The sequence below is a fragment of the Pseudomonas sp. HT11 genome (genome assembly GCF_044875395.1).
In the GTDB taxonomy this organism is placed as follows: Bacteria; Pseudomonadota; Gammaproteobacteria; order Pseudomonadales; family Pseudomonadaceae; genus Aquipseudomonas.
In genome coordinates this window covers 1,099,291-1,214,633 of the sequence record NZ_CP173217.1, presented here as the reverse complement: position 1 = coordinate 1,214,633, position 115,343 = coordinate 1,099,291, and the positions used below count along the sequence as shown (strand labels likewise).

Below are 115,343 nucleotides of genomic sequence, written 5' to 3'. Positions count from 1 at the left end.
AGCGCGGCCTTGACCGGATCAGGGTAACGGGTGCCCCGGGCCTGGCGCAGGGTAGCGACGTGGTCGATGTTGACGCCAAGAAGAATGCGATTGCTGGTGCTCACGGAAGCGCTCCTGAAAAGGGAAAGAAACGCCGCACAGCATACACGGGGTTGTCAGGGCTTTCGAAACAACTCGCGACTGACCAGCGGCCGCCCGCCCAAGTGCACGGCGAGCGCCTGGCGCATCAAGCGCTTGGCCGCGGACAAGGCGCCTGGGGCAGTCCAGTCGGCTTCGCTCATGGCCAGCAACTCGGTGCCCTGGAACAGGCCGGGTTGCAGCAGGTAAACGCGTTCCAGGCCGGCGTCGACTTGCAGGCGGTACATGCCGTCTGCGGCGATGGGGTCGCCGTGCAGGTCGTTGCTCAGTTCAAAGCCATAGCCCAGGTCGTCGAGCAGTCGCCATTCAAAGGCGCGCAGCAGCGGTTCCAGCGGGCGGCCTTCGGCCAGTGCAATGAGCGTCGCGGCGTAGTGATCGAAGACCGCAGGGTGCGGGTCTTCGGCGGGCAGCAGGCGGATCAGCAGCTCGTTGAGGTACAGGCCGCTGAACAGGGCTTCACCGTTGAGCCAGGCGGAATTGCCGACGCTTTCCAGGCGGCCGACGTTTTTCAGCTCACCCTTGCCACGAAACTCCACGTCCAGGGCCACGAACGGCCGGGCCAACGTGCCGGCCTTGCCGCGGGCGCTGCGCAAGACTGCGCGCAGGCGGCCTTGGGGCGTGAGGAAGTCCACCAGGGCGCTGGTCTCGCGGTAAGCGCGGCTGTGCAGGACGTAGGCGAGTTGGCTGGTGGGTTGGGACATGGATGCTCACTGCTGGAATGCATTTTTGAAAACTGCACAAACCTAACGTGGGAGGGGGCTGGCCCCCGATGGCAGTGTGTCAGTCACTTATTTGCTAACTGACCCACCGCTATCGGGGGGCGAGCCCCCTCCCACATTTTCAGCCCTGTGGTGTATTCAAGACCCTACAGGTCGCCGTAGCCCAGGGAGCGCAGTGCGCGCTCGTCATCGGACCAACCACCCTTAACCTTCACCCACAGGTTGAGCATGATCTTGGAATCAAACAGCAATTCCATGTCCTTGCGCGCTTCGGTGCCGATGCGCTTGATGCGCTCGCCCTTGTCGCCAATGATGATTTTCTTCTGGCCGTCACGCTCGACGAGAATCAGCGCATGAATATGCAGGGTTTTGCCCTGCTGCTTGAACTCTTCGATTTCGACGGTGATCTGGTAAGGCAGCTCGGCGCCCATCTGGCGCATGATTTTCTCGCGCACCAGTTCAGCGGCGAGGAAGCGGCTGCTGCGGTCGGTGATCTGATCTTCCGGGAAGAAGTGCTCGTTCTCCGGCAGATAACCCGCGATCACGCGCTCCAGGGCCTCAAGGTTGTGACCGTGCTGGGCCGAGATCGGCATGATCTGGGCGTTCGGCAGTTGCTCCTGCAGCCAGGTCAGGTGCGGCATCAGCTCGGCTTTGTCTTCGATGCGATCGGTCTTGTTCAGCGCGACGATCAACGGGCCGGTGACGTACTGCACGCGCTCAAGAACCATCTGGTCTTCGTCGGTCCACTTGGTGCGGTCAACCACGAAGATCACCACGTCGACGTCTTTCAACGCCGCCGAAGCGGTTTTGTTCATGTAGCGGTTAAGTGCCTTCTCGCCACCTTTGTGCATGCCCGGGGTGTCGACGTAGACGGCTTGGACGCTACCTTCGGTCTTGATGCCCAGCATGTTGTGACGGGTGGTCTGCGGCTTGCGCGAGGTGATCGCGAGCTTCTGGCCCAGGATGTGGTTGAGCAGCGTGGACTTGCCCACGTTCGGGCGGCCGACGATGGCAACATAGCCACAGCGTGTTGCGGTTGAATCAGTCATGGCCATTCTCCACGCCCAGGGCAATCAGTGCTGCAGCGGCCGCTACCTGTTCGGCAATACGACGGCTCACACCCTGACCTCGGCTTTTTTCATTCAATAAGGTGATTTCACATTCCACGAAGAACACGCGGCAATGCGGCTCACCCTGGATATCCACCACTTCGTAGCGTGGCAGTTCACAACCGCGCGACTGCAGGAATTCCTGCAGGCGGGTCTTGGGATCTTTGTTGGTGTCGACCAGCGTCAGGCTCTCGATCTCCGAAGCCAGCCAGGCCACCACGCGCTCCTTGGCCGTCTCCATGCCTGCATCCAGGTAGATCGCACCGATCAACGCTTCGAGGGCATCAGCCAGGATCGACTCGCGACGAAAGCCACCGCTTTTCAGTTCACCGGACCCCAGGCGCAAGTATTCGCCCAGGCCGAAACCGCGGGCCAGCACGGCCAGGGTCTCGCCTTTTACCAGCCGTGCACGCAGGCGTGACAGCTGGCCTTCGCGCGCTTGCGGGAAACGCTCGAACAGCGCCTCACCGGCGGCAAAGTTGAGGATGGCGTCACCGAGAAATTCCAGGCGTTCGTTATTACGCCCTGCAAAACTGCGGTGTGTGAGGGCAAGGACCATCAATTCCTGGTCCTTGAAGGTGTAGCCGAGCTGACGCTCGAGACGACTTAGAGAAACGGTCACGGTTTATCCATATCTAGTTGGTGGCACCGGCGGCCATCGACGATTGACGCAGTGTTCAAATTCAAATCCTGGTTGGTGCCGCATGAGGCCGGACGACGCATTGTCCGAACCCCAGAAAAGCATTCGGCGCTGTGTTCACAGCGCCGCCTGTATTACTTGATCAGCCCGACCCGCGAGAAGTTCGGCAGGTGGCTGAGTTTGGGTTCCGGCCAACTCATCCAGACCGCAAAGGCCTTGCCGACAATGTTCTCGTCGGGAACCATGCCCAGCAGGTCCTTGGGAATATTGGGGTCATCCCAGTAACGGCTGTCGTTGGAGTTGTCGCGGTTGTCGCCCATCATGAAGTAGTGCCCGGCAGGCACTTTCCACTCGCCATCAGGCATCGCACGGTAGCGGCTCATTTCCTTACGGATTTCGTGCTCTACCGCGCCGAGTTTTTCCTGATACAGCTCGGCGCTGCCCAAGGTGTTCGGTTCGGCGCCGATCAGTTTCTCGGCCACCGACTCACCATTGATGAACAGACGCTTGTCGCTGGTGTAGCGAATCACGTCGCCCGGCAGCCCGACTACGCGCTTGATGTAGTTGACGTTCGGGTCGCTTGGGTAGCGAAACACCATCACATCGCCGCGCTGCGGGTCACCGACCGGGATGACTTTCTTGTCGAGCACCGGCAGGCGGATCCCGTAGGAAAACTTGTTCACCAGGATGAAGTCGCCCACGTCCAGGGTCGGTTTCATCGACCCCGAAGGGATCTGAAACGGCTCCACCAGGAACGAACGCAGCACCAGCACGATGAACAACACCGGGAAGAACGACTTGCCGTATTCAACCAGCAGAGGCTCTTTGTTCAGCTTCTCGACCACCACCGCATCGGGCTGGCTGACGCTGCCCTGATAGGAAGCGATAGCCGCCCGCCGACGCGGGGCGAAGAACACCAGATCGAGCAACGCCAGGAGACCGCAAACGGCAACGGCGATGACCAGCAACAGCGGGAAATTTAGTGACATAGGACCTAACTATCCAACCTGAGCACCGCAAGGAAGGCTTCTTGTGGAATTTCCACGTTGCCCACTTGCTTCATGCGTTTTTTACCGGCCTTTTGCTTCTCAAGCAGCTTGCGCTTACGGCTTACGTCACCGCCGTAGCATTTGGCCAGTACGTTCTTTCTGAGAGCCTTGACGGAGGTCCGTGCAATGATCTGCCCGCCAATGGCGGCCTGGATCGCGACGTCGAACATCTGACGCGGAATCAGTTCTTTCATCTTTTCGGTCAACTGCCGACCTTTGTAGTGCGCGTTGTCCTTGTGCACGATCAGCGCCAGTGCATCTACCTTGTCGCCGTTGATCAGCACATCCAGTTTCACCAGATTAGCCGATTGGTAACGATCGAAATGGTAATCCAGCGAAGCATAGCCGCGGCTGGTGGATTTGAGACGGTCGAAGAAGTCCAGGACCACTTCGTTCATCGGCAAATCGTAGGTCACTTGCACCTGGGTACCGAGGAACAACATGTCGTGTTGTACGCCACGTTTTTCGATACACAGGGTAATGACGTTGCCCAGGTGTTCCTGCGGCACAAGAATATTGGCCCGCACGATCGGCTCGCGCATGTCCTCGATGGAGGACAGATCCGGAAGCTTGGACGGGTTGTCGACGTAAATCGTTTCACCGGTTTTCAGCGCCAGCTCAAAAATAACCGTTGGCGCGGTGGTGATCAGGTCCAGGTCGTATTCGCGCTCAAGGCGCTCCTGGATGATCTCCATGTGCAGCATGCCCAGGAACCCGCAGCGGAAGCCGAAGCCCAGCGCGTCGGAGCTTTCCGGGGTGTACTGCAACGACGAGTCGTTGAGGGTCAGCTTCTGCAAGGCTTCGCGGAAGTCTTCGAAGTCGTCGGAGCTGACCGGGAACAGGCCGGCGTAAACCTGCGGCTGGATGCGTTTGAAACCCGGCAGCACGTCTACATCAGGGGTGGAGCTCAAGGTCAGGGTGTCACCGACCGGTGCACCGTGAATGTCCTTGATGCCGGCAATGATGAAGCCCACTTCACCGGCTTTCAGGTCGGTGGTGGCGGTGTGTTTCGGGTTGAACACGCCGACGCTGTCCACCAGGTGGATCTTGCCGGTGGACTTGACCAGGATCTTGTCGCCCTTCTTCACACGGCCGTGGCGTACGCGTACCAGGGAAACAACGCCCAGGTAGTTGTCGAACCAGGAGTCGATGATCAACGCTTGCAGCGGATCTTCGTAGTTGCCGGTAGGTGCGGGGATGGTCTTGACCAGGCGCTCGAGCACTTCGTCGACGCCCAGGCCGGTCTTGGCGCTGCACTCGACGGCGTCTGTGGCGTCAATGCCGATGATCTTCTCGATCTCTTCTTTGACACGGTCCGGATCGGCCTGAGGCAGGTCGATCTTGTTCAGCACCGGCATGACCTCAAGGCCTTGCTCGATGGCGGTGTAGCAGTTGGCCACGGACTGGGCTTCGACGCCCTGGCCCGCGTCCACGACCAGCAACGCACCTTCACAGGCCGCCAGGGAACGGCTGACTTCATAGGTGAAGTCAACGTGGCCCGGGGTGTCAATGAAGTTGAGCTGATACTTGATACCGTCTTTGGCGGTGTAGTACAGGGTAACGCTGTGGGCCTTGATGGTGATCCCGCGCTCGCGCTCGAGGTCCATGGAGTCCAGTACCTGGGCCTCCATTTCACGCTCGGCAAGGCCGCCGCACATCTGGATGAATCGATCGGCCAGCGTCGACTTACCATGGTCAATGTGGGCGATGATGGAGAAATTGCGGATATGACTCAAATCACTCACGGATCAACACTCAAAAAGGCTGCAGGCAGATTGCCCGCTGAAAAATAGCCGGGAATTGTACCTGATGCTCAGGCCAGACGTCATCTTTGCTGACCAGAACAAAAATGCCCCGATCTCTCGAACGGGGCATTTTTTGTTCATAAGCGCAGTATCAACCCGCGCGGCGCAACAGCCAGAACCCGGCCAGGGCGCAGATAGCTGTCGGCACCAGCACCGCAAACAGCGGCGAGAAACCGAACACCAGGCTCGACGGACCGAGCAAGTCCTGGGCGATACGGAAGGTAAAGCCCACCAGTACGCCGGTGAACACCCGCTGACCGAGGGTCACGGAACGCAACGGGCCGAAGATGAACGAGATCGCCATCAATACCAGCGCGGCGGTGACCACCGGCTGCAGCACCTTGACCCAGAACGCCAGCCAGTAGCGGCCATTATTCAGGCCCTGATCCTTGAGGTAGTGGATATAGCTCCACAAACCGGTAATCGGCAGGCTCTCCGGGATCATCACCACCGTGTTGAGCAGTTCCGGCTTCAGGGCGATATCCCATTGCTCGCTCGGCACATTGATCACTTCGGTGCTGGCCTTGGTGCCCTGGCCAACATTGCGGAAGTACGTAGTGGTGACGTCACTCAGCGTCCATTTCTCGGCATCGTATTGCGCGCGCCTGGCGAAACTGGAGGTCAGCATGTGCCGTTCCTTGTCGAACGTATAACGCGTCACACCCACCAACAAACCGCCCGGCTGCACGGCGTTGATGTGGATGAACTCATCACCCTGACGGTGCCACAGGCCGTGCTTGGCGCTTTGCGCATCCCCCGAGCCCTGGGCCAGGGCGCGATTGGCCTGAGCAGTGGCCTCGGCCGGAGGCGCCACGTACTCGCCAATCAGCACGCTGCACGCCATCAGCAGGAGCATGGGTTTCATTACCGCCCAGACAATGCGCCCGATGGATACACCGGCGGCGCGCATGATGGTCAGTTCGCTGCTGCTGGCCAGGCTGCCCAGCCCGATCAGGCAACCGATCAGCGCGGCCATCGGCATCATGTCGTAGAGCCGGCGCGGTGCGGTCAGCGCCACGTAACTCAACACATCCATGACGGTGTAGGTGTCGGTGACGTTGCCCACTTCGTCAATAAAGGCGAACAACGAGGCCAGGCCGAGAATAATGCCCAATACCGCCAGAATGGCGATCAGTACGCTGCTACCAATGTAGCGATCGAGCTTAGCCACGAGCCAACTCCTTCAGGCCACGACGGCTCTTCATTTTCAAACGGATAGGTTCCCAGTAGAGCAGCCCCAGGCCGATCAACAGGAAGATCCCGTGCACGCCCCACAGGCCGAGGACCGGCGACAACTTGCCTTTCTCCATGGAACCACGGGCGGAAATCAGCAGGGTCAGGTAGGCCATGTACAACAGAATTGCCGGCAACAGCTTGAGGAAGCGACCCTGACGCGGGTTGACGCGCGACAGCGGCACGGCCATCAACGTCACGATAAATACCAGCAGCGGCAGCGAAAGCCGCCATTGCAGCTCGGCGACGGAGCGCAGTTCCTTATTGTTGAACAGCGACGATGTCGGCAGCGCATCGCGGTCAGTGACCTCTTCGCTGATGTCCGGCTTGGCCAGCATTACGCCATAAGTGTCGTACTTGATCGCCCGATAATCGGCGAGGCCAGGGCTGCCGTCGTAACGGTAGCCATTTTCCAGGATCAGGTAACGGCTGCCATCAGGACGCACTTCCTGGCGACCACTGTTGGCCACCAGAATCGAGATGCCACGGTCTTTCTGGTTCTGCCCGAGATTTTTCTGCGAAATAAACACGCCGCCCAGGTTGGCACGGTCATCCGTCATGGTCTCGGTGTAAGTCACCCGCGTGCCATCGTTCAGCGCTTGAAAGCGCCCAGGCTCAAGGGTGTCGAACTCAGTCATCGCATCCTGCTTGTTCAGCAGCAGCTGGAACTGCATGGCGCCCTGAGGCGCCAGGCTCATGCTCAGCCATGCCACCACCAGGGCAACGCCGGTGGCCGGCACCATGGTCATGGCCAGCAGACGCTGCTGGCTCATGCCGGTGGCCGACAGCACGGTCATTTCACTTTCGAGGTACAGCCGGCCATAGGCCAGCAAAATCCCGAGAAACAGGCCAAGTGGCAGGATCAGTTGCAAAAAGCCTGGCAGGCGAAAGCCCATGATCAGGAACAGCGAGCCCGGATCCAGAGCGCCCGAAGCGGCCTGAGCCAGGAATTTGACGAAACGACCACTCATGGTGATGACCAGCAATACCGCACTCACGGCACTCAGGGTCAACAGGACTTCGCGGGACAGATAACGGAAGACGATCAAACCAGACACTCCAGGGTTGTCAGGCTAAGGCGGCCAAACAAGCAAGCATACCGAGTCGACCCGTTTGCACGGGCCGGCTAAAAAGATGGCGCATTATCCTGTGATTGACCGCGCCTGTCACGGTGCTTGCTCATACGCGTGCACAAAGCACGCGGCAAGGGTTGTCAGGCTCCGCCGGCGAGGTTCAAACTGCGGCCTTTGTCGCTGGCGGTTTACAGAGCTGCCACGCTTTAAAGCCTGGGTACAGACTCAGGCTCACAGACCTTTATAAGGGACCCGAAAATGGAATTGGTTGTAAAAAGCGTTAGCCCCGAAACGTTGAAAACCGCCACCCTCGTGGTCGCTGTCGGCGAAGGCCGCAAGCTCGGCGTCGCCGCCAAGCAACTGGATGAACTCAGCGGTGGCGCCATCAGCGCCGTGCTCAAGCGCGGCGACCTGGCCGGCAAAGTCGGCCAAAGCCTGTTGCTGCAGAGCCTGCCCAACCTTAAAGCCGACCGCGTATTGCTGGTGGGCGTGGGCAAGGACGCCGAACTGGGCGACCGTCCGTTCCGCAAGATCATCAGCGGCATTCTCAACACCCTCAAGGGCCTGGGCGGCAGCGATGCAGCACTGGCCCTGGATGAAATCGTCGTAAAAGGCCGTGACAGCTACGGCAAGACCCGCCTGCTGGCCGAAAGCCTGGTGGATGGCACTTACGTCTTCGACCAGTTCAAGAGCCAGAAAGCCGAACCGCGCGTCCTGAAAAAAATCACCCTGCTGACCATCAAGGCCGCCCAGGCTGAAGTCGAGCGCGCCGTAACCCACGCCCAGGCCATCGCCGCCGGCATGTCGTTCACCCGCGACCTGGGCAACCTGCCGCCGAACATCTGCCACCCGACTTACCTGGGCGAACAGGCCAAGGCGCTGGGCAAAGAATTCAAGGGCCTGAAGGTTGAGGTGCTGGACGAGAAAAAAATCAAGGACCTGGGCATGGGCTCCTTCTATGCCGTGGGCCAGGGCAGCGACCAGCCGCCACGCCTGATCGTGATGCAATACAACGGCGGCAAGAAGTCCGAGAAGCCTTACGCGCTGGTCGGCAAAGGCATCACCTTCGACACCGGCGGCATCAGCCTCAAGCCGGGCGCAGGCATGGATGAGATGAAGTACGACATGGGCGGCGCCGCCAGCGTGTTCGGCACCCTGCGTGCCGTGCTGGAACTCAAGCTGCCGATCAACCTGGTGTGCATCCTGGCGTGTGCCGAGAACATGCCGAGCGGCGGCGCCACCCGTCCGGGCGATATCGTCACTACCCTGAGCGGCCAGACCGTCGAAATCCTCAACACCGACGCCGAAGGCCGTCTGGTGCTGTGCGATGCGCTGACCTACGCCGAACGCTTCAAGCCACAGGCCGTGATCGACATCGCCACCCTGACCGGTGCCTGTGTGGTTGCCCTGGGCGCCCACACGTCGGGCCTGCTGGGCAACAACGACGAGTTGATCGAGCAACTGCTCAGCGCCGGCAAGGCTGCCGACGACCGCGCCTGGCAACTGCCGCTGTTCGATGAATATCAAGAGCAGCTGGACAGCCCGTTCGCCGACATCGCCAATATCGGCGGCCCGAAAGCCGGCACCATCACCGCAGCCTGCTTCCTGTCGCGCTTTGCCAAGAACCTCAACTGGGCTCACCTGGACATCGCCGGCACGGCCTGGACCAGCGGCGGCAAGGACAAGGGCGCCACTGGCCGTCCGGTGCCACTGCTGACCCAGTACCTGCTGGATCGCGCCAAAGCCTGAAACTGAAGATTCCGGGGCGGCCCTCACGCCGCCCTGGTCTCAGGAACCGCAATGACCCAAGTCGACTTCTATATATTGCCCAGCGCCGATCCTTCCGCGCGCCTGGACTTTGCCTGCAAGCTCACCGAAAAAGCCTGGCGCATGGGCCACCGCATCTACCTGCATTGCAGCGATGCTGCCCAACGTGACGACCTCGACGCGCGCTTATGGCGCTTCAAGGGCGAAAGCTTCGTGCCGCACGGCCCTGTCGAGTCCGAACCCGAAGGCCTGGTTGTGCTGGGCCTGGGTGACAGCTGCGGCGATCACAACGACCTGTTGGTCAACCTGGACCTGAAAGTACCCGCCTTCGCCAAGGCATTTGCCCGTGTGGCAGAAGTGGTGGTGGAAGATCCGGCTATTCGTCAGGCCGCGCGGGAGAGTTTCCGTTTCTACCGCGAACAGGGCTATTCTCTGCAGGATCACCGGCTACAACGACTTTGAGTACATGATGGACACGCCAAACCCTATAAAAAAAGACGACCACCTGCTGGACGACCTCGAGTCGATCCGTCAGTTGCTCGGTGATGATGGCTTGCAACCGCCGCTGCTGACCGAAACGGTCGACGCCGAGGTACAGATTCCGCTGCTGTTCGACATGGTCAGTGGCAAGCCTGTTGCACCCGAGCCTGTCGCTGCCGCTCCCGTGGCAGAAGCCAAGCCCGCCGCAGAAAAAGCGCCCGACGCCCTGCTGCTGCATCTGGACAACGAGTTGCGCGCCGCTGCGCAGTTGATCATGCAGGATGTGATCGACGACTTTGCTCCGCATATCGAAGCCGAAATCAAACGGCGAATGGATGCGCGCATGGAGCGGTTGCTCAGCCAATATCAGTCCTGAGCCACACCTGGATCTACTGTGGGCGGGGGCTTGCCCCCGATAGCGCTGGGTCAGCCAGCTTATCAGTCACTGACCTACTGCTATCGGGGGCAAGCCCCCTCCCACATTTGCACTGCGTACGTCTCTAGCCTGTCTTCGCCTCGCCCTGCGCCCTATCCCCCGTTATACTTGCCGGCTTTCCTGAATTAATGCCAACTAGGGTCCCGCCGCGCATGGATAAGACCTACCAGCCGCACGCTATTGAAACTTCCTGGTACGAGACCTGGGAGTCCGAGAATTATTTCGCTCCGCAAGGCGCGGGTGATGCCTACACCATCATGATTCCGCCACCGAACGTCACTGGCAGCCTGCACATGGGCCATGGCTTCAACAATGCGATCATGGATGCGTTGATCCGTTTCCGCCGCATGCAGGGCCGCAATACCCTGTGGCAACCGGGCACCGACCACGCCGGTATCGCCACCCAGATGCTGGTGGAACGCCAACTCGAAGCCACCGGCCAGAACCGTCATGACCTGGGTCGCGAGAAATTCCTCGAGAAAATCTGGGAATGGAAAGACCAGTCCGGCGGCAACATCAGCCGTCAGATCCGTCGCCTGGGCTCGTCCGTAGACTGGAGCCGTGAGCGCTTCACCATGGACGACGGCCTGTCGGAAGCCGTGAAAGAAGCCTTCGTGCGCCTGCACGAAGACGGCCTGATCTACCGCGGCAAGCGTCTGGTCAACTGGGATACCAAGCTGCACACGGCGATTTCCGACCTCGAAGTGGAAAACCACGACGAGAAAGGCTTCCTGTGGAACCTCAAGTACCCGCTGGCCGACGGCGCCAAGACCGCTGAGGGCAACGACTACCTGATCGTCGCCACGACGCGTCCGGAAACCATGCTCGGCGATGCTGCCGTGGCCGTTAACCCGAACGATGAACGCTACCAGGCGCTGATCGGCAAGTTCGTTGAGCTGCCGCTGGTTGGCCGTCGTATTCCGATCATCGCTGACGACTACTGCGACCCTGAATTCGGCACCGGCTGCGTGAAAATCACCCCGGCTCACGATTTCAACGACTACGAAGTCGGCAAGCGCCACAATCTGCCGCTGCTGAACATCTTCGACAAGAACGCCGCCGTGCTGCCGGCGTGCCAGGTGTTCAACCTCGACGGTACGCTGAACGAGAGCATCGACGGCAAGATCCCGGCCGAATACGCCGGCCTCGACCGTTTTGAAGCGCGCAAGCAGATCGTGGCGGCGTTCGACGTTGCCGGTTTGCTGGTGAGCGTTGACGACCACGCACTGAAAGTGCCGAAAGGCGACCGCTCCGGCACCGTCATCGAGCCGTGGCTGACCGACCAGTGGTACGTGTCCACCAAGCCTTTGGCTGAACCTGCGATTGCCGCCGTGGAAGACGGCCGTATCCAGTTCGTGCCCAAGCAGTACGAAAACATGTACTTCTCGTGGATGCGTGACATCCAGGATTGGTGCATCAGCCGTCAGCTGTGGTGGGGCCACCGGATTCCGGCCTGGTACGACGAGTCGGGCAAAGTCTACGTTGGCCGCGATGAAGCCGAAGTACGCGCCAAGCACAACCTCGGCCCGGACGTGACGCTGCAACAGGACAACGACGTACTGGACACCTGGTTCAGCTCGGGCCTGTGGACATTCTCCACGCTCGGCTGGCCGCAACAGACTGAGTTCCTGAAAAAATTCCACTCCACCGACGTGCTGGTCACCGGCTTCGACATCATTTTCTTCTGGGTTGCCCGGATGATCATGCTCACCATGCATTTGGTGAAGAACGAAGACGGCACGCCGCAAGTGCCGTTCAAGACCGTGTACGTGCACGGCCTGGTGCGTGATGGCCAGGGCCAGAAAATGTCCAAGTCCAAGGGCAACGTCCTGGACCCGCTGGATATCATCGACGGCATCGACCTGGAAACCCTGGTGCAGAAACGCACCTCGGGCCTGATGCAGCCGAAACTGGCGAAGAAGATCGAGAAGCAAACCCGCGACGAGTTCGCCGACGGCATTGCCAGCTATGGCACTGACGCCCTGCGCTTCACCTTCTGCTCACTGGCGTCCACCGGTCGCGACATCAAGTTCGACATGGGCCGCGTCGAAGGCTATCGCAACTTCTGCAACAAGATCTGGAACGCCGCGCGCTACGTGCTGGATAAAGGCGAAGACTGCGGCCAGAACGGCGAAGCCTATGAGCTGAGCCTGGCTGATCGCTGGATCATCTCGCAGCTGCAGCGCACTGAAGCCGAAGTGACCCGCCAACTCGACCAGTTCCGTTTCGACCTGGCCGCACAAGCCTTGTACGAGTTCATCTGGAACCAGTATTGCGACTGGTACCTGGAACTGTCCAAGCCTGTGCTGTGGGACGAAAACGCGCCGGTTGAACGTCAGCGTGGCACCCGTCGCACTCTGGTGCGCGTGCTGGAGGTGGCCCTGCGCCTGGCGCACCCGTTCATGCCGTTCATCACCGAAGAAATCTGGCAGCGCCTCGCGCCGCTGGCCGGTATCGAAGGCAAGACCATCATGCTGCAGCCTTGGCCGGTGGCCAACGAAGCGCGCATTGATGAGGCAGCCGAAAGCGATATCGAATGGCTCAAGACCTTGATGCTCGGCACGCGCAACATCCGCGCCGAAATGAACATCGGGCCGGGCAAGCCATTGGCGGTATTCGTGAAGAATGCCAGCGCCGAAGATCAGCGTCGCCTCACCGAGAACGACGCGCTGCTCAAGAAGCTGGCAAAACTGGAGTCGATCACCGTGTTGGCTGACGGCGCCGAAGCACCGCTGTCCGCGACGGCGTTGGTCGGCGACATGGAAGTGCTGGTGCCGATGGCTGGCCTGATCGACAAGGGCGCGGAACTGGCCCGTCTCGACAAGGAAATTGCCCGCCTGCAAGGCGAAGTGCAGCGAGTGGGCGGCAAGCTGTCCAACGCGGCATTCGTCGACAAGGCGCCGGCTGAAGTGATCGACAAAGAACGCGCCAAGCTGGCCGAGGCTGAACAGGCCTTGGGCAAGCTGGCGGAGCAACATGCACGGATTTCCAGCCTGTAAGGTGAACCCCGTGTAAGAAAGAGGCCTTCGGGCCTCTTTTTTTTGCCTGGAATTTTCCAATCCTTGCTGGCAATCCAGTCAACTTGGGAGGGGGCTTGCCCCCGATGGCGGTGTATCAGTCTGCATATTTTTGCCTCTCACACCGCAATCGGGGGCAAGCCACCTCCCACATTTGCCCGAGAGGGTCTCAGGATGTGTGACAATGCCCACCACTTTGAGCCAACACCAGAATCAACATGACCGCCCCCAGCACACCTAAACCTCCGCGCAAGAAGCCTAAATCCGCCGCCCCGGCCAAGCCCGTGGCACCGCGCAAAGAGGCAACCCTGCACCCGCGCAACCGCCACACAGGCCGTTACGACTTCCCGGCGCTGATCAAGACCACGCCGGAACTGGCGCAATTTGTGATCATCAACCCGTACGGTAAAGAGAGCATCGACTTTGCCAGCCCGGACGCAGTGCGGGTGTTCAACCGGGCGCTGTTGAAGGCGTTCTATGGCATCCAGCATTGGGACATTCCGGCGGACTACCTGTGCCCGCCGGTGCCGGGGCGTGCCGATTACGTGCATTTTCTTGCCGACCTGCTGGCCAGCGTCAACGAAGGCAAGATCCCGCGCGGTTCAATCGTCAAGGTGCTGGACATCGGCATGGGCGCCAACTGCGTCTACCCGCTGATTGGCTATATGGAGTACCGCTGGAACTTCCTCGGCTCGGAGGTCGACCCTATCGCGGTGTCCGCCGCCAAGGCCATCGTACAGTCCAACGACCTGAGCAAAGTTATCCAACTGCGTCAGCAACCCAACCCCAAGCAGATCCTGCTGGGCCTGCTGGAGCCGGGCGAACGCTTTGACCTGACCATGTGCAACCCGCCGTTCCACGCGTCCATGGAAGAAGCCACCAAGGGCAGCGAGCGTAAGTGGCGCGCCCTGGGCAAGGCCGATCCCAAGCGCAAGTTGCCGGTCCTGAACTTCGGTGGCCAGTCGGCGGAGCTGTGGTGTGAGGGCGGTGAAGCGCGCTTCGTCACGCAGCTTATCGCCGAGAGTGCGCACTTTGCCCACAAGGTGCTGTGGTTCAGCACCCTGGTGTCAAAAGCGTCGAACTTGCCCGCGATCCAGACAGCCCTCAAAAAAGCCGGCGTACTCGAAAGCCAAGTGGTGGAAATGTCCCAGGGTCAGAAGCAAAGCCGCTTCGTGGCCTGGACCTTCCAGACCAAGAACGAGCAGCAGATCTGGCGTCAGCGCTGGGTGCGCGACTGAAACGGTGGCGAGGGCGTTTGCTCCCTCGCCACGGTTGAGCCGCCACTGCAGTCAAATCGCAGGCAACAAAAAACCGTGCCCGGATTGCTCCGGAGCACGGTTTTTTTTGCTGCGTCTTACTTGTTAACAGCGTCGGTCAGGCCTTTGGCCACAACCAGCTTGATAACTTTCTTGGCAGCGATTTCGATGGCAGCGCCAGTCGAAGGGTTACGGCCAGTACGGGCTGGACGCTCAGTCACTTTCAGTTTGCCAACGCCTGGCAGAGTGATTTCGCCGCCGTTTTCCAGCTGATCAGCAACAACTTGGCTCAGTTGGTCCAGCAGAGCGCGCACGGTAGTTTTCGGTGCGTCTACTGCTTCAGCCAGGTCAGCGATCAGTTGGTCTTTAGTAATAGCCATTGTGGTGTTCCTTCCCTATCAAATTCATATGGATTGCAGAGTGCAGTGTCAGCCGTCGAGCCTGACCGTCAAGGCCTGGCACCCCCGGCCATAACCACGGGATCGGGGTTATAGATGCTTGAAACGGGGATTGGTTCGACCTGACAGATGCTGAATGCACGCTTAACGCCGAGTCTTGGCGTAAGACGGGGCAAAACTAGCACAGAGACGGGGAAATATCCGCCTCAACATACCCATTTGGTCAGCTTTATCGCTCTAAACCGTGAAAAAAAGGCATATAGCCCGTGGGAGGTCGCCCAAAACAGCCTTCCAAGCGCGTCATGGCCAATGGGTGCGGTACACTGGCGACTTTTTGGGGAGGCTTACCGCTACCCTTCAACCAGCCGAGAAGCCTATGCCGATCCGTCACTGCATCGTCCACCTGATCGACAAAAAACCCGACGGCACACCCGCAGTTCTACATGCCCGCGATTCGGAGCTTGCCGAGTCGGCCGCCATCGAGAACATGCTTGCCGACCTCAACGAGAGCTACAACGCCAAACAAGGCAAGGCCTGGGGTTTCTTCCATGCCGAGTCCGGCGCGCACCCGTTCAGCGGCTGGTTGAAGGAATATTTCGACGGCAGTCAGGATTTCACCCGCTTCAGCCGCACGGCGGTCGAGCACCTGCAAAAGCTGATGGAGGAGTCCAACCTGTCCACCGGCGGCCACGTGTTGTTTGCCCACTACCAGCAAGGCATGACCGACTACCTGGCGATCGCCCTGCTGCACCACAGCGAAGGCGTGGCAGTGACCGATGAGCTGGACGTGACCCCCTCGCGTCACTTGGACCTGGGCCAACTGCACCTGGCGGCGCGGATCAACGTGTCCGAGTGGCAGAACAACAAGCAATCCAAGCAGTACATCTCGTTTATCAAAGGCAAGAACGGCAAGAAGGTCTCGGAATACTTCCGCGACTTTATCGGCTGCCAGGAAGGCGTCGACGGCCCGGGCGAAACCCGTACCCTGCTCAAGGCGTTCAGCGACTTTGTCGAGAGCGAAGACCTGCCCGACGAATCTGCCCGCGAAAAGACCAAAACCCTGGTGGACTACGCCAGCAGCCAGGCCAAACTCGGCGAGCCCATGGGCCTGGAAGAGTTGTCGGGGTTGATCGATGAAGACCGGCCAAAAGCGTTCTACGACCATATCCGCAACAAGGATTACGGCCTGTCGCCGGAAATCCCGGCCGACAAACGCACCCTCAACCAGTTCCGCCGCTTCACCGGTCGCGCCGAAGGCTTGTCCATCAGTTTTGAAGCGCACCTGTTGGGCGACAAGATCGAATACGACGAAGCCGCCGGCACTTTGATCATTAAAGGCCTGCCGACCCAACTGACTGACCAGCTCAAGCGTCGCAACTGATGCTCGGCGGGGTCTTCAAGAAAGTCCTGTTGGTGTTGCTGGTCGTGGTGGTGATCCAGAACTGGGGCAAGATCGAGCGGCTGTTCAACCCCTCGCAGGTGGTTTCGGAGCAAGTACGCACATCGGCGCGCGTGGTGCTCTATTCCACCGAGTGGTGTGGCTACTGCAAGCAGATCCGACGTTTTCTGGACCAGAAAGGCATTCCGTACCAGGCGCTGGACATTGAGAAGGATGCCAAGGCGCGCAAAGCCTATGAGGCATTGGGCGGCGGCGGGATTCCGTTTGTGGACGTGAACGGCACGCTGATTCGCGAGTTCAACCCGGATGCGATCATGGCCGCGTTGAAATAGCTAATCTGCAAAACACTGCAGAACTAATGTGGGAGCGGGCTTGCTCGCGAAAGCGCAGTGTCAGTTGCTACAGGTATTGACTGATCCACCGCCTTCGCGAGCAAGCCCGCTCCCACATTTTGCTCTGCGCCAGCCTTAGTTAGAAGTTGGCTTCCAACGACACCATCGCCGTGCGCTCTTCCCCCACGTTGTAATACGCCGTACTCGGCGCCAGACCATTCACCGGTGCCGAGTTGAACGCCACGGTGCGCGCCGAGCTCAGGTATTGCTTGTCGAACACGTTAAGCATCGAGAAGCGCAACGCTGCCGACTTGATGACTTTCTTGTCCACCGGCAAGTAAATACCAGCGTTCAGGTCGAACACCGTGCGGCCTTCGATTTTTTCCTTGTTGGTCAAATCGCCATAGAAGCTGCCGACGTACTTGCCCGCGATGTTGCCGTAGAAGCGCGCGTCGTCATACCCGAACACCAGGTTGAACATGTTTTCCGGCACGTTGGCCAATTGCTTGCCCGCCGTCGGCAACAGCACATTCTTGCTGAGCAAATCGTCTTGCTGCTCGGACTTTGTGTAGGTGTACGAGGCGTAGTAGTTGAAGTGATGCGGCAACAAACCGCTCCACTCCAGTTCCAGGCCCTTGTTATCCACGCTGCCGACGTTGAGCACCATATAGTCGCCGGCAGAATCGGTGGTCGACACCTGGCGATCCTTGAAGCTGATGTAGAACAGGGTCGCGCTCAACGCCATGTCGTCTTCGGTGTAGCGCCAGCCCAGCTCCTGGTTCCAGCTCAACTCAGACTTCAGGCTGACCGAGTCGCCCTTGTTGTACAGCACATAGTTGGGCGGCGTGCGCATGTTGCGGGTGACGTTGTAGAAGGTCTGGTTGCTTTCGTCGACCTGGTACTTGGCGCTGAAACTCGGCAGGAACTGGTGATAACGGGTGTTACGTTTTTCTGGTTTGTCGTACAGGCTGCCGAGGTTGTTGCCGTCACGCTCGACGTATTGGTACGCCACGCCGCCGACAAAACTCAGGTCCGGCGTGGCCTGCCAGCTGTCCTGCACCCAGAGTTTCTGCGACGGGGTGACGGTGTAGTAGTGGCGGCCCTGGACAGTCGCGCCGTTCTTGTCGACGACCTGCCCGCCGCTGTTGTAATCGCCCCACACATCATCGGGCGCGCCTTCGCCGTTGATGCCGATAAACGGCTGGGTCTGGCGCTGGCGCGCGCGTTCATACCAGTAGCCATAGTCCAGGCTGTGTTCTTCGTTGATGTCCCATTTCATTTTCGCGGTGACGCCAGGGCGCCAGGTTTCGGTCCACGATGGCCGGTAATAGTTGGCCGATTGCAGGTTGCTCAGGTTGTAGTTGCCGGCTTTATCAGACTTCGGCCCCAGGTTCGATGCGGTCTGGCCGCTGAAGCTGCCACCGTTGGCCCAGTAGTAATAGGGCGTGACCGTCAGCGCCAGGTTGTCCTGCAACTGCCAGCGCTGGGTGAGCGTGGCGTTGACGCTTTCGAAGGGGTTGCGATTGAGCTTGTAGGACGACGACAGCAAACCCGACTTGTACACCGGCGTTTCCGAGTAGTCCTTGCGGCGCCCGTCGGTCTCGAACTGCGACTTGCTCAAGGTGTTGTAGTTGTAGTTTTCCTGGTTGTTGTATTTCACTGTCGCCAGGGTCGAGTTGCCATTGCCGTCTTCGAACAGGCTGCTCCATTCGACTTTGTCACTGCGCAGCGTGCCTTTGCCGCGCCACTTGTCACCCTCAAGGTGAGAGGCCGACACCCAGCTCTTGAGGCCGCCAAAATCGCCCGTGTTCACCCGCACGAACGTCTTGCGCAGGTCATTGGCACCGACGATCTGTTTGGCGAACAGCCCGGACTCTTTGGTCGGGCGAATCGTGATCATGCCGATGTTGCCGCCACTGGAGCCGATGTGCGGGCCGTCCGCCTCGGAGGAGCCCTGGGTGGCAAACACTTCGGCGAGGTTTTCCGGGTCGCCGAGCTGGTTTGAATACACGCTGTAGTTGCCCGAGTCGTTGATCGGCACGCCGTCGACAGACACCCCGACCTGGTCCGAACTCATGCCCCGCATGGTGAAGTTGGTGCCGCTGGTGCCGCTGGCGTCGTCGCTGGATACGTTGATGCCCGGCGTGTATTTAAGCTTGTCGATGGCGTTGGCGGTCGCGGACATTTCGTCCATGGCTTCCTTGGTCACCGTCGAACGCGCCTTGGCACTTTCTTCGCGAATCATGTGCCCGTTGCCCAGGGTTTGTTTGCCGGCAACATTTACCGAACCGACATCCTGGGTGGTGTCTGCCACAACCAGCGGCGCAAAGCTACCTAGGCCCGATGCTAAAAGCAGGGCAGAGAGTGTGTTGATCTTCACGAGTAGATCCCTTACGTGCATCTATCTGTTGTTATGGAGGGAGGTACTGGCTGTCAAAACCGGGTGAACGGCGACGCCAATCTTCCTGACCACCTGCTCAGGAATCCGGGGATCATCCTTGGCCCATGTAACGGTTTGGTGACAGGTTTTGGCAATTGGGATGAAGGTTAAATGAACGCTCTACAGGCACCGGGATACCTGGCCTATAGCGCCATGTAAAAAACCGACAAGGGGATTTTTTTGAAAAAATCGCCACGCGGAGGGTGGCGATCGAAGCATTCGTGTCTAGCGCAATACAATCATGCGACCCAGCACAGCGTGTTGTTCAAAACCTAGAACGGCCTGCAAGGCACTCAAAACTGCCAAGGGATCCTTGCTTGGGAAACTGCCACTGACACGCTTGGCGCCCATCTCGTCGTTTATCAGCAGGATCCGGCCCGGGTAGTAACGGCCAAGGTCCCTGACTACATCCGCCAACGGCACCTTGTAGTAGTTGAGCCAGCCATCGCGCCATGCCAGACGTGATTCGCTGTCGACCGCGTGCAGGGTGTCGGCCACACCGTCGGCGTAGGCCACTTGCTGGCCTGCCGTAAGAATTTGCTGTTGGCCCTGGCGTGACGGCGTGACACCCACGCGGCCGGACAGCACCGTCACCTGAGCGCCGGCCGGTTGCAGGCGCACTTCAAACTGCGTACCGAGCACTCGCGCTTCGCCACTGCCAGCCGCCACCACAAAGGGCTGGCCGGTGTGGGTCACGCTGAAAAAACCCGCCCCGCGGCGCAACTGAATGTGGCGCTCGCCGTGGCTGAAGTCCACGGCAATGGCGCTGTCGGCATCCAGCGTGACTTGGGATTGATCGGCCAGGGTCACGGTCTGCACTTGCCCCGGCGCCGTCACGTAATCAGCACCGAAGTCATCGACCCAGCGCGATGGCTGCCAGCCGGCGCCCATCGACACCATCACCAGCAGGCACGCGGCCACGGCCAGGGCGCCGGACCAACGCACCGCACGCGAGCGCTTCGAGGTACTCATCGCGTTGAGGTAGCCCTGCAAGGCCAAGGCGTCTTCGTCCGCCAGTTTGCGTGCCGGCACCTCACTCAATTCCCACAACACCTGGGCCTGAGCATAGGCCTCGACGTGCGCGGGGTCGGCACGCAACCAACGGCTGAACGTGGCCTGGTCACCGCTGCTGGGCTGGTCATGCAACAAGCTCAACCATTCGAGTGCGGCCTGCTCCTGGGCGGGCGTGGGGGTGACGTTCACGGTGCTTTCCCTGGCGTGCGTGGGGACGAGGGTTCGCGAAGGCTGGCTTTGCAGGCTTCGAGGGCACGCATCATATGTTTTTCCACGGCACTTTGGGACAGCCCCATGGCCTGGGCAATTTGCGCATATTTGCGGCCGTGGATGCGGTTGAGCAGGAAAATCTGCCGAGTGCGCTCCGGCAGGCTGCGCAGGGCGGCTTCGACATGGCGCAGGTCATTGCCCGCTTCAAACGCCGCCTGGGGCTCGGAACCCTGGTTGTCTTGCTGCTCCGGCAACCAGCCCTCACTGCTGCGCACCCGGGCGCCTTCGCTGCGCAAGTGATCAATGGCGATGTTGCCGGCGCAGCGCAACAAGTAGGTGCTGAGTTCTTCGACCTGCACCAGCGGCCGGCGCCAGAAGCGCAGGAACAGGTCCTGCACCAGGTCGGCCGCCGTCGCCCGGCAGCCTACGCGTCGGCTGACCAGCGCTTCCATCTGCGAGCGCTGCGACAAAAACACCTGCAGGAAATGCGCACGCCCACCGGCCGCATCGGTGTGCTGGCTGTCCTGGGATTCGGGTGGGGTGCTGATCATCATGGGAAGCTCAGAGTAAGGCAAACGCCGCAACAGGACTGGCCAGCAGGCCGACGCCCGCCAGAATCAAGGCCAGCCTTGGCCGATACGGCAACAGCAACACCAGCAGCAGTGCGCTGAGCATCAATACGGCGCACCACTCCACCAACCCCTGCGCCCAATTCGAGGCCGCCACGGCCGGCCATATCGACAGCACCAGCAGCAGCCAACCGGCCACACGGAATGTGAGGCGTCGCGGTGGTGAGGGTTTGCTGTGCAGCAGTTCACCGTGATGGCGGTCGGTGGACAGGCACAGCGCGGTAAACCCGGCGTAGCACATCAACAGGGCGAGCAGCATTCAGTTCGCCTCCTGCTTGAGCTTCAATGCGCGTGCGCGTTCGGCCTTGGGCTGCGGCGCCGCGCGGCGCTGCATCTTCCAGGCCGCCCAGGTCAGGAACAGGCCGCTGGCCAGGCACGTCAGGTCAAAACCGGCCATGGCCCAATCACCGCTGGCCAGTGACACGCCCAAGTGCTGCGAGGTGGTCAATGCGTTGAGCAGTGGAATGGCCACAAACAGCAAGGCGCCGAGGCTCAGTTGCTCAACCCAGCCCTGGCGGCCTCGACGCAGCACGGCATGCAACAGGCTCAGGCCCCAGGCAATAAAAAAGGCCTGCACTTCCCAGTCGGACCGCTCGGCGAAGCTCACCGGCAACAACCGGTTGGCCCAGAAAAACGCCGCGATGGCGATCATCAGCCCGGCCATACTGGCCATGTTCAGCACTTCAACCAGCCGCAATTCAAACGGCATCACAGCGGTTTTGGCGTGCTTGAGCTGGCGCTTGCCGAGCCAAATCACAAGGCCCGTGCCGATCATCGCCGTGCCCGCCAGGCCGCAGATAAAGTACAACCACCGCAGCACCGGGCCGGCGAAATGGCCCATGTGCAAGCCGTAGAAACTGCCGCCAATCGCCGCTGGCAACGACTGTTCACCGCTGACCCGCAACAACTCGCCGGTGGTGCCGTTGAACGACACACTGCTGCCGAAATCGTGCACCACGCGGTCGGCACCTGCGCGGACCACATTGACCGAGGCGTTCACATCGCCAGGGTTGTTGACCACCAGACGGCCAACATGCCCACCCGCCCATTGCTGGCGCGCTTGCTCGTACATCGGCCCTAACGGCAGCAATGCACCCGGCTGGCCGAGCGCCGGCGCGTTATTGGTATTGGGGAACACGTCATTGAAAAACGCACGGCTGTCGTCGCCGTAGGAAGCCACGATCGGCGCGGGCATCACCATGCTCATGAAGATCACCAGACTGCTGTAGGTGATCATCAAGTGAAACGGCAGCACCAGCACGCCCACCGCGTTATGCCCGTCGAGCCAGGAGCGCTGGCCTTTGCGTGGGCGGAAGGTGAAGAAGTCCTTGAAGATTTTCTTGTGGGTGATGATGCCGGTGATCAGCGCCACAAACATCACCATCGCGGCGATGGTCGACAGCCAGCGCCCCCACGGGTAAGGCATCTGCAGCTGAAAGTGGAAGCGATAGAAGAACTCGCCGCCCATGCTTTCACGCGCCTGCACGGGCTGGCGGGTGACGGGATCGAGGACTTTCTGGATGAAGTTGCCGCGTTTGCCGGGGTCGATTTTGTCTTGCCACATCACCGACAGGCCGGGATCGCGGCTGTCCGGCAGGGTGATAAACCAGCGCGCTGCGTTGGGCGCCTGTTGCTGCAGATAGGTTTGGGCGGCGGCGAGGCTACGCGCGTCATCCAACGGATAAGCCTGCACTTCGGGCTGCATCCAGTGGGTAATTTCGTCCTTGAAATAGGACAAGGTCCCTGTCAGGAAAATCGCAAACAGCAGCCAGCCAAAGATCAGTCCAGCCCAGGTGTGCAACCAGGCCATCGCCTGGCGAAAGCCCTCTTTCATGTGCGCGTCATCCACAAACCGATGCCCGCCAGCGTGGCAAACATCGCACTCGGCAGCATCACGCCAAACCAGGCTCGCCCTGCCGTGCGGCAGGCAAAACACCAGATTACCGCCAACAGGTAGAACACAAACGAACTCATCATCCCGGTGATCACTGCGTCGGCCCGGGACACGGGCATCCACAACGCCAGGCAGACGGCCGCCAGGGACGCCATCAGGTAACCGCCGACCACGGCAGCCAGCACGCGCGAGGTTACGGCGAGGCGATAGGCAACGGGAAGTGAGGGTTTGCTTTTCATACGGGAGGCGCCAGGGTCATCAGCGCGCAATATTAATGATAAATATTCTCATAAGCAAAAGAGAACGGATGAATCACCGGTCCTGGCGGATTGCCGAACCCCGTCACGCGCCCTACAATGCGAACAATTCTTGTTCTCTAAAGCATGCCGATGCTTATGGAGTGATCGCGTTGCAGCCGTCCACCACCGTTGAAGTTCTGTACAACGACCATCACCACTGGCTCACCGGCTGGTTGCGACGCAAGCTTGGCTGCCCGGAAAGCGCGGCCGACCTGGCCCAGGACACCTTCATCCGTGTGCTCACCGCGCGGGAAGCGCCAACGCTGATCGAACCCCGCGCCTTCCTCACCACCGTGGCCAAGCGCGTGCTGTTCAACTTCTATCGCCGTCAGGACCTGGAGCGCGCCTACCTCGACGCACTGGCGCAAATGCCCGAACACGTGGCGCCGTCGGAAGAAGAACGCGCAATCATCCTGCAGACCTTGCTGGAGCTCGACCAACTGCTCGACGGCCTGCCCGTTCAGGTCAAACGCGCCTTCCTGCTGGCCCAGCTCGACGGCCTGACCTACGCGCAAATCGGCGCCGAGCTAGGTATCTCCATCGCCACCGTCAAACGCCATCTGAATAAAGCCGCCATGCGCTGCTACTTCGCCCTATGAACTTTTCCACGCAAGTCGCCGAACAAGCCGTGCACTGGCTGATGGAAATGCAGCAAGGCGCACTCAACCCGCGCCAGCAAGCGGCCTGGCAGCAATGGCTGGACGCCCACAGCGAACATCAGCGCGCGTGGGACCATATCCAGCGCGTCAACCAACGCCTGCGCGGCATGCCCTCGCCCTTGGCGCACGCCGCCTTGAACGCGCCCAAATCCAGCAGCCGGCGCCAGGCCCTCAAGCTGCTGCTGATTCTCGGCGCCGGTTCGGCCGCGGCCTGGAGCCTGCGCCAGCAACATATTCTGCCGCCGCTGAGCGCCGACTACCGCAGCCCCGTCGGCCAACGACGCAAGGTGCAACTGGCCGATGGCAGCCAGTTGCAGCTCAACACCGGCAGCGCAGTGGATGTGCACTTTGACGGCAGCCAACGGTTGGTGCGCTTGCTCGAAGGCGAGATTTTGCTGACCGCCCGCCCCGGCGATACGCCGCTGCACGTGCTGACCGGCCAAGGCCTGCTCAGCAGCCAGGCGGCGCGGCTGAACGTGCGTCAGTTCAACGACCACACGCAACTGGCAGTTTTCGATGGCCATGTTGAGGTAATGCCCAACCACTACAGCGGCCTGCCGCTGACCGTCGAGGCCTCGCGCCAAGTCAATTTCACCCGCAAAGGCTGGGACACCCCGCGCCCGACCGACGCCAACAGCGGTGCCTGGGCCGACGGCATGCTGGTGGCCGCGCACATGCGCCTGGGCGATTTCCTCGCCGAGTTGGGTCGCTATCGCCGAGGCCAGGTCAATTGCGACCCGCAAGTGGCCAACCTGCTGCTGTCCGGCAGTTATCCGCTGGACGACAGCGAACGCATTCTCGACCTGTTGGAAGTCAGCCTGCCGGTGAAAGTGCGGCGTTTTACCCGCTACTGGGTGACCGTTGAGGCACGCGCGTAAATTATTTTAAAAAATATGAGCCGTTTTCCACACCTCGCGTGACAGAGAAGGAAAGCCACCTTGATCCTACCTTCTCAGGACCGCCCTTCATGCCCCAGCAACCGACGCTTCTTGCCCGCACCTTGCGCCAACTCCTACTGGGCGCCAGCCTGAGTCTTACCGCGCTGCCCTCTGTAATGGCCGCCGATGCCAAGCCGTACCACATCGCCCCAGCGACCCTGGAAGCCGCGCTGAATCAATTCGGTCGTGAGGCTGGCGTGTTGATTTCCTTCGGCTCCGAGGTCACAGCCGGCATGCAGAGCCGTGGGTTGTCGGGCAATTACAGTGCCGATGAAGGCCTGCGAAAACTCCTGGAAGGCACCGGCCTGCAAGCCCGCGCCGAGGGCGAAAACGCCTACAGCCTGCAACCGGCCAGCGCCCCTGCCACCCTTGAATTACAAACCTCCAACGTGGTGGGCGACTGGCTCGGCGATGCGGCGCAAACCAACGTGTTCGAACACCCCGGCGCGCGTGATGTGATCCGCCGCGAAGAGTTCGAGCGCCAGGGCGCGACACAGGCGCGTGACGTGCTCAACCGCATTCCCGGCGTCAACGCCCCGGAAAACAACGGCACCGGCAGCCACGACATGGCGCTGAACTTCGGCATTCGTGGGCTCAACCCCCGCCTGGCCTCGCGCTCCACCGTCTTGATGGATGGCATCCCGGTGCCCTTCGCGCCGTATGGCCAACCGCAGCTGTCCTTCGCCCCGATCAGCATGGGCAACATGGACGCCGTGGACGTGGTACGCGGCGGCGGCGCGGTGCGTTACGGCCCGCAAAACGTCGGTGGCATCGTCAACTTCGTGACCCGCGCAATCCCGGACGCCCCCACCGTCAAAGGCGGCTTGCAGACCGAGACCAGCCCGTCCTCCAGCCATGATGGCTTCAAGACCACCGGCAACCTGCTGGCGGGCGGCACGGCCGATAACGGCCTGGGCGGCGCCATTTTGTATTCCGGCACCCGTGGCGGCGACTGGCGCGAAAACAGCAACACGCGCATTGACGACTTGATCCTCAAAGGCAAATACCAGTTGGACGACGCCAACAGCTTCAACGCCATGGCGCAGTACTACGAAGGCCAGGCCGATATGCCCGGTGGCTTGAACGTAAAGGACTACAAGGCTGATCCGTATCAGTCCACCCGCCCCTACGACAAATTCTGGGGTCGCCGTACGATGTTCAACGCCGGTTACCGCTACCAGGAAGACCGCCGCGAATTCACCGCCAACACCTTCTTCACCACCACGTTGCGTAATGGCTACCTGGATCAGGGCAACTTCCTTTCGCTGTCGCCGCGCGAGTATTGGGTACGCGGCCTCGAAACCCGCTTCGCCCAGGGCTTCGACCTTGGCCCCACCAGCCACGAAGTGGGCGTCGGCTACCGCTACATCAACGAAGCCGGGCACGAGTTGCGCTACCGCACGCCGATCAGCGCCAACCAGCAACTGCCCGACACCAACAGCCGCAACGACCGCGACACGCGTGGCGCCACCGAGGCCAACGCGTTTTTTGTCGATGACCGCATCGATATCGGCAAGTGGACCATCACCCCAGGCATCCGCTACGAGATGATCGAGTCCCAGCAGACCAACAACCTGACCAACGTCAAATACAAGGGCGACTACAACACCGCGCTGCCGGCGTTGAACGTGCTTTACCACCTGACCGAAGACTGGAATCTTTACGCCAACACCGAAGGCTCGTTCGGCAGCGTGCAGTACAGCCAGATGCCCAACCGCGTGACCAGCGGCGAAGTGAAGCCGGAAAAAGCCCGCACCTGGGAACTCGGCACGCGTTATGACAACGGCACCCTGCGTGCGGAAATCGGCGCGTTCCTGATCAACTTCGACAACCAGTACGACAGCAACCAGACCAACGATTCGGTGATCGCCCGCGGCGAAACGCGCCATCAAGGCATCGAGTCGAGCCTCAACTACGCCCTCGACGGGCTGAGCCCGGCGCTGGCCGGTTTTGATGTGTACGCCACCTACGCCTACGTCGACGCGACCATCCGCGAAGACGGCCCGAACAAGGGTAATCGCGTGCCCTTCTCCTCCAAGCACAAAGGCACCGTGGGCGTCGGTTACACCGAAGGTCGCTGGAAACTTAACCTGGACAGCAGCTACCAGAGCAGCCAGTTCGCCGACAACGCCAACACCCAGGCGGAAAGTGCCGACGGCAGTACCGGACGCATCCCAGGCTACATGCTGTTCAGCAGCCGCGCGGCGTATGACTTCGGCCCACAACTGTCGGATTTGAACGTGGCAGTCGGTGTGAAAAATATCCTCAACAAGCAGTACTACACCCGCTCGTTCGACGATAACAACAAAGGCAAATACGTCGGTGAGCCGCGCACGGTGTATGTGCAGACGTCCATCGCGTTCTGATTGCCTGAGTCATAAAAGCTCCAGCCAAGAACTGGGGTCTTACAAACGATGCAAAACCCTGTGGGAGCTGTCGAGCCCCGGCGAGGCTGCGAAGGCGGCGGCACAGGCGCTATCCAAGGTGCCTGACCCAACGCTTTCGCAGCCTCGCTAAAGCTCGACAGCTCCTACAAGGGATCGGGTTTGTCAGTCAGATCACGGTTCGCAAAAGCATCGCAACGATGCATAAATCTCACCCGCAATAGAGGTCAACTGTGGGAGCTGTCGAGCCCCGGCGAGGCTGCGAAGGCGGCGGCACAGGCGCTATCCAAGTTGCCTGGACCACCGCTTTCGCAGCCTCGCTAAAGCTCGACAGCTCCCACAAGGGAATCGGCTTTGTCGGTCAGATCACGGTTCGCAAAAGCATCGCGACGATGCACAAATCTCACCCGCTATGAAGATCAACTGTGGGAGCTGTCGAGCCCCAGCGAGGCTGCGAAGGCGGCGGCACAGGCGCTATCCAAGTTGCCTGACCTGCCGCTTTCGCAGCCTCGCTGGGGCTCGACAGCTCCCACAGGGTGATCGGGTTTGTTGGTCAGGGTCAGCTACCCGCCAGGCAACTTGGGGTGCCGGCGACCAAGGCATCGATTGCGCAGCGTGTCTTGGCCGGCATGTGTGCGGCCGTGGGCCAAATCACATGGATCGGCGCAGGCTGGTCGCGGTAGCTCGGCAGTACCGCTTCCAGTTGGCCGCGCAGCACATAGTGCGCAATCAACCAGCTCGGCAACCACGCCAGGCCCACGCCCGCAATGGCGGCATCGGCCACGGCCTGGAGGTCGTCCAGCACCAAAGGCGAGGTCATCACCGAGCGATACGAATTGTTGCAACGGTAGGCAATGCCTCGGTGGCTGGCGAGGTCATCAATACACTCAATTGGCCCGACACGTTGCAAGTACGCAGGTGACGCGGCCAACCCCACGGACTGCTCGCCCAAACGGCGTGCGCTCAGGCGGTCGGTGTCCGGCAGCGGGCCAATGCGCACGGCCACGTCGAAGCCTTCCTGTGCCAGGTCTATCAGCCGGTCAGAGAAGGAGATCTCGATCTCCAATTGCGGATAACGGTCCATCAAGCCCCACAAAGCAGGCGCCGCGTAGTGGTGACCGAACGCCAGCGGCAGGCTCGCCCTTAACCGCCCGCGCGGCTGCTGCCGGCCACTCTCCAACACCGACTCGGCGGCCTCCAACTCGGCCAGTGCGCGCAAGCAATGCTCGTAGTACGCCTGCCCGTCCTCGGTCAGACGCTGGCGGCGAGTGGAGCGCTGCAACAGGCAGGTGCCCAGGCGAGCTTCCAGTCGCGCCAAACCTTTACCCACCGCAGAGCGCGTGAGGTTGAGCCGCTCGGCGGCCTCGGTCAGGTTGCCGCTTTCAACGATCTGCAAAAAGAGTTCAACGCCATCAAAACGCGGGTTGGCCATGATTCCATTGTCGCTCTTGATTCCCTTATCAGAGGAAAACTTATCACGAATAAGGAAATCTGTTCCCGCGATAATAGCGTTTCCACTCAACCGTAAGGAACACCCCATGCCGCCCGCCGCCGCTGTATCGGCCGTCAGCGCTCCGCGCACCGCCAGAGATAGCCTTGCCCTCACCGCCGTCTGCCTCGTCGCCCTGATGTTCGGCCTGGAAATCTCCAGCGTGCCGGTGATCCTCCCGACCCTGGAACAGCAACTGGGCACAGGTTTTCAGGATGCCCAATGGATCATGAATGCTTACACCCTGGCCTGTACCAGCGTGTTGATGGCAGCCGGCACACTGGCTGATCGCTTTGGCCGGCGGCGCATGCTGGTGCTGTGCTTATGGCTGTTTGGCTTGGCCTCGCTGGCATGTGGCCTGGCGAACGATGCGCCTACGCTGATCGCAGCGCGTTTTGTTCAGGGCGTGGGCGCGGGCGCGATGATGATCTGCCAGTTCGCGATTCTTTCGCACCAGTTCCGTGAACCAACGACGCGGGCGCGTGCCTTCGCGATTTGGGGCGTGATCGCGGGCGTGGGCCTTGGCTTCGGGCCGATGGTGGGGGCGTTGATTCTGGCAGTCGCGGACTGGCGCTGGGTGTTCCTGGTCCATGCGCCGCTGACCTTGTTGACCTTGGTACTGCTGCGCATCAGCGTGCAGGAGTCGCGCGACCCGGCCGGCCATCGTCTGGATATCGCGGGCATGCTGACCCTGACACTGTCGGTGTTCGCCCTGGTGTACTTCATCACTCAGGGCAGCGAGCACGGCTTCGGCTCAGCGGCCATGCTGGGCTGGGCGGGCTTGTCGCTGATGGCGCTGCTGCTGTTCATCGCTGTCGAGCGCCGCAGCGCTCACCCGATGTTCGATTTCTCGGTGTTTCGTATTCAGCGCTTCAACGGCGCCTTGATGGGTTCGATTGGCATGAACTTCAGCTTCTGGCCGTTCATGATCTACCTGCCGCTCTACTTCCAGGCGGGCCTGGGCTACGACACCATGACCACCGGCGGCGCCCTGCTCGCCTACACCTTGCCCACCTTGCTGGTGCCGCCGCTGGCTGAACGCCTGGCCCTGCGCTATGGCGCCGACCGCATCATTCCGTTGGGCCTGGGCCTGATGGGTACAGGCTTTATGGGTATGGCGGCGGCCAATGGCGCCGAACATCCGAGCGTCGTACTCGTGCTTTTCAGCTGCGTGACGGCAGGCGTGGGGCTGGCACTGACCAACTCACCAACCACCAACACCACCACCGGCTCCGTCTCGGCCGACCGCGCGGGCATGGCCTCGGGCATTGACCTGAGCGCGCGACTGATCACGCTGGCACTCAACATCGCGCTGATGGGCCTGGTGCTGTTGCTCGGCATCGGTCATCACCTCTCTGGCCTGTTGCCCGATACCACCGTCCTGGATTGGCCCGCGATCAGCCAGAACATCGCCGCAGGCAAGTTGGACACGCCGATGCTCGCACCCGCAGATGCCCAGGCGGCCCTGCGCCATGGCGCCGGTTGGGCGATGCTTTTTGCCGGCTTTGGTGCTTGTGGGTTGGCGCTGTTGAGCAGGTATTTCTTTCGACGCGGCAGCTAAACGAAAACGGGCCTGCAGATGCAGGCCCGTTTGATTGGATTGAAAAAACACTCAGCTATCAGCCGTTAAGCGCAGCCTGTTCGTTTTCCAGAAATTCCTCTTCGAGTTCGGCCTCATCGGCCTTGGTATCAGGCAGAGCTTGCCCAGCGGCGCGTGGTTTGCCGCGTAATTTTCCGTACAGATGCTCCAGCGCGTGCTCAAGCTTGGTGGCTGCGCCATCGATTGCCTGTTCCAGGGTGTCGGCCTTGTGCAATACCGACAGTGGTTGATGGCCCTTTGGTCGTGCTTCCAGGCGGCAACTCAAATCGTGGGGACCGGGCTTGTCGCCATTTTCGTCTTTGAGGTAGACCTCGACGCGGGTCAGGTCTTCTTCGTAACGTTCGAGCGTGCTCTCAATGGTAGTACGTACCCACTCCTCCAGTCGGATGCTGCTTTCAATATGGTTATCGCTATTGACTTGGATTTGCATAGTTCTTCCCTTATTTCAGCTAGCTCGCAGGAGGTCACAAACTGCAACACCGGGGTGGTGAAACCATGACCTCTTGTTTACACAATTGAGCACTCAGAAGAACAATTCAACCCCTTTGCAAAGATAAATTCCACATTACAAATTAAGCCTGACGACAAGCAAAAACGCTGTTAGGGTGGGGAGTTAGTTACATCTTCTTACGCTTAGCCAACCCTACAATTGCCCCTCTCCCAACGGGTGCAATCCGCGAAAAATCCCCGCTTCTTCCACCAGCCAGTCATGCACCGCGCGTACGCCCGGATGGCTCAGCGCGCCCGGCGCATACAGCAGCACGTAGCGTTTGTGGTTCGGCACCGCGAGGCCGAACGGCACAATCAAGGTGCCACGTTCCAGCTCGTCGTTGAGCAAGGTGCGCCGCGCAATCGCAACGCCCATGCCGGCAATGGCGGCCTCGATGGTCAAGTGATTGCGGTTGAAGGTGTGCCCGCGCCGTACGTCGGCGTGGTGGTAGCCGATGGCATTCAGGTAAAACTCCCACTCAGCGTATTCATAACTCCCACGCCAGGCGGTGATGTCGTGCAACAGCGGAAAATGCACCAGGTCGGCCGGGCCATGCAACGGCGGACGCCCGCGCAACAAGCTGGGTGCGCACACCGGGAAAATCTGCTCATCGAGCAAGGCTGTGGACAACAGCCCGGGATAGCTGCCGTCGTTCAAGTCGATGGCCAAGTCGAAATCGCCCTCATGCAGGGCGACGCTGCTGTCTTCCGCGACCAAGCGCAGCTGAATATCCGGAAACCGTTGCTGCAGACGCGGCAAACGCGGGGTCAGCCACTTACCGAGAAACGACGGAATGGAGCGCAAGCGCAAGGTGCCGCTGATCATTCCCGCGTCCAGCCGCTGCAACTCAGCATCGATGCTGCCGTAGGCCTCGCCCACCGTCGCCGCCAGCCGCTGCCCCTCGGCGCTCAGTTCTACGCCGCGCGCGCGTCGATGAAACAGGCGAAACCCCAAACGCTCCTCCAGCTGGCGGATTTGCTGACTCACCGCCCCCGGCGTGATGTGCAGTTCTTCGGCGCAGCGGGTAAACGACAAATGCCGCGCGGCACAGGAAAAAACGTGCAGCCAGACATACGTCTGGCCATGAAGGGGCCGGGTCATAGGGTTTAGTCCTGCTAAAGGGTGTCTTAGGATAATTCGTTGGTCAGTGCCGTTCCAGGGGCTCAGTATCGCGCCAATTCCGCTCGTCCTACAAAACATGGCAGCGATTCCTACTCCATTACTTGTAAGGCTTTAGCATGGCTATCAGCGTTTTCGATCTATTCAAGGTAGGCATCGGCCCTTCCAGCTCCCATACCGTGGGCCCGATGCGGGCGGCGGCGACCTTTGCCCAGGCCCTCACCGACCAACAATTGCTGAGCGAAACGTGCCGTGTCGAGGTGCGCCTGTATGGTTCGCTGTCTGCCACCGGTGTCGGCCACGCCACCGACCGCGCATGCGTAATGGGCCTGATGGGCGAATGGCCAGACAAAGTCGACCCGACCTCGATCAACGCCCGTATCCAGCAATTGCGCGAAAGCGGCCAACTGTTGCTCGCAGGCACGCAGGAAATTGCCTTCAACTGGCACACCGACCTCCTGCTGCTGGAGGAAAGCCTGCCCTACCACCCCAATGCCATGTCCCTGCACGCCTATGGCGACAACGGCCTACTGAGCGAACAGACCTATTACTCGGTCGGCGGTGGTTTCATCATCGAAGCGGCCGAAGCCGCTTCCAGCATCTCGCCGACCAGCGATGTTGAATTGCCCTACGACTTTTCCAGCGCCGTCGAACTGCTGGCCTTGTGCAACAAGCACGGTCTGCGGGTTTCCGAGCTGATGATGGCCAACGAACGCGCGTGGCGCAGCGATGAAGACATCCGCAGCGGCCTGCTGCACATCTGGTCAGTCATGCGCGAATGCGTGGAGCAAGGCCTGCGCGATGAAGGCATCTTGCCGGGTGGCCTGGACGTGCCACGCCGCGCGGCGAAATTGCACCGCAGCCTGTTGGAAATCGGCAAGCCGAATGTCATCACTTCAACATTGTCGGCGATGGAATGGGTCAACCTGTTTGCCCTCGCCGTCAATGAAGAAAACGCCGCCGGCGGGCGCATGGTCACTGCGCCAACCAATGGCGCGGCAGGGATCATCCCGGCGGTGCTGCATTACTACATGAAGTTCAACGCTGACGCGTCTGATGACGATGTAGTCAATTTCTTCCTGGCTGCCGCCGCTGTCGGCATCCTCTGCAAGAAAAACGCCTCGATCTCCGGTGCCGAAGTCGGCTGCCAAGGCGAAGTGGGTTCCGCCTGCGCAATGGCCGCTGCAGGCCTGGCCGATATCCTCGGCGCCACCCCGGAGCAGTTGGAAAACGCCGCCGAAATCGGCCTGGAACACAACCTCGGCCTGACCTGCGACCCGGTCGGCGGCCTGGTGCAAGTGCCGTGCATCGAGCGCAATGCCATCGCCGCGGTCAAGGCGATCAACGCCACGCAAATGGCCCTGCGCGGTGACGGCAAACACTTCATTTCCCTCGACCGGGTGATCCGCACCATGCGCGACACCGGCGCCGACATGCATGACAAATACAAAGAAACTTCACGGGGCGGCCTGGCGGTCAGCTGGGTGGAGTGCTGACCGGAGCACTGCAACCCGTCCTGAACGTGAGCCCGCGCAAAAATAATAACGAGGCAATATCGATGACCGATGTACGTACACCTGCTGCTGAAAACCCTGTTTCAGAAAAAACCGTGACCACCGGCTGGACCAAACACGACACCACCTGGATGCTCGGCCTCTACGGCACGGCCATCGGCGCGGGCACCTTGTTTCTGCCGATAAATGCAGGCGTCGGCGGCTTCTGGCCGCTGATCGTGCTGGCGCTGCTGGCTTTTCCGATGACCTTCTTCGCTCACCGTGGGCTGACGCGCTTTGTGCTGTCAGGCAAATCCGGCGACATCACTGACGTAGTCGAAGAACACTTCGGCGTCGGAGCCGGCAAGCTGATCACCTTGCTGTACTTCTTCGCCATCTTCCCGATTTTGCTGGTGTACAGCGTGGCGCTGACCAACACGCTGAGCAGCTTCATGGAACACCAACTGCACATGGCCCCGCCGCCTCGGGCGATCCTCTCGCTGGTGCTGATCCTCGGCCTGATGGCCATTGTGCGCTGCGGCCAAGGCGTGATCGTCAAGGCCATGAGCGTGCTGGTGTACCCCTTCGTCGCTGCCCTGCTGTTGCTGGCCGTGAGCCTGATCCCCAACTGGAACGGCGCGTTCTTCGCCTCCGCCAGCGAAGGCATGCCGCTGCCGGTTTTCTTCAAAACGCTGTGGCTGGCAATCCCGGTGATGGTGTTTTCCTTCAACCACTCGCCGATCATCTCCGCGTTCGCCGTCGACCAAAAGCGCGTGTACGGCGCCCAGGCCGAGCGCAAGAGCAGCGGCATACTCGCCACTGCGCACGGCATGATGGTGCTGACCGTAATGTTCTTCTGCTTCAGTTGCGTGTTGGCCCTGTCGCCGGCTGACCTGGCGGCTGCCAAGGCGCAGAACATTTCGATCCTGTCGTACCTGGCCAACCACTTCCAGACCCCGGTAATCGCCTACGCCGCGCCGTTGATCGCGTTGGTGGCTATTACCAAATCTTTCCTGGGCCATTACATCGGTGCCAGCGAAGGTTTCCAGGGCTTGATCGTCAAATCCCTGCGTGGGCGTAACCGCGCGATGTCGTCCAAAGGGCTGGAACGCTGCACCGCGCTGTTCATGGTGCTCACCTGCTGGGCCGTGGCCACGTTCAACCCAAGCATTTTGGGCATGATCGAAACCCTGGGCGGGCCAATCATCGCGTGCCTGCTGTTCCTGATGCCGATGTACGCGATCCGACGCGTGCAGTCTCTGCGCCAGTATTCGGGCCAGCTGTCGAATGTGTTTGTGGTGGTGATCGGTCTGATTGCGCTGTCTGCGATCGTTTTCTCGGTATTGCCCTGAAATAGCCCACTGACCTCAAGCACAGCACAAAACAAATGTGGGAGCGGGCTTGCCCGCGAATGCAGTCTTTCAGCCGAGTATCTATTGGCTGATACACCGCTTTCGCGAGCAAGCCCGCTCGCACATTCAGACTTCACTGGCGCGAAGATCGCTGTACGGCACGCCCCTTGCTGTACAGCTCTTGAGGAAAACGGACCTTGTGAAAACCTCAGCGACGGAGTGGCCGGTAGTCAGGCAACGCGAACTAATCCAGACGCCGGTCGTCAATGACTGCATGTTCTTATCAGGCGGTAACGCACCATGGACAATCCTTTTCAGATCATCACCGACACCTTTACGCCCAAATACCGCGTCAACCTGAGCATCCAACGGCTGGATGGCAGCATCATGCTCACCCTCTCGAACGAGGATGGCGTGGTCGCCAAACGCATGATCAGCGCCGAACAGCGCAACGACCCGCAACGGCTCAAACGGCTGGTGCAAAGCATTCAGTTCGGCATCGCCATCGAGCAGGGCCACAGCGCCATGGAGATTCTGACGGTGATGACGGACGGCGACCATAAGGTGCTGCAGCAACCGCCCGCTCGCGCCCTGCCCTTCAGCGTCGGGCTTTAAAGCTCGCCCTTCTCGGTTTCCAGGCTCGCCTCGCCTTTGCGACGCGGGCCTTCAACCTTCACCGAAGGAAATGCCGAAGAGGCGTAGCGCACCACCAGGATCGAGAACGCCAGCAGCAGAATCCCGCCGCACAGGTAGATGATGCCGATGTCCGGCGGGTTGTGGTGGGAGACGTTGGAGATCAGCAGGCGCGTCAGCGCGGTGATTGCCACGTAGATCAGAAAACGCACCGGCATGTGGTTTGTCTTGACCGCTACCACCGCACAGCAAGTGCTTTAGCGAGCGTCTATAGGCATATCGCCACCATCTTCATTCGTGTTATTTTCCATCTTACGAACTCGTAAATAATGGAATGGATTCAGATAAAAAATGCGAATAAAAAAACTACGTCTGTTTAACGGTTACAAACGCTTCTATGACTTAACTATAGACCTTGGAGAGTCGCCCTCCCGAATTATTGCTCTAGTAGGGGCTAACGGTAGTGGTAAAAGTAGCGTTCTCGATGGCATGCTTTTCCTAAACAATGCATACGGCCAACTTGGTAACAAATCCGCCAAAAACCATTTATATCACTCTATGAATTCCGATCCCTCCTTCAACTATCAAAGCATTGCAATTGACTTCACTGACGGTGACTACCCTACCATCCGCGGAAAGCGACCCGGCGCAGAAAATACTATTTTTTCATTTAGAAGTCCGTACAGGTACAACAGCAGTCTAAATATAACTGAGACAAGAGCAGTTTCTGAGATACGCCTTAACAACTACGGCGCCACTTCTGCATCAGATCTCGATGATAAGATGGAAGAAAACTATCGCAGATTGAATATCAGATACAATAAATATCTGAACGAAAAAAACTGCCGACCCAGCGAAGCAAAAGAGCAAATAATAGAAGAATTAAACAAATCAATTCGAAACTGTCTTAGCCTTGAAATTGACAATATTGGAAACGTCGAAAGCTCTCAAGGAACGCTGTTTTTTATAAAAAAGGATTCCACAAAGCCTTTTCCGTTTGACGTGCTTTCGTCTGGCGAAAAAGAAGTAATTGATATTCTTCTAGATTTGTATTTGAGGCAAGACGACTACAACGATACTATCTTTCTACTTGATGAACCAGAGCTTCACATAAATACAGCAATACAGAGAAATCTTCTCATTGAGATAAACCGTCTGGTGGGAAAAAACTGTCAAATCTGGATCACGACTCATAGCATAGGTTTTATGCGAGCCCTTCAGGAAGAGATCAAAAGTGAGTGTCAAATAATCTATTTTGATGAAAACGACAATCTCGCATCTCAACCAAAAACTCTCACCCCGGCACCTAAAACTTCGGCGATGTGGCGGAAAATTTTTGGAGTAGCGCTAGATGATCTTACCCACCTTTTAAGCCCCAAACGTATCATTTATTGCGAGGGTCGAGACAGCCCAGGATCCGGCGGCATAGAACGCGGAATGGATGCCCAAGCTTACAACAGTATTTTTAACGAAAAATATCCGGATACATTGTTCATTTCGAGCGGCGGCAACACTGAATTAGATCAACGAAGTGATATAGCTATTGCAATTCTGTCGAAAGCACTTCCAGACCTGGAAATATTATTACTTAAAGATAGAGATTCCGGCTCTGGAAGAGGCGTATCAGCCGAGCAAAGGGAAATATATTTAAGCACCAACGGTGACCACCACCGAATGCTAAATCGCTGGGAGATCGAGAATTATATTTTCAGCAAAGACGTGCTAACACACTATTGCGAAAAAAACAGCCTCCTATTTGATGAAGACTCGTATGACAAGCTTGTATCCAACATACAAGACCAAAGCGTTAAGGACCTCTGGAATCGAATTAAAGCCATTTGCGGTATCAACACCAGCATCAACCCTGAAAAATTCAAACTTGAAGTAGCAAAAGTTTTCCCAACAAACTCAACCTCGTTCTTAGAGCTAGAACATTCCATTTTCGGCGCGCTATAAAAATGATGCGCAACTACTTAACTGGTTGCGCATTAACTACCCCCGGACAACTCTAGCTTTAGGAGTCAAATTTATCTTTGACAGATGAGAGTTTGACGAAGCAAATCGTGCAAGTGGCTTTTATTTGCCAAATATCAACCGGCTCCAATATTCAAAACGGCGAATCTCGCATACCATTCAAAACAACTCATTCAATCTGTTTTTCTTTTACAGAGGGATACTTCGAAGATGAATACCTAACCACCAAAATCGAAATTGCCAGCAGCAACACACCACCGCACACATAAAGAATCCCGGTATCGGGTGCATTATGATGAGAAACATCACTTATCAATAATCGAATCAGTGCCGTAACACCAATATATAAAAGAAAACGTAAGGGCATATGATTTGTTTTAAAATATATACCCGCCATAGCCAAAAGCTCAAGATAGATAAACAACAGTAAAATATCATCAATTGTTATTTTCGGCTGTTGAAGCATACCTATAAATGTAGACACTCCAGCCCAAACTGTAATTAATCCAATTGCGAAAAGCGCTAGGTAGTGGAAGGTTTCTACGAATAAATTGCCAATCGAATCAGCACCGCCATGCAGCTTTTTGCGCAGGCTTTCAGCCCATTTCACTTCTTGCGTCATCGTAACCACCACTGTTCAGAAATTGAGCGAATCAAGCCAACCACACGGCGAATCAGCGGCAGGTCATGCACACCAAGCCCCAACGTTATCAGGGCTTGTAAGAATCTGGCGACCACTACGAGAAATGTTAGTAACGTATACCTTCGTCTTAAAATAAATCCCGACCATCGCACCCAATTCCAGGTAGATGAACAGCAGCAAAATGTCATCGATCTTGATGTGCCCGGTTTCCAGCATCCGCAGAAATTCCATCACCGCCGCCCAGGCGGTCACCGCACCAATGGCGAACAGCGCCAGGTAGTGGAATGTCTCGACAAACAAATTACCCAGCGACTCAGCCAGCCCATGGACGTTCTGGCGCAGTTTTTCGGCCCAGTTGATTTTCACGATGATGCTTCCTTAGGTCGGCTCGACCGGATAATGCGGGTTGGACGTGACGGTTGTTCTGCATGCAGAAAAAAGGCCAGACACTAGAAGTTGAGATGGTGGCCGCGTGATATGAGGCACAAGGTCGTCACAGGTAAGGTGATAACCTCAAACACGAGCGCCTCGCGGCAGTGCTCTATGCCTATTTCCCGGCTACATTAAAAAACTGCTACCCAAACCCCGTGGTTTGGCTTACCCTTTTCGCTGTATATAAATACAGTAGTCGCAAAAGACAACTATCGTGAAGGCATGTGAGGTGGTGAATGGCCGTCGAAGTGGTATACCGCAGCAGCCGAGATCTGGAGCGTTTGTTCATGGATAAAGCCGAAGCTGACCGTCATGACAAAATGCTTGAACTCGCTGAGTTGCTGGCAGAAGTGTTGCAAAAAGCCGTGCCGTCCCTGAGCGAGCAGCAGGTGGAAGAAGCCGGGATCTACATGGCGAAGAACCGCGATGTATTTGCCAAGGCGTTCAAGAGCCAACCGGACGCATTGTCCGAGTTGCTGAACCCAACGGCAGAATAAAGCCCGAATTGAACAGGCCCTGAGTCATTGATTCAGGGCCTTTTTAATGCCCGATTATGGGTACAGCAAGCGTTCGGCCAGCTCATCTGCCACCCGGGCAGGCGAGCGTTTCTCGGCTTGGGCGTGGGCGAAGATTTCCGTCAGGCGCGTGCCGATGTTCGCCAGGTGCGCGGTGATGCCCGGCAACTCGGCGCCGCTATGTTTGAGGGCGACGTAGATCAGGCCGCCGGAATTGATCACGTAGTCCGGCGCGTAAAGGATGCCGCGCCCTTCCAACTGGTCGGCGATGTCCAAGGTGGTCAGCTGCGCGCTGGCCGAACCCGCCACGGCGGCGCAGCGAAGCTGGCCGACGCTGTGTCGATTGAACACGGCGCCGACGCCGCAAGGCGCGAGAATGTCGCACGGCGTGCTGAGCAGGGCGTCATTGGCGATGGGGTGCGCGCCGAGCTGCTCCATCGCCAGTTGCACCTTGCCGTTATCGATATCGCTGACCAGCAATTCGGCGCCGGCCGCGTGCAGTTGCTCGGCCAGGGCGTAACCGACATTGCCCAAGCCCTGGACGGCCACGCGCAAACCTTCCAGGTTGTCACTGCCCAGCCGGGCCATGGCGGCGGCGCGGATGCCGGTGAACACGCCCATGGCCGCATGCGGCGCCGGGTCGCCCGCGGCAGTGGTGCTGGTGACGAAGCGGGTGTGCTGGGCGATGCAATCCATGTCCGCCACCGAAGTGCCGCTGTCGATGGAGGTGATGAAGCGGCCGTCGAGCTTTTCGATGCAACGGCCAAACGCTTCAAACAACGCTGCGCGGCTTTCCACGTGTACGGGGCGGATGATGACTGCCGTGCCGCCGCCCACCGGCAAACCGGCCAGGGCGGCCTTGTAGCTCATGCCTTGGGCCAGGCGCGCGGCATCGGCCACGGCACTTTCATCGTCGGGGTAAGACAGGTAGCGACAACCACCCAAGGCAGGGCCCAGGCGGCTGTTGTGAATGGCTATGATCGCCTTCAGCCCGGTCACCGGATCGACGCTCAGGTGCAGCGATTCAAGGCGGGTGCTGTGCATGAGAGCAAACATCGTCAAGCTCCCGAATCACTTCTGGTAGAGGCCCAAGTATAGGCTGACGGTAGGAAACTGCCGAAGTGCGCTGGAATAAGCCGACTCAATTCACAGATCCCGCGACATAAGCAGGCCGGATATTTCTTAAGTCACTGGACGAAAATTCGCAGCAAGGCTAAAACGGGGGCATCCGCCGGAGAACGCAATGAATCCCCGCACAGCCTTTTTCGCCTGCCTGGACCGTTCACCCCCAGCGCTGTTTGAAGCCGCGCTGTGGATTGCTGCCGAACACGACCCGGCCGTACAGCCGCTGCTGATCCTGCAAGCGCTGACCCTGCTGCAACAACAGGTCAGCGTGGGCATGCCCCTGTTGCCGGCGGATGAACTCGGCCAGCCGCTGCTGCGGCGCATGAATGACCTGGGCTTCGCTCAGGATGACTTCACCCCATTGCGCCCCGCCGCGGCCCTTCTCGATAAGGTGCTGCAGCGTAAACGCGGGCAGCCGTTGGCGATGGGCTTGATCGCGCTGGAGATGGCCCGGCGCCTGGACATTCCGATGGTCGGTGTGAATTTCCCGGGGCATTTCCTGCTGCGCGTGCCCGGTGCCGATCACCTGCTGGACCCATGCGGCGGGCGACGTCTGTACCCCAATGATTGCCGTGAGTTGCTGCACCGCCAGTACGGCCCGAACCTCAAGTTACAGGCCGACCACTTGCTCACCGCCGAGCCGCGCTCGATCCTGCAACGTTTGTCACGCAACCTGCGCCAACTGCACCTCTCCAACGACAACCCGCTGGCCGCCTTAATCGACGCCGAGCGCGTGCTGGAATTGGGCAATGCTAGTGCCGCCGATTACCTGGCCCGGGCCAGCCTGTACCAGCGCCTGGATTGCCCCAGCGCCGAACGCTTCGACCTGGAGCACGCGTTGTTGCTCAGCGAAGACCCGATCCAGCGCCTGCGCCTGACCGAGCGGCTGGGGCACTTGCCGCCCAATTCAGTGGTGCATTGAACGGGTTACTCCGGTTCGTATGGCTTGTCGTGGCGAGCGGGCTTGCCCCGCGTTGGGCTGCGCAGCAGCCCCAATACAGTCACCGCATCTCTCCAGACAAACCGCGGTGGCAGGTTTTTGGGGCCGCTTCGCAGCCCAACGCGGGGCAAGCCCGCTCGCCACGCCAAGCCCGCTCGCAACAACACGCCAGCTCGCTACAAAGTCTGCCAAGCCAACAAGATCAGTGCTTGGCCGGTGCTTTGAGAATATCGCTGTGGAGTGGCCCCTTCGCCGCAGCTGATCCAGGCGAACGCACCTGAATGATCAACAACGCCGCAATCACCGCCGGAATCGCGCAGAAGAAGAAAATCTGCTGCACCGGAATATGCATGGCCAACAGCATGCTGCCAAACAGCGGCCCCAGGATTGACCCAAATCGCCCCACGCCCAATGCCCAGCCGGTGCCCGTGGCGCGCACGTGTGCCGGGTAGAAATTACTGGCGAAAGCATTGAGGGTCAGTTGCCCACCGATAATGCAGAACCCGGCCGCAAACACACAGGCCACCAGATAACGCGGGTTATCGTGATTCAGGCCGAGCAGGATGGTGCACACCGCAGCGGCGGCCAACACGCCGGACAACAGCCGCACTTTGCTCTTCAAGCGATCGGCAAACCAGGCCATGCCGATGGCGCCCAAGGTGCCGGCAAACAGGAACATCGAGGTCACCAGATTGGCTTGCTTCAATTGCAGGCCGCTTTCCAGCAACAACGACGGCAGCCAACTGATCATGAAATACAGCAGGATCAGGCTGACGAAAAAGGTTGCCCAGATCAGCACGGTCGGGCGCGCGTAGCCGTTGCGAAACAGCTCCGCCACCGTCAGTTTGCTGCCCTGCTCCTGAAGGTTCTGCGCTTCACTCGCCAGCGGCGGTTGCCACCCCGGCAGCATGCGCGCGGTAACTGTACGCAAGCGCGCATACGGCGGTGCATCGCGTAACAGACGCGGCAGGGATTCCGGCAACAGCCACACCAGGAAAGGAAACAGCAGCAACGGCGTCACGCCGCCCGCCAGGAACACCGCCTGCCAGCCGTAGCCTTCGATAAACCCGGCGGCGACAAAACCACCGGCTGCGCCGCCAAACGAAAAGCCACACGCGGCCAGCGTCACCATCAAGGTGCGCATACGCGGGGGCGAATAGTCCGACATCAGCGCCATGGCACTCGGCATCGCGCCGCCCATGCCGATGCCGCAGATAAACCGCGCGGCCATCAACGTGGTCAGGGAATTGGCAAACACCATCAGCACCGTGAGAGTAGCGTAGATCAGCACACAGCCGAGTAGGATGCGGCGCACGCCGAAGCGGTCCGCCAATGGCGTCACCAACAGCGAGCCGAGCGTCAGGCCCAGCAGGTTGGCGCTGAACACCGGGCCGAACGCGGCTTTTTCCAGGCCCCAATCCTTAGCCAATGCCGGCACCACATAACCCAGTACCTGGGCATCGTAGCCATCGGTGACCAGCAGCAACGCCAGCAACACGAGGATCAACCACTGATAGCGCGACACCGGACGGGTGTCGAGTGCCGCACGAAAGCTGGCAATCTGATTGTGCATCGCAAGGTACCTATTATTTTTATAAGGGTAACGCTGATCAACCGTGGGAGCTGGCTTGCCTGCGATGACGGCCTGTCATGTGCGCCATCACTGGCTGACACTGCGCTATCGCAGGCAAGCCCGCTCCCACATTGATTTAGGGTGTGTCCGGGGTGTCGGGTTGGTTAGCCGGGTGCGCCTGCACAAATGCCGGATGCTGCGCCGCCAACGCCGCCACGCGCGCAATGCGCGGGTACGCCGCCAGCGGCACTTTGAAACGCTCCGCCGCATACAACTGCGGAATCAAAAACGCATCCGCCATCCCCGGCTGTTCGCCAAAGCAAAAGCCTTTATCGCCAATCAGCTGCTCCACCGCGCCCAGGCCCTGGCTGATCCAATGCCCGATCCACTCCAGCAATTGCGCCTCATCGTGCCCCCACTTGCGCAACAGGTTCTGGGTACTGGAGTTGTGCAGCGGGTGAATATCGCAGCCGATGATGGACGCCACTGCGCGCTCATGGGCGCGCGTGGCCAGGTCTTTGGAAAGCAGCGGCGCCTGTGGATAACGTTCCTCCAGGTACTCGATGATTGCCGGCGACTGAATCAACAGATCACCTTCGTCCGTACGCAACGCCGGCACGCGGCCCTGCGGGTTGATCGCCAGGTAGTCCGGCTGGCGATTGGCACCGCCCGGCGGCACCAGCAAGTTGACCGGCACTGCGGTGACGTCCAGCCCCTTGAGCGCCAGGGCGATACGCACGCGGTATGACGAAGTGGAGCGGTAGTAAGTGTAGAGTTCCATCGCCCTGCCCTCTTAACGCGCCGCGACGACGGTGCCACGGCATTCGCCGAACCCGATGGAGGCAAACCCTTCGCGACTGCACCGCGCGCGCAGGATGATTTCGTCGCCGTCTTCGAGAAACTTACGGACCTCGCCCGAGGCCAGTTCAATCGGCTTTTTACCGCCTTCGGTAATCTCCAGCAGGCTGCCAAACTGCCCCGGCTGCGGGCCAGACAAGGTGCCCGAACCAAACAGATCACCGGCCTGCAATTGGCAACCGTTGACGCTGTGGTGCGCAACCATCTGCGCCACAGTCCAGTACATGTGCTGGGTGTTGCTCAGGGTCAGGCGATGGGCCGGCAGGTTTTGCTCGCGCATCGCGGCGGTGGTCAGCAGCACTTCCAACTCAATGTCGAAACCGCCTGCGGCCTGGTCACGCTTATCCAGCAGGTACGGCAGCGGTTGCGGATCGCCCTCGGGGCGTGCCGGCTGGGCTTTGCGGAACGGCTCCAATGCTTCGGCCGTCACCACCCAGGGCGAAATGCTGGTGATGAAACTTTTCGACAGGAACGGGCCCAGTGGCTGGTATTCCCAGGCCTGGATGTCGCGCGCCGACCAGTCATTGAGCAGGCAGAAACCGGCGATATGCTCGGCCGCATCGCCAATCGCGATCGCGTCGCCCATGGCATTGCCCTGGCCGATCCAGATGCCCAGTTCCAGTTCGTAATCCAGGCGCGCGCAAGGGCCAAACGTTGGCTCGGTCTGGCCGGCCGGCAGCGTTTGGCCTTTAGGGCGGCGCACCTCGGTGCCGGACGGGCGAATGGTCGAGGCACGGCCGTGATAACCGATCGGCACGTATTTGTAGTTGGGCAGCAGAGGATTGTCGGGACGGAACAGCTTGCCGACGTTCTGCGCGTGTTCGATGCCGACATAGAAGTCGGTGTAGTCACTGATTTTTGCCGGCAAGTGCATCTGACAATCAGCGGCCAAGTGCAGCACTTGCGCCTCACGGGTTTGCAATTTGCTGCCTTCGGCAAGCAGTTCCAGCAGGCGTTCGCGCAAGGCCAAACGCGGGCCACGGCCAAGCTCGAAAAACGCATTCAACTGGCCGCCGACAGTCGCCTCCACCGCGCGGCGGGCTTCGCCGTCAAACTCATCCAGGGCCGCGTGCAGGTCGAGAATGCAGTCGCCAATCGCCACGCCACTGCGCGGTGCCGAGCCGTTGATACTGAACACGCCCAGCGGCAGGTTCTGCAGGGGAAAGTCCTGGTGACCGTTGGCGGAGGCCACCCAGCTGCGGGCTAGCGTTGGTTGAGTCATGGGTTATCTCCGGTTCGGGTTGAAGGTGGCAGGCAGTGAGGCCCAGCACGCGTCGTAAGCGGGTTGCAGTTGCGAGCATTCCAGGGCGAACTGTGTGGGGCGCAGCACTTGGCTGGTCTCGAACATGAAGGCCATGGTGTTATCGATCTTGTGCGGCGCCAGCTCGACATTGATCGCCTTGGTGCAGGTTTCACCGTCCGGGCCGTGGGCGCTCATGCAGCTGTGCAGCGAGGCGCCGCCGGGCAGGAAGCCTTCGGCCTTGGCGTCGTAGGCGCCCTGGATCAGGCCCATGTATTCGTTCATAAGGTTGCGGTGGAACCACGGCGGCCGGAAGGTATTCTCGGCCACCATCCAGCGCGGCGGGAAGATGACGAAGTCGAGGTTGGCCAGGCCGTGCACGCTGGTGGGCGAGGTCAATACGGTGAAAATCGACGGGTCAGGGTGATCGAAACTCACCGTGCCGATAGTGTTGAACCGGCGCAGGTCGTATTTGTACGGCACGTTATTACCGTGCCAGGCGACCACGTTGAGCGGTGAGTGATCGAGTTCGCAGGCCCACAGTTCGCCGAGAAATTTCTGCACCAGCGTTGTCGGCTTTTTGAGGTCTTCGTAGTGGGCAACCGGCGCGAGGAAGTCACGCGGGTTGGCCAGGCCGTTGCTGCCGATCGGGCCAAGGTCCGGCAGGCGCAGCGGCGCGCCGTGGTTTTCTGCGATGTAGCCGCGTGCTTGGGCATCCAGCAGTTCGACGCGAAATTTCAGGCCACGCGGCAGTACGACAATTTCCAGCGGCTCCACGTCCAGCACGCCCAATTCGGTGGCGATGCGCAGGCGGCCCTGCTCGGGGACGATCAACAGTTCACCGTCGGCGTTGAAGAACACGCGCTCCATCGAGCGATTGGCGCGGTACGTGTAGATGCTGATGCCAGACGGTTGTTGCGACCCGGCGTTGGCAACCATGCCCACCAGGCCGTCGATGAAATCGGTGGGCTCACTCGGAATATCCAGAGGGTTCCAGCGCAAGCGGTTGGGCGTCACTGCGCCCAACGGCCCACCGGCCAGTTGCCGCTCAAGCTTGACGAACGCCGGGTGATTGGCCGACGGCTGAATGCGGTACAGCCAGGTGCGACGGGCTTCGCTGCGCGCCATGGTAAAGGCCGTGCCGGAGAACAGTTCGGTGTACAGGCCGTACGGGGCTTTTTGCGGGGAGTTCTGGCCGACGGGCAGCGCGCCAGGCAGGGCTTCGCTGGCGAATTGATTGCCAAAGCCCGATTGGTATTCGAGGTTCATGGATCATCCTCTGAGCGGAAGTTGTTTTTATCGTAATCCAGTTACGCATAACGTAATTTGATCACTGTCGACCGTCAAGCTATAAAGACGCCCATTCCCCCTCTCGGATTCTCGCTCCTCCATGGAAAAGCCCCGCGACACCGGTAAACAGAAAGTCCGCTCGGCCGAAGTGGGCACCGATATCCTCAAGGCCCTCGCCGAACTGTCGCCGGCCACGTCGCTGTCGCGCCTGGCCGAGCATGTGCAGATGCCGGCGAGCAAGGTCCACCGCTATTTACAGGCGTTGATCGCCTCGGGCTTTGCTGAACAGAACACCGCCACCAACCACTACGGCCTGGGTCGCGAGGCGTTGCGCGTGGGGCTGGCCGCGCTGGGCAGCATGGATGTGCTGAAAGTCGGCGCCCTGCCCCTGGCGGAACTGCGCGATGAATTGAATGAAACCTGCTTTCTGGCGGTGTGGGGCAACCAGGGCGCGACCGTCGTGCACATCGAGCCGGCAGTGCGCGCGATCACGGTGGTGACGCAGCTGGGTTCGGTGTTGCCGCTGCTCAGCTCGTCCACCGGGCTGGTGTTCAGCGCTTATCTGCCGTCGCGGGAAACCGTGGAATTGCGCGAGCGCGAGATTCAGGCCGGTGTCGCCCATGCCTTGGCGGACGATCAGGCTTACGCCACCGCGTGCGAGCAGATCCGCAGCCGTGGCCTGCACTTTGTGCACGGCTTGCTGATGCCCGGCGTCGACGCGTTGTCGGCGCCGGTATTCAACGCGGTCGGCCAGGTGGCGGCCGTGATGACCGTGGTCGGCCCGACCTCACTGTTCCACGCCGATGAAGATGGCCCGGCGGCGCAACGCTTGCTGGCGGCGACCCGGGCCGTGAGTTGGCGGATGGGCTATCAGCCCTGAATCAATCGTCCCAGCGTGACAGGGCCACGGCCACGCGGTTCTCCAGCGCCTTGACCTGCGCGCCGGCCACCACATAGTTATTGCTCAACATCGAGAACACCAACGTGCGCCCATGGGCGTCGGTGATGTAGCCGCTCAATGACGAGACACCGCCCATGGAGCCGGTTTTGGCATGCAGGTTGTTTTCAGCCGGCGTGCCGCGCAAGCGATAGCTCAGGCTGCCGCCGGTCATGCGGTCAGTGTTGCCGGCAATCGGCAGCGCGTTGTACCAGGCGTTGAACCACGGCTGTTTGCGCGCGGCCAGCAGCAGGTCGGTGAGGGTTTGCGACGACACCAGGTTCTGCCGCGACAGCCCGGAGCCGTCGACTTGGTGCAGCGCCGCGGTATCCAGGCCCTGACGCTTGAGGAAACCGGCGACTGCCACCACACCCGCCGCCGCCGTGCCGCTGTTGGCGGTCTGACGGCCCATGGCCTTGAGCAAGGCTTCAGACATGTTGTTGTTCGAAAGTTTGAGCAGCGGCGTGATCAACTCCTGCAACGGCGCCGATTGATGCTCGGCCAGCACGGTCACGCCGGCAGGGGTTGCAGCCCCCACCACTCGACGCCCAAGCACGGTAATGCCCTGCTGTTTGAGGGCCTGTTCAAACAGATTGGCCACCAGTTGCGTCGGCTCCCACACGCTGATCAGTTGCGGGCTCTGCCTGCCCGGCGCCACCGCACCGCTGAGCTGCAGAAGATTGGTGCCATGGCGGCGGTTGATCCCGTAGGTGTTGCCCGGCCCACTGACCGCGCGGTTGCTCAATTGCAGGTAATCGGTGGGCGGAAAGATCTCGACGCTCACTGGCTGGCCGACACGCGCTGGCGCCTTGGCCGTGACCAGCACGCTGCCCGCATCAAAATCCGCATTGGGTGACACCGTCAGCGCCGAAATCTGCGCGCCATAGTAGGTGGTTTCATCATCGTGGGACCAGTCGACACCGAGCCGCTCGGCGTCAAACCAGGTGTCGTCGAACACGATGTCGCCCTGCACTTGGCGCACGCCCTGGCTGGCCAGTTGCGCGGCCAGGGCCTGGTAGTCGGCGAACTGAATCGTCGGGTCGCCGAGGCCTCGCAGGTACAAGTTGCCCGTCAGGCGATCGCCCTGGCGTATGCCATTGCTCAGCAGTTGCGTGGAGAACCGGTATTGCGGCCCCAGCACGTCCATCGCCGCTGCCGTGGTCAGCAGCTTCAGATTGGACGCGGGGACCAGACGCGTGCGCGGGTTGTGCTGATAAAGTGTGGCGCCACTGCGCGCGTCACGCACCGTCAGCGAAACCGTGGCGCCGTGCAGCGTCGGGTCGGCCAGCAGTTGATCAAGGGAGTTGGAAGTCTGCGAAACACTCGCGCAGCCGCCCAGTAAAAAGCTCAAGCCAACCAGCATCGCGCTGGTGTGTATCCATCTGCCCAACTGCATCAGTAGCGTTTTCCCGCGAAGTCTTCAGTGGCGGCAACGCTACCAGCTCAATGCCGTTGTGGCGAGCGGGCTTGCCACCACAGCAGCCCGTCTGACAGATTAAAACTGAAGCGTGCTGGACACTGACACCTGCCGCGCATCGCCCAGCGATACAAACACCCGGCTCGCGGCCGAGGTGTAGTACGTGCGATCGAACAGGTTCTTCACGTTGAGCTGGAACTTGACCTTCTGGCCTTCGATCTTGGTGTCATAGGTGGCAAACGCGTCGGCGACGGTGTAGCCCGGCAGGTTGAAATCGTTGGCGGCATCGCCTGCGCGCTCGCCGACATAACGGGCGCCTGCGCCCAACCGCAGTTGGTCGCCACCGAAAATAGTGCCGAAATCATAGACCGCCGACAGCGAGCCCGTGTGCTTGGCCACGTTTTGCAGGCGGTTGCCCTCAAGCGTCGGGTCTTTGTCCTTGGTGTCGAGCGCATCGGTGTAGGCGTAGCTGCCGATCACGCTCCATTGGTCGGTCAACTGGCCGGTGGCGTCCAGCTCCAGGCCACGGGAGCGCACCTGGCCGGCAATGCTGTAAACGGTGTTGGCTCCTGATCCCACCGAGACCAGCACGTTGCGTTTATCAATATTGAACAACGCCGCGCTGGCGGTAATACGCCCCGGGATGTCGAGCTTGGCCCCCAGCTCCCACGACTTGGACTCCTCAGGCGTGAGGTCGCCGGTCAAGGTGCTGCCGTCAGCCAGGGCGGCGATGGTGGAGTTGGGTTTGAACGATTCGGTGTAGCTGCCGTAGAACGACAACTCATCCGTGTAGCGGTACACCAGGCCGGCGCGCGGCACCCACGCCTGGCCATTGCCGTTGGTGTTGGCCGTGAACGGCACACCCTTGCCGGCGTACTGGTCATACATCTGATAGCGCACACCGCCCACCAGGATCCACTGATCGGTCAGGTGAATGGCGTCCTGGAAAAACAGTGAGTCGCTGCGCAGCAGGTCCGTCTGGGCGCTGTCCTTGGCACTGACGGTGGTGCCTTGCACGTCCCTGCCATAGACCGGATCGAGGTAGCTGAAGGCGCTGCGTTGCGCCTGGCGGATCAAGTCGGCGCGGTAGATCTTGCGGTACTCATCGTCCAGGCCGAACACCAGGTCATGCTGCATGCCACCGACGTTGACGCTGCCTTCCAGGCTCATTGTGGCAAAACGATCGGTGGTCAGCGCCCCCCGTGTGCCGTCCATGCTGCGGGTCAGGGTGCCGTTGGAATTGACCGAAACCGTGCGCACCTGGCTGGCATCATAGGTCTCGCGGTTCCAGCTGTAGCCCAAGTGCGCCTTCCAGTCGTCGTTCAAGTCGTGGTCGACTTCCAGGCGATACAGGTCGGAGCGGCCTTCCATGTTGTTGAACGGCTCATCCAGGCGCCGGGTCGCGGGGATGTTCAGCGGGTGATTGGTCTTGGGGTCGATGGCGGTGCCACGGTCGAACGGCGAGAGGAATTCGCGGTGCTCGTAGGCGAAGACCACTTTGGTGGTGTCGCCGTACCAGGCCAGGGACGGCGCCACCAGCGTCTCGCGGTGGGTGCCGAAATTGCGCCAGTAATCTTCGTCTTCATGGTCGACGATCAGCCGGTACGCCAGGCCGCTGTCGCCAATCGGGCCGGTGGTATCGAGGTTACCGCCACTGCCATTCTTGCCGTCGCCGAAGGTCGAGCCACGTGCGGTCAGGGAGGTGGATTGGGTCAGTTCCGGCTTTTTGCTGACGATATTGACCACGCCACCCGGGTCTTGAATACCGTACAACAATGACGACGGGCCCTTGAGCACTTCAACGCGCTCGGCGGTGGAGTTCAACGCACGCCCCTGCACCACGGGCATACCGTCTTGCATGATCGAGCCATTACGGTTATCGCCAAACCCGCGCAGCATCACCGCATCCTGGGTACTGGCCAAGGTGTTGGCCTGGGTGATGCCGCTGATATTGGCGAGGGCGTCATCCAGGTTACGCGGGGTCTGGTCGCGCAGCACTTGGGCGGGCACCACGTTGACGGTTTGCGGGGTTTCCAGCAACAGGCCATGGGAGCGCATCACCGAGCTGGTGGGCGGTGGCTGGTAACTGGTGCTGTCCTGGGCCTGGCCGGCGCCGCTGATGGTGGTGGCGCCGAGGTTGACCGCGCCGTCGGTGGGCACAGGTTCAAGGGCCAAGGTGTGGGCGTCGATCTGGCGGAAGGTAAAGCCTGAGTGGCCGAGCAGGCGTTGCAGGGCCTGGGTCGCACTCATTTGCCCGCTGACGGCAGGGGCGCTGAGACCGTAGGGCGCTTCATCGGTATAGATCACGCTGATCCCGGTGACGCGGCTGAAATCACTCAGGGCCTGGGGCAGCGGCTTGGCTGCCAGCGCAAAGTTGAACTGGGCGCTTTGCTGCTCCTGCGCCTGCGCCACGGCCAGGGGCAGCAACGCCAGCCCCGACACCGCCAGTACCGAGGCTCCCAGCCACTGTTTTACCCAACCGCCCGCCGTCGATTTCATGCTGTGAGAACCCGTGTAGAAAACGCTGTTAATGCGAATAGATCGCAGTTTCAAGCACTACACGGATGGGCGGTGGATTTACCTCACATTGTTTTGAAAATAATTTTATTTACTGCGCCTGAATGCGGAACCCCAACCGTGGGAAATGCACATGCACGGTGCCGCCGCGTTCATCGGTACGCCGCAGGATCAACTCCTCACGCCCGGCGAACAGCAACTCGCCGGCCACCAGATCGGTGCCGTAGTCGGTGGCGCAAATGCTCACCTGCTGGCCCGGCTTGAAGCCATTCAAGTCCTCGAACAGTTCATCCGGCAAGGCCGCAGGCGTCGCGTTACGCGCCACTTCCAAGGCCTGTTCGGCGCTCATCTCGCTGGCAGTGCCATGGCCGAAGCTCAGTACACGGTCCAGCCAGGCAGCGACGGCGGGATAGGCATCCACCAGCGGCGCCGTCACCGACGAGCCTTTGAGGAACCACAACGGATGCGCCAGGGCAAAGTCGGCAATCGACGGCTCGCCAAACAGGAAGTCACCTGCCTGGTGCTGCAATTGCTGATCGATGCGGCTGATGATCGTCGGCCATTGGTGCTTGGCCCGATCCAATTGCACGCGGGTGGCAGTGCCGCCGCTGAACAGTTTGGCGCGGTCCGCCACCAGCACGTCAAGCATCTGCGGCGGCACCTTGGCGAACTTGACGGCCAGGGATTCGGGCTGGAACACCAGCGCCACGGCATGCGAGAACACCAACGAATCGGCCCACGCGGCGAAGCTTTGCGTGACCAGCTCCAGGCCTTGGGGAAACAGCGCCGGCGCGGACTTTTCCTGCTCGAGGCGGTGGGCGATCAAGGCGGTGTCGCAGTAGATATCGGCGCCGACTTGCAGCACTGGCGTCTTGCGATAACCGCCGGTGAGGGCCGTGAGGTCAGGCTTGGGCATCACCGGCGAGATAAACACCGAGCGCCAGGACAAGCCCTTGAAGCCCAGCATCAGGCGGGCTTTTTCAGCAAAGGGGGATTGCGGGTAGTGGTGCAGGATCAACTCAGACATGCCAGGCTCCGCTCAAGTAAGTGAGCCGCTAGCTTAGCCTGCAACGCCCCACATGCGGGCGATGGGAACCCATCAGTCAAATCAATGAACCGCTCGCCGCCAGGCACTCCTTGGCGCTCTTCTTGAGCTTTTTGATCAGCCGCTCCTGGCGCAACGCCTCGCCCTTGCTCGCGCATTGCTCGGTGTACACCAATGCCACCGCGGGGCTGGACAAAAAGAACCGCGCGCCCTTGCCGCTTTGGTGAGAAGCAAAGCGGCGCACCGGGTCATTGCTGATGCCGCAATACAGCGAGCCATTGGCCGCGCGCACCAGGTAGACAAACCAGGGTTTGGGTTCAGGAAGATCAGTCACAGGTCGTTTCGGCAAACCAGAGGAGCGCCAATCTTATCAACGACCGGCCTGAAATGCCCTCAGGCCTTTAAGCGCCTGGGCGCGCACGGCGTTTTTCAGCGCAGGCGACCAACCCAACAACAACCCCTTGAGGCCCAGGGCCTGGCGCGACCAGCGCCACAGGTCGAAGTGATCGTGGTGCTCGCAGATCTTGCCATCGCGAAACACAAACCGCGCGCCGATATCGTTGACCACCGTGTTGCCGGTGGCGCTGAACAGGTACGTCGCCACCCAATGCGCGCTGCCGGTGATCTCATCGCTGCGCACGTGGTCGAAGGTCAGGGAAAAATCCTTGGCGCGGGTGGTGAGCATGCGCCACATGTCACCTGCGTCACGGCCACGCAGCTCGCCGAACGCGGGATCGCTGAACACCACATCGTCGGTGTAGCAGGCGGCCATGCCTTCGGCATCCAGGCGCTGGAAGGCACTGTAGAACTCGGTGATCAGGGCGTTGTGGGCATCACTCATGGGCAGGCTCCGCAGGCATCGAAAAGGTAGGCGCACGATAAGCCGCCAGCGCCGGTAAGGCTACCGACATTCGCCGCGCAAATGACCACGCTTACGGCACCATGCCACTGCTGCGGGCGTAGGCGAACAAATCCACGTCGGTGGAGATGCACAACCGGCTCATGGCCGTGCTTTTTTGCTTGCTGATGGTCGAGATGCTGCGATTGACCCGGGCGGCGATCTGGCTGACGGTCATACCGCTGGCGAGCATGCGCACCACTTCACGCTCTTTGCCGGACAACTGCGGCACGGCTTGCTGGTCGCCGGTGCCAGCTTCCACCAACTGCACCCGCAGGCTTTCGCTGACAAAGGTATGGCCTTCGCTCACGGCCTTGATGGCCTGCGGCAACTCCCTGGCTGAGGCACTCTTGGCCACGATGGCCCGCGCGCCTTGTGCGAAGGAAGCGCGCAGCGTGGCGATGTTGGCGAACATGGTCACCAGAATCACTGGCAATCGCGGGTATTGGCGTTGCATCAGGCTCAACAGGCCGTACCCATCAGCCTGCTGATTGCCCGGCATGGCAAAGTCGGTCACCAGCAGGTCACAAGGCGTGCTGTCGAGCACCGCCAGCAGTTGATCGGGGCCGTCGGCCTCGCCGACCACCTTGCACTTTCCACTGGCCTCGATCACGACTTTTTGGCCGATACGCACAATCGGATGATCGTCAGCAATTATTACGCGAAGCATGAGACCCACCATGATGGCAACTTGACCTACGCAAAATAGCGCCGGATGTGGCCGGCAACAACCGCCAAGAAAACCAGCCAGGGCAGCCCGTGCAGCATTCGTGGCTGTCGAGAGTTATACCTACAAAACAAACAGAGCAGGCCGTCAGAAAGAAGCTACAGCTCAGGGCGAAATCTTCCTTCACCCCCGATGAAAGCCTGCGTCTTCAAAGCGCCGACAAGTAAGCCAGGTAACGCACCAGGTCCTGGCGCAACCGGATCAAGTCGCGGGCATGCGTGGCCACGCCGTCGCCACTTACCCGCGTCATCAGTTGCAGGCCGCGTTTTTCCAGCGAGGTGACGCCCAGAAAGGCCACGCTGCCAATCAACCGGTGCAGGTGTTGAACGGTTTCGGCGCCATCGAGGCGCATCACCGCGCCCGACAGCGCGCGCAGGTCTTGGCGAGCTTCATGGATCAGGCTGCCAAGCATGCTGTCCACCACTTCGCTGCGGCCAAACATTTGCACCAGCGTCGTACGGGTTGGCCAGCCTTTTTGCCCGACCAATGCCTGTGCCTTTGTGCCCTGCTCGAATGCGCCCACGTGGGCTTGGTCCAGCCAATAGACCAAGACGTGGTGCAGCTGCAAAAAAGTCAGCGGTTTGATCAGCCACGCGTCCATGCCGGCTTCCAGGCACAGGCGGACTTCGTCAGGGCCCAGGTTTGAGGTCAGGCCGATGATGGGCAGTCGCGTCGACAGCGCCTCACGTTCGCGGCGGCGGATTTCGCGCGTCATGGCATAGCCGTCCATGAGCGGCATCTGGCAGTCGGTCAGAATCAGATCAAAGTGCTGCACGTCCAGGGCGGCCAGCGCAGCTCGCCCGTCCCTGCACGCTTGGTGACCCAGGCCGAGGCGGTCAAGGGTTCCGCTCATCAGCAGGCAGTAGGCTGGATGGTCGTCAACAACCAACACCTTGAGCCGTTGCCAACAGGCAGGCGCGGTGGTCAACGCCCGCGGCTCATCCCCACCCCTGCTGCCTGGGGGAATGCCTGATGACATGACTACCTCAACTTACCGTATCGACGGACGATGATGGCACGCCATGCGTGCAGGAAACGGCCGCGCTCTGGCCGATCGGGCGCGGCATTCTGAACCATCTTTTTGATTTTTTTATGACGGCTCAGCGGCGCAAAACGTATTCGAATGACTGCGCCTGGACGATACAAAAACTACGAAACTTCACAATTCCTACGTAAACAACAGCCGGTTCTGACATAAGCGAATGCGCCTTTGCGCTATCCGCCTACTCTCGTATTTGTTGTATTTCCCCGCCTTGCCCCCCTCTATAAATTCGCCGCACCCCAATGAGGGGCGCGGCCTGTCCTCCCCACGGTCGCAACACACATGGCTGTTTGCCCTGAGGCACAGTCAGCAATCCTTGCACCGGAACCTCACGACATGAATAAGTCCCTAGCAGCACTCGCCCTCTTTTTAGTGGCCGCTCATCAAGGCCCGGCTGTTGCCGCAAGCTCGGTGGAGTTGATCGTCAAAGGCCTGATCACCCCGAGTGCCTGCACGCCAACCTTGTCCGCCAACGGCATCGTCGATCACGGCAAGATTTCCGCCAAGGACCTCAATCAAGGCACCCCCACTGATCTGCCAGCCGTGACCTTGCAGATGCGTGTGAACTGCGATGCACAGACCTTGTTTGGCTTGAACGGCAACGACAACCGAGCGTCCTCAGCTGTCGTTGCGACGGGCTATGGGCTGGGCTTGATCGATAACACGCAGAAAATCGGCACCTACCACCTTGAGCTGGTGAACCCGGTTGCGGACAACGTCGGCGTCATACCCCTTGAGTCCAACAACGGCGGACAAACCTGGAGCGCGATTGATGGTGAATATTGGTACAGCGGCAACCTGGCCGGTTTCGGCGGTGTTTCCGGTGGCCTGTATGTCCCCGTGCCTATTCAGGACCTGATCACTGACTTGGCCGTCATGACCCAGATTGTGCCTGCGCAAGACCTGAACCTTAGCAATGAAGTGCCCCTCGACGGCTCCGCCACGATCGAAGTGAAGTACCTGTAAACAAGGCTCGCTGACCCGATGCCATGACGCATCGGATCAGCCTCGCGCGCATCGCCCTACTTGGAGGTTTTACATGAACCATCGCACCCTCGCCCCAGTGTTCACGGCGCTGATGGCCGTCATTCCCCAGGCATTTGCCTCCAGCGCCACTGACCTTAGGATCACCGGCCTGATCACGCCCAGCGCCTGCATGCCCAACCTGTCCAGTGGTGGCGTCGTCGATCATGGCAGGTTGACGGTGAAGGACCTCGATCCCCAACTGCCTACCCGCCTGGAGACCGTCAACCTGCAATTGGAGGTCACCTGCGAGGCAGAAACCCTGTTCACCCTGACCACCGTCGACAACCGCTCCGGCACATCAGCCATCCACCCGGCGAGCCATGGCCTGGGCAGGGTCAATGACGACCAGATGCTGGGCAGCGTGGCGTTCAGCGTACTGGATGCGGTCGCCGACAACGTGCCGGTGCGCACCCTCTTATCCAGCAACGGCGGTGCCGACTGGCGTCCTTCGACGTACCTGGGCCATGCCGGGCTGACCGCTTTCGCCGCCGCCGACAACCTTAACGCCCCGATCGCCGTGAAGGTGTTGACCGCCCGACTCAGCGCCTTCACCACCCTGGTAAAAGGCACCGACCTGAACCTGGTGGATGAAATGCCCATCGATGGTCATGCCACGCTGCAAGTGAAGTACTGGTAAGCCCGACCTTGCGTGGGCGGCGTGATTGCCCCCACCAGCAGGATGACGTTACCCACGAAGTGGCCATCGATGGCGATGCCACCGTTGAAGTGCTGTACCTGTAACTGGCGGCACCCACCCCCCACTGTGATAACGACGCAATGAACCCATCGACCATCACCCGGGCGCTCACGCTGTTCGCCTTGCACCTGACGCCGGCCTTCGCCGCCTCAACCGTGGACCTGAGCGTTACCGGCCGGATCACACCCCAAGCGTGCACCGTGTCGCTGTCCGACAGCGGCCTGATCGATTACGGCAAGATCCCGGCGCGCACCTTGAGACCGAGTGAATTCACGTCACTGCCCAGCCGGCAAATGGGCCTGAGCATCAACTGTGAAGGGCCGACGCTGTTTGCACTGGTGGGTATCGACAATCAGCCGGACTCCTCTGTGAAACCCGACGTTCTGTACGGCTTGGGCATGAACGTTCATGCGCCGAGCGAACGCCTGGGGTCGGTGGGTTTGTCATTGCGCGGGCCGGTGGGCGACGGCGGCGCCCTGAAGGTGATCAGCTCCGCGGACGGCGGGAGCACCTGGCACCCCGAGCCCAATGCACATCCCAGGCACGCCATGGGTTTTGCCCACCTCGACACGCTGGTGCCCATCCCCATCAGGCAACTGGTCGCCAGCCTGCGGGTGGACACCGCCATCAGCCCGGCCAATAGCCTGACGCTGAAGCAAGAAGTGCCTTTGCAAGGTTCGATCACCCTGGACCTCAAGTACCTGTAACCCTTAGTGAATGAGTCCTCAGATGACGATGCATGTTTCCTGGATACGCGCCGGTTGTGCCGGCCTCGCTTTATGGTGCTCTGCCGCGGCGCTGGCCGACGGTATGGTGCCGGACACCTCGGTGGTCATCGTGCACGAGGCGGACGGCGAAGCGGCCGTGTCCGTGACCAATACCGACAGCAAACTGGCCCTGTTGCACGTGACCCTCGAAGACATCCCCGAAGACCAGGCCACCTTGCTGTTCGTCACTCCGCCGCTGTCGCGGGTGGAGCCCGGCAAGCGTCAGCTGGTGCGGTTCATCTTGCAAGCGGACGAGCCGTTGCAGACCCAACGGCTCAAACGGGTGGTCTTCGAAGGCATGCCCCAGCAACGTACCGGCGCCGAGGCCGCGCGTGCCCAAGTGGGCGTCACGGTGCGCCAGAACCTGCCGGTGATCCTGCATCCCAAGGGGCTGGCACCCAACCGTGAGCCGTGGCTGGGCCTGACCTGGCACCTGGACGGCGACCGGCTCAGCGTGCGCAACCCCACACCGTACGTGGTGCGCCTTGCGCAGGCGGTGCGGCTGTTGCCCGGCAACGGCTCGACCTTGCTGCCGCGCACGTACGTACTGCCGGGAGAAACCCTGACGGTCGCGGCCCAGGGTACGGGGGCGACGTCAGTGCGCCTGCAGCCGGCCACGGTGTATGGCTTTGCTGTCGCGCCCTACGAGGCGCCCATCACGCCTTGATCCCACCGCGTCGACCTGCGGCGACGCCTCTATAAAACGAAGTGACCTCCTGCGAAGGTCACCGGGAAGACCGCCTGGCGCGTCCGAAACCCTCGCCTCGGGCTTCCATCAAACGAGTGTAATTGTGTGAACACAGTCATGAATTACCGTGACGGCGAAGCCCTGTCCGGCGTTATGCCGCGCCCGTCACTCGTGCAACTGGGCGGCATCGCATGGGCGCTCAGCCATCTGCTGCTGGCCGAACAGGCCTGGGCAGACGACGCGCCGTCAACCGGTTCGTTCGACCACCAGACCCTGCACCAGCGTGGCATCGACCCGCACCTGGCCAGCCTGCTGCTGGACACGCCGCGCTTTACCCGCGGCCGCCACGCCGTCAACCTGGAGGTCAACGGCCAACGGCGCGGTCGGGTCGACGTCAGCTTCGATGACCACGGCGCATTGTGCTTTGACGCCGCCTTGTTGCAAGCCGGTCAGCTGGTCGCACCGCCACGCCGCGTTGACGCCTGCCACGCCTTCGTCGAGCACTACCCCCAGACGGTGATCGAATCCGACCCGGCCAGCCTGGCTCTGTCGCTGGTAGTGCCCACGCAGGCGTTGCGCGTTGCGCCACAGGACGTTTCCGGCTACAGCACCGGCGGTTTCGCAGCCTTGCTCAACTACGATGTGACCGGCCTGCACAACGTGTTCGGCGACAGCAGCAGCCGGTTTGGCTCGGCCAATACCGAAGTCGGCTTTAACGCCGGCGACTGGATCGTGCGCAGCCGCCAGGTACAGACCTGGCAGGATGGCGCCTCGCGCAGCAACCACCTGGACGCCTACGCCCAACGGACCTTCGCCCGCCAGCAGGCGGTATTGCAGGCCGGGCAGATCAACCTCTACAACCCGGTGCTGGCGGGAGCCCCGATCACCGGCGTGCAAGTGCTCACCGAGCAGGCGCTGCAAGACCAGGATCAGGGCGCGACGATCGATGGCATCGCCAACGGCCCGGCCCAGGTAGAGGTGCGGCAAAACGGTGCGTTGGTTCACTCCACAGTGGTTCCCGCGGGGCCGTTTTCCCTGAGCCATGTGCCGCGCCTGAACGGGCGCTCCGATGTGGAAGTGACGGTCAAGGAAGCCTCCGGCGAAGAACGGCGTTTCAGCGTGCCGGCGGCGATGCTGGGCCTGGGTCTGCCGGCACCGGGTTACGCCGTGGCCGCAGGCACGGTGCGCAACATCGGCGACAGCAATGGCGCCGAACCCTGGGTGGTCAGCGCCGGGTGGACGGCTGCAGTCCACCCACTGATCACTCTTGGCAGCGGCCTGCTGGCGGCCGAAGACTATCGCTCGGCCGGTGCCAACCTGGGTGTGCTGCCCTGGCAGAACAGCCAGTTGCAAGGGGCTGTGGTGGTCGCCGAGGCAACCCGCCAGGCGCAAGCGCGCGGCGTGCAGGTGGACCTCTCGTGGTCTCAGCAAATGGGTGAACGCTGGGCCATCAGCGCCGCCAATGCCTGGCGCAGCGAGGGCTATCGCGACCTCACCGAATCGACCTACACCGCCCATACCCGCGAGCAGCAGCGCTCACGCTACCGCGATCAGCAAAGCGCCACAGTCTCCTGGGCGCATCCATGGCTGGGAGCATTCAGCCTCGGCGTGTCGCGCGCCGCCTCCTTTGCCGGCGACAGCAGCAGCCGGGCACTGGCGTCGTGGGGCACGCAAGTGGGCGGCGTATCGCTGTCCGCCACCGCCGAATGGCAGATGGGCGGCCGCCGTTACAACGATGACAGCCTGTACCTGAACCTCAGCCTGCCCCTGGGCGAGAACCGTCGAGGCCGCACCTGGGTGCGTAACTCCGGGGGCGAGCACCGCATCGGCATCGGCCTCAACGAACCGCTCAACGACCAACTGGCCTATCGGCTGGGCATTGAACATGACAGCCGCGACCGCGAGGTCGAGTCGTCCCTCGGGGTTTCGGCCCTGCCGTTCTACAGCCAGCTGGACTTCAACTACAGCCGCTCCAGCGACGCGCGTTCCAGCTACCAGGGCGGCGCGCGCGGCGGTGTGGTGGTGCATGGCGACGGCGTGACCTTGTCGCCCTACCCGGTGCGCGACACGTTTGCGCTGCTGGCGGTGGGCCAGATGTCCGGCGTCAAAGTCAGTACGCCAAGCGGCCCGGTGTGGACCGACTGGCAAGGCCAGGCCGTGGTGCCGCAGATCAGCGCCTATGGCCGTAGCCCGGTGGAAGTGCAGACGCGCTCGTTGCCGCGCAATGCCGACATCAGCAATGGCCTGGCCGTGGTGTCGGCAGGGCGCGGCGCCGTCGACCGGCTTGAGTTCGGCGTCGCCCTGACACGTCGGGCCTTGCTGACCCTTGACCGGCCGGTGCCACGTGGCGCGACGGTCACCACCGACGGCGGCGAGTTCGTCACGCTGGTGCAGGAGGGCAACCAGGTATTCCTGCCCAATGTGCTCGACCCTCGCCCGCTATGGATCAAGGGCCCTGGGCAGCCGCGTTGCGCCCTGCGTTTTGAGCTGCCGCAAAAGGCCGACCCCGACGTGTATTTCGAAACCGCACCCGCCCGTTGCCTGACCCTGTGAGGACTCTCGTGAAACGTCATTACTGCCTCGCCGCCCTGCTACTGACGGGCACCGCCCAGGCCCAGAACGATTGCCGACTGGACGTGAGTGAGTCGCTGCTGGATTTTGGCTCGATTCGTCGCACCATTGACCCGGCACACGGCCCTGAACGACTGCTGGGTGAACGGCGCCTGAGCATGACCCTGGACTGCCCGCAGACCAGCGACCTCAGCGTGTTCTACCGCGGCCTGGCCGCCAGCGCCGAGCGTTTGCGCTTCACCCAGGGCGGCAGCTACCGCGTGCACGTACACGGTGGCCTGCTGGACGGCCGCGCTGTAGCGCTGGGTTTGCTGGCGGCCAGCGGCCAGCCGCCGATTGCCAGCGCCCAGTCCCTGGACTGGCGCCCCGAGCATGGCATGGTACCGATGCTCAACGGCCTGCCCGCGCATGGCCGCAGTTTCTCCCTGCAACTGGCAGTCAGTGCCTATGCCGAGGAGCGCGCGACGCCTGTGCGCGATGCTGTCACCTGGGACACCACCGGACGGATCGAGGCTGCCGCCTCCGGGCGCTCGCAGGCGCTGCGCCTGCAAGCGCACTTTGCGCCGGCGGCCTGCACGCCCGGGCTGTCCAACGGGGGGACGGTGAGCTTTGGCAAGCTGTCGATCAACGACTTGAGCCACGATCAGGACACACGCCTGCCGGCCCGGCCGCTGACGCTCACGGTGGCCTGTGACGGGCCGACCCCGTTTGCCCTGGTCATGAAAGACAACCGCGACGGCTCCGCCACCGGCGGCCTGGATGAAACCGCCTATGGCTTGGGCGTGGATACACGCGGGCAGAAAATCGGGCGCTACTACCTGACGGTCGACCCTGCCCAGGTCAGCGCCGACAGCTTCTCCCAGGTGTATCGCACCGACTCCACCACGGGCGGCTCGGCCTGGAGCATTGCCAACAGCAGTCCCATCGACGTTGGCGCACGCAGCCTTCTGGGGTTTACCCCGGCGGCCGGCAGCACCCAGGGCCCCGAGGCCCTGCAAAACCTGAGCGCTTTACTGAGCCTGCAGGCATTTGTTGCACCACTCGACAGCCTGGACCTGAGCACTGAGGTTCGGCTCGACGGTTCGGCCACGCTCGAAATCACCTACCTGTAAGCGCTCCCGGACCCCTCATGACCCTTCGATATCTGATTCTCGCGCCCTTTATCTTCTTCAACCCGCTGAGCCTCGCCGCTTCCAGCGTAGAGCTGAGGGTCGATGGGCTGATTACGCCGATGGCCTGCACGCCAACCCTGTCAGCCGCAGGGTTGGTCGACTTCGGCAAAATCTCCCAGCAAGACCTTAACCTCACAACCGGCACACGGCTGCCGCTCAAGTCCCTGAACCTGACCGTCACGTGCAACGGCGCCGCCCGCTACGCCTTGCGCATGCGCGACAACCGCGACGGCACGGCGCACGTCAACAGCGAGATTTACTATGGGTTGGGCCTGGACGGCAGCGGCAACAAGGTCGGTGTGTACTCGGTCAAGTTCGACCCCAAGCAGACCGTGGCCGATGCCGTGCCGTACATCTACGGCACCGAGTCCACCACCGGCGGCGTGGCCTGGCGCACCTCCAACCGCAACCCAATCGACATCGGCGCCAAAAGCCTGCTGGGTTTTACCGATTTGGAAGGCAGCACCGCGGGCCCCTCCGGCATCCAGACCCTGAACAGCACACTGACCCTGGAAGCAGTGATCAACGCCAAGCAGAACCTGGACTTGAGCACCGACATTCGCATGGATGGCTCCGCCACCCTGGAAGTGACTTATCTGTAACACCACCTTTTTCAACCCTAGGAGTACCCGCTAAATGAACAAGCTTTTCCCTGTCTTGACCACTGCGCTATTACTGGCCACTTCCACAGGCGCTTCGGCGGCATCCACTGCCGAGCTGACCGTCAAGGGCCTGATCACGCCCAGCGCGTGCACGCCGAGCCTGTCCAATGGTGGGGTGATCGACCACGGCAAGATTTCCGCCAAGGACCTGAACCCGGCCAAATACACCATCATCGGCAACCATACGCTGAGCCTGACCGTCACCTGTGAGGCCGCAACGGCATTCGCCCTGTATGGCGTGGATAACCGCGTCGGCTCAACCGACAACCCCAGCGACTACGGCCTGGGCTTGATCAATGGCGATCAGAAGCTTGGGCATTACGTTTTGATGCTGAGTAACCCGCTCGCCGACAATGTGCCGGTGCAGACCATTGGCTCCACTGACCAGGGAAGTTCGTGGAACAAGGAAAGGTTCCTCGATCCGGGCCTGTACATGTCCATCGCCGCCATGAACGACGCCAGCCAACCGCTGCCGACCAAAGACCTGGTCGCCGACCTGGAGGTGCAAACCCTCATCAACCGCACCGACGGGATGGACCTGAGTAACGAAGTGCCCATCGACGGTTCGGCCACCCTGGAAATGCGGTACCTGTAACGCCTGAAAAGCGCAGGGCTTGGGTAGCGCCCAAGCTTGCCTGGCACGGGAGCAGGTTTACTGCTCCTCACCTGCCATCTCGCTATACCTTCTCGCTGCGCACGCCCACGTACACCGCACGGCCCGCGCCCAACCCGGCGACGATGGCGCCCACGCCGATCACGGCAAAGATCCAGCCTACGGCCGTCCAGCCGCCCGTCCAGTCATGCACCAGCCCAACCGCGAACGGCCCGAGGGATGCCAGGGTGTAGCCAAAACCCTGGGCCATGCTCGACAGGTTGGCCGCGACATGTGAGTCGCGCGAGCGCAGCACGATCAAGGTCAGCGCCAGGCTGAAAGTGCCTCCCTGGCCGAGGCCCAGCAGGATCGCCCAGCCCCACAGGCCATCAAGGGGCGCGTACAGGCAGCCGAACAAGCCGCCGAGTGTCAACAGCATCACCACCACAATCGCCAGCCGCTGGTCCTTGCCGCGCGTGGCCAGCCAAGGTGCGGCGAGGGAACTGGCCAACTGCACGATGACCGAGCCGGACAGCACCAGGCCCGCCTGGGTCGCGCTAAGGCCGCGGCCGATCAGAATCGATGGCAACCAACCGAACACGATATAGGCCAGCGACGATTGCAGGCCCATGTACACCGTTACCTGCCAGGCCAGCGGATCCCGCAGCAGCCCCTTCACGCGATACGCAACTTGATGGGCACCATGTTTTTGCCCGACCTGTGGCAACCAGAACGCCGCCGCCACCAGCGCTGGCAGAATCCAGAAGCCCAGGCCGATGCTCCAGCTGTCACAGAAATGCTTGCTCAGCGGCACCGTCGAGCCGGCAGCCAATGCGGCGCCCAGGCACAGCGCCATGGTGTACACGCCGGTCATGGTGCCGGCCTGTTTGGCGAAATCACGCTTGACGATGCCCGGCAGCAGCACGCCGATGATGCCGATACTTGCACCGGCAATCAGGCTACCGGCGAACAGCCCGACCTCGCCGAGGGCACTGCGCAAAATGATCCCGGCAGCCAACGTCAGCAGAATCCCCAGCACCACGCGCTCAGCACCGAAGCGCCGCGCCAGGATCGGCGCCATCGGTGCGAACAGGCCCAGGCACAGCACCGGCAAGGTGGTCAGCAAACCGGCCTTGGCTGCCGACAACCCCAGGCTCCGGGAGACTTCAGCCAGCAGCGGCGACATGCTCGACAATGCCGGGCGCAGGTTCAGTGCCACCAGAATCAGGCCCAGCAGTAACAGCCACGGCCGCGCGACGACCGGCGGGGTGTGCTGCACCACGTCATCATCGGCTTCGGCGTCGATTAATAATTCTTCGAGTTCAGTCGGGCGTTTGGTTTCAAGGTTCATTGATCAACTGCCGGCAGAGGGATTTGGCGCGTTCCGGATCTTGCTGTTCCACGGCGTCGAGCAAGGCGATATGCAGGTCAAACACGGCCTGACGACGCGGTGAGATGTTCAGGGTCTGGCGTAACTGGGCGGCGACGATGGCAGAGAAGTACTGGTACAGCTCGCTCAGTGCCGGGTTGTGCGCCGCGTCCACCAAGTGTTTGTGGAACACCAGGTCGGCGCTGATATAAGCCTCCAGGTCGCCGTGGTACAGCTCGGCGCTGGCCTTGAGGGCGTCGCGCAACGCACTCAGATCGGTCTCGGTACGGCGCAACGCCGCGAGCCCGATGGCCTCCACTTCGAGAATCTGCCGGGTCTCCTGCGCCTGCTCCAGGGTGCAATGGGACAACGCCCGCATTGCGCCCAGCGGGTCGGTCATCGAGCGCAAATAACTGCCGTCGCCCTGGCGAATTTCGATCAAGCCGCAAAACGCCAATACACGCATGGCCTCGCGCACGGTATTGCGGCTGATGCCCAGCTCGGCGGACAGCTCAGGCTCGGTGGGCAGGCGCTCGCCGATGGCCCATTTGCCTTCAGTGATGCGTCGACGCAGTTGCTCCAGGGCTTGGTCAACCAGGGAACGTTTGATCAGAGGGGCGATGTCTGTCATGGATTTTGCGCTTTCGTCCAATCATAGGATGAATTTTCCTACAGCCTATTCAGACTTGCCTACAAAGGCAACGCACTAGGGTTCGTAAGCGGCAAAAAGAACTGAATTTTCGATTAGTAAAATTACCCATATAGGGTAATTATTGGACTCAGGTGTCTTATGGAAAAGTACACACCTCATTACGATCTGGCGGTGATAAAGGCGGATGTGAGGCGGCTTGGTGCCAAGGCTTTCACACGGGCGGCAAAGAGAACCGCAGAGGCTCTCGACCTTGATCTCACTGAGATGCAAGCGATCGTTTTCAAACTGCACAACAGGATGTTGTACAAATCGATGACCACCTATGCCGATCACCGCGTCTGGCATGACGTCTACCACATCCATTCACATGGTCTGGAGATTTACATCAAGGTCACTTACTGCTCCGGCAGTAACCCACCGGTGATCTCCTTCAAAGGGATGAACCCATGAACACCCAACATTGCTATATCTGTGGCGCCCCCGACGCCATGACACGCTTTGAAGGCCGCAGCGAAACCCTGTGCATAAAAGGTATGGAGCGGCGCATTGATGATCTCTCGGGCTGGGAATGCCAGGTGTGCGAAGACGGCATGTATGACCCCGATAGTTGCGAACGCCATGCCAAGGCCGGTGATGATCTGCTCCACGCCGCCCGGCGCATGATGGGCGCCGAATTAAAGCGTATCCGCCGCAAGCTGCACCTCACGCAAAAACAAACCGTAGCGGTGCTTTCCGGTGGCGGGCACAACGCACTCTCACGCTACGAACGCGGCGAAATTACGCCGCCAAAACCGTTGATGGTGCTGATGCGCCTGCTGGATCGTTACCCCCACTTGCTCACCGACGCCACCGAACTGGCCGAAGGCGCAGACCTGCGCAACGCCTTCACTTACAGCCTCAACAACGAAACGCGGGAAGCCCTCAAGGCCTCCTAGACAGGCAAAAATAAACCCGGCACCAGGCCGGGTTTATCGTTTCAAACATCGATCAATGCAAAATCTGGCTCAAGAACAACTTGGTCCGGTCATTCTGCGGGTTGTCGAAGAAGTCATTCGGCGCCGCCTGTTCGACGATCTCGCCCTTGTCCATGAAGATCACGCGATTGGCCACGGTGCGCGCAAAGCCCATTTCGTGGGTTACGCACAACATGGTCATGCCGTCTTCGGCCAGGCCGATCATGGTGTCCAGCACCTCTTTCACCATTTCCGGATCGAGTGCCGAGGTCGGCTCATCGAACAGCATGATTTTCGGCTTCATGCACAGCGCACGGGCAATCGCCACGCGCTGTTGCTGGCCGCCGGACAGTTGCCCCGGAAACTTGTGGGCCTGCTCCGGAATGCGCACGCGCTCCAGGTAATGCATGGCAATTTCTTCAGCCTTGCGCTTGGGCATCTTGCGCACCCACATCGGCGCCAGCGTGCAGTTCTGCAGGATGGTCAGGTGCGGGAACAGGTTGAAGTGCTGGAACACCATGCCGACTTCGCGGCGGATCGCTTCGATCTGCTTGAGGTCGTTGGTCAGCTCCACGCCATCGACCACGATGCGCCCTTGCTGATGCTCTTCCAGACGGTTGAGGCAGCGGATGGTGGTGGACTTGCCCGAACCCGACGGGCCGCACAGCACGATACGCTCGCCCTGCTTGACGTTGAGGTTGATGTCTTTCAACACATGGAACTGGCCGTACCACTTGTTGACGCCCTGCATCTGGATAATGCCTTCAGGGCTCACAGGCTGTTTGATCGCTTCGCTCATAACAACAACTCCTAACGCTTGTGGCCTGTGTCGAGCTTGTGTTCCAAATGAATGGAATAGCGCGACATACCAAAACAGAAAATCCAGAACACCAGGGCGGCGAACACGTAGCCTTCAGTGGCCATGCCCAACCATTTCGGGTCGGCGGCAGCTTGCTTGACGCTGTTGAGCAGGTCGAACAGGCCGATGATGATCACAAGGCTGGTGTCCTTGAACAGCGCAATAAACGTGTTGACGATACCGGGAATCACCAGCTTCAAGGCCTGCGGCAAAATCACCAGGCCCATGCTGCGCCAGTAACCCAGGCCCATCGCCGCAGCGGCTTCGTACTGCCCCTTGGGAATCGCCTGCAAACCACCCCGCACCACTTCCGCCACGTAGGCCGACTGGAACAGGATCACGCCGATCAGCGCCCGCAGCAGTTTGTCGATGCCCATGCCTTCGGGCAGGAACAGCGGCAGCATCACCGAGGACATGAACAGCACAGTGATCAACGGCACGCCGCGCCAGAACTCGATGAAGGTCACGCAGACCACTCGAATCGCCGGCATGTTCGAACGCCGCCCCAATGCCAGCACAATGCCCAGCGGCAAGGCGCCGGCAATACCGACCGTGGCGATGACCAGGGTCAGCATCAGGCCGCCCCACTGGCTGGTGGCCACGTTGGTCAGGCCGAAGACGCCGCCGTGCAGCAGGAAGTACGCAATGATCGGGTAAAGCACCAGAAAGCTCAGGCCGTAGACCGCCTTGCGTTGAAAACGCGAGATGAACAACGGCGCCACGCCTACGATGGCCAGCCACACGGTCAGGTCCACGCGCCAGCGCAGGTCGCCGGGGTAGTAGCCGTACATGAACTGCCCGAAGCGCTGTTGGATAAACACCCAGCAGGCGCCCTCTTTGGTGCAGTCGGCGCGCGTGGTCCCGACCCAGTTCGCGTCAAGAATGGCCCAGTGCAGGATCGGCGGCACGATCAGGTAGATCAGGTAAAACGCCAACAAGGTCAGCAAGGTGTTCAGCCAGCTGGAAAACAGGTTGGCGCGCATCCATGCCATCGGCCCGAAGACTTTGTTCGGCGGCGGCATATCAGGTTTGAAAGTATGCGAAGTCATGTGCGTTTCCTCACCGCTCGATCAGCGCAATGCGCTTGTTGTACCAGTTCATCAGCAGGGAAATGCTGATGCTGATCGCCAGGTACACGCTCATGGTGATGGCAATAACCTCGATGGCCTGGCCGGTCTGGTTGAGCACCGTACCGGCAAACAGCGACACCATTTCCGGGTAGCCGATACCGGCGGCCAACGACGAGTTCTTCGCCAGGTTCAGGTATTGGCTGGTCAGCGGCGGAATGATCACCCGCAGGGCTTGCGGGATGATGACCTTGCGCAGCGTCGGCCCAGGGCGCAGGCCCAGGGAGCGCGCGGCTTCGGTCTGGCCGTGGCTGACGGACTTGATGCCCGAACGCACGATCTCGGCAATAAACGCGGCCGTGTAGACGGTAAGCGCCAGGGTCAATGCCAGCAGTTCGGGGATCAGTACCCAACCGCCCACGAAGTTGAAGCCTTGCAGCGTGGGCATTTCCCAGTGCAGTGGCGCGCCGAAGATCAGGGCGCACAGCGTCGGGATCAGAATGAACAACGCCAGACCCGCCCAGAACTTATGGAAGGGAACGCCGGTGGCTTCAAAGCGCTTGTTGGCCCAGCGAGCCATCAGCACGATAGCCACAATGGCGACGACGACACTGACCACAAACGGCCAGAAACCGTCGGCGGCAATCGCTGCCGGCATGTTCAGGCCACGGCTGCTGACAAAGAACGTGTCACCAAAGTTATGGCTGTTGCGCGGCCCCGGCATGGTCAGGAACACCGCGAAGTACCAGAACAGGATCTGCAGCAGCGGTGGGATGTTGCGGAATACTTCCACATACACCGTCGCCAGTTTGTTGATCATCCAGTTGGGCGACAAACGCGCCACGCCGATGATAAAGCCGAGCAGGGTCGCCAGGACCACACCGATCACGGTCACCAGCAAGGTGTTGAGCAGGCCGATCACAAAGACGCGGGCATAGCTGTCCGATTCGGTGTAGTCGATCAAGTGCTGAGCGATGCCGAAGCCGGCACTGCGCTCAAGAAAGTCGAACCCCGAGGTAATGCCCCGGTGTTGAAGGTTGGTCTGCGTATTGTTGAAGAGGTACCAGCCCAGCGCGACGACCGCCACAATCGTGATGATCTGGAAGAGCCACGCACGCACTTTAGGGTCGCTGAAGCTGAGCTTCTGCTTGGGTGCGCCGATTTGATTTTGCATGAAGTGCCCCGCAAATAATGGAACAGAACATCACCCGGTGGTTGGCCCACCGGGTGATAGAACCATCAACGATCAGCGCACAGGGGGTGCGTATTGAATGCCACCGTTGGTCCACAGTGCGTTCAAGCCACGGTCGATTTCCAGTGGTGTGCTTTTGCCGAGGTTTTTCTCGAACACTTCACCGTAGTTACCGACCTGCTTGACGATCTGTACAACCCAATCTTTCTTCACTTTCAGGTCTTTGCCGTATTCGCCGTCAGCACCCAGCAGACGGGCAACGTCCGGGTTCTTGGTGGACTTGGCTTCAGCTTCGACGTTTTTCGAGGTGATACCGGCTTCTTCAGCGTTGAGCATGGCGTAGCCAACCCAGCGCACGATGGCCAGCCACTCGTCGTCGCCGTTACGCACGACCGGGCCCAGTGGTTCTTTGGAAATGGTTTCCGGCAGCACCACGTAGTCTTTCGGCGAGGCCAGCTTGCTGCGCTGTGCGTAGAGCTGGGACTTGTCGGAGGTCAGCACGTCGCAACGACCGGATTCCAGCGACTTGGCGCTTTCATCGGAGGTGTCGAAGGTGATTGGGGTGTATTTGAGGTTGTTGGCGCGGAAGTAGTCGGACACGTTCAGCTCAGTGGTGGTACCGGCCTGGATGCAGATGGTTGCACCGTCCAGTTCCTTGGCACTTTTCACGCCGAGCTTGTTGTTAACCAGGAAGCCAACACCGTCGTAGTAGGTGATGAAGCCCGGGAATTTCAGGCCCATGCCGGCATCGCGAGAGCTGGTCATGGTGGTGTTGCGCGACAGGATGTCGACTTCGCCGGATTGAAGCGCGGTGAAACGCTCCTTGGCGTTCAACTGGCTGAATTTGACCTTGGTCGCATCACCGAAAACGGCAGCTGCCACAGCGCGGCACACGTCAGCGTCGATCCCCAGGATCTTGCCGCTGGCATCCGGCACCGAGAAACCCGGCAGGCCGTCACTCACGCCACATTGCACGAAGCCTTTCTTCTGCACAGCGTCCAGGGTTGCGCCGGCTTGGGCGAAACCACTGACACCCAATACGGCGGCCGCGCACACGATGGCCAGGGTGGATTTCAATACCTTCATTCAAACCTCCAGTTTTGCTCTTGTTGTGTCGGAGCTCGAACCTCAGCGCACCCTTATGAGGCGATATCGACCCGTGTTGGCTTTTTTTAGGGTCAAGCGGCATGAAGTTGTCGCAGTAATTCCAGTTGCTATCCCACAAGCGGCAGTCACTGATAGTGTTACCGTCGCGAGTTAGTCCTGACATCGACCTACACATAGCAAGGCCCGTACCAGAGTGATGGCTGAGTCGTTTCAGCCCGTGGTCAATAGGAAAAGATTCAACCTTGCGACATTCTCTTAACAGATCAACCCGTCACGCACCGTTCCGACGCACCCAATCGGAGCGCACGCACATTAATGGAGCAGACATGACCGAACCCTTGATTCTTCAGCCCGCCAAGCCCGCAGACGCCTGCGTAATCTGGTTGCATGGCCTGGGTGCCGATCGCTACGACTTCCTGCCGGTGGCCGAGGCGCTGCAGGAAACATTGTTGACCACGCGCTTTGTATTGCCTCAGGCGCCGACGCGTGCGGTGACCATCAATGGCGGCTACGAGATGCCCAGCTGGTACGACATCAAGGCCATGAGCCCGGCCCGTTCGATCAGTCTGCAAGAGCTGGAAGCATCCACCACCATGGTCACGGACCTGATCGAGGAGCAGAAGAGAACCGGAATAGACGCCTCGCGTATTTTCCTTGCCGGGTTTTCCCAGGGTGGCGCCGTGGTATTCCACACCGCCTTCCTTAGATGGCAGGGCCCGCTGGGCGGCGTCATTGCCCTCTCCACCTACGCCCCCACCTTCGGCGATGAGCTGCAATTGTCCGCCAGCCAACAACGCATTCCCGTGCTGTGCCTGCACGGCCAGTACGATGATGTGGTGCAGAACGCCATGGGCCGCAGCGCCTATGAGCATTTGAAGAGCCGTGGTGTCACCGTGACATGGCAGGAATACCCAATGGGGCACGAAGTGTTACCCCAGGAGATACACGACATCGGAACCTGGCTGACCGCTCGCCTGGGCTGAAAACCGCACATTATGTAGCCGTGTGACCAACGCACTACGCCGCGCCCGATTCTTGCATTACACTGGCCGGCGTACATTCCTTAACCAATTAATGAGATGACCGTGCTCAAAGCACTTAAGAAGATGTTCGGCAAAAGCGAGGCTGAGCCGCTCGCGCCTGTTCCCAGTGCTCCTGTCCCCTCATCCGGCAGCCGCAATGACGGTAAACAGCCAGACCGGACCGCGCCTGTTGCCTCACCGAAGAAGCCACCGGTGATCGCGCCTGAACCGGCAAAATCCGCCGAGGCCGAGCCTGCACCTGCGCCCAAGGCACCCCGCCGCGAACGCGCGCCCAAAGCGCCTGTGATCCCGTGGAAACTTGAAGACTTCGTCGTCGAGCCGCAGGAAGGCAAAACCCGCTTCCACGATTTCAAACTGGCCCCGGAACTGATGCACGCCATCCAGGACCTGGGTTTCCCGTACTGCACGCCGATCCAGGCCCAAGTGCTAGGTTTCACCCTGGCGGGCAAAGACGCCATCGGCCGCGCGCAGACAGGCACCGGCAAGACCGCCGCGTTCCTGATCTCGATCATTACCCAGTTGCTGCAGACGCCGCCGCCCAAAGAGCGCTACATGGGTGAACCGCGCGCACTGATCATCGCGCCGACCCGCGAGCTGGTGGTACAGATCGCCAAGGACGCCGCCGACCTGACCAAGTACACCGGCCTCAACGTCATGACGTTTGTGGGCGGCATGGACTTCGACAAGCAGCTCAAGCACCTCGAAGCCCGTCATTGCGACATCCTGGTTGCCACCCCGGGCCGCCTGCTCGACTTCAACCAGCGTGGCGATGTGCACCTGGACATGGTCGAAGTGATGGTGCTGGACGAAGCCGACCGCATGCTCGACATGGGCTTCATCCCGCAAGTGCGTCAGATTATTCGTCAGACCCCGCCGAAAAACGAGCGCCAGACGCTGCTGTTCTCCGCGACCTTCACCGAAGACGTGATGAACCTCGCCAAGCAGTGGACCACCGATCCGTCCATCGTCGAGATCGAGGCGCTGAACGTTGCCAGCGAAAACGTCGAACAGCACATCTACGCCGTGGCCGGCGCCGACAAATACAAGCTGCTTTACAACCTGATCAATGACAACGGTTGGGAGCGCGTGATGGTGTTTGCCAACCGCAAGGACGAAGTGCGCCGCATCGAAGAACGCCTGGTACGCGATGGCGTCAACGCCGCGCAACTGTCGGGCGACGTGCCGCAGCACAAGCGCATCAAGACCCTGGAAGGCTTTCGCGAAGGCAAGATTCGCGTGCTGGTGGCCACCGACGTGGCCGGGCGCGGGATTCACATCGACGGCATCAGCCATGTGATCAACTTCACCCTGCCGGAAGTGCCGGACGACTACGTGCACCGTATCGGCCGTACCGGGCGTGCCGGCGCAGCGGGTGTGTCGATCAGTTTTGCGGGCGAGGATGACTCGTATCAGCTGCCTTCGATCGAGACGTTGCTGGGCCGCAAGATCAGCTGCGAAACGCCGCCGACGCATTTGCTGCGCGCTGTAGAACGCAAACGCCCGTAAGCCGAATGCGATTAAACATGTGGGAGCTGGCTTGCCTGCGATGCAGACACCTCGGTGAGTCAGTCACACCGCGGTGATGCTTTCGCAGGCAAGCCAGCTCCCACACAAGACCGCTCCCACATTCAGATCTCCCTACACCTTTATGTCAGGTGTTTACTTCCAGCGATCCGCCGCCGCGTGATCGCTGCCCCGCCCTTCCACCCAGCGCGGCCCTTCAGGGGTGTTTTCCTTCTTCCAGAACGGCGCCCGGGTCTTCAGGTAGTCCATCACAAACGCACAGGCATCAAACGCGGCCTGGCGATGCGCGCTGGCGGCTGCCACGAACACAATCGGCTCGCCCGGCTCAAGCGCGCCAATCCGGTGCAATATCTCAAGTTTGAGCAACGGCCAGCGCTGTTCGGCTTCGACCGCGATCTTGGCCAAGGCTTTTTCGGTCATGCCCGGATAGTGCTCAAGGAACATCCCCGACACCTCGCGACCCTCATTGAAGTCGCGCACATAGCCGACAAAACTCACCACCGCGCCGACGCCGACATTGGCCGCGTGCATCGCATTGACTTCCAAACCCGGATCAAACGCCTCGGCCTGTACGCGAATGGCCATGCTCAGCCTCCGGTCACGGGCGGGAAAAACGCCACTTCGTCACCCTCGACAAGCGGCTCATCCAGCGAACACAACTCTTCGTTACGCGCACACATCAGGCTGGACTCATTGAGCACGGCAAACGCCGGGTCATTGGCCAACGCGAGGCGCACGGCATCGACGGTGGCGAAATCGCCCTCCATCTCCAGCGAATCAAAGCCCACCGCCTCGGCGTAGCGGGCAAAAAACAATACGTTGATGCTCATGCCTGGTCCGCCTTGAAATGCCCGCTTTTGCCGCCAAGCTTTTCCAGCAGGCGAATACTTTCGATGGTCATGCCGCGGTCCACTGCCTTGCACATGTCGTAGATCGTCAGCGCCGCGACGCTGGCGGCGGTCAGCGCCTCCATCTCTACGCCGGTCTGGCCGCTGAGCTTGCAGCGCGCAAGGATATGCACGGCATCCACGCCGTCGGCGCGCAGCTCAACCTTTACACCAGTCAGCATCAGCGGGTGGCACAGCGGAATCAGATCACTGGTTTTTTTCGCCGCCTGGATCCCGGCAATACGGGCCACGGCAAACACGTCGCCCTTGGGGTGGGCGCCGTCGACAATCATTTTCAGGGTGTTGGGCAGCATGCGCACCCGCGCTTCGGCCACGGCCTCGCGGAACGTCACGGCTTTGTCGGTGACGTCGACCATATGGGCGCGACCTTGGGAATCGAGATGAGTCAGCACAGGGATACTCCTGATCAGGAGCGGCAATTGTAAACCCGTGAGTCAAATTTGCGCAGGGCTGTTTATCCCATGAATAAAGGGGCGCAGTGCGCCCCTCCATGCATGACAACACCAGGTTAGAAGCGGAAGGTGAATCCGGCATTGATCCCGTTGTTGTTACCGCGGTTGGACAGCAAACCGCTGTAGTTCAAGGACACCAGCGTGTCCTTGGTCAAGGCCATTTCCGCGCTGGCCTTGATCACCGCGCCATCACGCGCCACGGGCACGCTGTTGACGGCGAAGGCGGTGTCGCTGCCGGCAAACTTCAGCGAAGCGTCACGATCGGTATCGCCAAACTGATGCTCCCAACCCAGCTCGCCGCGCAAGGTGACGGCCGAGGTCGAGCTGATCGGCAATTGGGTATGCGCGCGCAGGCCCAGGGTGGACAGCGTGGCGTCCTGGCTTTGCTTGCTGGCATGCAAAGCGGCGGCGCCGCCCTTCTCCTTGAACGAATCACTCTGGTAGTTCAGGTACGTCAGGTTGGCGAAGGGTTCGAACAGGTTCCATTGGGTGTAGCCGATCTCGGCAAACACCTGGTCGGTCCGCGCGTTGTAGTCGGCCTTGTCGTAGTCCGACTGGTTGCCGTAAGCCACGCGGCGCGAAGTGTCCAGACGATGCCAGGTGGTGGCGCCGCCCAAGCGTAACGCTACCGCGTCAAAGCGTTTGCCGCCGTACACCGACAGGTGATAGTTGTCGCTGTCCGCCGAAGCCGACTCGCCATTGAGGTGGCTCTGGGTGTAGCCGGTCGCTGCGCCCACACGCCAGCCGTCGCCGACCTCGGTGTCCAACCCAAGCAGTACGCCGCTGGTGGACGAAGAGTAGCCACTGGCATTGTTGTCGCCGCTGACGTTATTGCGACCGCCCAGCAGTTGCACCCAGCCGCCGTTGTCGCGGGCGTCGATCTGCGCGCTGGAGTCGAGTGACTGAGCCTGTTGCAGACGGCCGTTGACCGCCTCACGAAGGTAGCGGCTGTCAGCCATGTGCGCTGCCGCCACATCCGAGTGCAGTTGCCCCGACAGTTGCTTGAACGCGGCCTGCGCCTGGGCGGCCGAGTCTGAAGCGAGCAGGCTTTCATACACTGGGCTACCCGCCCCCAACGCCTCGGCCGACGTCGCCACGGCGCGCTCGTTACGGGTTTGCGCAACGCTGGCAAAGGTCGTCTGGTTGCGTTCTACGGCCAGGGTCAGCGCGTTAGGCTGGTAATTCAGCTGAGTCCCGATGAACAGATAATTAGGCGAGATCGCCGCAAACTGTCCGTTGATACCCTGGGTGGCGGTGAGGATGTTGAACGGCTGGCCCAACAGGCTACGCGCCTCGGTGGCGGACAACAGGTTAGGGCTGTTCTCCAAAGACACGGTCACCACACCGCCATTGAGGGTGGCGACGCCGCTGCTCTGGATCTGATCGCTTCGCCCGTTGGGGCCGACTTCGACGGCATACACCGAGCCCGGGTTGAAGGTTACGTCGCCCGTGTGCAGCGTGCCAATCGAGTGACCAGGTGCCACACGGCCACCGCTGTTGACGGTCAAGGCACCCACCGTACCGTTACCGGCCAGTGTGCCGCCCAGCGTGGTCATCACGCCGTTATCGGCGTTGACTGTGCCCACGGCGCTGCCATCCACCGTCACGGCCGAGGTCAACGCGCCGTCCACCGACAGCTTGCCGCCGCGCACCCAAGTGCTGCCGGAGTAAGTGTTCTGGCCTTCCAGCACCAGTTCGCCGTCGCCGGACTTGGCCAGACTGCCGACATAGGTATTGCCGGTGAGCAAGTCTTTGCCGCGTGCCAGCGTTGCCTGTTCGCGCGCATGGCCGATTTCGTATTCAAACTGATCATCGTCAGAGGCATTCGCCGGCAGACCGTTGAGCCAACCCTTTTGTTGCTGGGTGGCCGTCCAGGTCGCCTGCTCGGTGGCGTCTTCCACACGGCGGGCACGAATGGCTTCATCGGAAATCGGGTTGGCCCAGATGTCGCGAGTACCGGTGGGCAATGCCACCGCGACCGAACCAAGGAACTGCCCCGGCCCTTGCATGGCCTTTTGCAAGTTGGGCAAGCCCCAACCGCTGACAACGCCCGGTACTTGCGGGGTGCCAGGCGCGGCATCGTGCACCGGCTGCAGATTGTCGTAGGTGCGGCCACCCGTGAGGTCACCCACCGGGGTGTCCGGGCCGTCCGGCGCTTGCAGGCTGGAGGTGGTCAGCAGCACATCCCGGGCCTGGCTGGCGGTCATGTAGGGAAAGCGCTGAATCACCAACGCCAAGGCCCCGGACACGCTCGGCGCGGCGGCCGAGGTGCCGTTGGCATTCGGGATGATTTCCCCTTCGGGCCCGGTGGACGGAATCCCCGAGACGCCCATCACACACCACCACTTGGAGGTGCCGCAACGGTTATAGACCTGCGCGCTGGTCTCGTCGTAACCGGTGATCGAGAGGAATTTTCCTTCGATGTCCGGCTTGAAAAACGGCAGGTTGGCGTTGGTGTCCGGGTTGGCGCCGTGGCTGTCGTTACCTGCCGAGATGATCTGGATAAAGGTGTTTTGCCGCGCCGCGTCGGCCATGGCGTCCATCCAGGTTTTCTGCCCGGCGTGGGCCTTGTCCCAGAACGGGCGATAGGCCGCCTTCATGTCGCGCAAGTTGTCCGCCGCACTGTCGCCGACATTGCCGAAGTGGTTTTCAACGTCGTTGCGCGAGTTTTGCCCCCAGCTCTGGTTGACGATCGACACATTCTTCGCGGCCAGCGCGTTGTAGCTGGCCATGAACGCGTTGTAGTCCAGATCGTTGGAGCCCTGGAAGCGGTTGTCGTCGGTGCCGCCGGTATTGGCGACAAAAATGTTCGCGTCAAACGCGATGCCATGCATGCCGGTGCCGTTGCGGCTGGCGCCGAGTACACCGGACATTTCCGTACCGTGGCCGTCGTTGATGGTCGGGTCGTACTCACCGGAAATACTGAAATGCTCGCCTTTTTGAAACTCGCCGTCCGGGGTGTCGTGGAGGTAGCGCGGGTGCGTGGCGTAGTACTCGCCGGTGGACGTCACCGCCTGCACGCGATCCTGGCCCTGGGCATTCTTGCCCTGGAACTCGAAGTGCTCGGTGAGAATGCCCGAGTCCAGCACGCCCACATTCACGCCTTTGCCGGTCATGCCCAAGGCATAGGCGTAGTACGCGTTGGTGCGGTCCAGGCCGGAGTTGACCTGGGCTTCGGGAGTTTTCCAGGTTTGCGCGTTGGCGCTCCAGTCACGGGTAGCGGCGGCCCAGGACTGGCCGGCGTTCAGTTGCGCGTTGAGGTTGCTGCTGACGCCCGGCTCTACGTAGGTGTAGGGCCTGGCAGCCGGCAGATTGGCGAGGATGGCCTTGGAAAAATCGAGAATATTGGTGGTGTAACGTCCGCTGTTGCTGAAGAGCCGGCTGCGGTAGTAATCCAACCGCGAGGCGTAATCCAGCGGGCGCTTGGTGTCGCCGAGCATGGCGCCGATGGTCAGGTTTTCGGGCTGCAGCTCGTAGTTTTGCTTGAGGGCTGAATCGAACTTGCCGGACTGTGCGGCGAAGTCCTTGGCGGCCAGATCGACGATGTCTGCGTAAGCAAAGCGCAGGTTTTTGTAGACATCGGTGTTGGGGCCAAACGATGCCACGGCTTTCCTGAAGGCCGACTCCAACACCTGGGCGGTGTAAGGGTTGCTGTCATCTGCCCAGGCCATTGGGCCCTGCCCCAGCCACAAGGCCAGGCCGAGTGCGATGGGCGTGAGAGGTATCGACCTGAAACCTGAGGCGCGTTTACGTTGAGACAAAGTGGAGCCATTACCTGCTACTTCCATGTTCCTTTCCCTTTGGATATGTGCGTCGTCAATGAGCGATGTATCGGGCTTTTTGTAATAGGCAGGGTCACGCAGAAAACCCACACGGGTCTTCAAAACGTCGTCGAATCAATGAGGTGGATTTCCGACGGGGGGTCACGCAGTCTTCTTATGGTTTTTGCGGCGAGAAAAAATGTAACAAAATAATTACAAAGTCCACAAGCACCCACGGCGCTAAATCGCAGGCAAATGTCGCACATAACAAAAACCCCGGACTTCGTGAGAAATCCGGGGCGGTTCGTGGCATTTAGCCACCAACTACGACAGGGTTATATTTTTACAGGTGGGACTCGGCGTACTCGGCCAGGATCGAACGAGGCACCCCTTGCAGCGCGATATGCACGCCGTTCGGGAAGTCCTTGAAGCGTTCCGTCAGGTAAGTCAGCCCGGAGCTGGTCGCGGACAGGTAAGGGGTGTCGATCTGTGCCAGGTTGCCCAGGCACACCACTTTGGAACCGGCGCCGGCACGGGTGATGATGGTTTTCATCTGGTGCGGCGTAAGGTTCTGGCATTCATCGATCAAAATCAGGCTTTGCTGGAAGCTGCGACCTCGGATGTAGTTGAGGGATTTGAACTGCAACGGCACTTTGCTGAGGATGTAATCGACGCTGCCATGGGTGTTTTCGTCATCCATGTGCAAGGCTTCGAGGTTGTCGGTGATCGCGCCCAGCCACGGCTCCATTTTTTCTGCTTCGGTGCCGGGTAGGAAGCCAATTTCCTGGTCCAGGCCCTGCACACTGCGGGTGGCGATGATGCGGCGATAGCGCTTGGTCACCATGGTCTGCTCGATGGCGGCGGCCAGGGCGAGGATGGTTTTCCCCGAACCTGCGGCGCCGGTCAGGTTGACCAGGTGGATGTCCGGGTCGAGCAGCGCATACAGCGCCAGGCTCTGGTAGATGTCACGCGGTTTCAGGCCCCAGGCTTCCTGGTGCAACAGGGGTTCCTGATGCAGGTCGAGGATCAGCAGTTTGTCGACCTGGATTTCTTTGATCCAGCCCACAAACCCCTGTTCGTCGATGATGAATTCATTGATATGCACGGCCGGCAGGTTATCGGTCAGCTGTACCTGGTGCCAGGTGCGGCCGTGGTCCTGACGGGTTTCAACCTTGCTGACGCGGTCCCAGAACGAGCCGGTCATGGTGTGATAACCGCGCGACAGCATCGACACGTCGTCGACGAGCTGGTCGGTACTGTAGTCCTCGGCAGCGATCCCACACGCTCGTGCCTTGAGGCGCATATTGATGTCTTTGGTCACCAGCACCAGGCGCAAGTCCTTGTCACGCGCGTGCAGGTCGATCAATTGGTTGATGATTTTATTGTCGTTGAGGTTTTCCGGCAGCAGGCTGTTGGGCTCGCTGCGCTTGTTCATCAGAATCGACAACAAGCCCTTGGGCCCGCTTTTGCCACGCTGGATCGGCACGCCGACTTCAACGTCCTCAGGCGAGGCTTCGCCCAGGGTCTTGTCGATCAGGCGAATGGCCTGGCGGCATTCAGCGGCAACGCTGTGGTGGCCACTTTTGAGTTTGTCGAGCTCCTCAAGCACGATCATGGGAATGGCGACGTGGTGTTCTTCGAAGTTGAGCAGTGCGTTTGGATCGTGAATCAATACGTTGGTATCAAGCACATAAAGGATTGGCTGGTCGGAAGAAGGGTTACGTCCATGATCATCCATACTCGGTCACCTTTGTGGGAGCCAGTCGACGCAATACCACAACAGTGCTGCGCCTCGATTCGACCACCGACTGCACCGCAGTGACGTCAAGTGCAGTGCCCACATGAGGAGTCTTGGAAGACGCCACCTGTGTTGCAGGTTTCGGCGATCTGACTTCGTAATACCGCAAAAACGATGACAGGAAAAAGCACTTTGACGCTTTTTTGAAGTTTATTTTTCAGGATGACGAATAGCACTAGCCGAGTGCCAGCCACCCCGTTAAAGTCGGAAGTCCGCCTGCATCGAAATGTCGCACAAAATCACCCCAAAAATGCCTCATCCCCAACAGGGCCGGGCACTTGCGCTTTTTCAGCGAAACGCCTCCCGGCAGTCCTGCCAACCCAGCCCACTTTGCGCCGTTGCCTGCAGCAACATCGGCAAGGCGACCCGTGCCTTGTCCTGGGTGTCATGAAACACAATCACGCCTTTGCGCCACAGCAACATCAATGTCAGCACTCGCTGCGCGGACTCGTCAGCCTTGAGTTTGCCCGGTTCGTCCTGGGAATCGATGTCCCACAATGCCACCTGTAAACCTTGCGCCTGGAAGAAGCCCTGGCTGTCGGCGCGACGCTGGCCATAGGGCGGGCGAAACAGCGGCACGTAGTTTTCCGGCATCAGGTTCTGCGCCAACGCGGCACTGCGGGTGATCGAGCTTTGCCAGTCGACCCAATGGCTGTGGGACCGGTACTGCCAACCTTGGGTGCCTACGCACTGGCCTTGGTACAGCGCCTGCACATCGGCGGCGGAACTGCGCTCCACGCGGGTTTGCAGGCTGCTGCCGAGGGCGAAGAAGGTGGCGTTCATCTTTTGCTTGCGCAGGTAGTCGGTGAGCCAGTCGGTATTGCCGCTGACCGGCGCAGGCCCGCCGTCGAAAGTCAGCAGGAACAGGCGGTCGTTGAGTTCATCGCCATTGCGTTCGTGGTCGCCGAAACGCAGGACTTCACTGCTGATTTGTGGGAACAGCGCGGCTTTGCGCAGCAGTTCGTCGAGGTAGCGTTCGTGGAAATTGTGACTGGGGTTGGCCCAGCCTATATAGAAGGAGTTGTCGCTGACCTGGAATTTTCCGGCTTGCTCGCGCAGGTCGTCCATGCTTTCGACCAGGTAGCAGAATGAGGCGTCTTCTTCGCAGCTTTGTTGGGCGAAGGTGTAGTTTTCCAGCAGGCGCTGCCAGAGCTGGCGGCGCAGGTCGTCGATGGCGGCCAGGTTGATGATCTTCAGGCCCAGGCGTTGTTTGAGCGCGGCTTCGTCCTGAGCTTCGCTGGCGATTAAGCTGTGGGCGAACATCAGGATTTCGGCGCGTGAGGCAACATCGAACAGCGCGGGGCTGCTGAGTTTTTCGGGCCAGGTGGTGCGGTCCAGGCTGGCTACGTCAACCGGCGCCGCCTGGGCGCCCAGGCACAGCAAACAAGCTGACAGTAAAAACGCAATTCGCACACGGGGTCTCCCTTTCCATAGTTGTCGGGCACTATAGCCGATCGTCCGGGCTGGGTTATTGGGTTGGTGGGGATATCCGTTATTTGGGTGATGGCTGAGATGGAAGCCGAACTCAATCAAATGTGGGGGCTGGCTTGCTCGCGAAGGCGGTGGGTCAGTGACACATGAGCTGACTGAACCACCGCCTTCGCGGGCAAGCCCGCTCCCACATTTGGATCTCTGTGCATCAGTCAGAGGTGTGTAGATCTGCCGGCCGAGGCACCGAGTGGTGGGGCACAGACCTTTTGGTTACTTTTGGCTGGGCCGGCATTCCGGGCGATTGCCAACAGTGTCCCGCTGTAAGAGCGCAACCGCCAGCCGCCGTTACCGCAGCAACGGATACACACCCACCCGCAGCCCCCTCTATCACCATCATAGGTGGAGTCAAACCCCGCGACCCCCTAGAATCCCCCCACGATTACAGGAGCCAACTTCATGCTGATGGTGATTTCCCCCGCCAAAACCCTCGACTTCGAGTCCAAGCCGGTCACCCCGCGCTTCACCCAGCCGCAATACCTGGACCACTCCCAGGCGCTGATCGAACAACTGCGTGAACTGAGCCCTGCCCAAATCAGCGACCTGATGCACGTCTCCGACAAGATCGGCGGCCTCAACGCGGCGCGCTTCGGCAGCTGGACCCCAGCCTTCACGCCGGAAAACGCCAAGCAGGCCCTGCTGGCTTTCAAGGGCGACGTTTACACCGGCCTCAACGCCGAAACCTTCAGCGACGCCGACTTCAGCTACGCCCAGGACCACCTGCGCATGCTCTCGGGCCTGTACGGTCTGCTGCGCCCGCTGGACCTGATGATGCCGTACCGCCTCGAGATGGGCACCAAACTGGCCAACGCCCGCGGCAAGGACCTCTACGCCTTCTGGGGCACCCGCATCAGCGAGTGGCTCAACGAAGCCCTTGCCGAACAAGGCGATGACGTGCTGCTCAACCTGGCCTCCAACGAGTACTTCTCGGCGGTCAAGCGCACGGCCCTGAACGCGCGGATCATCAACACCGAGTTCAAGGACCTGAAAAACGGCCAGTACAAGATCATCAGCTTCTATGCCAAAAAAGCCCGGGGCCTGATGAGCCGTTTTGTGATCCAAGAGCGCATCAACGATCCGGCCAAGCTCAAGCAGTTCGATCTGCAGGGCTATCGCTTCAATGCCGAGCAGTCCAAGCCGGACAACCTGGTGTTCCTGCGCGATCACGCACCGGAATAAGGCCCTGCACAGCCCTCACAATCGCTAAAAAACCAATGTGGGAGCTGGCTTGCCTGCGATAGCGGTATTTCAGTCAGAGAAAAGTCGACTGATACTCCGCCATCGCAGGCAAGCCAGCTCCCACCTTTTTATCTGCATTCCAAGCCAACGATCGCCATTTATTTGGCGCCAAAAAACATCCTGTCGCATTCCTAACGAATCTTTCACTCGACATTTCTGAATTTTTTTCGTAGTGGCACCACTTTTTTAAAACACTAGTGGCACAAAACTATCCCTTCGCGCCAACTACCTGTAACTACTGGCCCAAATAGCAAGTGCTATCAATATAGTACCAGTGCCATCTTTTCTAATATTTCAAGAAATTTCCGAAAACAGGATGAGTGGCCAGGAACTTCACCCTAAAGCACCGCTCATACCACCGGTAACGAAATTCTCTGTTGCTGTAAGAGATGACTTACATGGCGACCAACGGAAGTAGCAAAGTTGTCACATTTAACTTTGACTCAGGGGTCATATTACAAACCGATTAGTTGAGAGCGGCGATAAGGATGCATTGCCACCCACTATAAGGCCAAGGCTCAGCTTCCCTTAATGGGTCAGTGAGATAACCCAAGGCATTGATATTTAAAGGCTTAAAGCCTCTATCAAGGCTCTGCGGCACTGGCGCCAGGCCCTTCTCCCAGGAAGGCCGGCTGCATTACAGGGCAAGCACCAATAACAAGGCCACGTTTCGCACAACTTGAGTGCAATAGTTAGTCACTCGTTATTCAACATGCCTGCACGCGGCAAGTCGGCGTCTATTCGCCCAACTTTCGCGGCATCAGTGACGCTTGCAAACATGAACTCCGGCCATCTAATTGGCATGATTAATATCGTCTTCAATGACAAAGAGGTAAATGCGATGCGCATCAGCATATTTGGTTTGGGTTACGTTGGCGCAGTGTGTGCCGGTTGCCTGTCTGCCCGTGGCCACGAAGTGGTCGGCGTGGACATCTCCAAGGAAAAGATTGACCTGATCAATGCGGGCAAATCGCCAATCGTTGAACCGGGTCTGGGCGAACTGCTGAGCCAGGGTATCGAGACCGGGCGGCTGCGCGGCACGACCAATTTCGCCGAGGCCATCCGCGATACCGACTTGTCGATGATCTGCGTGGGCACGCCCAGCAAGAAAAACGGCGACCTGGAACTCAACTACATCGAATCGGTCTGCCGCGAGATCGGTTTTGTCCTGCGTGACAAAACCACCCGCCACACCATAGTGGTACGCAGCACCGTATTGCCGGGCACCGTGGCCAATGTGGTGATCCCGATCCTCGAAGACTGCTCCGGCAAGAAGGCCGGCGTCGACTTCGGTGTCGCGGTCAACCCGGAATTCCTGCGTGAATCCACCGCCATCGCCGACTACGACCTGCCACCGATGACCGTCATCGGCGAGTTCGACAAAGCCTCCGGCGATGTCCTGCAATCGCTGTACGAAGAACTCGACGCGCCGATCATCCGCAAGGACATCGCCGTTGCCGAAATGATCAAGTACACCTGCAACGTGTGGCACGCCACCAAAGTCACCTTCGCCAACGAAATCGGCAACATCGCCAAAGCGGTCGGCGTCGATGGTCGCGAAGTGATGGAAGTGGTCTGCCAGGACAAAACCCTCAACCTGTCCCAGTACTACATGCGCCCAGGCTTCGCGTTCGGCGGTTCGTGCCTGCCCAAAGACGTGCGCGCCCTGACCTACCGCGCAGGCTCCCTGGACGTGGAAGCGCCGCTGCTCAACTCGCTGATGCGCAGCAACGAATCCCAGGTGCAGAACGCCTTCGACATCGTCGAAAGCCACGACAAGCGCAAAGTTGCCCTGCTGGGCCTGAGCTTCAAGGCCGGCACCGATGACCTGCGTGAAAGCCCGCTGGTGGAACTGGCGGAAATGCTGATCGGCAAGGGCTACGACCTGAGCATCTACGACAGCAACGTCGAATACGCCCGTGTTCACGGTGCGAACAAAGACTACATCGAAGGCAAGATCCCGCACGTGTCGTCCCTGCTCAACTCGGACTTCGACGCGGTGATCAACAACTCCGACGTGATCATCCTCGGCAACCGTGACGAGAAATTCCGTGCCCTGGCGCATAACGCACCACACGGCAAGCAAGTGGTCGACCTGGTGGGCTTCATGTCCAAGGCCACCAGCGTGAGCGGCCGCACCGAAGGCATTTGCTGGTAACAGCAACAGCAAGTTCCGGGCTGCAAGCGTACCAATCCCCAGCGCTTGCAGCCTGGAGCCTTCTTCACCTTCGGATGACGCTTATGTCCAAGTTAAAACACGTACTGCTCCAATCCGCCGGCTGGCTGTTGTTTTTGAGCCTGCTGATGGGACTCGCCCTGCTGTTACCGGCGAGTACGTTCGACTCCGAGTCGAAGAATTTTATTTTCCTGATTGGCGCCGTCGGCATCTGGCGCTACTCGATGGGCGCGACGCATTTCTTTCGCGGCATGCTGTTCCTGTACGTGGTCTACCCACACCTGCGCCGCAAAGTGCGCAAGCTGGGCAAAGCCGCCGACCCATCCCATGTATTCCTGATGGTCACAAGCTTTCGTATCGACGCGCTGACCACCGCCCAGGTGTACAGCTCGGTGATTCGCGAGGCCATCGAATGCGGCTTCCCGACCACCGTGGTCTGCTCGTTGGTGGAAATGAGCGATGAGCTGCTGGTGAAAAGCCTGTGGGAACGCATGAACCCGCCGGACCATGTGAAGCTTGATTTTGTGCGCATCGCCGGCACCGGCAAGCGCGACGGTCTGGCCTTTGGCTTTCGCGCCATCTCCCGCCACCTGCCGGATGACCGTGCCGTGGTTGCGGTGATCGATGGCGACACCGTGCTCGCCGAAGGTGTGGTTCGCAAGACCGTGCCGTGGTTCCAGCTGTTCGGCAATGTCGGCGGCCTGACCACCAACGAGTTCTGCGAAGTGCGCGGCGGCTACATCATGAGCGAATGGCACAAGCTGCGCTTCGCCCAACGCCACATCAACATGTGCTCCATGGCCCTGTCCAAGCGCGTGCTGACCATGACCGGGCGCATGTCGGTGTTCCGTGCCAGCGTGGTCACCGACCCGGGCTTTATCGCCGACGTGGAAAGCGACTCGCTGCAACACTGGCGCCTGGGCCGCTTCAAGTTTTTGACCGGCGATGACAAGTCCAGCTGGTTCAGCCTGATGCGCCTGGGCTACGACACGTTCTACGTGCCGGACGCTGCGATCAACACCGTGGAACACCCGCCGGAAAAGAGCTTTATCAAAGCCAGCCGCAAACTGATGTTCCGCTGGTACGGCAACAACCTGCGCCAGAACTCCCGTGCCCTGGGCCTGGGCGTACGCCGGCTCGGCCTGTTCACCAGCGTGGTGCTGTTCGACCAGCGTGTGTCGATGTGGACCTCCCTGCTCGGCCTGACCGTGGCAATCATCGCCACCTTCAAGTACGGCGGCGCATTCATCCTCGCGTACCTGCTGTGGATCGGCATCACCCGCCTGATTCTGACCCTGCTGCTGTCGTGCTCCGGCCACAAGATCGGCCCGGCCTACCCGGTGATTCTCTATTACAACCAGATCATGGGCGCGCTGGTGAAGATCTACGTGTTCTTCCGCCTTGATCAACAGTCCTGGACCCGCCAGGACACCAAACTGACCCGCGATTTGGCCAGCTTTCAACGTTGGTTCAACACCTGGTCGTCTCGGACCATGACCTTCTCCGCCGGCAGCATTTTCGTCGCCGTGTTGCTGATGATGGTCTGACCCTGCCAAGCCTGAATTAACTAGGAACTACACACCATGAATAGCCAAGTAAACGCCAACGTTGTCCACGAATCCGAAGCCCAGCGCCAACATGCCCGGGTGAAAATCCCGGCCAAGCTGCGCTTTTTCAACACCGACCGCACCCAGACCGCAGCACGGGTGATCGACCTGTCCGCCGGCGGCCTGGCGTTCACCGCTACCCAGCCGTTGACCGTCGGTGAAGTGCACAAGGGCCGCCTGCAATTTGTCATCGATAACCTCGGCCTGGCGATGGACGTAGAGCTGCAGATTCGCTCCTACGACCGCCAGACCGGCCGCACCGGTTGCCAGTTCCAGAACCTGGACGCCCAGGATATTTCCACCCTGCGCCACCTGATCACCTCGCACTTGTCCGGCGACATCGTGACCATGGGCGACGTGCTGGCGACCCTGCAGCGCGACAACTTCACCAAGGCGCGCAAGGTCAAGGACGGCGGCAGCAACATGAGCGCCGCGGGCCGCCTGCGCGCCGTGGTGTTCAGCGCAGGTATCTTCATCGTCGGCCTGGCAGCGTTCGGTTTCGTCCTCAAATCCATTTACGGCATGTACTTCGTCAGCCACGCTCAGGCTGGCCTCGTCAGCGTGCCGGGCATGAACGTGACCATGCCGCGCGACGGCACCGTGCAAAGCCTGCTCAAAGGTGACGCGGTTGCCGCCAAAGGCGCGCCACTGGCGACCTTCAGCACCAGCATGCTCGATGTGCTCAAGGGCCATCTGGACGAAGACCAACTGCAACCGGCCAAGGTCGAAGAGCTGTTCGGCAAGCAAATGACCGGCACCCTGACCTCGCCTTGCGATTGCGTGGTGGCCCAGCAACTGGTCGCCGACGGTCAGTACGCCAGCAAAGGCGATGTGATCTTCCAACTGGTGCCACGCGGCAGCCTGGCCAATGTGGAAGCGCGCTTCACCTACCGCCAGTTCGCCGACGTTCGCCCAGGCACACCAGTAAGCTTCCAGGTTGCCGACGAAGAACAGATCCGCACCGGCACCATCGTCAGCAGCACCAGCCTGAACAGCGCCGACTTGTCCTCCGACATCCGCGTGCAGATCAAGCCGGATGCGCCGCTGGACAGCACCTACGCCGGTCGCCCGGTAGAAGTGACCAGCGACCGTGGCCCATCGCTGAACTGGCTGATCGACAAAGCCATGGCTCACGGTCTGTAAGCGAGGACATGCCTGTGAACCCTATTTCAAAAACAGCATTGACCCATGTGGGAGCCGGGCTTGCCCGCGATGCAGGCGACTCGGTTTTTCAGATGCACCGAGGCGACGCCATCGCAGGCAAGCCAGCTCCCACACAGAGCCGATTTCACTCAGCCTCTGCGTTCTGCGCGCTGGCATTGGCGGTGAGCCTGGCCGGTTGCGCCGGCCTGCCCGACCAGCGCCTGGCCAACGAAGCCTTGAAACGTGGCGACACGGTGACCGCCCAGCAGAACTATCAGCAGCTGGCAGACCTGGGTTACAGCGAGGCCCAAGTGGGCCTGGCCGATATCCAGGTGACCACCCGCGACCCCGAGCAAATCCGCCAGGCCGAAGCCACCTACCGCGCGGCGGCCGATACCTCGCCACGCGCCCAGGCCCGCCTGGGTCGCCTGCTGGTGGCCAAGCCCGGTGCCACAGAGGCCGAGCAACACGAGGCCGAAGGCCTGCTGAAAAAAGCCTTTGCCAATGGCGAAGGCAATACCCTGATTCCGCTGGCGATGCTGTACCTGCAGTACCCGCACAGTTTCCCCAACGTGAATGCCCAACAGCAGATCAGCAAATGGCAGGCCGCGGGTTACCCGGAAGCAGGTCTGGCCCAAGTGCTGCTGTATCGCACCCAGGACACCTACGACCAGCATCTGGATGACGTGGAGCGCATCTGCAAAGCCGCGCTGAACACCACCGACATCTGCTACGTCGAGCTGGCCACGGTCTACCAGAAAAAAGCCGAGCCGGAAAAACAGGCCGAACTGCTCAAGCAGATGGAAGCCGGCTACAGCCGTGGCACCGTCACCGCGCAGCGTGTCGACAGCGTGGCCCGCGTGTTGGGCGATGCGACTTTGGGCAAGACCGACGAAAAAACCGCGCAGGCCCTGCTGGAAAAAATCGCCCCCGGCTACCCGGCGTCCTGGGTCAGCCTGGCGCAACTGCTCTACGACTTCCCCGAACTGGGCGACGTCGATCAGATGATGAAGTACCTGGACAACGGCCGCGCCGCCGACCAGCCGCGCGCCGAGCTGTTGCTGGGCAAGCTCTATTACGAAGGCAAGTGGGTCCCGGCAGATGCCAAGGCCGCCGAAGCGCATTTCGAAAAAGCCGTGGGCAAGGAAGTGGCCGCCGATTACTACCTCGGCCAGATCTACCGCCGTGGCTACCTGGGCAAGGTCTATTCGCAAAAAGCCCTCGACCATTTGCTGACCGCTGCGCGCAACGGCCAGAACAGCGCCGACTTCGCCATCGCGCAATTGTTTTCCCAAGGCAAGGGCACCAAGCCCGACCCATTGAACGCCTACGTCTTCAGCCAGTTGGCTAAAGCCCAGGACACGCCAGAGGCCAATGACTTGGCCACGCAGCTCGAAGCCCCGCTCACGCCAGAGCAACGCGCCGAAGGCCAACGCCTGGTGCAACAGGAACTGGCCGCGCGCGGCACCCTGGCCCAGAGCACGCTGCAACTGCACGCCCTGCAAGAAGAAGACGGCGAGGAATCCCTATGAAGCTCAACCCATTCGTCAAGGCCGGCATCGGTCTGACCTTCGCCCTGCTGTGGTCTTGCCCGACCCTGGCCGCGCTGACCGAAGCCAAGAACTTCGGCCTGGAAGTCAAAGCCACCGCGCAATCGGAAGATGACCGCGACCTCGGCACGCAGAAAGGCGGCGACGTCAATGGCATCGGCCTTGACCTGCGCCCGTGGATCTACGGCGAAAGCGGCGCGTGGAGCGCCTACGCCATGGGCCAAGCCGTCGTGTCGAGCGACATCATCGAGACCGACACGCTGCAACAGTCCTCCGATGACACGACCGAACAATCGAGCAACGACGACCGCAAAGCCAAGAAGAACTACCTGGCCCTGCGCGAGTTCTGGGTCGGCTACAGCGGCTTTACGCCCTACCCTGGCGAGATCCTCAAGTTCGGCCGCCAGCGCCTGCGCAATGACGACGGCCAATGGCGCGACACCAACATCGAAGCGCTGAACTGGACCTTCGACACCACGTTGCTCAAGGCCAACGTCGGCGCTGCCGAACGCTTCAGCGAATACCGCACCGACCTCAAGGAACTGTCGCCCAAGGACAAGGACCGCCAGCACTTCTACGCTGACGCCGCCTACCAGTGGACGCCGGGGCAGTGGATCGGCCTGCGCGGTCACCACACCCATGACGACGGCAAGCTCGACTACGCCGAACCGGGCGTGGCCACCGACCCGTTGGACAAACGCGAGAATGGCGACCTGACCTGGCTCGGCATCGAAGCCAACAGCGACGCCTACAACTGGCGCAACACCAACACCGTCAACTACTGGGCCAGCGTCACCGGCATGAAAGGCGACCGCGACACGGTCAATGCCCTGAACAAAGACGGCACCCGCCCAACCGAAGCCAAGCGCAGCGATGACGTGAGTGGCTGGGCCACCGACCTGGGTGTGCGCCTGCGTCTGGACCCGCAATGGCAAGTCGGCGCGGCCTACTCCCGCGCGAGTGCCAACTACGAGCAGAACGGCCTGCAAAGCAACCGTTCGAACTGGACCGGCACCCAGTCCCGCGTGCACCGCTTCGGCGAAGCGTTTCGTGGCGAGATGAACAACATGCAGTCCATGAGCCTGTTCGGTTCCTGGCAGCTGCGCGAGGACTATGACGCCAGCCTGGTCTATCACAAATTCTGGCGCGTGGACGGTAACAAGCCGGTGGGCAGCAACGGCATCGATGCCGTGCAGAACAACACCGATGACGTGACCGGCGCGATCCTGTCCAGCACTTCCCTGCCGCTTGAAGACGGCAAGAAAGACCTGGGCCAGGAGATGGACCTGGTGGTCACCAAGTACTTCAAGAAAGGCCTGCTGCCGGCCGCGCTCAGTCAGTCGATCGACGAACCGTCGGCGCTGGTGCGCTTTCGTGCCGGCGTGTTCAAGCCGGGTGACGCCTATGGCAGCCAGGTCGACTCGTACATGCATCGCGCCTTTGTCGACGTGATCTGGAAGTTCTGATGGGAGCCTGCGCAATGATTCCTCAAAAATTGCTGGTTGCCGCGATGCTGATGGCCAGTGCCACAGCCTTCGCCGACACCCCGCAGCAGGGCAAGGCGCCGACTATCGCCAAAGAACTGCAACAGGCCAAGACCTACACCATCTCCAGCCCGCCGACCGCGCCGCTGGAAATGGCCAAGCCTGCCCTGCCGGACCTGTCGGGCTACACCGCCGCGGCGATGGAAAAGAAGATCGTCAGAAGCAAGCCCGGCAAAATCAGCATCCGCCGCATGATGCAGGAAGACGCGCTCAAGGACTTTATCGGCGGCGATAACAAGATGGCCGAATGGGTGGTGCGCCAGCACGGCATTCCCCAGGCGATCTTTGTCGACGACGGCTACCTGAACCTCAAGGACCTGCTTGGCAAGGTGCCCAAGCAGTACTTCAGCGAAACCTCGCCGGGCGTGTTTCTGGCCAAGCTGCCAATCGTGGTCGGGCGCAAGGGCATTCTGGAAATCGACAAGAAGACCCAGGAGCTGCGCCTGTCGCAGCAAGCCGGTTCGTTCCTGATCAACGACGGCCAGCTGTTTGTGCGTGACACCAAGATCACCGGTTGGAATGAAAAGACCAATGGCCCGGCGCTGTTTCAGTCGCCCAAGGAGTTCCGCCCGTTCCTGCTGGCTTGGGGCGGCACCGAGACTTACGTCGCCAACAGCAAGATGGCCAGCTTCGGCTACGCCAACAGTAAGTCGTACGGGGTGAGTATTTCCCAGTACACGCCGAACATGGCCAAGGTGCTCAAGCGCCCTGAGCCGACCGGCTGGATCGTCGATTCCGAGTTCTCGGACATGTGGTACGGCTTCTACTGCTACGAAACCACCGGCTTTGTGCTCAAGGGCAATACCTACAAAGACAACATCGTCTACGGCATTGACCCGCACGACCGTTCCCACGGCCTGATCATTGCGGACAACACCGTCTACGGCACCAAGAAGAAGCACGGCATCATCATTTCCCGGGAAGTGAACGACAGCTTCATCTTCAACAACCGCAGCTACGACAACAAGCTGTCGGGCCTGGTGATCGACCGTAACAGCGTGAACAACCTGATCGCCGACAATGAGATCTACCGCAACCACACCGACGGCATCACGCTCTATGAGAGCGCTGACAACCTGCTGTGGGGCAACAAGGTGATCAGCAACCGTCGCCACGGCATTCGCATCCGTAACAGCGTGAACATCCGCCTGTACGAGAACACCTCGATGGCCAACGGCCTGACCGGCGTGTACGGCCACATCAAGGATTTGACCGACACCGACCGCGACATCGCCCTCGACCCGTTCGACGCCAAGGTCTCGCTGATCGTGGTCGGCGGTGAACTGGCGGGTAACGGCAGCGGGCCGCTGTCGATCGACTCGCCCTTGAGTGTCGAGCTGTACCGCGTGTCGATGCTGGCGCCGACCAAATCCAGCGGCATCAGCTTCAACGGCGTGCTGGGTGATCGGCAGGAAGAAATTCTCGACCTGTTGGTGCGCCAACAGAAAGCCGTGCTGATCGACCCTGTCGAACGCCAGACCGAAATGCAGGACTGAGGATGACCCTTATGCACCCACACATGATCAAACTGCTGAGCCTCTCGGGTCTGACCCTCGGCCTGCTGGCGGCCAGCCAAGGCGTGCGCGCCGATGACGTCAAGGCGCCGACCTTTACCGCCGAACCGTGCTGCAGCCTGTGCCCCGCGGCCCATGATGCGAAGAACTACACCACGCGCTATCAGCAGAACTTCACCACCCTGGTACAAGCCCAGGGCGACTGGCTGTTCCGTACCCAGGAAGACCTGCGCACCGAATTTGACACCAGCCCCGCCGGCTACAAACGCATGCAACAGCTGCACGATGCGTTCAAGGCCAAGGGTGTGGAATTGGTGGTGGTCTACCAGCCGACCCGTGGCCTGGTGAACCGCAACAAGCTCAACCCCGAAGAGAAAGCCAAGTTCGATTTCGACAAGGCACTGGGCAACTACAAAACCATGCTCGGCCGGTTCGCCAAGATGGGCTACGTGGTGCCGGACTTGTCGCCGCTGACCAACGAGCAACTGCCGGATGAATTGCCGGCCCACGATTTCTACTTCCGCGGCGACCAACACTGGACCCCATACGGCGCCCAGCGCACCGCGAAAATCGTCGGTGCCAAAGTGCGTGCGATGCCTGAGTTTGCGGATATTCCCAAGCGCGAATTCGAAACCAAGCGCTCCGGACGCATGGGCAAGACCGGCACCCTGCACAACATGGCCGGGCAACTGTGCGGCACCAGCTACGCGATCCAGTATATGGACCAGTTCACCACCGAGCCCAAAGGCGAAGCCGGTGACGGCGACCTGTTCGGCGATTCGGGCAACCCGCAGATCACCCTGGTCGGCACCAGCCACAGCGGCAAGAACTACAACTTCGCCGGCTTCCTCGAGCAGGAAATCGGCGCCGACATCCTCAACGTCGCTTTCCCCGGCGGTGGCCTCGAAGGCTCGATGATCCAGTACCTGGGCAGCGATGAATTCCAGAAAACCCCGCCGAAAATTCTCATCTGGGAATTCTCGCCGCTGTACCGCCTCGACCAGGAGACCATCTACCGCCAGATGATGTCGCTGCTCGACAACGGCTGCGAAGGCAAGACCGCGCAGATGAGCGCCAGCACCACGCTCAAACCCGGCAAGAACGAATTGCTGGTCAACAGTTCGAACAAAGACCTGCGTAACAGCAGTCACCAGGTCGACATCCGCTTCGCCGACCCGTCGGTGAAGACCCTGCAAGCCACCCTCTGGTACATGAACGGGCGCCACGAGGACATCAAGATCGAGAAACCCGAAACATCCGATACAGACGGGCGTTTCGCCTTTGAACTGCGCACCGATGAAGACTGGGCCTCGCAGAACTTGCTGGCCGTGGAAGTGCAGGGTCCCGAAGCGGGCGCTGCCGCGCAGAAAGTCGAAGCGAAAATTTGCACACGCAACGTATTCCCTAGCGGCGGTCAGAAGACTGCTTCGCTGCCGTGAAGTAAGTGCGCAATGAGGTTACCTATGCAGAAGTTATTGATTCCAACGCTGCTGGGCCTGGCGATGTTCGCCGGTTCAGTCAACGCCGCCGCGCCACTGCGCCCGCCCCAGGGCTATTTCGCCCCGGTGGAAGCGTTCAAGACCGGCGACTTCAAGAATGACTGCGACGCCATGCCGGCGCCGTACACCGGCTCGCTGCAATTTCGCAGCAAGTACGAAGGTTCGGACAAAGCCCGTTCCACCCTGAATGTGCAATCCGAAAAAGCCTTTCGCGACAGCACGGCCGACATCACCAAGCTGGAAAAAGACACCAGCAAGCGCGTGATGCAGTTCATGCGCGACGGTCGTCCGCAGCAGCTCGAATGCACGCTCAACTGGCTGACCAGCTGGGCCAAGGCAGATGCGTTGATGTCCAAGGACTTCAACCACACCGGCAAGTCCATGCGCAAATGGGCGCTGGGCAGCATGGCCTCGGCCTATGTGCGCCTGAAGTTCTCCGACTCCCACCCGTTGGCCAACCACCAGCAGGAGTCGCAGGTGATCGAAGCCTGGTTCAACAAGCTGGCCGATCAGGTGGTGAGCGATTGGGACAACCTGCCGCTGGAAAAAACTAACAACCACTCCTACTGGGCCGCCTGGTCGGTGATGGCAACCTCCGTCGCCACCAACCGCCGCGACCTGTTTGATTGGGCCGTGAAGGAATACAAAGTCGGCGCCAACCAGGTCGATGACCAGGGCTTTTTGCCCAACGAATTGAAGCGTCAGCAGCGGGCTCTGTCGTACCACAACTACGCGTTGCCGCCGCTGTCGATGATCGCCAGCTTTGCCCTGGTCAACGGCGTGGATCTGCGCCAGGAAAACAACGGCGCGCTCAAACGCCTGGGCGACAAAGTGCTGGCCGGGGTCAAAGACCCGGAGATCTTCGAGAAGAAGAACGGCAAAGAGCAGGACATGAAGGACCTCAAGGAAGACATGAAATTTGCCTGGCTTGAACCCTTCTGCACCCTCTACACCTGCGCCCCGGATGTGCTCGAACGCAAGCATGGCATGCAGCCGTTCAAGACCTTCCGGCTCGGCGGTGACCTGACCAAGGTCTACGACCCGGCGCATGAAAAGGGCAACAAAGGAATCTGACGCAACGCGGTTGGAAAGGTGGGAGGGGCAAGCCCACTCCCACAGTTTGAGCCGGTTTCATCAGTAGGAATGTTGTACGGCCTCCCCCGAAATCGTGGGGGGGTTTGGGGGGGCTCTGGCCCTTGACTGTCTGTTAAACATGGAGAGATCGGGATGGTTTTCTCGTCCAATGTGTTCCTGTTTCTGTTCTTGCCGATCTTTCTCGGCTTGTACTACTTGAGCGGGCAACGCTATCGCAACCTGCTGCTGCTGATTGCCAGCTACGTGTTCTACGCCTGGTGGCGAGTGGACTTCCTGGCGCTGTTCGCCGCTGTAACGCTGTGGAATTACTGGATCGGCCTCAAGGTCGGTGCGGCAGGCGTACGCACCAAGCCGGCCCAGCGCTGGCTGCTGTTGGGCGTGGCGGTCGACCTGTGCATCCTCGGCTACTTCAAGTACGCCAACTTCGGCGTCGACAGCATCAACGTGATGATGAAGTCGGTGGGTCTGGAGCCGTTCATCCTTACCCACGTGTTGTTGCCGATCGGCATCTCGTTCTACATTTTCGAGTCCATCAGCTACATCATCGACGTGTACCGCGGCGACACCCCGGCCACCCGCAACCTCATCGACTTTGCGGCGTTCGTGGCGATCTTCCCGCACCTGATTGCCGGCCCGGTGTTGCGCTTTCGCGACCTGGCCGACCAGTTCAACAACCGCACGCACACCCTCGACAAGTTCTCCGAGGGCTGCACGCGGTTCATGCAGGGTTTCATCAAGAAGGTCTTTATCGCCGACACCCTCGCGGTGGTCGCCGACCATTGCTTCGCCCTGCAAAACCCCACCACGGGCGACGCCTGGCTGGGTGCGCTGGCGTACACCGCGCAGCTGTACTTCGACTTCTCCGGCTACAGCGACATGGCCATCGGTTTGGGCTTGATGATGGGTTTTCGCTTCATGGAAAACTTCAAGCAGCCGTACATCAGCCAGTCGATCACCGAGTTCTGGCGTCGCTGGCACATCAGCCTGTCCACCTGGCTGCGTGACTACCTGTACATCACCCTGGGCGGCAACCGTAAAGGCACGCTGATCACCTACCGCAACCTGTTCCTGACCATGCTGCTCGGTGGCCTGTGGCACGGCGCGAACATCACCTACATCGTGTGGGGTGCCTGGCACGGCATGTGGCTGGCGATTGAAAAAGCCATCGGCCTCAACACTGCGCCGCGCAGCTTCAACGTGGTGCGCTGGGCCTTCACCTTCCTGCTGGTAGTGATGGGCTGGGTGATCTTCCGCTCAGAGAACCTGCACGTCGCCGGCCGTATGTACGGCGCAATGTTCAGCTTTGGCGAATGGTCGCTGTCGGAACTCAACCGCGCCAGCCTCACCGGCCTGCAAGTGGCAACCCTGGTGGTGGCGTACGCAACGTTGGCGTTCTTCGGCCTGCGCGATTTCTACACCAACCGCCCTGCCGAGAAAGCCAAGCCGGCCGACCCGAGCCTGATCAAGGCCGTGCCGGGCGACAACCCGGGCAGCATCCACCAGCCAGGTTTCACCGTCGGCCAGGACGCCGCCGTGCAGCCGGCCTACTGGACCGCTGACTGGCCACGCTACGCCATGCGCGGCGCTGTACTGCTGCTGTTCGTGGCGTCAATCCTGAAACTGTCGGCGCAGAGTTTCTCGCCGTTCCTTTACTTCCAATTCTGAGGGGAGCCGACCATGACCCGTTCATTCCGCGTCCTCTACATCGCGCTGTTCCTGCTGGTGCTGCTGGCCCTGGGCGCCTGGTCGATGCGCAGTTTCTTCGGCTTCAGCACCAACGCCGACGCGACCGTGCTCAACGGTCGCTGGACCAAGGCCGTCGAGACGCACTACGACGACCAGTTCCCGATCAAGCGCATCGGCACCAACCTGTGGGCCGCGCTGGACTACAAGCTGTTCAACGAAGGCCGCCCTGGCGTGGTGCTGGGCCGTGATCACTGGTTGTACAGCGACGAGGAGTTCAACCCCATCGTCAACGAAGACCAGAACCTTGAGGGCAACTACGCGCTGGTCGAAGGCGTGCGCCAGAAGCTCAAGGCTCAGGGCATTCAATTGGTCATGGCGATTGTGCCGGCCAAGGTGCGCCTGTACCCGGAACACCTGGGCGAAGTGAAACCGGCGAGCATCCACGCCAACCTGTATCAGGACTTCCACGCCCGTGTCGCCGCCGACAAGATCATCGCGCCCGACCTGCTTGGCCCGCTGCAACAGGCCAAGCTGGGCGGCACGCAAGTGTTCCTGCGCACCGACACCCACTGGACCCCGGACGGCGCCGAAATTGCCGCCAAGCAACTGGCCAAGGTGATCAGCGAAAAGGCCCCGCTCAGTGGTGAACCGCAGCGCTTTGTCACCGAAGCGGAAAAAACCGAGCCGCACAAAGGCGACCTGCGTCTGTTCCTGCCGCTGGACCCGCTGTTCGAAAACCTGATGCCGCCCAAAGAGCCGCTGCAAAAACGCGTCACGCACCTGGCTGAAAACAAAGGTGACGACGGCCTGTTCAGCGACAGCGAAACCCCAGTGGCACTGGTCGGCACCAGCTACAGCGCCAACCCCAACTGGAACTTCGTCGGCGCCCTCAAGCAAGCCTTGCACAGCGATGTCATCAACTACTCCGAAGACGGCCACGGCCCGATTCTGCCGATGCTCAGCTACCTCAAAAGCGACGACTTCAAGAACAGCCCGCCACAGGTGCTGATCTGGGAGTTCCCTGAACGTTATCTGCCCGTCAACAACGAAATCGGTGATGCCGACCCGCAGTGGGTTGCGCAGCTTAAACAAGCCGGTTCGCGCCAACAGAACATGGCACTGAACACCCCAGCTAAAACCCAAAAATCCGAGACGCCCGACCGGGCGCAAAACTGAAAGAGAGGTAACTCACATGACTTTCACTACTACTCCGCGTCGTCTCGCCAAGACCCTGGCCATTGCCGCCGGCTTGAGCTTCGTATCGATGTCCGCCTTCGCCGGGGGCGACGCCGCCCTTTACGGCCCAACCGCGCCGAAAGGCTCAAGCTTTGTACGTGTGTACAACGCCAGCAACCAGGAAGTCAGCGCCACCGTCGGCGCCACCAACCTGAGCGACGTTGCGCCACTGGCCAGCAGTGACTTCAGCTTCATGCCGGGCGGCGACTACAGCGCCAAGGTCGGCAGCCAGACCGTGCCGGTCAAACTCGCCGCCGACCACTACTACACCCTGGTCAACAGCGGCAGCGGCCAGCCCCAGCTGATCGAAGAACCGCCGTTCAAGAACAAGCAGAAATCCCTGGTGCGCGTGCAGAACCTCAGCGACAAGGCCCTGACCCTGAAAACCGCCGACGGCAAGACCGACGTGGTCAAGTCGGTGGCCGCCAAAGGCCGTGGCGAGCGCGAAATCAACCCGGTGAAGGTGAGCCTGGCCCTGTATGACGGCGACAAAAAGGTCGGCGACGTGAAACCAGTGGCCCTGGAGCGCGGTGAAGCGGCGGTGCTGTATGTGACCGGTTCCGGTTCGAGCATTTCGCCAGTCTGGGTAAAACGCCCGGTATCGACCCGCTGATTAGATTCTTGAACTGACCCATGCCCCCTGTGGGAGCCGGGCTTGCCCGCGATGGCATCACTGCGGTGTAACTAAAACACCGAGTCGTCTGCATCGCAGGCAAGCCAGCTCCCACAAGGCCAAGGTGTCAGTTCAGACCGAGACAAAAACAAGAGTGAAACGACAAACCTTCGTAGCTCTGACCCAAATTGATTCAAGGAGAAACACATGATCCCAGTAATCCTTTCCGGTGGTAGCGGCTCACGTCTTTGGCCGCTTTCCCGCAAACAGTTCCCTAAGCAATTCCTGGCCCTGACCGGCGAGCACACGCTGTTCCAGCAAACCCTGGAGCGTCTGGTGTTCGAAGGCATGGACTCCCCGATTGTGGTCTGCAACAAGGACCACCGTTTCATCGTCAACGAGCAACTGAGCACGCGTAAGCTCGAATGCCAGCGCATCCTGATGGAGCCGTTCGGTCGCAACACTGCGCCTGCCGTGGCCCTGACGGCGATGATGCTGGTCAATGAAGGCCGCGACGAGCTGATGCTGGTGCTGCCGGCCGACCACGTGATCGACGACCAGAAAGCCCTGCAACGTGCACTGGCCCTCGCCACCGTGGCAGCCGAGCGTGGCGAGATGGTGCTGTTCGGCGTACCGGCCACCCGTCCGGAAACCGGTTATGGCTACATCAAGTCCACCAACGATTCACTGCTGCCCGAAGGCGTAAGCCGCGTTGAACAATTCGTCGAAAAACCCAATGAAAAACGCGCGGTCGAGTTCGTCAAAAGCGGCGGTTACTTCTGGAACAGCGGCATGTTCCTGTTCCGCGCCAGCCGCTTCCTCGAAGAGCTGAAAAAACACGATCCGGACATCTACGATACCTGCCTGTTGACCCTGGAACGCAGCGAGCAGACCGCCGACACCGTGACCTTCGACGAAGCCACCTTCGCCTGCTGCCCGGACAATTCCATCGACTACGCCGTGATGGAAAAAACCCAGCGTGCCTGCGTGGTACCGCTGAGTGCCGGCTGGAGCGACGTGGGTTGCTGGGCCTCGCTGTGGGCGGTCAACGACAAAGACATCCACGGTAACGTCAGCAAAGGCGACGTGGTGATCCAGGACAGCCGCAACTGCATGATTCACGGCAACGGCAAGCTGGTATCGGTGATCGGCCTGGACAACATCGTGGTGGTGGAAACCAAGGACGCGATGATGATTGCCCACAAGGACAAGGTCCAGGGCGTCAAGCAGATGGTCAGCACCCTCAACGACCAGGGCCGCAGCGAAACCCAGAACCACTGCGAAGTCTATCGTCCGTGGGGCTCTTACGACTCGGTGGACATGGGCGGCCGCTTCCAGGTCAAGCACATCTCGGTCAAGCCGGGCGCGTGCCTGTCCCTGCAAATGCACCACCACCGCGCCGAGCACTGGATCGTGGTCAGCGGCACGGCCGAAGTCACCTGTGACGAGAACGTGTTCCTGCTCTGCGAGAACCAGTCCACCTACATCCCGATCGCCTCGGTGCACCGCCTGCGCAACCCGGGCAAGATCCCGTTGGAAATCATCGAAGTGCAATCGGGCAGCTACCTGGGCGAAGACGATATCGAGCGCTTCGAAGATATCTACGGACGCTCCACGCCGGTTGAACGTGGCGTGTCGGTGAAAACTATCGCGCAGTAATACAGTCGTAGAAAGAAGCCCTCACCCAGCCCATTGCGTCCCCTATCCGCAGTGGGTTGGGTGGGGGCTTTTTTTGTGGGGTTTTGGGGTGGTGCTGAAGGCCTCTTCGCAGGCAAGCTGAACTGGCCTAATGATTTTGGACACTTCAATCGGGCGCTATGATGGCGCTCAAATCTGAGGTGTTTGGCTATGCGTAAATCTTATTCGAGTGAGTTCAAGCTCAAGGCCGCCAGCATGGTGCTGGATGAAGGTCAGCCTGTTACCGAGGTCTGTGCCAGCCTGGATATTGGCCCTACGGCCCTGCGTCGCTGGGTCGATCAAGTGCAAAAAGAACGCTTGGGTTCTACTCCGGTGGGGGCCAAGGCGATTACCGCTGATCAACGAGAAATCCAGAGGCTCAAAGCTCTGCTCAGGGAGAAAGACCTGGACATTGAAATCCTAAAAAAGGCCAGTGCTCTCCTGCTTTTGGACGCCAAAGATCATTCACGCTGATCGAGGAGCTGGACGAGCAGTACGGCGTTAGAAGGTGTTGCCGCGCGTTCGGGGTCAACCGCAGTAGCTTTTACGCCTGGCGCCAGCGCCAAGGAAAAGAAAATCCTGAGCGAGAGAAACTCAAAGCCGCGCTGGTCAGGCATCACAAGGCGTCGAGAGAATCGGCGGGCGCACGTACTTTGGCCAAAGAGCTGCAAGCTAGAGGGCATCGTGTCGGTCGGTACATGGTTCGCAGTCTGATGCGCGAAGCAGGCATCGCCAGTCGTCAGCGCAGGCGTCATAAATACAAGTCGCCGGGTGTAGAGGCCTTGGTGGCACCGCATGTGCTCAAGCGGAAATTTGATGTGACGGCGGTTAATCAGGTGTGGTGTGGCGACGTGACTTACATCAAGGTCGGCAAGCGATGGTTGTACTTCGCCGTCGTTCTGGATTTGTACGCTCGTAGGATCGTTGGCTGGTCGTTCTCGATGATTTCTGATGCCAACCTGACCTGCGAAGCGCTACGTATGGCGGTGGAGCTACGCGGCCATCCTCAGGATGTGTTGTTTCATTCTGACCAAGGTTGTCAGTACACCAGTCATAAATTCCGAAATGAGCTGCTGAAACAGGGGTTTAGGCAGAGTATGAGCCGTAAAGGCGAGTGTTGGGACAACGCCCCGATGGAGCGTTTCTTTGGTAGCTTGAAATCAGAGTGGGTGCCTGAAAAGGGCTACAAACTGGAGCATGAGGCCCGGGCAGACGTGCAGCGCTATGTCTCGCGCTACAACATCAGCAGACCTCACAGCTACAACGACTACCGGTCGCCGGTCGCGCAAGAGCGATTGACGGCGTAAACCTTAATCGGTGTCCAAGATTACTTGACCAGTTCAAGCCAGCTCCCACAGTTGACCGCATTCCAACGGATGTAACCCGGTCAACTGTGGGAGCTGGCTTGCCTGCGATGGCGGCCGCCCAATCAACACTTATCTCAAGCTCGCCAATCCCACCTACGCTTAAGTTAGGATGCTCGTTCCCTATTCGAGGTGGTCTCCATGTTCTTCGGCGTTCTCCTGATCATCACCTGGCTGATCCTGCTGCTGCGCTACCCGGCCAAGGCGTTGCCGGTGTCGCTCGCGGCCGCTGTCGGCCTGGGCTGTGTGGCGATTTGGGTGGTGTGGCTGGACAGCCGCGAAGCCTCGCAACTGTCGCGCCTGGAACTGCGCATCAGCTATGCGCCGCAGGAATGCCCGCCAGACCGACCGCTGAAACTGGTCCTGAGCAACGGCAACGACGTACCGCTGACCGAACTGCGCTGGCGCGTTGCAGCTTATGCACCGGGCGACTCCGTCAACCTGGCCGACAATGTCTACGCCGCTCCACGCTATCGCGGCCCCGGCGAGTTGCAGGCCGGCGCCACCTGGGACGACTGCCTGCCCACACCACCGCTGCGCCCCGGCTACCGCCCGCAAACCCTGGAATTTCGCGCCGAGCACCTGCAAGGCAGTTTCTCGGACTGACAAAGGATTGATTCATGCCCAATGTACTGATCACCGGCTGCTCCAGCGGCATCGGTCGCGCCCTGGCCGATTCCTTCAAAACCGCAGGCCATGAAGTGTGGGCCAGCGCCCGCCAGCCTGATGATGTGAGCGCCCTGGCTGCCGCCGGTTTCAAGGCCGTGCAACTGGACGTCAACGACGCCATGGCGCTCAAGGCGCTCGCCGAACAGATCGGCGGGCTGGACGTGCTGATCAACAATGCCGGCTACGGCGCCATGGGCCCGCTGCTCGACGGCGGCACCGAGGCCATGCAACGCCAGTTCGAAACCAATGTGTTTTCCATCGTCGGCGTGACCCAGGCGCTGTTTCCTGCCCTGCGTCGAGCCAAAGGCCTGGTGGTGAACATCGGCAGCGTCTCCGGCGTATTGGTGACACCGTTTGCCGGCGCCTACTGCGCCTCGAAGGCGGCGGTGCACGCGTTGAGCGACGCACTGCGCATGGAGCTGGCGCCATTTGGTGTGCGCGTGATGGAAGTGCAGCCGGGCGCTATCGACACGCATTTTGCGAAAAACGCCGGCGCCCAGGCCGAGCTGTTGATCAACGAAAAGTCACCATGGTGGCCGTTGCGCGAAGGCATTCGCGCGCGCTCCCAGGCCTCGCAGAACAACCCGACCTCGGCCGAGCAATTCGCGGCGCAGGTATTAAAGGCCGTGCAACAGCCAACGCCGCCACGCCTGCTGCGCGCGGGCAATGGCTGCCGGGCGCTGCCACTGATGGCGGCCTTGGTGCCCAAGGCCCTGTTGGAAAAAGTGTTGAAGAAGCGCTTCGGCCTGTCGGGCTCGCTTTAGCCTTTCATGAAATCAATAAACGCCCGCACCTTCAGCGGCAAATGCCGGGTGTCCGGGTACATCGCGTAGATCCCCTGTGGCGCAAAACGATGGTCCGCCAACAAGCGCACCAAGCGCCCCGCCGCCAGGTCATCCTGCACCAACCATTGCGGCAGCACCGCCACGCCGAGGCCGCGCACGGCAAACGCCTGAAGCACGGCCGCACTGTCGGCCACCAGCGCAGTCGGGCCGGCACGGTATTGATGCTCGCCGCCGGCCGGGTCGGTCAGGCTCAGTTCGGTCAAACGGCCATGGCCCAGCTTGGGTACCTGTTCCAACGCATCCAGTGTTTGAACCTCGGCAAACTCGGGCGCTGCCACTGCAAACACCTCAAAGGTCGACAACTGCACCGCACGGTGATTGGAGTCGAGCAGACGTCCCAGTCGAATCGCCACATCAAAGCGTTCGGAGATCAAATCGGCGTGGGTCGAGGAGGTGGATAAGTGAATGTTCAGGTCCGGGTGCAAGCGCCGAAAGGCCTCGATTGCAGGGGCAACCACCGCCAGCGCGTATTCGACTGTGGTGGTGATGCGCAACGTGCCTTTGAGCTGGGCATGTTCGGAGCGCGCCTCTTCCACCGCCAGGCGCGCTTCTTCAAGCATGCGTGTGCAGCGCAGATAAAAACGCTCGCCGGCATCGGTCAGCGCCAGTTGGCGGGTATTGCGGGTCAGCAGGGTCACGCCCAGCTCTGCTTCCAGGCGCTTGAGGTTGAAGCTGACCACGGCGCGGGTCTGGCCCAGCAAATCGGCCGCAGCGGTAAGCGAACCGGCTTCTACCACAGCCTTGAAGGTGTCGAATCGGTCCAGGCTGACCATCGGCCGCGCCCTCCTTTGTCAAAATATTTTTGACAAACTAGCAGGCAAACCGGCGTAGCCCAAACCCTGCTGGCGGCCTACCCTGCGCGCTTCATTCGCAGGATCGCGTCCATGACCTACCGCTCGAAAGTCGCCTGGATCTTTTTATTCGGCTTTGCCCTGGACCTGGTGAACATGTTTGTCGCCACGGTCGCCTACCCGGACATCGCCCGCGAGTTGCACGCCTCGGTCACACAATTGGCCTGGATCAGCAATGCCTACATGCTTGGGCTGACCGTGATCATTCCCCTGAGCGTGTGGCTGGCGGCACTGATGGGCGAGCGAACGCTGATCGCGGCGAGCCTGCTGTTATTTGCGGGGGCCTCGCTGATGGTCGGCCAGGCGAGTTCTATCGAAACCCTGATTGGCTGGCGGGCGCTGCAAGGCTTGGGCGGCGGACTGCTGATTCCCGTGGGCCAGGCCCTGGCCTACCGGTATTTTCCAGCGGCAGAACGCAGTCAGTTGACGGCGCGGGTGATGTCGGTGGCGCTGCTGGTGCCGGCGCTGTCGCCGGCCCTGGGCGGGTTGATCGTCGACAGCCTGTCGTGGCGCTGGATCTTCTATGCCAACCTGCCGCTGGCGTTGCTCACGCTGCTGCTGGCACTGCTGTGGATAAAACCTGACGCGCCTGCCACGGTGCGCCCGGCCCTGGACGTGGGCAGCATCTTCAAGCAGATCCGTAGCCCGATGCTGCGCGTGGCGATGTTGGTCTATCTGTTCATCCCCGGCGTCTTTATCGGCACCAGCCTGATCGCCATCCTTTACTTGCGCGGCCTGGGCTATGACGCCACGCAGACCGGCGCGCTGATGCTGCCGTGGGCACTGGCCTCGGCGCTGGCGATTTTCCTGAGCAAAAAACTGTTTAACCGCTGCGGCCCCAAACCCTTGCTGCTGGCGGGCATGGCGTTGCAATGCAGCGGCATCCTGTTGCTCAACCAACCCGCCTGGGTGATTGCGGCCTATGCCTTGATGGGCCTGGGGGGCAGCTTGTGCAGCAGCACCGCGCAGACGCTGGCGTTTCTCGATATACCCGCTGAACGCATGGGCCATGCCAGCGCCCTGTGGAATATCAATCGGCAAGTGAGCTTTTGCCTCGGCGCAGCGGCACTCAGTGCGCTGTTGTCGGCCTTGGATTCCTTCGCCATAACCTTCACGATAGCGGCAGCCCTGACACTGCTGCCCCTTTTTGCAGTGCTGCGCCTGGACGCTTCCAGAGTACGGACACTGCTTCACCCAGCCAACGAGCCCAGCCATGATTGATTACAGCGATTTTTTTGAGGAAGTGATCCAGACCCACGTCGAGATCGAGCAATGGTTTGCCGGCGTTGCGCCTGAAGGCACACTGGAAACCTTGCTGGCGCGCTTCTCACCCGAGTTCAGCATGGTCGCACCCGCCACCGGTACGCGGGTAAATGCGGCCGGGGTGAAAGCACTGTTCACGCGCCTTGGCGGTATGCGCCCAGGCTTGAAAATCACCTTGAGCGAGATGACCGGGATCGACCGCCATGCACGCGGCGCCACGGTGACTTACCGCGAAAATCAGGTTGATGACAGCGGCACACAGACTGATCGACGCGCCACCGTGGTGTTCGAGAAGCAGGCCAGCGGGGCGTTGCTGTGGCGCCATCTGCACGAAACCTTTATCAAGGCTTAACACCGTCCAAACTGTGGGAGCTGGCTTGCCTGCGATAGCGGTGGGTCAGCCATACATACTTCAACTGACAGTACGGCATCGCAGGCAAGCCAGCTCCCACACAAGCCAGTTGCCACATTTAGTGTTGTGTTGGGTTGACGATCACCGTGCAAGTGATGCCCGCCGCCAACAGCACGCCCTCCGGCACTTCATCAATGTGAATGCGCACCGGCACGCGCTGGGCCAGGCGCACCCAATTGAAGGTCGGGTTCACATCGGCGATCAGTTCGCGGCTCTCGGGGTTGTCGCGGTCGTAGATGCCGCGCGAGATGCTTTCCACATGGCCCTTGAGCGTCTCGCCGCTCATCAATTGCATATCGGCTTTGTCACCGACTTTGACGTGGGGCAACTTGGTTTCTTCAAAGAAGCCATACACCCAGAACGAATTCATATCGACCACCGCCATCTTCGCCTCACCGATGCGCGCGTAGTCGCCCCGGTGCACATTAAGGTTGGTGACGTAGCCGTCCACCGCCGCCACCACTTGAGTGCGTTTCAAATTCAGCTCAGCCGCTTCCAACTGCGCCAGCGCGTGCTGGTAATCGGCCAGGGCCGAGTCGGCGATGTTGCTCGCGTCGTCGCGGTTTTCCTTGGAGATCACCAGGGCGTCGAGGTCGGCGCGGCGGTGAGCGTTGACCTTGCGCATCTCCCAAGTGGCCTTGCGCGAGGCTACCAGCGATTGCGCCTGCTTGACCGCGATGCGGTAGTGCTCGGGGTCGATCTGCATCAGCAGGTCGCCCTTTTTCACCAACTGGTTGTCACGCACCGGTACGTCGACCACTTCGCCGGTGACGTCGGCCGCCACGTTGATGATGTCGGCGCGCACGCGACCGTCGCGGGTCCACGGCGTTTCCATGTAGTGCACCCACAGCGTGCGGCCAATCCAGATCGCCAAAGCCAGTACCAGCAAGGTCGCGAGCAGGCTGAAAAACTTTTTCATCGGGGCATTCTCAACGGTAGACGGTCAGCGCCAGGGCGCCGAACAAGCAAACGAACAGGCTCAGGCGCAGCAACGCCGGGTGCCAGAAAAAACGGTACAGGTCGAACCCGGCCAGGAAGCGGTCCAAGGCCCAGGCCAGCCCTGCGGCGATAAAAAACATCAGGGTCATGGTCGGCATGTAGACGCCGTGGAATGCGATTTCACGAGGCATTCGGGGATCCTTTGAGGGCAGCCAGGGGCGATTGCGGGTCCAGCAACGACGTGCGGATAAAGTGCAGGTAGCTTTTCACCCGGCGCAACGCCGAGGTGTCGAAGTGCGGGGCGAAGGGTTCATCGGTGGCCTGCACGCGGCTGATCGCATGGTCGACGGCAATCAACCCGCGCTCCAGGTTGCTGGCGCTCGGTTGCAGGAACAGCCGCACCAGCGAGCGGCCCATCACGCGGATCGCCTGGCGCCAGGGTTGCGACTCGGCATAGGCCGGGTGCACCGGCAATATCGCCTGTTCCTTGCGCAACTCGATGATCGCGTGGCCGACTTCCAGCACCACGAACATCCAGCGCAGCAAGTCGCGTTGCACGTGCGGCTGGCCGACGGCGAGGCCGTAGGCCTGGTGCAGCAGGTCGCGGGTGCGGCTTTCAAAACTCGACGCCAGGCCCTTGAGCTTGCCGCTGATCGCGTGCACCACCTGCTCGCGCAGGTCCTGCTCCAGGCGGCGCCACAACCAGCGGCTGTTCGGCGGCAGGATAATCGCGCCAGCCGCCGCGCACACCAGCATGCCAATGACCATGGCGATGTAGTCATTGATAAAGCTGTAAGGGTTGTAGACCGTCAGGTTGTCCGGCACCGAGCCGGTGCTGAAAAAGATCAGCAAGCCCACGCCGACGCCGGCGTATCGCGGGCGGGAGGCGAGGAACGAGCCAAAGATAATCACCGGCGCAAGCATCACGCACAGCAGCGGGAAGCCGTCGATCCACGGGAACACAAAGAACATTTCGACAAAGCCCACCAACGCGCCGATCAAGGTGCCGCAAGCCATCTGGAAGGCCATGCGTTTCGGGTTGGGCGTGGCGGCGGACAGGCCGACGGTGGCGGCGGCGATCAGGGTCATGGTCGCGCCGCTGGGCCAGGCGGTGGCCACCCAGTAACTGCCCAGCACGATCAGGATAAAGGACGCGCGAATCCCCGAAGCGGCGCAGGCCAGCCAGTTGGTTTTCGGCGTGTAGGCTTCGCTCCATCGCTCGCGCTCATGGCTGTGATCGGCCAGTGATGCGTGGGTCTGCGCGTAGTTGTGCAGGTCATCGACAAAGCGGTATAGCAGCTCGTAGGCGGTATGAAAATCCAGCTGCTCGGCTTCACTCGGATTGCCTTGCTGAAAATTCGCACGCAGGCTGCGCACCTTGGCGGGCAGTCCATCCTTGTAGGCGCTCAATTGATTGACCAGGCGCGCCGCATCGGGGCTGGTGAGCGCACGGCCAGAGAAACCGTCAAGAACTTCCGCCAGGTCTTGCAGGCCGGGCTTGATTGCCGCGGCGACGTGATCGGCTGCATCCGTGCGCAGCCGCTCAAGCAACTGGTGCAAGGCGTTGAAGCGCGTGGTGATGCTCATGAATTCGCTGTTGAGGCGACTCAACCGGCCATTGCGCCGCCGCATGTGCGGGTCTTCAAATACGGTGACGCTGCGCAGCCCTTCCAGGCCCACGGCCTCGGCGATAAAGCGCACATTGCTGGCCTCGAACCCTTCACGCTGGCTGCGCCCACGCAGGCCGTCGGTGACAAACAGCGCGAACACGCCAAAGCGCTGGTACAAGGCGTTGCGCATCGCGGCGCTGCTGGTTTGTGGCAGGATCGCGGCGCTGACCAACGTCGAGCACAGTATCCCCAAAGAGATTTCCAGCACCCGCCACACCGCCGCCATAAAGGCGCCGTCCGGGTGGGCCAGGGCGGGCAAACCGACCATCGCCGCGGTGTAGCCCGCCAGCACAAACCCATAGGCGCGAAAGTTGCGATTACGCGTCGCACCGGCCGTGCAAATGCCCACCCAGATCGCCAACGCGCCGAGGAACAATTCGGTGTTCTGCGCAAACAAGGCGATCAACAAGACCATCACCGCCGACCCCGTCAGGGTGCCCAGGAAGCGGTAAAAACTCTTGGCGAAGACCTGGCCGCTCTGCGGTTGCATCACGATAAACACGGTGATCATCGCGGTGCGCGGTTGCGGCAGTTCCAGGCGCATCGCCAGCCACAGCGTGAGGAACGCGGCGATCAGCACCTTGAAGATATAGACCCAGGTCACGCCATCGCTGCGTGCCCAGTCGAAAAAACCACGGCGCCACTCCAGGGAGTGCAACCAGCGCAGCGGTGCAGGCAAGGGTGTCATCAAATCCTACTCAGTGATCAAACACGGCAAGCGCCGTCGGGGTCTTGCTCGGGAGGGTCTTGGTGTCTGGCGGCACATCGTTGCCGGCGCCGAGCCCGCCGCCCAGGGCGGTGACCAGTTCGGCGTGGGCACTCAGGCGTGCGGCTTGCACCTGTTGTTCGATTTGCTGCTGGTGGAACAGCAAGGTCTGGGCGTTCAGCACGTTGAGGTAATCGGTGAGGCCGCGCTGGTAGGCGATCATCGCGATGTCGTAGGTTTTCTGCGCAGAGGCCACGGACTGCGCGGCGAAGGACGCCTGCTTGTCCATCGATTCGCGGCGGATCAACTGGTCGCTGATGCCCTTGAGCGCGTTGACCAGCGTCTGGTTGTACTTGGCCACGGCCAGGTCATAACCGGCGCTGGCTTCGCCCAGTTGCCCACGCAAACGACCGCCGTCGAAGATCGGCAAGGTGATCGCCGGGCCGACGTTGTAGTTGAATTTCTTGCCCGCCAGAAATTCCAGCAGGCCGCCGCCGGTGGCCATGTAGCCGAGGCTGCCGACCAGGTCGACATTGGGATAGAACCCGGCATGCGCCACATCGATGCCACGCGCTTGCGCGGCGACTTGCCAGCGGCTGGCGACCACGTCCGGGCGCTGGCCAAGCAATTGCGCCGGCAGGCTCGACGGCAATTTCAGCGGCGCGGCGAGGGACAAACTCGGGCGTTGCAGTTGTGCACCCTCGCCCGGACCTTTGCCCGCCAAAGCAGCCAGTTGGTTGCGGCTCAGGGCGATGTCCTCGTCGAGCGCATCGAGCTGGCGATGGGTCTCCGGCAACGGCGTTTCGGCCTGGCTGACGTCCAAGTGCGTGCCGATCCCGGCGTTCAGGCGTTTGTTGGCCAGGTCGAGAATCTGCTGTTGCTGGGCCAGGGTGGCGGCGACGATGTCGCGGTTGGCGTACTGCAAGGACAACTGGATGTAGGCGCGCACCACGTTGTTCTGCAATTCGAGCTGGGCCTGGCGCGCTTCGGCGGCACTCATATGCGCCAGGTCGACAGCGCGTTCGCTGGCGTTGCTTTCGCGGCCCCACAGGTCGAGGGCATAGCTCAGGCCCAGGGACGAATTGTTGTCCCAGGTGGTTGTTCCGCTCAACTCGCCGGGGCCGTAGAACTGATCCTTCGGCCAGTTGTGGCGTTTGAGGGTGGTGTCACTGTTGATCTGCAACGACTCGGCCGACTCGGCGATGCCGGCCATGGCCCGCGCCTCACGCACCCGCGCGGCGGCCATGGCCAGGCTCGGGCTGTTTTGCGTGGCAAGTTGCACCCACTGATTGAGTTGCGGATCGCCATAGGCTTGCCACCATTGCGTGGTGGGCCAGTGGGCGTCGTGGGCGGCGCTCTGGATGGCTTCGTCGGTGGCCAGGTTATTGGCGTTGAGGGCCCGGCCTTGGGGGGCGATTCCTCCGGTTCCGATGCAGCCGCTGATTGCTAACGATAAGGCCCAAACACTGAGAGTCTTCAGCTCTCTGATGATGCGACGCGGCACGGCAAGCGTATTCCTGAGGTGGTGTTGCGCAAGAGGTGGCGCAATTCTAGGGGGCGGCATGGGGAACGATAAGCTGGCATTCCTGTGAATCTTTGTTACCGTTCAAGCGATAATCCGTTGGTAGGGATCACTGGACGGCGTAACTTTCTGTCACAATTTGCTATCTCCCCTGAGAACACTCCATGGACACTTTGCAAAACATGCGCGCTTTCAGTTGCGTGGCCGAAGCTGGCAGCTTCACCGCCGCCGCCGTGCAACTGGACACCACCACGGCCAACGTCTCGCGCGCGGTCTCCAACCTGGAAGCCCATCTGCAAACCCGCTTGCTCAACCGCACCACCCGCCGCATCGCACTCACCGAAGCCGGTAAACGCTATTTGCTGCGTTGCGAGCAGATCCTCGCCTACGTGGAAGAAGCCGAAGCCGAAGCCAGCGACGCGCACGCGCGGCCGGCCGGGCAGTTGAAAGTGCACACCATGACCGGTATCGGCCAGCATTTCGTGATTGACGCCATTGCCCGCTACCGCCGTACGCATCCCGACGTGACCTTTGACCTGACCCTGGCCAACCGCGTGCCGGACTTGCTCGATGAGGGCTACGACGTGTCGATCGTGCTGGCCAGTGAATTGCCGGACTCGGGGTTTGTGTCCCAGCGGCTGGGCATTACCTACAGCATCGCGTGTGCGTCGCCGGATTACGTCAAGACCAAGGGCTGCGCGCAACGGCCGCAGGATTTGCTCAACCATGCGTGCCTGCGGTTGGTGAGCCCGGTGATCCAGCTGGATAAGTGGACCTTCAACGGGCCGGAAGGCCAGGAAAGTGTGGCGATCAATACGTCGCCGTTTCTGGTCAATTCGGCGGACGCGATGAAAACGGCGATCACCAGTGGCATGGGCGTGGGTTTGTTGCCGGTGTATGCGGCTATCGAGGGGTTGCGTAACGGCACGCTGGTGCGGGTGATGCCTAACTACCGTTCGCAAGAGCTGAACTTGTATGCCATCTACCCGTCGCGCCAGTACCTGGATGCGAAGATCAAGACGTGGGTTGAATATCTGCGCGGGTCGTTGCCCGAGATTTTGGCGGCGCATCAGGCGGAATTGGTGGCGTATGAGTTGAGTGGGAGCCTTAGCGGGGCGCGGTTGGCTAACTGACTGGGGTTTGGGCTTTGGGCTTTGGGGGCATATCCGTTATTTGGGTGATGGCCGCTTTGGGGTTCCGCCCTTACGGCGGGTCACTTTTGAAAAGAGCCCAAAAGTAACCAAAAGGCTCTTGCCCCACCACTCGGCACCTCGCTTAGGCTCGGTGTGCCCTCACTCCGGCTTGAATCCGTGGGCCGCCGTGACGGGCCATCCATGGCCCAACACGGCTAACCCGGCGTCCTGCCGGGTTACCCACGGATTCAAGCCTGCGTTCGGCCAGCGTGGTTTAACGGGGCGCCTAAGATCAAAATCAAAAGCAGATCAAGATCAAAAGCAGAGCACGGCGGCCTAGTAGCCGACCTGAGTGGTAGAAGCAAAACCGAGGCGGCCTGACAGCCGACCTGATTCTGGAACCTGAACTCAATCAAAGGTGGGAGCTGGCTTGCCTGCGATGGCATCAACTGGGTGTCACTGATAGACCGAGGTGCCTGCATCGCAGGCAAGCCAGCTCCCACAGAAAAGCAAAGCACTGCGGTGCTGGCAGCTGAACTCGGTCAACTTGTGGGAGCGGGCTTGCTCGCGAAGGCGGTGTGCCAGTGACACATGAGCTGACTGAACCACCGTATTCGCGAGCAAGCCCGCTCCCACATTTGGATCTCTGTGCATCAGATAGAAGTGTGTTGCTGTGCTTTTAATCCGCTTTTGCTTCTACCACTCAGGTCGGCTACTAGGCCGCCGTGCTTTTGCTTTTGATCTTGCTTGTGATCTGACAGGCCCCGTCAACCACGCTGGCCGAACGCAGGCTTGAATCCGTGGGTAACCCGGCAGGACGCCGGGTTAGCCGCGTTGGGCCATGGATGGCCCGTCGCGGCGGCCCACGGATTCAAGCCGGAGTGAGGGAATGCCGAGCCTAGGCGAGGCACCGAGTGGTGGGGCAAAGACCTTTTGGTTACTTTTGGGGCGTTTGCCAAAAGTGACCCGCTGTAAGAGCGGAACCACCAGCCGCCGTTACCGCAGCAACGGATATGTACTCACTCACCCACCAAACAACACCAAAAAGCTCCCCCCAATTCCCCCCAAGAATGTTAGCGTGCTTGGCATTCTTCCGTAGTCGATGAGCCCGCCTGCAATGAAAAAGACCGTCCTCGCCTTCAGCCGTGTCACCCCGGAAATGATCGAACGCCTGCAACAGGATTTCGAGGTCATCGCCCCCAACCCCAAGCTGGGCGACATCAACGCTCAATTCAACGAGGCCCTGCCCCACGCCCACGGTTTGATCGGCGTAGGCCGCAAGCTCGGCCGCGCACAGCTCGAAGGCGCAAGCAAGCTGGAGGTGGTCTCCAGCGTGTCAGTAGGCTACGACAACTACGACGTGCCCTATTTCAACGAGCGCGGAATCATGCTCACCAACACCCCCGACGTACTCACCGAAAGCACCGCCGACCTGGCCTTCGCCCTGCTGATGAGCAGCGCACGCCGCGTGGCCGAACTGGACGCCTGGACCAAGGCCGGCCAGTGGAAAGCCAGCGTCGGCGCGCCACTGTTCGGTTGCGATGTACACGGCAAAACCCTCGGCATCGTCGGCATGGGCAACATCGGCGCCGCCGTGGCCCGGCGTGGACGCCTGGGCTTCAATATGCCGATCCTGTACAGCGGCAACAGCCGCAAGACCGCGCTGGAACAGGAATTGGGCGCCCAGTTCCGCAGCCTCGACCAATTGCTGGCCGAGTCGGACTTCGTCTGCCTGGTGGTGCCATTGAGCGACAAGACCCGCCACCTGATCAGCACCCGCGAGTTGGGCCTGATGAAATCCAGCGCGATCCTGATCAATATTTCCCGTGGCCCGGTGGTGGACGAGCCGGCGCTGATCGACGCCCTGCAAACCCAGAAGATTCGGGGTGCCGGCCTGGATGTGTATGAGCAGGAGCCGCTGGCCGAGTCGCCGCTGTTCCAACTGAGCAACGCCGTAACCCTGCCGCACATCGGCTCGGCCACCCACGAAACCCGCGAAGCCATGGCCAACCGCGCCCTGGACAACCTGCGCAGCGCCCTGCTGGGCCAGCGCCCACAGGACCTGGTGAACCCACAGGTCTGGAAGGGCTGACACATCCCCCCTGTGGGAGCGGGCTTGCTCGCTCCCACACACGCCAGCCCTGCATAAATCCGGTTAAAGCCTGGCGCGCCCGAGTCGATAACCCTCTATAGATCGTCATTCCTGATCCACAGAAGGTTTTTATGTCCACCACCAAAGCCCGCGCAGATTCACTCTCGCTTCTGCTCTTTACCTTGCGCAGCGGCAAGCTGATGGCGATCAACCTGCTGAAAGTCAGCGAAATCATCCCCTGCCCGCCGCTGACCAAGCTGCCGGAGTCTCACCCTCACGTCAAAGGCATCGCCACGCTGCGCGGTGCGTCGCTGTCGGTGATCGACCTGAGCCGCGCGCTGGGCGAAATGCCCCTGCAAGACCCGAACGGCGGCTGCCTGATCGTCACTGACGTCAGCCGTTCCAAGCAGGGCTTGCATGTGCAGGCAGTGAGCAAGATTGTGCATTGCCTGACCACCGACATTCGTCCGCCGCCGTATGGCTCCGGTGGCAACCGCTCGTTTATCACCGGGGTCACCCAGGTCGAAGGCGGGCTGGTGCAGGTGCTGGATATCGAAAAGGTCATCCACGGCATCGCCCCGGCACCGGTTGAAGCGGCGCCCACCGACCTGACCATGGAAGAGGCCGAAGTACTCGGCAATGCGCGGATTCTGGTGGTGGACGACAGCCAGGTCGCCCTGCAGCAATCGGTGCACACCCTGCGCAATCTCGGTTTGACTTGCCACACCGCACGCAGCGCCAAAGAGGCCATCGACGTGCTGCTGGAGCTGCAAGGCACGGCCGAGCAGATCAACGTGGTGGTTTCGGATATCGAAATGTCCGAAATGGACGGTTACGCCCTCACCCGTACGCTGCGCGAAACCCCGGATTTCCAGGAGCTTTACGTGCTGCTGCACACTTCTTTGGACAGCGCGATGAACAGCGAAAAGGCCCGCCTGGCCGGTGCCGATGCGGTGCTGACCAAGTTCTCTTCGCCCGAACTGACCAAGTGCCTGGTGGTTGCCGCCCAGACCGTGGCGCAAAAGGGCTTGTAACCGGTGACGCAATACTTCCACCTGTTGCGTCGCGACCTGACCGGCAGCCTGCCCGCCCCGCAGTGGCCGGCCGATACTCGGCTGAGCCATTACCGTGATGAACTGGCCCCGGCGATTCATGCGGTGCTGCGCATGACCCAGGACCAGGGCGGCGGCCGTGTCGCCGGCCTGGAGCAATGGCGCCAGCAGTTCGTCACCGATGCCGAGTTCGACCCGACGCTGTGCCTGGTGGCCAGCAACGCCGAGGGCATCCTCGGTGTAGCCCAGTGCTGGACCAGCGCGTTTATCAAGAACCTTTCCGTGCATCCCTGCGCCCAAGGCCAGGGGCTGGGCCGCGCCTTGTTGCTGCACAGCTTTCAGGTGTTCAAGCAACGCGGCGAACCCTACGTCGACCTCAAGGTGCGCGAAAGCAACCTGCGCGCCCGACAACTGTATGAAAGCGCGGGCATGGTTTTTGTGCTGCGCGACCGGGTGCCCGAGGACTGACAGGCACTGGCTTCGCAAGAGCCAGAACAGTGCATAGAGGCACTACCGAAGCGTTTGTGGCGATCACCTTTGCCGCCTACGACGCCGGGCGCTGCCGGAACCTTGACGAAGACAACCGCTGCAACATCTACTGGATGCCGGCGCCAGGATCGCCACCCAGGTGCCGGCCAACTACGCGTTTATTTCCTTGCGGGCGTCTCAGGCCCGCAGCCTGCGAGGGCTTACAGGCTGGCGATACACTCGATTTCGATCCGCGCATTCAACAGCAACTTGCCTGCCGCAAAGGTGGTTCGGGCAGGAAGCCGGCCTGCGGGGAAATAACTGGCGTACACCTCGTTCATTGCCGCGAAATCTTTGACATCGGCAAGAATCACCGTGCATTTGGCTACCCTGTCCATCGCCAAGCCTTTTGTCTTGAGCGTGCCACGCAAGTTTTCCAGGGCCTGGGCGGTTTCTGCACGAATGCCTCCGCGCACCAGCTTGCCCTTTTCATCCAGGCCCAACACGCTTGCGAGATACAGGGTGTGCCCAACCTGCACCACCTCCGAGTAAGGAAAACCACCTTGCGCCGGTGTGTAAATCATCCGGGCCACTGCGGATTCAGCCGGAGCCGGTGCCAGATAAGGCCGGGTAATGGCCGCGTATTTGCCACTGTCCTTCAAGCGCTGCAGCGCCGTGTTCAGCGCCGCAGTCAATTGCGGGTCGGTTTTGCGCACCGCTATGGCCGGGCCGCTGCCCAACAACTCGTCATTGATCACCGGCC

At 60.7% G+C, this 115,343-nt stretch carries 102 protein-coding genes and 3 pseudogenes (2 of these 105 only partly in view); 54 read left to right on the top strand and 51 right to left on the bottom strand.

Annotation, left to right across the window (positions count from 1 at the left end; all coding sequences use genetic code 11):
* From pdxJ to lptF, 8 genes are all read right to left on the bottom strand, one after another.
* On the bottom strand, window positions 1–104 hold the 5' end (the start) of the coding sequence (gene pdxJ, locus ABWL43_RS05425; RefSeq protein WP_404487049.1) for a pyridoxine 5'-phosphate synthase. Its footprint begins 643 nt before the window's first position; only the first 104 of its 747 coding nucleotides appear in the window; its start codon is at window positions 102–104; its stop codon lies off the left edge, out of view.
* Window positions 105–155: 51 nt separating this feature from the next.
* A complete protein-coding gene (gene recO / locus ABWL43_RS05420; protein ID WP_242194512.1) occupies window positions 156–839 on the bottom strand; it encodes a DNA repair protein RecO in 684 nt (227 codons plus the stop codon).
* A gap of 164 nt (window positions 840–1,003) precedes the next feature.
* Window positions 1,004–1,906: a GTPase Era gene (gene era / locus ABWL43_RS05415; RefSeq protein ID WP_003234112.1), complete on the bottom strand. Its 903-nt coding sequence runs from the start codon at window positions 1,904–1,906 to the stop codon at window positions 1,004–1,006.
* Window positions 1,899–2,588 carry a ribonuclease III gene (gene rnc, locus ABWL43_RS05410; protein WP_094951369.1) on the bottom strand — a complete coding sequence of 230 codons (690 nt, stop codon included), beginning with the start codon at window positions 2,586–2,588 and terminating at the stop codon, window positions 1,899–1,901. The genes era and rnc overlap by 8 nt, the downstream gene beginning before the upstream one ends.
* 152 nt (window positions 2,589–2,740) lie before the next feature.
* Window positions 2,741–3,595, bottom strand: coding sequence for a signal peptidase I (gene lepB / locus ABWL43_RS05405; protein ID WP_106579465.1), 855 nt, complete (start codon window positions 3,593–3,595; stop codon window positions 2,741–2,743).
* Window positions 3,596–3,600: 5 nt separating this feature from the next.
* Entirely contained in the window at window positions 3,601–5,400 is a 1,800-nt protein-coding gene (gene lepA / locus ABWL43_RS05400) for a translation elongation factor 4 (RefSeq protein ID WP_003210439.1), read from the bottom strand.
* 151 nt (window positions 5,401–5,551) lie between these two features.
* Window positions 5,552–6,631, bottom strand: coding sequence for an LPS export ABC transporter permease LptG (gene lptG / locus ABWL43_RS05395; protein ID WP_106579467.1), 1,080 nt, complete (start codon window positions 6,629–6,631; stop codon window positions 5,552–5,554).
* Window positions 6,624–7,742 (bottom strand): LPS export ABC transporter permease LptF, encoded by a 1,119-nt coding sequence (gene lptF, locus ABWL43_RS05390; protein WP_145161384.1) that lies wholly within the window; start codon window positions 7,740–7,742, stop codon window positions 6,624–6,626. The genes lptG and lptF overlap by 8 nt, the downstream gene beginning before the upstream one ends.
* A gap of 282 nt (window positions 7,743–8,024) precedes the next feature.
* On the opposite strand from lptF, the gene ABWL43_RS05385 reads away from it, so the two are divergent.
* The 5 genes from ABWL43_RS05385 to rlmF all read left to right on the top strand — a co-directional run bounded on the left by ABWL43_RS05385 (window position 8,025) and on the right by rlmF (window position 14,704).
* Window positions 8,025–9,515, top strand: a complete 1,491-nt coding sequence (locus tag ABWL43_RS05385; RefSeq protein WP_404487044.1) for a leucyl aminopeptidase — start codon at window positions 8,025–8,027, stop codon at window positions 9,513–9,515.
* A gap of 51 nt (window positions 9,516–9,566) precedes the next feature.
* A complete protein-coding gene (locus tag ABWL43_RS05380) occupies window positions 9,567–9,995 on the top strand; it encodes a DNA polymerase III subunit chi (protein WP_404487042.1) in 429 nt (142 codons plus the stop codon).
* Between the two features lie 7 nt (window positions 9,996–10,002).
* On the top strand, window positions 10,003–10,389 hold the full coding sequence (locus tag ABWL43_RS05375; RefSeq protein WP_145161375.1) for a DNA polymerase III subunit chi: 387 nt from the start codon (window positions 10,003–10,005) through the stop codon (window positions 10,387–10,389).
* Window positions 10,390–10,601: 212 nt separating this feature from the next.
* Window positions 10,602–13,448, top strand: coding sequence for a valine--tRNA ligase (locus ABWL43_RS05370; protein ID WP_404487040.1), 2,847 nt, complete (start codon window positions 10,602–10,604; stop codon window positions 13,446–13,448).
* A 236-nt stretch (window positions 13,449–13,684) separates the two neighbouring features.
* The gene (rlmF, locus tag ABWL43_RS05365) at window positions 13,685–14,704 is read left to right on the top strand and encodes a 23S rRNA (adenine(1618)-N(6))-methyltransferase RlmF (RefSeq protein ID WP_404487038.1); all 1,020 of its coding nucleotides are present in this window, start codon (window positions 13,685–13,687) and stop codon (window positions 14,702–14,704) included.
* 116 nt (window positions 14,705–14,820) lie between these two features.
* Here the strand turns inward: rlmF and ABWL43_RS05360 are convergent, their stop codons facing one another.
* Window positions 14,821–15,102, bottom strand: coding sequence for an HU family DNA-binding protein (locus tag ABWL43_RS05360; RefSeq protein WP_003188840.1), 282 nt, complete (start codon window positions 15,100–15,102; stop codon window positions 14,821–14,823).
* Window positions 15,103–15,496: 394 nt separating this feature from the next.
* Between ABWL43_RS05360 and yejK the strand changes: the two genes are divergently transcribed.
* Window positions 15,497–16,501 (top strand): nucleoid-associated protein YejK, encoded by a 1,005-nt coding sequence (gene yejK / locus ABWL43_RS05355; protein WP_106579474.1) that lies wholly within the window; start codon window positions 15,497–15,499, stop codon window positions 16,499–16,501.
* Window positions 16,501–16,851, top strand: a complete 351-nt coding sequence (locus tag ABWL43_RS05350) for a glutaredoxin family protein (protein WP_404487035.1) — start codon at window positions 16,501–16,503, stop codon at window positions 16,849–16,851. Before yejK ends, ABWL43_RS05350 begins: the two co-directional genes overlap by 1 nt.
* Before the next feature lie 139 nt (window positions 16,852–16,990).
* Here ABWL43_RS05350 and ABWL43_RS05345 read toward each other — a convergent pair whose 3' ends face one another.
* The 6 genes from ABWL43_RS05345 to ABWL43_RS05320 all read right to left on the bottom strand — a co-directional run bounded on the left by ABWL43_RS05345 (window position 16,991) and on the right by ABWL43_RS05320 (window position 23,277).
* Window positions 16,991–19,231, bottom strand: a complete 2,241-nt coding sequence (locus ABWL43_RS05345) for a TonB-dependent receptor (protein ID WP_404487033.1) — start codon at window positions 19,229–19,231, stop codon at window positions 16,991–16,993.
* 285 nt (window positions 19,232–19,516) lie between these two features.
* Window positions 19,517–20,494 carry a FecR family protein gene (locus ABWL43_RS05340; protein ID WP_404487031.1) on the bottom strand — a complete coding sequence of 326 codons (978 nt, stop codon included), beginning with the start codon at window positions 20,492–20,494 and terminating at the stop codon, window positions 19,517–19,519.
* Entirely contained in the window at window positions 20,491–21,069 is a 579-nt protein-coding gene (locus ABWL43_RS05335; RefSeq protein WP_145161363.1) for an RNA polymerase sigma factor, read from the bottom strand. Before ABWL43_RS05335 ends, ABWL43_RS05340 begins: the two co-directional genes overlap by 4 nt.
* 7 nt (window positions 21,070–21,076) lie before the next feature.
* On the bottom strand, window positions 21,077–21,403 hold the full coding sequence (locus ABWL43_RS05330) for a DUF3325 domain-containing protein (RefSeq protein WP_404487029.1): 327 nt from the start codon (window positions 21,401–21,403) through the stop codon (window positions 21,077–21,079).
* Window positions 21,404–22,978 (bottom strand): PepSY-associated TM helix domain-containing protein, encoded by a 1,575-nt coding sequence (locus tag ABWL43_RS05325; protein WP_404487027.1) that lies wholly within the window; start codon window positions 22,976–22,978, stop codon window positions 21,404–21,406.
* Window positions 22,975–23,277, bottom strand: a complete 303-nt coding sequence (locus ABWL43_RS05320; RefSeq protein WP_145161357.1) for a DUF3649 domain-containing protein — start codon at window positions 23,275–23,277, stop codon at window positions 22,975–22,977. The genes ABWL43_RS05325 and ABWL43_RS05320 overlap by 4 nt, the downstream gene beginning before the upstream one ends.
* Before the next feature lie 170 nt (window positions 23,278–23,447).
* On the opposite strand from ABWL43_RS05320, the gene ABWL43_RS05315 reads away from it, so the two are divergent.
* The 3 genes from ABWL43_RS05315 to fecA all read left to right on the top strand — a co-directional run bounded on the left by ABWL43_RS05315 (window position 23,448) and on the right by fecA (window position 27,300).
* Window positions 23,448–23,936, top strand: coding sequence for a sigma-70 family RNA polymerase sigma factor (locus ABWL43_RS05315; RefSeq protein WP_369300911.1), 489 nt, complete (start codon window positions 23,448–23,450; stop codon window positions 23,934–23,936).
* Entirely contained in the window at window positions 23,933–24,874 is a 942-nt protein-coding gene (locus ABWL43_RS05310) for a FecR domain-containing protein (protein ID WP_404487025.1), read from the top strand. Before ABWL43_RS05315 ends, ABWL43_RS05310 begins: the two co-directional genes overlap by 4 nt.
* An 89-nt stretch (window positions 24,875–24,963) precedes the next feature.
* Window positions 24,964–27,300 (top strand): TonB-dependent Fe(3+) dicitrate receptor FecA, encoded by a 2,337-nt coding sequence (fecA, locus tag ABWL43_RS05305; protein ID WP_404487023.1) that lies wholly within the window; start codon window positions 24,964–24,966, stop codon window positions 27,298–27,300.
* A gap of 577 nt (window positions 27,301–27,877) precedes the next feature.
* On the opposite strand, the gene ABWL43_RS05300 is transcribed toward fecA, so the two are convergent.
* A complete protein-coding gene (locus ABWL43_RS05300) occupies window positions 27,878–28,750 on the bottom strand; it encodes a LysR family transcriptional regulator (protein ID WP_262210584.1) in 873 nt (290 codons plus the stop codon).
* Window positions 28,751–28,856: 106 nt separating this feature from the next.
* Here ABWL43_RS05300 and ABWL43_RS05295 point away from each other — a divergent pair, with 106 nt between their 5' ends.
* Entirely contained in the window at window positions 28,857–30,368 is a 1,512-nt protein-coding gene (locus ABWL43_RS05295; protein ID WP_262210586.1) for an MFS transporter, read from the top strand.
* A 58-nt stretch (window positions 30,369–30,426) separates the two neighbouring features.
* On the opposite strand, the gene ABWL43_RS05290 is transcribed toward ABWL43_RS05295, so the two are convergent.
* Together ABWL43_RS05290 and ABWL43_RS05285 are read right to left on the bottom strand one after the other, a co-directional pair.
* Window positions 30,427–30,837, bottom strand: coding sequence for an HPF/RaiA family ribosome-associated protein (locus ABWL43_RS05290; protein WP_106579487.1), 411 nt, complete (start codon window positions 30,835–30,837; stop codon window positions 30,427–30,429).
* A 213-nt stretch (window positions 30,838–31,050) separates the two neighbouring features.
* Entirely contained in the window at window positions 31,051–31,998 is a 948-nt protein-coding gene (locus tag ABWL43_RS05285; protein WP_145161345.1) for a LysR substrate-binding domain-containing protein, read from the bottom strand.
* A gap of 137 nt (window positions 31,999–32,135) precedes the next feature.
* Between ABWL43_RS05285 and ABWL43_RS05280 the strand changes: the two genes are divergently transcribed.
* From ABWL43_RS05280 to ABWL43_RS05270, 3 genes are all read left to right on the top strand, one after another.
* Window positions 32,136–33,512: an L-serine ammonia-lyase gene (locus tag ABWL43_RS05280; protein ID WP_262210588.1), complete on the top strand. Its 1,377-nt coding sequence runs from the start codon at window positions 32,136–32,138 to the stop codon at window positions 33,510–33,512.
* A 62-nt stretch (window positions 33,513–33,574) separates the two neighbouring features.
* Complete coding sequence (locus tag ABWL43_RS05275; RefSeq protein WP_262210590.1) at window positions 33,575–34,861, top strand: serine/threonine transporter; 1,287 nt, start codon at window positions 33,575–33,577, stop codon at window positions 34,859–34,861.
* Between the two features lie 300 nt (window positions 34,862–35,161).
* Complete coding sequence (locus ABWL43_RS05270; RefSeq protein ID WP_242194545.1) at window positions 35,162–35,476, top strand: DUF3509 domain-containing protein; 315 nt, start codon at window positions 35,162–35,164, stop codon at window positions 35,474–35,476.
* Here ABWL43_RS05270 and ABWL43_RS05265 read toward each other — a convergent pair.
* A pseudogene (locus ABWL43_RS05265) lies at window positions 35,473–35,724 on the bottom strand (phosphate-starvation-inducible PsiE family protein); the annotation flags it as partial. The gene ABWL43_RS05270 and the pseudogene ABWL43_RS05265 overlap by 4 nt on opposite strands.
* 121 nt (window positions 35,725–35,845) lie before the next feature.
* On the opposite strand from ABWL43_RS05265, the gene ABWL43_RS05260 reads away from it, so the two are divergent.
* Window positions 35,846–37,450 carry an AAA family ATPase gene (locus tag ABWL43_RS05260; protein WP_262210592.1) on the top strand — a complete coding sequence of 535 codons (1,605 nt, stop codon included), beginning with the start codon at window positions 35,846–35,848 and terminating at the stop codon, window positions 37,448–37,450.
* Between the two features lie 187 nt (window positions 37,451–37,637).
* Here ABWL43_RS05260 and ABWL43_RS05255 read toward each other — a convergent pair whose 3' ends face one another.
* Both ABWL43_RS05255 and ABWL43_RS05250 read right to left on the bottom strand, forming a co-directional pair.
* Entirely contained in the window at window positions 37,638–38,090 is a 453-nt protein-coding gene (locus tag ABWL43_RS05255; RefSeq protein WP_262210593.1) for a phosphate-starvation-inducible protein PsiE, read from the bottom strand.
* 144 nt (window positions 38,091–38,234) lie between these two features.
* Window positions 38,235–38,477: pseudogene (locus ABWL43_RS05250) on the bottom strand (phosphate-starvation-inducible PsiE family protein); the annotation flags it as partial.
* 302 nt (window positions 38,478–38,779) lie between these two features.
* Between ABWL43_RS05250 and ABWL43_RS05245 the strand changes: the two are divergent.
* Window positions 38,780–39,040 carry a YebG family protein gene (locus ABWL43_RS05245; RefSeq protein WP_016974596.1) on the top strand — a complete coding sequence of 87 codons (261 nt, stop codon included), beginning with the start codon at window positions 38,780–38,782 and terminating at the stop codon, window positions 39,038–39,040.
* A 54-nt stretch (window positions 39,041–39,094) separates the two neighbouring features.
* Here the strand turns inward: ABWL43_RS05245 and ABWL43_RS05240 are convergent, their stop codons facing one another.
* Window positions 39,095–40,114: a Glu/Leu/Phe/Val dehydrogenase dimerization domain-containing protein gene (locus ABWL43_RS05240; RefSeq protein ID WP_145161336.1), complete on the bottom strand. Its 1,020-nt coding sequence runs from the start codon at window positions 40,112–40,114 to the stop codon at window positions 39,095–39,097.
* Window positions 40,115–40,301: 187 nt separating this feature from the next.
* Between ABWL43_RS05240 and ABWL43_RS05235 the strand changes: the two genes are divergently transcribed.
* Window positions 40,302–41,105 (top strand): SirB1 family protein, encoded by an 804-nt coding sequence (locus tag ABWL43_RS05235; protein ID WP_262210595.1) that lies wholly within the window; start codon window positions 40,302–40,304, stop codon window positions 41,103–41,105.
* A 220-nt stretch (window positions 41,106–41,325) separates the two neighbouring features.
* On the opposite strand, the gene ABWL43_RS05230 is transcribed toward ABWL43_RS05235, so the two are convergent.
* From ABWL43_RS05230 to hmgA, 4 genes are all read right to left on the bottom strand, one after another.
* Complete coding sequence (locus ABWL43_RS05230) at window positions 41,326–42,696, bottom strand: MFS transporter (protein WP_404487018.1); 1,371 nt, start codon at window positions 42,694–42,696, stop codon at window positions 41,326–41,328.
* A 136-nt stretch (window positions 42,697–42,832) separates the two neighbouring features.
* Entirely contained in the window at window positions 42,833–43,477 is a 645-nt protein-coding gene (gene maiA / locus ABWL43_RS05225; RefSeq protein WP_242194552.1) for a maleylacetoacetate isomerase, read from the bottom strand.
* A 12-nt stretch (window positions 43,478–43,489) separates the two neighbouring features.
* A complete protein-coding gene (gene fahA, locus ABWL43_RS05220; RefSeq protein ID WP_369300926.1) occupies window positions 43,490–44,776 on the bottom strand; it encodes a fumarylacetoacetase in 1,287 nt (428 codons plus the stop codon).
* A 3-nt stretch (window positions 44,777–44,779) separates the two neighbouring features.
* Window positions 44,780–46,063, bottom strand: a complete 1,284-nt coding sequence (hmgA, locus tag ABWL43_RS05215; protein ID WP_262210601.1) for a homogentisate 1,2-dioxygenase — start codon at window positions 46,061–46,063, stop codon at window positions 44,780–44,782.
* Window positions 46,064–46,184: 121 nt separating this feature from the next.
* Here hmgA and ABWL43_RS05210 point away from each other — a divergent pair, with 121 nt between their 5' ends.
* Window positions 46,185–46,964 (top strand): IclR family transcriptional regulator, encoded by a 780-nt coding sequence (locus ABWL43_RS05210; RefSeq protein ID WP_242194558.1) that lies wholly within the window; start codon window positions 46,185–46,187, stop codon window positions 46,962–46,964.
* 1 nt (window position 46,965) lies between these two features.
* Here ABWL43_RS05210 and dacB read toward each other — a convergent pair whose 3' ends face one another.
* The 7 genes from dacB to ABWL43_RS05175 all read right to left on the bottom strand — a co-directional run bounded on the left by dacB (window position 46,966) and on the right by ABWL43_RS05175 (window position 54,553).
* Window positions 46,966–48,417, bottom strand: coding sequence for a D-alanyl-D-alanine carboxypeptidase/D-alanyl-D-alanine-endopeptidase (gene dacB, locus ABWL43_RS05205; protein WP_404487015.1), 1,452 nt, complete (start codon window positions 48,415–48,417; stop codon window positions 46,966–46,968).
* A gap of 99 nt (window positions 48,418–48,516) precedes the next feature.
* The gene (locus ABWL43_RS05200) at window positions 48,517–50,937 is read right to left on the bottom strand and encodes a TonB-dependent receptor (RefSeq protein WP_262210605.1); all 2,421 of its coding nucleotides are present in this window, start codon (window positions 50,935–50,937) and stop codon (window positions 48,517–48,519) included.
* A 109-nt stretch (window positions 50,938–51,046) separates the two neighbouring features.
* A complete protein-coding gene (locus ABWL43_RS05195; RefSeq protein ID WP_145161319.1) occupies window positions 51,047–51,982 on the bottom strand; it encodes a glutathione S-transferase family protein in 936 nt (311 codons plus the stop codon).
* A 76-nt stretch (window positions 51,983–52,058) separates the two neighbouring features.
* Entirely contained in the window at window positions 52,059–52,334 is a 276-nt protein-coding gene (locus ABWL43_RS05190) for a GIY-YIG nuclease family protein (protein ID WP_025855645.1), read from the bottom strand.
* Window positions 52,335–52,370: 36 nt separating this feature from the next.
* A complete protein-coding gene (locus ABWL43_RS05185) occupies window positions 52,371–52,841 on the bottom strand; it encodes a nuclear transport factor 2 family protein (protein WP_404487012.1) in 471 nt (156 codons plus the stop codon).
* A 91-nt stretch (window positions 52,842–52,932) separates the two neighbouring features.
* Window positions 52,933–53,568 (bottom strand): response regulator transcription factor, encoded by a 636-nt coding sequence (locus ABWL43_RS05180; protein ID WP_145161315.1) that lies wholly within the window; start codon window positions 53,566–53,568, stop codon window positions 52,933–52,935.
* 205 nt (window positions 53,569–53,773) lie between these two features.
* Window positions 53,774–54,553: a response regulator gene (locus ABWL43_RS05175; protein WP_242194565.1), complete on the bottom strand. Its 780-nt coding sequence runs from the start codon at window positions 54,551–54,553 to the stop codon at window positions 53,774–53,776.
* Window positions 54,554–55,003: 450 nt separating this feature from the next.
* Here ABWL43_RS05175 and ABWL43_RS05170 point away from each other — a divergent pair, with 450 nt between their 5' ends.
* From ABWL43_RS05170 to ABWL43_RS05135, 8 genes are all read left to right on the top strand, one after another.
* Window positions 55,004–55,633, top strand: a complete 630-nt coding sequence (locus ABWL43_RS05170) for a DUF1120 domain-containing protein (RefSeq protein ID WP_145161312.1) — start codon at window positions 55,004–55,006, stop codon at window positions 55,631–55,633.
* 73 nt (window positions 55,634–55,706) lie between these two features.
* Entirely contained in the window at window positions 55,707–56,330 is a 624-nt protein-coding gene (locus tag ABWL43_RS05165; protein WP_404487009.1) for a DUF1120 domain-containing protein, read from the top strand.
* A gap of 140 nt (window positions 56,331–56,470) precedes the next feature.
* Complete coding sequence (locus ABWL43_RS05160) at window positions 56,471–57,097, top strand: DUF1120 domain-containing protein (protein WP_404487007.1); 627 nt, start codon at window positions 56,471–56,473, stop codon at window positions 57,095–57,097.
* A 28-nt stretch (window positions 57,098–57,125) separates the two neighbouring features.
* The gene (locus ABWL43_RS05155; protein WP_404488371.1) at window positions 57,126–57,824 is read left to right on the top strand and encodes a fimbria/pilus chaperone family protein; all 699 of its coding nucleotides are present in this window, start codon (window positions 57,126–57,128) and stop codon (window positions 57,822–57,824) included.
* Between the two features lie 126 nt (window positions 57,825–57,950).
* Window positions 57,951–60,398, top strand: coding sequence for a fimbria/pilus outer membrane usher protein (locus tag ABWL43_RS05150; protein WP_404487005.1), 2,448 nt, complete (start codon window positions 57,951–57,953; stop codon window positions 60,396–60,398).
* Window positions 60,399–60,406: 8 nt separating this feature from the next.
* The gene (locus ABWL43_RS05145; protein ID WP_262210616.1) at window positions 60,407–61,528 is read left to right on the top strand and encodes a DUF1120 domain-containing protein; all 1,122 of its coding nucleotides are present in this window, start codon (window positions 60,407–60,409) and stop codon (window positions 61,526–61,528) included.
* A 17-nt stretch (window positions 61,529–61,545) separates the two neighbouring features.
* Window positions 61,546–62,190, top strand: coding sequence for a DUF1120 domain-containing protein (locus ABWL43_RS05140; protein WP_262210618.1), 645 nt, complete (start codon window positions 61,546–61,548; stop codon window positions 62,188–62,190).
* Between the two features lie 34 nt (window positions 62,191–62,224).
* On the top strand, window positions 62,225–62,845 hold the full coding sequence (locus ABWL43_RS05135) for a DUF1120 domain-containing protein (protein ID WP_145161300.1): 621 nt from the start codon (window positions 62,225–62,227) through the stop codon (window positions 62,843–62,845).
* Window positions 62,846–62,927: 82 nt separating this feature from the next.
* Here the strand turns inward: ABWL43_RS05135 and ABWL43_RS05130 are convergent, their stop codons facing one another.
* Both ABWL43_RS05130 and ABWL43_RS05125 read right to left on the bottom strand, forming a co-directional pair.
* Window positions 62,928–64,193 (bottom strand): CynX/NimT family MFS transporter, encoded by a 1,266-nt coding sequence (locus ABWL43_RS05130; protein WP_145161298.1) that lies wholly within the window; start codon window positions 64,191–64,193, stop codon window positions 62,928–62,930.
* The gene (locus tag ABWL43_RS05125) at window positions 64,183–64,842 is read right to left on the bottom strand and encodes a FadR/GntR family transcriptional regulator (protein ID WP_404487001.1); all 660 of its coding nucleotides are present in this window, start codon (window positions 64,840–64,842) and stop codon (window positions 64,183–64,185) included. The genes ABWL43_RS05130 and ABWL43_RS05125 overlap by 11 nt, the downstream gene beginning before the upstream one ends.
* Window positions 64,843–65,001: 159 nt before the next feature.
* Here ABWL43_RS05125 and ABWL43_RS05120 point away from each other — a divergent pair, with 159 nt between their 5' ends.
* Entirely contained in the window at window positions 65,002–65,313 is a 312-nt protein-coding gene (locus ABWL43_RS05120; RefSeq protein ID WP_145161294.1) for a type II toxin-antitoxin system MqsR family toxin, read from the top strand.
* Window positions 65,310–65,798, top strand: a complete 489-nt coding sequence (locus ABWL43_RS05115; RefSeq protein WP_262210622.1) for a type II toxin-antitoxin system MqsA family antitoxin — start codon at window positions 65,310–65,312, stop codon at window positions 65,796–65,798. Before ABWL43_RS05120 ends, ABWL43_RS05115 begins: the two co-directional genes overlap by 4 nt.
* Before the next feature lie 52 nt (window positions 65,799–65,850).
* Here the strand turns inward: ABWL43_RS05115 and ABWL43_RS05110 are convergent, their stop codons facing one another.
* From ABWL43_RS05110 to ABWL43_RS05095, 4 genes are all read right to left on the bottom strand, one after another.
* The gene (locus tag ABWL43_RS05110) at window positions 65,851–66,615 is read right to left on the bottom strand and encodes an amino acid ABC transporter ATP-binding protein (protein ID WP_003171943.1); all 765 of its coding nucleotides are present in this window, start codon (window positions 66,613–66,615) and stop codon (window positions 65,851–65,853) included.
* 11 nt (window positions 66,616–66,626) lie between these two features.
* Window positions 66,627–67,724: an amino acid ABC transporter permease gene (locus ABWL43_RS05105; RefSeq protein ID WP_145161290.1), complete on the bottom strand. Its 1,098-nt coding sequence runs from the start codon at window positions 67,722–67,724 to the stop codon at window positions 66,627–66,629.
* A 10-nt stretch (window positions 67,725–67,734) separates the two neighbouring features.
* Entirely contained in the window at window positions 67,735–68,916 is a 1,182-nt protein-coding gene (locus tag ABWL43_RS05100) for an amino acid ABC transporter permease (protein WP_369300945.1), read from the bottom strand.
* A 72-nt stretch (window positions 68,917–68,988) separates the two neighbouring features.
* A complete protein-coding gene (locus tag ABWL43_RS05095) occupies window positions 68,989–70,020 on the bottom strand; it encodes an amino acid ABC transporter substrate-binding protein (RefSeq protein ID WP_106579519.1) in 1,032 nt (343 codons plus the stop codon).
* A gap of 347 nt (window positions 70,021–70,367) precedes the next feature.
* Here ABWL43_RS05095 and ABWL43_RS05090 point away from each other — a divergent pair, with 347 nt between their 5' ends.
* Both ABWL43_RS05090 and rhlB read left to right on the top strand, forming a co-directional pair.
* On the top strand, window positions 70,368–71,024 hold the full coding sequence (locus ABWL43_RS05090; protein WP_404486997.1) for an alpha/beta hydrolase: 657 nt from the start codon (window positions 70,368–70,370) through the stop codon (window positions 71,022–71,024).
* A gap of 96 nt (window positions 71,025–71,120) precedes the next feature.
* Window positions 71,121–72,590 (top strand): ATP-dependent RNA helicase RhlB, encoded by a 1,470-nt coding sequence (rhlB, locus tag ABWL43_RS05085; protein WP_145161285.1) that lies wholly within the window; start codon window positions 71,121–71,123, stop codon window positions 72,588–72,590.
* A gap of 153 nt (window positions 72,591–72,743) precedes the next feature.
* Here rhlB and moaE read toward each other — a convergent pair whose 3' ends face one another.
* From moaE to ABWL43_RS05055, 6 genes are all read right to left on the bottom strand, one after another.
* Complete coding sequence (moaE, locus tag ABWL43_RS05080; RefSeq protein ID WP_404486995.1) at window positions 72,744–73,193, bottom strand: molybdopterin synthase catalytic subunit MoaE; 450 nt, start codon at window positions 73,191–73,193, stop codon at window positions 72,744–72,746.
* A 2-nt stretch (window positions 73,194–73,195) separates the two neighbouring features.
* Entirely contained in the window at window positions 73,196–73,438 is a 243-nt protein-coding gene (moaD, locus tag ABWL43_RS05075) for a molybdopterin converting factor subunit 1 (protein ID WP_145161281.1), read from the bottom strand.
* Window positions 73,435–73,908 (bottom strand): cyclic pyranopterin monophosphate synthase MoaC, encoded by a 474-nt coding sequence (gene moaC / locus ABWL43_RS05070; protein WP_262210625.1) that lies wholly within the window; start codon window positions 73,906–73,908, stop codon window positions 73,435–73,437. Before moaC ends, moaD begins: the two co-directional genes overlap by 4 nt.
* Before the next feature lie 116 nt (window positions 73,909–74,024).
* The gene (locus ABWL43_RS05065; protein ID WP_404486993.1) at window positions 74,025–77,756 is read right to left on the bottom strand and encodes an autotransporter domain-containing protein; all 3,732 of its coding nucleotides are present in this window, start codon (window positions 77,754–77,756) and stop codon (window positions 74,025–74,027) included.
* Window positions 77,757–78,072: 316 nt separating this feature from the next.
* Window positions 78,073–79,467, bottom strand: a complete 1,395-nt coding sequence (locus ABWL43_RS05060; protein ID WP_053254513.1) for a PhoH family protein — start codon at window positions 79,465–79,467, stop codon at window positions 78,073–78,075.
* 348 nt (window positions 79,468–79,815) lie between these two features.
* Window positions 79,816–80,940 carry a polysaccharide deacetylase family protein gene (locus tag ABWL43_RS05055; RefSeq protein ID WP_124416481.1) on the bottom strand — a complete coding sequence of 375 codons (1,125 nt, stop codon included), beginning with the start codon at window positions 80,938–80,940 and terminating at the stop codon, window positions 79,816–79,818.
* A 474-nt stretch (window positions 80,941–81,414) separates the two neighbouring features.
* Here ABWL43_RS05055 and yaaA point away from each other — a divergent pair, with 474 nt between their 5' ends.
* The 17 genes from yaaA (at window position 81,415) to ABWL43_RS04970 (ending at window position 102,391) form a co-directional block, all read left to right on the top strand.
* A complete protein-coding gene (yaaA, locus tag ABWL43_RS05050; RefSeq protein WP_145161274.1) occupies window positions 81,415–82,194 on the top strand; it encodes a peroxide stress protein YaaA in 780 nt (259 codons plus the stop codon).
* Between the two features lie 901 nt (window positions 82,195–83,095).
* A complete protein-coding gene (locus ABWL43_RS05045; RefSeq protein WP_106579580.1) occupies window positions 83,096–84,412 on the top strand; it encodes a nucleotide sugar dehydrogenase in 1,317 nt (438 codons plus the stop codon).
* 83 nt (window positions 84,413–84,495) lie between these two features.
* Window positions 84,496–85,977 carry a mannuronan synthase gene (alg8, locus tag ABWL43_RS05040; RefSeq protein ID WP_178119688.1) on the top strand — a complete coding sequence of 494 codons (1,482 nt, stop codon included), beginning with the start codon at window positions 84,496–84,498 and terminating at the stop codon, window positions 85,975–85,977.
* Between the two features lie 36 nt (window positions 85,978–86,013).
* Entirely contained in the window at window positions 86,014–87,180 is a 1,167-nt protein-coding gene (locus ABWL43_RS05035; protein ID WP_404486990.1) for a PilZ domain-containing protein, read from the top strand.
* 92 nt (window positions 87,181–87,272) lie between these two features.
* Window positions 87,273–88,712, top strand: a complete 1,440-nt coding sequence (gene algK, locus ABWL43_RS05030; RefSeq protein ID WP_369300953.1) for an alginate biosynthesis TPR repeat lipoprotein AlgK — start codon at window positions 87,273–87,275, stop codon at window positions 88,710–88,712.
* Window positions 88,709–90,196 (top strand): alginate export family protein, encoded by a 1,488-nt coding sequence (locus tag ABWL43_RS05025; RefSeq protein WP_404486987.1) that lies wholly within the window; start codon window positions 88,709–88,711, stop codon window positions 90,194–90,196. Before algK ends, ABWL43_RS05025 begins: the two co-directional genes overlap by 4 nt.
* Window positions 90,196–91,770 carry a mannuronan 5-epimerase AlgG gene (gene algG, locus ABWL43_RS05020; RefSeq protein WP_242194603.1) on the top strand — a complete coding sequence of 525 codons (1,575 nt, stop codon included), beginning with the start codon at window positions 90,196–90,198 and terminating at the stop codon, window positions 91,768–91,770. Before ABWL43_RS05025 ends, algG begins: the two co-directional genes overlap by 1 nt.
* A gap of 11 nt (window positions 91,771–91,781) precedes the next feature.
* Complete coding sequence (locus ABWL43_RS05015; RefSeq protein ID WP_262206506.1) at window positions 91,782–93,227, top strand: alginate O-acetyltransferase; 1,446 nt, start codon at window positions 91,782–91,784, stop codon at window positions 93,225–93,227.
* A gap of 24 nt (window positions 93,228–93,251) precedes the next feature.
* Entirely contained in the window at window positions 93,252–94,361 is a 1,110-nt protein-coding gene (locus ABWL43_RS05010; RefSeq protein WP_145161263.1) for a mannuronate-specific alginate lyase, read from the top strand.
* A gap of 153 nt (window positions 94,362–94,514) precedes the next feature.
* Window positions 94,515–96,047 carry an MBOAT family protein gene (locus ABWL43_RS05005; RefSeq protein ID WP_262206501.1) on the top strand — a complete coding sequence of 511 codons (1,533 nt, stop codon included), beginning with the start codon at window positions 94,515–94,517 and terminating at the stop codon, window positions 96,045–96,047.
* Window positions 96,048–96,059: 12 nt separating this feature from the next.
* Window positions 96,060–97,244, top strand: coding sequence for an alginate O-acetyltransferase (locus tag ABWL43_RS05000; RefSeq protein ID WP_262206499.1), 1,185 nt, complete (start codon window positions 96,060–96,062; stop codon window positions 97,242–97,244).
* A 16-nt stretch (window positions 97,245–97,260) separates the two neighbouring features.
* A complete protein-coding gene (locus ABWL43_RS04995; protein ID WP_053254501.1) occupies window positions 97,261–97,917 on the top strand; it encodes an alginate O-acetyltransferase AlgF in 657 nt (218 codons plus the stop codon).
* A gap of 207 nt (window positions 97,918–98,124) precedes the next feature.
* The gene (locus ABWL43_RS04990; protein WP_119738428.1) at window positions 98,125–99,576 is read left to right on the top strand and encodes a mannose-1-phosphate guanylyltransferase/mannose-6-phosphate isomerase; all 1,452 of its coding nucleotides are present in this window, start codon (window positions 98,125–98,127) and stop codon (window positions 99,574–99,576) included.
* A gap of 189 nt (window positions 99,577–99,765) precedes the next feature.
* Window positions 99,766–100,068, top strand: coding sequence for a transposase (locus ABWL43_RS04985; protein WP_014717988.1), 303 nt, complete (start codon window positions 99,766–99,768; stop codon window positions 100,066–100,068).
* Window positions 100,065–100,901, top strand: coding sequence for an IS3 family transposase (locus ABWL43_RS04980; protein ID WP_404488370.1), 837 nt, complete (start codon window positions 100,065–100,067; stop codon window positions 100,899–100,901). The genes ABWL43_RS04985 and ABWL43_RS04980 overlap by 4 nt, the downstream gene beginning before the upstream one ends.
* A gap of 198 nt (window positions 100,902–101,099) precedes the next feature.
* The gene (locus ABWL43_RS04975; protein ID WP_106579538.1) at window positions 101,100–101,564 is read left to right on the top strand and encodes a multidrug transporter; all 465 of its coding nucleotides are present in this window, start codon (window positions 101,100–101,102) and stop codon (window positions 101,562–101,564) included.
* 14 nt (window positions 101,565–101,578) lie between these two features.
* Complete coding sequence (locus tag ABWL43_RS04970; protein ID WP_404486983.1) at window positions 101,579–102,391, top strand: SDR family oxidoreductase; 813 nt, start codon at window positions 101,579–101,581, stop codon at window positions 102,389–102,391.
* On the opposite strand, the gene ABWL43_RS04965 is transcribed toward ABWL43_RS04970, so the two are convergent.
* Window positions 102,388–103,245: a LysR family transcriptional regulator gene (locus ABWL43_RS04965; RefSeq protein ID WP_145161257.1), complete on the bottom strand. Its 858-nt coding sequence runs from the start codon at window positions 103,243–103,245 to the stop codon at window positions 102,388–102,390. The two genes, ABWL43_RS04970 and ABWL43_RS04965, sit on opposite strands and share 4 nt — an antisense overlap.
* A gap of 111 nt (window positions 103,246–103,356) precedes the next feature.
* Between ABWL43_RS04965 and ABWL43_RS04960 the strand changes: the two genes are divergently transcribed.
* Window positions 103,357–104,544: an MFS transporter gene (locus tag ABWL43_RS04960; protein WP_404486981.1), complete on the top strand. Its 1,188-nt coding sequence runs from the start codon at window positions 103,357–103,359 to the stop codon at window positions 104,542–104,544.
* Window positions 104,537–104,938 carry a DUF4440 domain-containing protein gene (locus tag ABWL43_RS04955; protein ID WP_404486979.1) on the top strand — a complete coding sequence of 134 codons (402 nt, stop codon included), beginning with the start codon at window positions 104,537–104,539 and terminating at the stop codon, window positions 104,936–104,938. The genes ABWL43_RS04960 and ABWL43_RS04955 overlap by 8 nt, the downstream gene beginning before the upstream one ends.
* Before the next feature lie 118 nt (window positions 104,939–105,056).
* Here the strand turns inward: ABWL43_RS04955 and ABWL43_RS04950 are convergent, their stop codons facing one another.
* Genes ABWL43_RS04950 through ABWL43_RS04935 form a run of 4 tightly spaced genes read right to left on the bottom strand, consistent with a single transcriptional unit; the run spans window position 105,057 to window position 109,817 of the window.
* Entirely contained in the window at window positions 105,057–105,917 is an 861-nt protein-coding gene (locus tag ABWL43_RS04950) for an efflux RND transporter periplasmic adaptor subunit (RefSeq protein WP_404486977.1), read from the bottom strand.
* A 10-nt stretch (window positions 105,918–105,927) separates the two neighbouring features.
* Complete coding sequence (locus ABWL43_RS04945; RefSeq protein ID WP_119738415.1) at window positions 105,928–106,128, bottom strand: DUF1656 domain-containing protein; 201 nt, start codon at window positions 106,126–106,128, stop codon at window positions 105,928–105,930.
* Window positions 106,118–108,295, bottom strand: a complete 2,178-nt coding sequence (locus ABWL43_RS04940) for an FUSC family protein (protein WP_404486975.1) — start codon at window positions 108,293–108,295, stop codon at window positions 106,118–106,120. Before ABWL43_RS04940 ends, ABWL43_RS04945 begins: the two co-directional genes overlap by 11 nt.
* A 10-nt stretch (window positions 108,296–108,305) precedes the next feature.
* Window positions 108,306–109,817, bottom strand: coding sequence for an efflux transporter outer membrane subunit (locus ABWL43_RS04935; RefSeq protein WP_404486973.1), 1,512 nt, complete (start codon window positions 109,815–109,817; stop codon window positions 108,306–108,308).
* Between the two features lie 182 nt (window positions 109,818–109,999).
* Here ABWL43_RS04935 and ABWL43_RS04930 point away from each other — a divergent pair, with 182 nt between their 5' ends.
* From ABWL43_RS04930 to ABWL43_RS04910, 5 genes and pseudogenes are all read left to right on the top strand, one after another.
* Window positions 110,000–110,968, top strand: a complete 969-nt coding sequence (locus tag ABWL43_RS04930) for a LysR family transcriptional regulator (RefSeq protein WP_122719937.1) — start codon at window positions 110,000–110,002, stop codon at window positions 110,966–110,968.
* 1,117 nt (window positions 110,969–112,085) lie between these two features.
* On the top strand, window positions 112,086–113,060 hold the full coding sequence (locus ABWL43_RS04925) for a D-glycerate dehydrogenase (RefSeq protein WP_262206489.1): 975 nt from the start codon (window positions 112,086–112,088) through the stop codon (window positions 113,058–113,060).
* A gap of 131 nt (window positions 113,061–113,191) precedes the next feature.
* Entirely contained in the window at window positions 113,192–114,094 is a 903-nt protein-coding gene (locus tag ABWL43_RS04920) for a chemotaxis protein CheV (protein ID WP_145166225.1), read from the top strand.
* A gap of 3 nt (window positions 114,095–114,097) precedes the next feature.
* Window positions 114,098–114,580 (top strand): N-acetyltransferase, encoded by a 483-nt coding sequence (locus ABWL43_RS04915; protein ID WP_262206488.1) that lies wholly within the window; start codon window positions 114,098–114,100, stop codon window positions 114,578–114,580.
* Window positions 114,581–114,615: 35 nt separating this feature from the next.
* A pseudogene (locus ABWL43_RS04910) lies at window positions 114,616–114,711 on the top strand (YkgJ family cysteine cluster protein); the annotation flags it as partial.
* Between the two features lie 90 nt (window positions 114,712–114,801).
* On the opposite strand, the gene ABWL43_RS04905 reads toward ABWL43_RS04910, so the two are convergent.
* Window positions 114,802–115,343, bottom strand: the 3' portion of a protein-coding gene (locus ABWL43_RS04905) for a transporter substrate-binding domain-containing protein (RefSeq protein ID WP_404488369.1). It continues 622 nt past the right edge of the window; 542 of the gene's 1,164 nt are visible here — the last part of the coding sequence; its start codon lies beyond the right edge, outside the window; the stop codon is at window positions 114,802–114,804.

Bases quoted from the DNA above. Each gene is read 5' to 3' on its own strand.
- ABWL43_RS05135 (WP_145161300.1), top strand. From the start codon at position 62,225: ATGAACAAGCTTTTCCCTGTCTTGACCACTGCGCTATTACTGGCCACT.
- maiA (WP_242194552.1), bottom strand. From the start codon at position 43,477: ATGGAACTCTACACTTACTACCGCTCCACTTCGTCATACCGCGTGCGT.
- ABWL43_RS05295 (WP_262210586.1), top strand. From the start codon at position 28,857: ATGCCGCCCGCCGCCGCTGTATCGGCCGTCAGCGCTCCGCGCACCGCC.
- ABWL43_RS05380 (WP_404487042.1), top strand. From the start codon at position 9,567: ATGACCCAAGTCGACTTCTATATATTGCCCAGCGCCGATCCTTCCGCG.
- ABWL43_RS05300 (WP_262210584.1), bottom strand. From the start codon at position 28,750: ATGGCCAACCCGCGTTTTGATGGCGTTGAACTCTTTTTGCAGATCGTT.
- ABWL43_RS04955 (WP_404486979.1), top strand. From the start codon at position 104,537: ATGATTGATTACAGCGATTTTTTTGAGGAAGTGATCCAGACCCACGTC.
- ABWL43_RS05045 (WP_106579580.1), top strand. From the start codon at position 83,096: ATGCGCATCAGCATATTTGGTTTGGGTTACGTTGGCGCAGTGTGTGCC.
- ABWL43_RS04960 (WP_404486981.1), top strand. From the start codon at position 103,357: ATGACCTACCGCTCGAAAGTCGCCTGGATCTTTTTATTCGGCTTTGCC.
- ABWL43_RS04975 (WP_106579538.1), top strand. From the start codon at position 101,100: ATGTTCTTCGGCGTTCTCCTGATCATCACCTGGCTGATCCTGCTGCTG.
- ABWL43_RS05240 (WP_145161336.1), bottom strand. From the start codon at position 40,114: ATGTTTGCTCTCATGCACAGCACCCGCCTTGAATCGCTGCACCTGAGC.
- ABWL43_RS05200 (WP_262210605.1), bottom strand. From the start codon at position 50,937: ATGAAATCGACGGCGGGCGGTTGGGTAAAACAGTGGCTGGGAGCCTCG.
- ABWL43_RS05235 (WP_262210595.1), top strand. From the start codon at position 40,302: ATGAATCCCCGCACAGCCTTTTTCGCCTGCCTGGACCGTTCACCCCCA.
- ABWL43_RS04995 (WP_053254501.1), top strand. From the start codon at position 97,261: ATGACTTTCACTACTACTCCGCGTCGTCTCGCCAAGACCCTGGCCATT.
- ABWL43_RS05100 (WP_369300945.1), bottom strand. From the start codon at position 68,916: ATGCAAAATCAAATCGGCGCACCCAAGCAGAAGCTCAGCTTCAGCGAC.
- lepB (WP_106579465.1), bottom strand. From the start codon at position 3,595: ATGTCACTAAATTTCCCGCTGTTGCTGGTCATCGCCGTTGCCGTTTGC.
- ABWL43_RS05325 (WP_404487027.1), bottom strand. From the start codon at position 22,978: ATGAAAGAGGGCTTTCGCCAGGCGATGGCCTGGTTGCACACCTGGGCT.
- ABWL43_RS05180 (WP_145161315.1), bottom strand. From the start codon at position 53,568: ATGCTTCGCGTAATAATTGCTGACGATCATCCGATTGTGCGTATCGGC.
- era (WP_003234112.1), bottom strand. From the start codon at position 1,906: ATGACTGATTCAACCGCAACACGCTGTGGCTATGTTGCCATCGTCGGC.
- ABWL43_RS05065 (WP_404486993.1), bottom strand. From the start codon at position 77,756: ATGGAAGTAGCAGGTAATGGCTCCACTTTGTCTCAACGTAAACGCGCC.
- ABWL43_RS05060 (WP_053254513.1), bottom strand. From the start codon at position 79,467: ATGGATGATCATGGACGTAACCCTTCTTCCGACCAGCCAATCCTTTAT.
- ABWL43_RS05105 (WP_145161290.1), bottom strand. From the start codon at position 67,724: ATGACTTCGCATACTTTCAAACCTGATATGCCGCCGCCGAACAAAGTC.
- ABWL43_RS05170 (WP_145161312.1), top strand. From the start codon at position 55,004: ATGAATAAGTCCCTAGCAGCACTCGCCCTCTTTTTAGTGGCCGCTCAT.
- yejK (WP_106579474.1), top strand. From the start codon at position 15,497: ATGCCGATCCGTCACTGCATCGTCCACCTGATCGACAAAAAACCCGAC.
- ABWL43_RS04965 (WP_145161257.1), bottom strand. From the start codon at position 103,245: ATGGTCAGCCTGGACCGATTCGACACCTTCAAGGCTGTGGTAGAAGCC.
- moaD (WP_145161281.1), bottom strand. From the start codon at position 73,438: ATGAGCATCAACGTATTGTTTTTTGCCCGCTACGCCGAGGCGGTGGGC.
- ABWL43_RS05165 (WP_404487009.1), top strand. From the start codon at position 55,707: ATGAACCATCGCACCCTCGCCCCAGTGTTCACGGCGCTGATGGCCGTC.
- ABWL43_RS05350 (WP_404487035.1), top strand. From the start codon at position 16,501: ATGCTCGGCGGGGTCTTCAAGAAAGTCCTGTTGGTGTTGCTGGTCGTG.
- recO (WP_242194512.1), bottom strand. From the start codon at position 839: ATGTCCCAACCCACCAGCCAACTCGCCTACGTCCTGCACAGCCGCGCT.
- ABWL43_RS05185 (WP_404487012.1), bottom strand. From the start codon at position 52,841: ATGAGTGATGCCCACAACGCCCTGATCACCGAGTTCTACAGTGCCTTC.
- ABWL43_RS05090 (WP_404486997.1), top strand. From the start codon at position 70,368: ATGACCGAACCCTTGATTCTTCAGCCCGCCAAGCCCGCAGACGCCTGC.
- ABWL43_RS05130 (WP_145161298.1), bottom strand. From the start codon at position 64,193: ATGAACCTTGAAACCAAACGCCCGACTGAACTCGAAGAATTATTAATC.
- ABWL43_RS05310 (WP_404487025.1), top strand. From the start codon at position 23,933: ATGAACTTTTCCACGCAAGTCGCCGAACAAGCCGTGCACTGGCTGATG.
- ABWL43_RS05290 (WP_106579487.1), bottom strand. From the start codon at position 30,837: ATGCAAATCCAAGTCAATAGCGATAACCATATTGAAAGCAGCATCCGA.
- ABWL43_RS04925 (WP_262206489.1), top strand. From the start codon at position 112,086: ATGAAAAAGACCGTCCTCGCCTTCAGCCGTGTCACCCCGGAAATGATC.
- ABWL43_RS04985 (WP_014717988.1), top strand. From the start codon at position 99,766: ATGCGTAAATCTTATTCGAGTGAGTTCAAGCTCAAGGCCGCCAGCATG.
- ABWL43_RS05155 (WP_404488371.1), top strand. From the start codon at position 57,126: ATGCATGTTTCCTGGATACGCGCCGGTTGTGCCGGCCTCGCTTTATGG.
- ABWL43_RS05140 (WP_262210618.1), top strand. From the start codon at position 61,546: ATGACCCTTCGATATCTGATTCTCGCGCCCTTTATCTTCTTCAACCCG.
- ABWL43_RS05000 (WP_262206499.1), top strand. From the start codon at position 96,060: ATGACCCGTTCATTCCGCGTCCTCTACATCGCGCTGTTCCTGCTGGTG.
- ABWL43_RS05210 (WP_242194558.1), top strand. From the start codon at position 46,185: ATGGAAAAGCCCCGCGACACCGGTAAACAGAAAGTCCGCTCGGCCGAA.
- ABWL43_RS05280 (WP_262210588.1), top strand. From the start codon at position 32,136: ATGGCTATCAGCGTTTTCGATCTATTCAAGGTAGGCATCGGCCCTTCC.
- algG (WP_242194603.1), top strand. From the start codon at position 90,196: ATGGGAGCCTGCGCAATGATTCCTCAAAAATTGCTGGTTGCCGCGATG.
- ABWL43_RS05110 (WP_003171943.1), bottom strand. From the start codon at position 66,615: ATGAGCGAAGCGATCAAACAGCCTGTGAGCCCTGAAGGCATTATCCAG.
- ABWL43_RS05115 (WP_262210622.1), top strand. From the start codon at position 65,310: ATGAACACCCAACATTGCTATATCTGTGGCGCCCCCGACGCCATGACA.
- ABWL43_RS05260 (WP_262210592.1), top strand. From the start codon at position 35,846: ATGCGAATAAAAAAACTACGTCTGTTTAACGGTTACAAACGCTTCTAT.
- ABWL43_RS05370 (WP_404487040.1), top strand. From the start codon at position 10,602: ATGGATAAGACCTACCAGCCGCACGCTATTGAAACTTCCTGGTACGAG.
- alg8 (WP_178119688.1), top strand. From the start codon at position 84,496: ATGTCCAAGTTAAAACACGTACTGCTCCAATCCGCCGGCTGGCTGTTG.
- ABWL43_RS05160 (WP_404487007.1), top strand. From the start codon at position 56,471: ATGAACCCATCGACCATCACCCGGGCGCTCACGCTGTTCGCCTTGCAC.
- ABWL43_RS04950 (WP_404486977.1), bottom strand. From the start codon at position 105,917: ATGAAAAAGTTTTTCAGCCTGCTCGCGACCTTGCTGGTACTGGCTTTG.
- ABWL43_RS04990 (WP_119738428.1), top strand. From the start codon at position 98,125: ATGATCCCAGTAATCCTTTCCGGTGGTAGCGGCTCACGTCTTTGGCCG.
- ABWL43_RS05035 (WP_404486990.1), top strand. From the start codon at position 86,014: ATGAATAGCCAAGTAAACGCCAACGTTGTCCACGAATCCGAAGCCCAG.
- ABWL43_RS05245 (WP_016974596.1), top strand. From the start codon at position 38,780: ATGGCCGTCGAAGTGGTATACCGCAGCAGCCGAGATCTGGAGCGTTTG.
- ABWL43_RS04945 (WP_119738415.1), bottom strand. From the start codon at position 106,128: ATGCCTCGTGAAATCGCATTCCACGGCGTCTACATGCCGACCATGACC.
- ABWL43_RS05360 (WP_003188840.1), bottom strand. From the start codon at position 15,102: ATGGCTATTACTAAAGACCAACTGATCGCTGACCTGGCTGAAGCAGTA.
- hmgA (WP_262210601.1), bottom strand. From the start codon at position 46,063: ATGAACCTCGAATACCAATCGGGCTTTGGCAATCAATTCGCCAGCGAA.
- fecA (WP_404487023.1), top strand. From the start codon at position 24,964: ATGCCCCAGCAACCGACGCTTCTTGCCCGCACCTTGCGCCAACTCCTA.
- ABWL43_RS05285 (WP_145161345.1), bottom strand. From the start codon at position 31,998: ATGACCCGGCCCCTTCATGGCCAGACGTATGTCTGGCTGCACGTTTTT.
- ABWL43_RS05270 (WP_242194545.1), top strand. From the start codon at position 35,162: ATGGACAATCCTTTTCAGATCATCACCGACACCTTTACGCCCAAATAC.
- ABWL43_RS05230 (WP_404487018.1), bottom strand. From the start codon at position 42,696: ATGCACAATCAGATTGCCAGCTTTCGTGCGGCACTCGACACCCGTCCG.
- ABWL43_RS05015 (WP_262206506.1), top strand. From the start codon at position 91,782: ATGCACCCACACATGATCAAACTGCTGAGCCTCTCGGGTCTGACCCTC.
- ABWL43_RS05275 (WP_262210590.1), top strand. From the start codon at position 33,575: ATGACCGATGTACGTACACCTGCTGCTGAAAACCCTGTTTCAGAAAAA.
- ABWL43_RS05125 (WP_404487001.1), bottom strand. From the start codon at position 64,842: ATGACAGACATCGCCCCTCTGATCAAACGTTCCCTGGTTGACCAAGCC.
- dacB (WP_404487015.1), bottom strand. From the start codon at position 48,417: ATGCAGTTGGGCAGATGGATACACACCAGCGCGATGCTGGTTGGCTTG.
- ABWL43_RS05195 (WP_145161319.1), bottom strand. From the start codon at position 51,982: ATGTCTGAGTTGATCCTGCACCACTACCCGCAATCCCCCTTTGCTGAA.
- ABWL43_RS05375 (WP_145161375.1), top strand. From the start codon at position 10,003: ATGGACACGCCAAACCCTATAAAAAAAGACGACCACCTGCTGGACGAC.
- ABWL43_RS04920 (WP_145166225.1), top strand. From the start codon at position 113,192: ATGTCCACCACCAAAGCCCGCGCAGATTCACTCTCGCTTCTGCTCTTT.
- ABWL43_RS05385 (WP_404487044.1), top strand. From the start codon at position 8,025: ATGGAATTGGTTGTAAAAAGCGTTAGCCCCGAAACGTTGAAAACCGCC.
- ABWL43_RS05005 (WP_262206501.1), top strand. From the start codon at position 94,515: ATGGTTTTCTCGTCCAATGTGTTCCTGTTTCTGTTCTTGCCGATCTTT.
- algK (WP_369300953.1), top strand. From the start codon at position 87,273: ATGCACCGAGGCGACGCCATCGCAGGCAAGCCAGCTCCCACACAGAGC.
- fahA (WP_369300926.1), bottom strand. From the start codon at position 44,776: ATGACTCAACCAACGCTAGCCCGCAGCTGGGTGGCCTCCGCCAACGGT.
- ABWL43_RS04970 (WP_404486983.1), top strand. From the start codon at position 101,579: ATGCCCAATGTACTGATCACCGGCTGCTCCAGCGGCATCGGTCGCGCC.
- ABWL43_RS05335 (WP_145161363.1), bottom strand. From the start codon at position 21,069: ATGATGATCAGCACCCCACCCGAATCCCAGGACAGCCAGCACACCGAT.
- ABWL43_RS05330 (WP_404487029.1), bottom strand. From the start codon at position 21,403: ATGCTGCTCGCCCTGTTGATGTGCTACGCCGGGTTTACCGCGCTGTGC.
- ABWL43_RS05320 (WP_145161357.1), bottom strand. From the start codon at position 23,277: ATGAAAAGCAAACCCTCACTTCCCGTTGCCTATCGCCTCGCCGTAACC.
- rlmF (WP_404487038.1), top strand. From the start codon at position 13,685: ATGACCGCCCCCAGCACACCTAAACCTCCGCGCAAGAAGCCTAAATCC.
- ABWL43_RS04930 (WP_122719937.1), top strand. From the start codon at position 110,000: ATGGACACTTTGCAAAACATGCGCGCTTTCAGTTGCGTGGCCGAAGCT.
- yaaA (WP_145161274.1), top strand. From the start codon at position 81,415: ATGCTGATGGTGATTTCCCCCGCCAAAACCCTCGACTTCGAGTCCAAG.
- ABWL43_RS05025 (WP_404486987.1), top strand. From the start codon at position 88,709: ATGAAGCTCAACCCATTCGTCAAGGCCGGCATCGGTCTGACCTTCGCC.
- ABWL43_RS04940 (WP_404486975.1), bottom strand. From the start codon at position 108,295: ATGACACCCTTGCCTGCACCGCTGCGCTGGTTGCACTCCCTGGAGTGG.
- ABWL43_RS05255 (WP_262210593.1), bottom strand. From the start codon at position 38,090: ATGACGCAAGAAGTGAAATGGGCTGAAAGCCTGCGCAAAAAGCTGCAT.
- rhlB (WP_145161285.1), top strand. From the start codon at position 71,121: ATGACCGTGCTCAAAGCACTTAAGAAGATGTTCGGCAAAAGCGAGGCT.
- moaE (WP_404486995.1), bottom strand. From the start codon at position 73,193: ATGGCCATTCGCGTACAGGCCGAGGCGTTTGATCCGGGTTTGGAAGTC.
- ABWL43_RS05010 (WP_145161263.1), top strand. From the start codon at position 93,252: ATGCAGAAGTTATTGATTCCAACGCTGCTGGGCCTGGCGATGTTCGCC.
- ABWL43_RS05120 (WP_145161294.1), top strand. From the start codon at position 65,002: ATGGAAAAGTACACACCTCATTACGATCTGGCGGTGATAAAGGCGGAT.
- ABWL43_RS05095 (WP_106579519.1), bottom strand. From the start codon at position 70,020: ATGAAGGTATTGAAATCCACCCTGGCCATCGTGTGCGCGGCCGCCGTA.